Genomic DNA, 115343 nt, shown 5'->3' with positions numbered 1-115343 from the left:
GAATGCCGGTGCGCTCGCCAAATCGCGTATCGGCCTCCTGCAGCGCGATCACGTCGGCGCCGATTTCATGAATCACCCGGCTGGTGCGCTCCGGGTCGAAGCGGCGGTCGGTGCCGACGCATTTGTGCACATTGTAGGACGCGATCAGCGTTCCGGCAGTGCGCGGTCTTGCCTCCATATGCGCCGCGTCGAGCCGCTTTTTCCTGCTTCGGATCGAGGCGAGGATACTGGCGGGAAGACTGTCTTTCCTGGCGTGCATCGGGCGGCGCACTTGTTCCGTTGATCAAAGGGCTACTCATTCCGCAGTATAGTCGGCCGAGCCGAACTTGCCACGTCAGAACGGAAAAAATCCGTCAAAGATAGGGCGAACCGAGCCACAGCACCTTCTCGAGCAGCCGCACCGGAAAGGGCCGCGCGCGCAAGCCCTCCAGCGTCACCAGCGTCGCCGATTTCAGGGTTTCGTCGATATGCTCGTCGATCTCGGCGGCAAAGCCCTCGTTCAGCACTTCGAGATCAACTTCGAAATTCAGCCTGAGCGAGCGCGGATCGAGATTGGAAGAGCCGACATAGGCCCAGGTGCCGTCGACCGTCAGCAACTTCGAGTGGCTGAAGCTGCCGGTCGAGCGCCAGATTCGGCAGTAGTTCTTGAGGATCTGATCGAATTGCGCCGTCATCGCCCGGTCGACCAGCATGAGGTTGTTGACGTCAGGCACGATGATATCGACTTCAACGCCCCGGCGCGCCGCCGTCACCAGGGCGCTGATCAGTTCGCGATCCGGCAGGAAATAGGGTGACATGATGCGGATCGATTGCCGCGCCACGGAAAAAGCGCCCATCAGCATCTTGTGGTTGGTTTCGACGCTGCGATCCGGCCCGGAAGCGACGACGCGCATCAGGATGGGATCGCCGGGGTTGCGCTGCGGCGGCTCGATGCGCCAGGCTTCGCCGTTCAACAGCTCCTCGGTAGTGAAGCGCCAGTCTTCGGCGGCAAGGTCGAAGAGGTCGGCAACGACAGGGCCGGTGACGCTGAAATGCGTATCATGGGCGAAGCTTTCGCCCATTTCCTGCTCGCTGAAGCCCGCCCTGATATTCATCCCGCCGGTCAGCGCAATACGGCCGTCGACGATCAGGATCTTGCGGTGGGTGCGCAGATTGGCATAGGGCAGCCGCAGGCCCATGATGACATTGCCGTTGAAGACGGCGACGGTGACGCCTCCCTCCTTGAGGTAGCCGAGAATGCTCGGCACCGAATAACGGGCGCCGACCGCATCGATCAGCACCCGGACTGTCACGCCGCGCTTCACCGCCGCAATCAGCGCGTCGGCGATGCGCAGCCCGATCGCGTCGCGGTCGAAAATGTAGGTTTCGAGCAGGATGCTGCGGCTCGCCTCGTCGATGGCTGATTTCATCGCCGCATAGGCCTCGTCGCCGGTCTCCAGCATGTCGATCGCATTGCCCGAGGTCAGCGGGTTGCGGGTCACCCGGTCGCCCAGCGTCTGCAGCGCCGCAAAGCGGCGGCCGAACTGGCTGATCACCGTCTCGGCCTCGGCGTCGAACGTCTCCAGTTCGTTCATGCCGGGCGCAAGCAGCAGCGCGTCGCGGCGAATGCTCAGCGATTTGCGGCGGATGCGGTTGATGCCGGCAATCGCATACAGCAGCGCGCCGACAACAGGAGACAGGATGATGACGCCGACCCAGCCGATCGCGGCGCGCACCTCCTCCTTGGTCATGGCGGCATGTATCGCCGCCGCGGCCCCCATGGCGATCGAAACGACAAAGAGGATATGCGGCCAGTAGGTCGACAGGAGATAGAACATCGGTGGCCAATATAGCCGCGAAACGCCGGCGTTCAATTGTACCGCCCCTCCCCCAAGGCGCGAAATTTTCGCCGCGGCCCGGCTCCCATCGCCGGTTCGGTCGGGGGAACAATCCCGGTTGAGATCGATTCCTCAACAGGAGATGAGGATCGCGATGATGAACATCGCCGCAAACGTCGGTCCCGCCTTGGCGCTCGAAGTCGCGGATGCGGAAAGCATTGCCGAACTCCGGCATCAGGCCGAAGGTTGCACCCGCTGTGACCTCTATCGGAATGCGACGCAGATCGTCTTCGGCGAAGGGCCGGGGACAGCCGAGATCGTTCTTGTCGGTGAGCAGCCGGGTGACCGGGAAGATATCACAGGCAGGCCCTTTGTCGGCCCGGCCGGCCGTCTGCTCGACCACTGTCTCGAAGAAGCCGGTCTCGACCGTCAGCGCTGCTACGTCACCAACGCGGTCAAGCACTTCAAGTTCACACCGCGCGGCAAACGGCGCCTGCATGCCAAACCCAATGCCGGCGAGATCCGACGTTGCGCCTGGTGGCTCGGGGCGGAGCTCAACATCCTGCAGCCGAAACTCGTCGTAGCGCTTGGCGCAACCGCTCTTTATGCGCTGCTCGGGCCGAAGGTGAAATTGACGCCCGAGCGCGGTCATATCCTGCAACCGGCAAACCATCCGCCGGTTCTGGTGACCATCCACCCCTCCTATCTCCTGCGAATCCGCGATGAGGCCGAACAGGACCGGCAGCGCCGCGCGTTCGTGTCAGATCTGCACAGGGCGGCGGAATTTCAGCCTCGGTGAGTGTCGATTCTCAACCTTGATATGCTGCGATGCGAAATATTTGCGGTTGCAGCTCGATTTCACTTGAAACCGCGCCCCTCCTCTGGAACCATCCAAGCAGTATCGCGTTCGAACGACGGCATAATGTGACTGGAGATCAGCGATGGCAGAAACTCGGGAAGAGTGGATAAAGAAACGTGCATACGCCCTTTGGGAAGAAGAGGGCTATCCGACAGGGCGAGAATCCATCCATTGGGAACAGGCACGACACGAGCGCGAAGCGCTCGAGGGCTCTGCTTCCAACGGCAAACAAGCCAAACCCAAACCCAAGAGCGCCGTAACGGCCCCGAAGCGTGCGGCAGCCGCCGCCAAGACGAACGGCGTCGTCACACCGGCCCCCAAGCGGACTGCGACCCGCAAGACTGCGTCCTGAATATTGGAATTCCGATCGCATGGATGAGAAGGGCGTCGTAGCGACGCCCTTCATCCGTTCTTTGTCATATGTCTGAATTAGTTGTGTTTTATTGAAACCTGCAGGCGGGTTTTCCGAGCGGGGGTGACGAAGGCCAGGATGACGCTGCAAACTTTGGGGCTTCCCAAAAAATTGAACCTGCGCCCGCAAGCCGGGATTTGTGGCGAAACGAGGGAAGCAGCCATGAACCACCGTATCGACATGCTCTTCGTCACGTCTGTCGCAACCTGCAGCCGCGCTTCCAACGTGATCGTGTGAAGCATGGAAATACCGCTCCTGCTCATTGCCGCTCTGCTTTATCTCGGTCTGGCGCTGGGGTTCATCCTCCTCGTCGACAATCTCGTCGGACTGGTCTTCCGCGGCTCCCGCACGCCGCTGCAACTGCCCTCCTTCGACTTCGGCCGCGCCTTCCCAGCGTCGCAAAAATTCCGCCGAAAATAACGGTTCTCAGTCCGGCCCACGGCCAGAGCGTGGGAGACCGAGCGGTTGACGATATTTGGACAGAACCTTTCCATGGTCGTTTCCGGCTGGGGACGGAATGACACCCCAAGCATTGCCTCGGAGGGCCAGAGATATCGCCCGCCCAGCCTAGAGGCGAGATATCGGCTAGAAGTTCGGCCGGTGCATCCAGACCCTCGATCCCGGATTTCACCCTGCCTCCCAATGCGCAAGGCATTCTTGAGTGCCTGATGAGCCTCGGCCTTGTTGAGGCCGATCTGGGCGTGGCGCTGCATATCGGTGTCGAGGATCACTCATGATAAGAGAGCACGTTCCCGGATATGCTCAAGGTCGTCGTCAGCCAACTCCACGAGGGTTCAATGGGACAGCGCGCCGCCAACTACTGTCGAGTTTGGCGTGCGGACAGCAGACAGTGTCCGATTGGCCGCCCGGCGGATTCTGCTTTGCCGTTTTGCGCCAAAGGACGCCTCATTGCGCCAGCCGCGCGGAGGATCCGGCACCATAGCCCGGAAAGGTTCCATGGAAATATTGTCCGGGAGAGACACCGAAGGCCGTCCTGAACACCGCAATGAAGGCGCTGGGGCCTGAGTAGCCGAGCGAAAAGGCGATATCGCCGACGCTTCGGCCGGCGGCGAGCCACTCCACTGCTTTGAGGAGTTTCGCCTGCTGACGCCAGGCGCGGAAACTCATGCCTGTCTCAGATTGGAAATGGCGCTGAAAGCTGCGGGGGGACATGGCCGCATGTGACGCAAGTTCATCGAGTGGCCAATCGGCACCGGGTTCGTTCCGTATGTCCGAAGCGATGCTCCGGAGGCGTTCGGATGCCGGCGACGGAAGGGACAGCGGCGCGACCGGACTCGCCTCAAGCTGGTCGAGAATGACCGCTACAAGCCGCTCGGCACGGGCACTGCCGGCGTCCGCACGAGGTATCTCCAGGAACGCCAGGATAAGTTCGCGCAGGAGCGGCGTCGTACCGATCACGCAGACTTGGGAGGGCAGGTTCACGACCGCGTCGGGCCGGAAGAAGAGGTAGCTGCGCTCCGTCTCCTGCAGGTATGTCACTTCGTGGAGGACGCCGGACGGCACGAATACGGCACGTTCAGGCGGAACGATGAAGTAGCCCCGCTCGGTCTCCAGCCTTAGCGAACCCCGCACGATCTGGAAAAGCTGAGCGCGGTGGTGCGTGTGGAAACAATAGGTTCGCCCGGCGGGCTCTGCTCCACCCTGAGCGACAGCGGTGTGCGGGTAATCTCCAAATCCGTCTTCCGGCAGATGAACGTTGGTCAGGTTGTCGCGGGCAATCATGGCGTCTCACAGACATAATTTGTCAGACTGACGATAACACGTCGGATGGTATTTCACTAGATTGATATCACCGCAGCACAACTTGGATGTAAGCTATGACATTCGAACTCCGACAAACTGCAATTTCGGATCGCTTTACTCCCAGTTTTCTGACGAAGCTGGCAGTTTTGCGGTTTGGAGCGCCCGTCGTCCACTGGTGGCAACGGCGCGAAACGGAACATGCACTACAGTGGCTATCGGACCGCGAACTGATGGACATTGGCGTCGCGCGCCATGAGATTCGCGAGCTGGCGCGATCGCAAGCGCCAATTGATGCGATGTCTGCGAAGCGGCGGGCAACGTGATGGCACTACCGGTCCTCAAGCAACCGCCATTATCAGAGAGGTAAGCAAGATGCATGACGACGGGCTTTTTGACGAGATGGTCGCGGCAACCTACGATGACGATGATGGGATCTCGGCCCCGGAGGTAGTTGATCCGGCTGTCAATCTGCTGGCCGAGGTCGCAGGAGGCGGGCGCGTCCTGGAGTTCGCGATCGGTACCGGCCGCCTGGCGCTCCCTCTCGCGCGGAAAGGGGTACAGGTGGAAGGCATCGAGCTTTCGCGAGCGATGGTGTCTCGCCTTCGCGCCAAAGAGGGCGGCGCGGAAATTCCGGTGGTGATCGGCGACATGGCGACAACCCGTGTCGAGAGGCGATTTTCCCTCGTCTATCTGGCTTTCAACACGATCAACAACCTGACGTCGCAGGAAGCCCAGGTCGCTTGTTTCTTAAACGCGGCCGAGCATCTGGAACCTGGTGGGCACTTCCTTATCGAGGTTGGCGTGCCGCCGCTTCAGCGGCTTCCGTTCGGCGAGACGATCCTGGCGTTCGACCGCACCGAGACGCATTGGGGCGTCGACGAGTACGACGTGGTCAACCAGAACTTCTCGTCCCATCACATCTGGTTCCGGGACGGAAGCTATAGGCATTTCTCGGCCCCGTTTCGTTATGCATGGCCAGCGGAATTCGACCTTATGGCGCGGCTGGCCGGCTTAAAACTCAAAGACCGATGGGGCGGGTGGAAAAAGGAGCCGTTCACAAAGGTCAGCGATCGACATGTCTCCGTTTGGCAGAAGATCGCAGGTTACACCGATCGCTAGTCTCGATCGCACCGTCTTGCTCCTTTTGGAGGGGCGTGGCCCGAGTTCAGGCTGCGGTAGGCTTCGTCGCAGGCGGCCAGCTGTGCGTCTCGGTTTTGCGCCGCGAGGCCCAGGCATAGAGCGCGTCATAGATGACGAAGCCGTGCTTCAGCACTTCATGATCGTCAGGCGTAACGTCCCGAAGCCCCATCGAGATTGCCAGCAGCCCTGCCGATTGCGGCGTCAGGTCATGCCGGTCGGTGTCGGCGCCGCGGACGATGGCAGCGATGGTGACGATTGCCGGATCGCTGTCCAATCCGTGCTTGTCGACGAAGGTATCAAAACTGCAACCCTCGCCCACATGCGTATATTCGACGCCGGGCACATCGTAAGGCGTGGCTCCGGTCTCCTCTGCCACCTTGAGCACCTGGTCCGGCGGCACGAACAGGAATTCCGGTTCCTTGTCGATAAACCGCGCGATCAGCCAGGGGCAGGCGATACGGTCGATGACCGGACGTTCGCGGGTAACCCATTTCATCGCATTGACCTCCTTCAACGGTTTTCAACGTTTGCAAACGGGACGGTCGGGCCGCCGATCGCATGCCAGGCTGCAATTCCGCCGGCGAGCGCCCGTGCATCCAGGCCGCGGCCGCGGAGTTCGGCGACGGCATCGCCGCTGACCTGAAAGCCGTAGATGCAATAGACGACGATCGGCTTGTCCCGCGGCAGTTGGTCGGCCCAGCCGCCGATCGTCTCGGAAAGCCTTGCAATCGCGCCCGGCAGCATGTCGCTTCGCTTCGGCAGATCCTCGGCGAGGCAGACGTCGAGTACGACGAGATCCTCCTGCCGTTGAAGGCGAACGAGAAGATCCTCCGGCGCGACGTCGTCCCGTCCCTCGGTTTCAACCGCAGGAATGTCGGATAGCCGCTCGGTCAGCCTTCGGAAGCGACCGCCGACCCGCTCCCAATGGATGTTCTTCATGAAGGCATCGACATAGGCGCCTGCCTTGGCGCCGAAATCGATATGATAAGCATGCTCATACATGTCGAGCGCCAGGATCGGTACACTGCCGGCAAGACAGTTGGTGTGGTCAGCTCCCCAATGGATCATGAGGCGCTGATGACGCTCCGACCACGCAAGAAGCGTCCAGCCCGAACCGCCCGCCTGCGCTTTGGCACAGGCGGTGAAGCGGGCGCGCCAATTGGCAACACTGCCAAAGTCGCGTTCCAGCGCTTCGGCGAGATCACCCGCCGCATCCCCCGATCCACCGAGCCCGTCGAAATAGATCTCGTGAAGGATGGCGGAGTTTGCCGCAATCAGCTCCTCCCGCTTCAACCCATTGATGTCGAAGACTGGCGCCGCACTCCAGTCGAGCTCATCGAGCCGGCGCTCGATGGCATTCAGGCGTCGTACCGCGCCGCCGTAGTTGTTCTCGTAGTGGCTGGCCAGCAGCCGCTCGGAGAGCCCGTCGAGACGTGGCGGCTTGAAAGGTAGTGGCATGATCCGGTGCATGACGCGTCCTCGCTCGGGGAAACGCCACAACGCTACGCCCGAACCTCGAATGATACAAGTGTTGCTTTTTCGATTTTTGATGATACGGTATGAACATGATCGACCGCACCTCACCGGCTGAGCAACGCTGGCTGCTTCTGATTCACCAACTGCCGAGCAAGCCAGCCTACTTCCGGGTGAAGATCTGGCGCCGTCTGCAGCGCATAGGGGCGGTCGCCGTCAAAAGCACGGTCTATGCGCTGCCGGCAAATGCCGAGACGCAAGAGGATTTCGAATGGCTTTTGAAGGAAATCCTCGAAGGCGGTGGCGAAGCGATGGTGTGCGAGGCGCGCCTGATCGATGGCCTCTCGGACGCTCAGGCGCGCGCACTATTCGATGCTGCCCGCGACGAGGCCTACGAGGCGATCGCCAAGGAGGCAAGGACGCTGTCAGCGCGGTTGGAGGCGACTGGAACGGCAGAGGAAAAGGCCGAGCTACGCTCGCACCTCGGCCGCTTGCGCAAGCGGCTCACCGATGTCGCGGCGATCGATTTCTTCGGGGCGACCGGCCGTCTCTCGGCGGAAAGCTTGATCGCAGAACTTGAGAGCGGATTTGCAGAGGATATGGAGATGGTCAACGAGGTTCCGAAAACGACACGGCTGACCGCGGCCGATCTGAAGGGACACGTATGGATTACTCGCAAGGGCGTGCATGTCGATCGAATTGCCTGCAGCTGGCTGATCCGCCGTTTCATCGACCCAGATGCGGTCATTCGCTTCGTGCAGGGCAAGGGATACATCCCAAATGAAGGAGAAATTCGCTTCGACATGTTCGAGGGCGAGATCACCCATGAAGGTGATCGCTGCAGCTTCGAGGTCCTGCTCGCCAAGGCTGGCATCACGGATCCGGCACTCCAGGCCATCGCAGAGATCATTCATGACATCGATCTGAAGGACGCGAAGTTCGGACGCGAGGAGACGAGCGGCATTGCCAGCCTGATTGCCGGGATCTGCGCAGCCCAGCCGCAGGACGAGCAACGGATCGTCCAGGGCGGGCCGGTCTTCGACAACCTCTACCAATATTTCCGCGCAAAGCGTTGATGACGTACGGACACTCACCATGAACAAAATCGATCTCGACTCCACCCCGATCCAGAGCCCCGACGCGCCCTCCCACGGCATTTCCTTCGCCGAAGCGTTGCGCGTGTGGGCACGGGTGGCCGCCCTAAGCTTCGGCGGTCCCGCCGGACAGATTGCGATGATGCATCGCATTATCGTCGAGGAGAAGCGCTGGATCGGCGAGACGCGGTTCCTGCATGCGCTGAACTATTGCACGCTTTTGCCAGGCCCGGAGGCGCAACAGCTTGCGATCTATATCGGCTGGCTGCTGCACAAGACCAAAGGCGGACTGGTGGCGGGGACCTTGTTCGTGCTGCCAGGCGCCGTTGCCATTATGGCGCTGAGCTGGATCTACGCGATTTTGGGCAATGTCGGAGCCGTCCAGGCGCTGTTCTTCGGATTGAAGGCTGCGGTGCTGGCGATCGTGCTCGACGCCGTCCTGCGTATCGGCAGGCGGGCCCTCAGGAACAATGTGATGATTGGTCTTGCCGTCGCAGCGTTCCTTGCTCTCTTCCTGTTTCACGCCCCCTTCCCGCTCGTCGTCCTGGTTGCCGGCGTCGTGGGCTATGTCGGTGGCCGGGCCGGCTGGGCAGCGTTCCGGGCGGGCAATGGCCACGGCAAGGTCGGAAGCAAACAGGTCGCCGACGCCGATAGTCTTCTCGGCGAAGACGTCCCCGCCCACGCCCGCCCGCCGGCCAGTTGGTCCCTCAAGGTGGCTGCGGTCGGCTTGCTGCTCTGGGGAGGACCGGTTTTCGCCCTGCTGCTTTTACTCGGCCAGGGCAACATCTTCACCGATATCTCGATCTTCTTCTCGAAAATGGCGATGGTCACGTTCGGCGGCGCCTATGCCGTCCTGTCCTACGTCGCCCAACAGGCGGTGGAACAATACCACTGGCTGAAGCCCGGCGAGATGCTCGACGGCCTCGGCATGGCAGAGACCACGCCCGGCCCGCTGATCATGGTGACGCAGTTTGTCGGTTTCATGGGCGCCTATCGCGCGCCGGGTTTCCTCAATCCGTTGCTGGCGGGCACGCTCGGCGGCCTGTTGACCACCTGGGTGACCTTCGTCCCCTGCTTTCTCTGGATTTTCCTGGGCGCGCCGTTCATGGAGACGATGCGCAACAACAAGGCGCTCTCCGCAGCGCTGGCGGCAATTACCGCGGCCGTCGTCGGGGTCATTTTGAACCTTGCGGTGTGGTTCGCGCTGCATGTGCTGTTCGGCGAACTCCAGGAAGCGCGCGGCTTCGGGATGACCGTTGACCTGCCGATGCTGAGTTCCGTCAACCTCCCGTCGCTGATCCTGACCTTGGCGGCCGTCATTGCCGTGTTCCGCTTCAAGGTCGGCATGCTGACGGTGCTCGCCGCCTGCGCTATCCTCGGGCTTCTCTACGGTCTGCTCGTCGGCTGGGTGTAGAGCGCGAACTATAATTGAAGCAGGTAAGGAATGCGCAGCATTCAGCCGATCACATGGCTCTTCGCAGCCCGCTCTTTGCGCGACTTCGGCGACGGGTTCGTCGCCATCCTGTTGCCGGTCTATTTGCTGGCTCTCGGCCTGTCGCCCCTGCAGGTTGGTGTAATCGCCACGGTGTCGCTCTTTGGCTCTGCGCTCCTGACCATCGTCATCGGATTTCTTGGTGCGCGTCATGATCTCCGCCGCTTGCTTCTGGCGGCCGCTGCCCTGATGGTCGCAACCGGTATCGCCGTGCCCATGACCAACGATTATTGGTTGCTGCTGGTGGTCGCGTTTGCCGGCACCATCAATCCTTCGGCCGGCAGCGTGAGCATCTTCGTGCCCCTTGAGCATGCGGTGCTCGCCCGCGAGGCGGCCAGCGCGGATCGGACGAGGATGTTCGCCCGTTACAGCCTCGTCGGGGCGCTCGCAAGCGCCGGCGGCGCGCTCGCCGCGGCGCTGCCCGACGTGATGACTCGGCTGGGGATAGCGCAACTGACTTCGATCAAGCTTATGTTCATTGCCTATGCGCTCGTCGGCATTCTCGGTGGCGTTTTTTATGCTCGCATACCGCCTCGCCCGGTGAAACACGACGCCGGCAATCCGGCGTCACTCGGACCTTCACGCGCCATCGTCCTGAAGCTTGCAACCCTCTTCAGTCTTGATGCTTTCGCGGGAGGTTTCGTGGTGCAGTCCCTGCTCGCCCTGTGGCTGTTCGAACGATTCGATCTTTCGCTCTCCCAGGCCGGACTGTTTTTCTTTTGGACCGGAGTGCTGTCGGCGTTCTCGTTTCCTGTCGCCGCCTGGCTGTCGAAGCGGGTTGGACTGGTCAATACCATGGTGTTCACCCACATTCCGTCCAGCATTGCCCTTGGCCTCGCCGCATTCGCACCCACCTTGCCCCTCACCATCACATTGCTGCTCATTCGAGCGGCGCTCTCGCAGATGGATGTGCCGACCCGCTCTTCCTACGTGATGGCTGTTGTCACCGAGGCGGAGAGGGCCGCGGCCGCAAGCTTCACGTCGGTGCCCCGAAGTTTGGCAGCGGCGGCCAGCCCTGCACTCGCGGGCGCTCTCTTTGCTGCATCCTATCGGGCTTGGCCGCTCCTCATCTGCGCCTCAATGAAAATCACCTATGACCTGCTGCTGCTATGGCAGTTCCGGCACCTCAAACCGCCTGAGGAAGGTTAGCCGTCCAAGCTGCCGCGGAAGAAGCTGATGGCGGGCGTCGAGACTGACGGCCTTCTTTTCCGGATGGAGGAGCCGAAAGGCCGCCGTCACTGACTTGTCCCAGAGGTGGTCGTCGGCGTAGAGTCCGCCGTCTTCCCCTCGGAGGCACCGGACTAGCCTGATGCTCCAGCAGATCGTCGACATCCAGCGGGAAATCTATCTGACCTTTGCAGGTCATATAAAGGACCACGCCGCTGGCGGCGGCTGGGCGTCGTTCCTGGCATTCCTGCCGATGGGAATCGTCTTCGGAGCCGTTCATGCGATGACGCCCGGCCACAGCAAGTCGGTGCTTGCCACCTATCTCGCTGGATCGTCGACGCAGGCGCATAAGGCTCTTCTCGTGTCGCTCGCGCTTTCCTTCACCCATGTCACGATGGCGGTCGTGATCGCCCTGTTTGCCCTTCCCTTGGTGTCGCATTCCTTCGTCGAAGCTGGATCGTCTCCGACGCTCGAGGTCGTCAGCCGCGGACTGCTCGGCGTCATTGGCGTCTGGATGGTGCTGACCGCCGTCCTCAGGCACGGCCACACGCATGCTGAGGGCGAAGGCCTGCTGTTGGGATTTGCCGCCGGCCTGGTACCGTGCCCGCTCACCCTGTTCGTGATGACGTTCGCGATGATCCACCAGGTCGTCGTCACGGGCCTGCTGTTTGCCGCCACCATGATGATGGGCGTCGCTCTGACCTTGTCCGCGGTCGCTCTTCTCGCCGTGGTCTTCCGCGATTGCATCTCCTATCTGATGAGAAGGCATCCGCAATTGCTGGCCTTCGTCTCGCAGGCGACGGGCGGTCTGGCTGGCCTTGTGCTTGTCGCCATCGCGGTGGTCGAGATAGCGAACTGGGTGGCAGTGTAATGAGGATAAGAGGGATGCGAGGATTTCCCATTTTGCTTGGCTTCTCGGCGATCGTGTTCGTGCCTCTCGGCGGCGCCCTCGCGGACGACGGTCGGTCTCCGTTCGACCGCTTCGCCGCGCGCTCGGGGAGGAGATCGAAGTCGAGACCGTCGTCGACATCGTCGTCGTCGATGTCGGCCTGCCCGGCATGGGTTCGGCCTTTGCCGCCAGAGCGCGGGAAGTGCTTTCCCTCGGTCGGTCTGGTCTTTGCCACGGGCGACAACGATCTGCCCGACGCAAATCGTTTCTCCGGCTCGGTGCTGCTTACGAAACCTTTCGACAGCGCCGCGCTCGACCGGGCCGTCAAGACCGCCCTGCAGCAGCGGCTTTAGAGCCTTTCCTGGTTAGATTGAAGCATTCTGTTGGCTCAAACGGAGTCGGATGGTCGACCGGCCGGCGCGCGTCGTAGCCAAACTCTACGGCCAAGCCGGCCGGTCGATCAGCCGGCCCGTTTCAGCCAACCCGAAGGGCCGGGCATGTTTGCGCCAGGATCAGAGGCGATCGGCTCGGACATACCTTGGGGTATGCCCGTCGCCAATCGCCTCTGCCCTGACGAAAACCTGCTCCGGCAGAATGTTCCAATCTAACCAGGAAAGGCTCTAAAACCGTCGAACTCCGGATATTTGCCCATCAGATCAGCCTCGCTGGTGCAGCTGTCATCGCGCGCCGTCAGTTCGATCGAAATCGCTTCGGCGGGATCCAGGCGGCCACCGTCGCGATGACCGTCACCGTGATGGTCGGCACCATCGTGATGATTGGCACCATCGTGATAGACAGGAATATGCGCGCCGCTCTGGCTGACCAGCACGGCATCACGGTTGAAATCCCTCTGCAGCAGCCAGTCGCGCGGCGCCATCAGACGGATATCGACCTCAAAGGAATGGCCCATTCCCTCCTTGAAGCTGACGGTGTAGGTGACCGGCGATACCTGGCCGTTCACGTCGATCATGCCGGTTTGATCGGCTTTGACGAGGTGTTTTTCCATGTTTCTCGGCTCCTTGCTGTAGGCGGATTATGCAGGTTTTCCCCTCGAAAACCTGACAAAATCAACTTTTGTTCCGAAATCCGGGGCAATGGCCTTCGAGGGAACTTTTGCGCTCCGCACCGGTTGGATTCTCCTAAAAACGCATTCCATCGCTTTGCAAACAACAGGAGGCAAAGATGCCGCGAGGAGACAAATCCGACTATACCGACAAGCAGAAGCGCAAGGCCGAGCATATCGAGGAAAGCTACGAGGATCGCGGCGTTTCCGAGAAGGAAGCTGAACGGCGTGCCTGGGCGACGGTCAACAAGGAAAGCGGCGGCGGCAACAAATCCGGGTCCGGCCGCGGCAAGAAGGATACGCATGAATCCTCAGAAAAGGGCGGCCGCGCCGGCGGCGCTGCATCGGCGGCGCGATCGAAAGAGGAGCGGTCCGCCTCGGCCAAGAAGGCGGCAGCAACGCGCAAACGCAACGAGCACCACAGCCACCACTAACGATGGCGGAAACGGCGGCGGCCTGCCCGCCCGTATCCGCCAGAGGATTTCAACATGGCCAAATCGAAGAAGAAATGGTCGCAGGATGTCACCGAACACAGCGACGCAATGGACCTGAAGGAAGGCGTGTTCAAATCCGACGACCCTAAGAAGATTGCCCGCTCGGTCAAGCATTCGGCCGAGGAGAGCCATCGCCGCAAGTCGAGTCCGTTTCGCGCGGCCATGTCGATGCTGACCTTTTACATCAACCGCGCCGGCGACCAATTGACGAAAAAGCGGCGGGCCACCCTTGAAGAAGCCAAGGACGAACTGCGAAAAGACTTCGGTCGTAAACCGAAGGATTGAGCTGAGATGGCCTATGAGCTTTATTATTGGGACGGCATCCAGGGGCGCGGCGAGTTCGTCCGGCTGGCACTGGAAGAGGCTGGCGCCGATTATGTCGACATTACCCGTGACCCCGGCCGCGGCACCGGCGCCATGTTCGAGATCCTGGAAAGCGAAAGCGAACCGCATATTCCCTTCGCGCCACCCTTCCTGAAGGAAGGCGATCTCATTATCCCGCATGTCGCCAACATCCTGTTTTATCTCGGTCCGAGGCTGGGGCTTGCGCCTGGGGATGAGGGCCTTCGTCATGTCGCCAACGGCCTGCAGCTTACCGTCACCGATTTCGTCGCCGAAGTGCACGACACGCATCACCCGATCGACATGGGGCGATATTACGAAGAGCAGAAGCAGGAGGCGAAGGCCCGCTCGGCGGCCTTTATCAGCCAGCGCATTCCGAAATACCTTGGTTATTTCGAGCGTGTGCTGCGGCAGAACCCTCATGGTCCCGGCCACATGGTCGGCGACGCGCTGACCTATATCGACCTTTCGCTCTTCCAGGTGATCGAAGGCCTGACCTATGCCTTTCCGAAAGCCATGGCCAAAAGCAAGGCCGATTATCCTGCTCTGCTGACCCTGCATGCTGCAGTGGCAAAACGGCCGAACATCGCTCGCTATCTGGCCTCCCCTCGCCGCCTCACCTTCAACGAGGAAGGGATTTTCAGACATTATCCCGAGCTCGACAGCACGGAATGAGCGGGCCATTCATGGCAGCGGCACGGCTGCCTCGAAGAAATCACCCCAGGGATCGCGCGGCCTGGTCTCAAGCCGTTGCGGCACATTGGCGAGAGTGAAGGCGACCGGACCGCTGAGTTCCTTCAGGTCGGACCAATCGAGCGGCATCGACACCGGCGCGCCCGGTCGGGCCCGCGTCGAATAGGGCGCGACCGCCGTGCTGCCGCGGCCGTTGCGGAGATAATCGATATAGATATGCCCACCGCGTTTTGCCCTCGTCGCGGTTGCCAGATATTTCTCCGGCGCATCGGCCGACATGCTTTCGGCGAGCGTATGGGCGAAATCCTTCACCTCGGCCCAGCCGGCCTTCGGCGCAAGCGGCGTCACCACATGCAGCCCCTTGCCGCCTGAGGTCTTGACGAAGGCGGCAAGCCCGCGGGCTTCCAGCCGCGACTTTACGTCAAGCGCGGCCAATGTCACCGCGCTCCAAGCCACGTCCTCGCCGGGATCGAGATCCATGATGATCATATCGGGTCTTTCCCAATGATCGGTCGTCGTACCCCAGGGGTGAATTTCAAGCGCCGCCGATTGCACCAGCGCGACAAGCCCGTCGAAATTGGAAATGCGCAGCAGTCTCTCGCCGTCCGCGTCCTCAGGGTCGGCGATCTCCTCGATATGGGAATTCATGCCTTTCCAGCCGTGTTTCTGGAAAAACCGCTGGTGGCTTTTAATGCCGTCCGGCAGGCGCAACAGCGCCAACGGCCGGTTGACGAGATAAGGCGCCATGAAACGCCAGACAGCGGCGTAATAATCCGCCAGCTTCTGCTTGGTCACACCCTCGTCCGGCCAGTAAAGCCGGTCGGGATGGGTCAGGGATACGTCCGATGTCGGCGGGTTTGCAGGGCTCATTCCTCGATCTCGCGTGTCAGGAAATCAAGTAGCCTGTTTTCCTCCGCCCGCAAGCCCCGCAGCGGCTCGTTGCGACCCTCGATCACAGGATGGTCATTGCCGGCGAGCGCGATGATCGCCGGATGGATGTAGCTCGAGCGTGAAATTGCCGGTGTATTGTGCAGCGCCTCAGCCGCCGCCTCCGACATTTCCTTGACCGTCGGCCGGCGGCCGGCGGCAATTCTTTCGCGCGCCATGCCGAAGGCCGCCAGCGATCCGGCCCAGGTGCGAAACGTCTTGGCGGAGATCGGAATGCCCGATATCTCGGCCAGATAGGCATTCAGCCGGCCGGAATCGACCGGCTTCAGCGCCCCGCCTTCATCCTTCCAGACGAACAGCTGGCGGCCGGGCAGATCGGCAATCTCTTCCAGGATCTTCTGCAGCCTGGGATGCTTGAGGCTGCGCTGGACACGCTTGCCGCCCTTGGCGCGGAACTTCAGCTCGATCCGCCCGTCAACGATCTTCAGGTGCCGCTTCAACAGCGTCGTTGCGCCATAGGTGCCGTTCTCCCTGACATAGGCCTGGTTGCCGACCCGCAGATGCGCCTCGTCGAGCAGCGTCGTCAAAGCCGCAAGCACGCCCTTCACATCCTCCGCACCGGTGTCGAGATGGCGCAGCACGGTGCGGCGGATCTTCGGCAACACCCGGCCGAATTCGATCAGCTGATGGAATTTTCCGGCGCTGCGGAAGGATTGCCAGTCCTTGTGATAACGGTATTGCTTGCGCCCGCGCGCATCGATGCCGGTCGCCTGGAGATGACCGTTCTCATAGAGACAAATCCAGACATTCTCATAGGCCGGCGGCAGGCCGAGCGCGCCGATGCGCGCCCGCTGCAACTCATCGGAAAGCGTCGTGCCATCAGGCATCACATAGCTGAAGCCTTTGCCTTTCCTTCGTCTGCGGATGCCCGGTTCGGTATCGCTGACATAGATGAGGCCAAGATCGGTGATGGCTTCGGCATTCATGCTGTTGACGACCTGCTATTTGCCACGACGGCCAAACTGGAACCACCGGCGGCGCTGGGCCTTGGTTGCCCCCTCCGGCGGCTGGGTCTGTCCTTTCGGCGCAAACACGGCCAGGCTCTGGGTGTAGACCATGAAGGGATTGTTCTGATCGTGCACATCGAAGGCACCGGTCTCCGCCCCGGTATCGAGAACCCGGGACCACTTTTTCAGGCCGTTGACGACAGGCAGATGAACTTCGCAGTCACCGCCGGCGTTGAAGACCAGGAAGAGGTCGTCCATTGCCTCGGTATCCGGCGCATGCGCGCTTTTCGAGAGGTAGACGCCGAGCACTTGCAGTCCGTCGTCGTTCCAGGCCCCGTCATCCATGAAACTGCCGTCCGGCTTGTACCAGGCGATCTCGATGCGCCCGTCCTCGCTGGTCTCGCCGGTCAGGAACCGCTCCTGCCTGAGGACCGGATGGGCCCTGCGGAAGGCGACGGCCTGCCGGCAGAAATCGAGGAAGGGATCATCGAGGCCATCCCAACCGGTCCAGCCGATCTCGTTGTCCTGGCAATAGGCGTTGTTGTTGCCGCCCTGGCTGTTGCCGAGTTCGTCGCCGGCCAAGATCATCGGCACGCCCTGGGAAAGCATCAGCGTCGCCATCATATTGCGCCTCCGCCGCGCCCGCGCGGCGTTAATATCGGCATTATCGGTGGCGCCCTCAGCGCCCATATTGTCGGAATGATTGTCCGAATGGCCGTCCCGGTTGTCCTCGCCGTTCGCCTCGTTGTGCTTGCCGTCGAAGGAGACGGTGTCCATCAGGGTGAAGCCGTCATGGGCCGACAGGAGATTGATCGAGGAGGTCGCCCCCCGGTCCGAATGGTTGAACTGCAGCGCCGAGCCGGTGATCCGCGCCGCCAGTTCCGACACCATGCCGCCATCGCCCTTCCAGAAACGACGCACGTCGTCGCGGAACTTGTCGTTCCACTCGCGGAAAGGGTGCGGGAAACCGCCGACCTGATATCCGCCTTCGCCGATATCCCAGGGTTCGGCGATCAGCTTCACCCCTGCCAGGATCGGATCCTGTCTTATGGCGCCGAAAAACAGGCCCTGACGGTCGAACTCCAGATCCTGCCGGCCGAGCGTGCTGGCGAGATCGAAGCGGAAACCGTCGATATGCATGACCCCGACCCAATAGCGCAGGCTGTCGAGCACCATGCGCATCACCATCGGATTGGCGACGTTCAACGTATTGCCGGTGCCAGTGGTGTCGAAGGTGTGGCGGGGATCATCGGGGGAAAGGATATAATAGCTCGCATTGTCGAGGCCGCGGAAGGACAAGGTCGGCCCCTTCTCGCTGCCTTCGGCGGTGTGGTTGTAGACCACGTCCATGATCACCTCGATGCCGGCGGCATGGAACTTCTTCACCATGGTCTTGATTTCGGTGATCTTGTCGCCGGACATGTAGCGCGATTGCGGCGCGAAGAAGCCGAGCGTCTGGTAGCCCCAGTAGTTGCGAAGGTTCTTCTCAAGGAGATAACGATCGTCGAGGAAATACTGGATCGGCAGCAGCTCGATCGCCGAGATGCCGAGCTTGACGAGATGGTCGATGATCGGATCGCTGCACATGCCGAGAAAGGTGCCGCGCAGCCGCTCCGGCACCTTCGGATGCGTCATCGTCAGGCCGCGCACATGCGCCTCGTAGATGATGGTGTCGGGCCAGGGGCGGCGGATCGCCTCTTCACCGGCCCAGTCGAAATCCGGATCCTGCACCACGCTCTTGACCGTGAAGGGCGCACTGTCGCGGTCATCGAAGGAAAGATCGTCCTCGCCGATCCGGTAGCCGAACAGCGCGTCGTCCCATTTGAGGTCGCCCGTTACCTGCTTGGCGTAGGGATCGAGCAGCAGCTTGTTCGGATTGAAGCGATGACCGGCCTGCGGGTCATAGGGCCCATGGGCGCGATAGCCGTAGACCGTGCCGGGGCCGACGCCGGCGATATAGCCCGACCAGATGTCGCCCTCGCGTTTCGGCAGCGGCAGCCGCGCGATCTCTTGCTTTCCGTCGGGGGAGAAGAGACAAAGTTCGATCTGTTCCGCATGGGCCGAGAAGACAGCGAAGTGGGTGCCAGAACCAATATATTCCGCCCCGAGTTCCGGTTTGAGGAAGTCGAGTTCCGAAAATGAAAAGCTCATGGTGCCCCGCTTGAAAATATGGCCAAGCGGGAAACGTGACGGCGGTTCGAAAGTTCCCTTGCGAGGGAAAAGGAAGAGACAACCTCCGGGGAGAATGACTTATGGCATCAGCTGACCGCCATTGACCTCGATGATCTGCCCGGTGATATAGCCTGAAAGCGTCGGCGAGGCGAGAAACAGATAGGCGCCGACGCAGTCCTCCGAGGTGCCGACGAAACCCATCGGGATCGACTTGCGCTGCAGCTCCATCTGCTCGTCATCGGTGTAACGCTCGTGGAAAGGAGTGGCGATGACGCCCGGCGCCACGGCGTTGACGCGAATCCTGTCGGCGACGAATTCCTTGGCATGGCCACGCGTGATCGTCGAGACGAAGCCCTTGGACGCCGCATAGAGGATCGCGCCATTGCCGCCGCCGTTGCGGGCGGCGATCGAGGTGGTGTTGATGATGAAGCCGCCCTGCTTTTTCAGCCAGGGATGGGCCGCCCGCGTCGCCGCCAGCACCGAGCGGGCATTGAGATCCATCACCGCGGCATAATGCGCGTCGGTATATTCCGAAGTCGGTTTGCGCCCCAGCATGCCGCCGGCATTGTTGATCAGGCCGTCGAGATGACCGAAGGTCTTCGCCGTCTCTTCGACGACCCGCTCCGTCTCGCCTTCCCGCGACACGTCGCCCTGGATCAGATGCACGGTGCCGCCGGCCGCCCGGATCTCTTCCCCAAGCTTCTCCGCCGGCTCGCGGCTGGCATTGTAATGCACGCCGACCTTGGCGCTTTGCGCCGCAAAGGCGCGGGCGACTGCGGCGCCGATCCCGGTCGAGGCCCCGGTGATCAAAACCGCCTTGCCGGCGAGATCCGGCAGTCTGATGGATGCGAGCAATTGAGCAAGTTCTGCCATGGCCAAGAAGCCTCCCGAAAAACCAAGGACATAGGTGATGAAACAGATGGGGGGAGTCTATCAGGCGAAGTCTCAAAAGAGCAATGCACAAAGGCGAGAACTGCATGAGTGGGGGTGTCACGGCTTGCCGTCCCGCCATTCAAGACCCCTCCCCAACAAGGGGGAGGGGCTAACTTGGCGCACTGCATGGTGCCGAGCAGCACCTTTCTGCAGATGAAACGGTGAAAGGGAAGACGTTGGCGCGGCACGGTAGCCCCTCCCCCTTGTGGGGAGGGGTCTTTCTTTGTCACGAAGACACGCCCAAGATCGCCTCCTGCTCCCGGCGGACAAGCGGCGGAAATGCCAGCGCGATTGCCGCCGCCCCGAGACCCACCATCGCCGAGCCGATGAACAGCCAGGAATAATTGGCGAAGGTATCGAAGATCCAGCCGCCGATCAGGGGACCGAAGGCCATGCCGAGGCTGGAGAGCATCGTCGCCGCGCCCAAAACGGTGCCGATGATGCGCTGGCCGAAATATTCCCGCGCCAGCACCGCATAGAGCGGCATCACGCCGCCATAGGCGCTGCCGAAGACAATGGCGAGCGCATAGAACTGGGTCAACTCGCTGACCAAGAGGTAGGTCGCCAGCGCCGCGGCCTGTACCGCGAGGCCGGCGATCAGCACCGGCTTAACGCCGATCCGGTCGGCAAGGCTGCCATAGAGCAGCCGGCCGCCGAGACCGGCCAGGCCCTCGACGCTGTAGATGCTGACGGCAGCCATCGGGGCGACGCCGCAGATCGTCGCATAATTCACCATGTGGAAGATCGGCCCGGAATGGGCCGCACAACAGGCAAAGAAGGTCAGGCCGAGCACGATGAATTGCGGCGAGCGGAAGACCTTCGACAGCTGAGGCCGGGCACTCTCCGTGGCGAACTCGGTGCCGGCATCGGCGGTTTCAGCAGGCGGGCGCTGCCTGACCAGCAGGGCGGCCGGCACCAGCAGCACCCAGGTTGCAATGCCGATGATCAGCATCGCGGGCCGCCATTCATAGGCCGAAATCAGCCAGCGCGCGAAAGGCGAGATCGTCATCGGCGCCACGCCCATGCCGGCGGAGACGAGCGACACGGCCAGCCCGCGATTGACGTCGAACCAGGCGGTCGTCGCCGCGATCATAGGCGCGAAGAAGGCACTGGCGGCCAATCCGACCAGGAGTCCGTAGGTCAGCTGGAATTCTATGAGCGTCTCGGCGCGGCTCGCGAGCACCAGCGCCAGGCCGAACAGCGCGGATCCGATCATCACCACGATGCGCGGCCCGAAGCGGTCGCTGGCCGCGCCCCAGAGGAAACCGCCGAAGCCCATGACGATGAAATTCAGCGTCATCGCGCTGGCAATGCCGACATGCGACCAGCCGGTCGCGCTCGCGATAGGCTCCTGGAAAATCGCCAGCGAGAACATCGCGCCGATTGCCACGCAAGACATCAAAGCGCCGACGGCGACGATGACCCAACGATAGGGAACGCTCATGCTTCCAACCTCCATGCCGACAGTGATCGCGACGATGCGGCCGGCTTGCCGCATCTCGCCTACGATCAATGACGTTTGGAGCGCTGCGAATTCGACACCGCCCTCACATCTTTTTTCCGTACAATCCTACAGGGTGCGGAACATCACCAAGGCGTCGACATAACCGTCGGTGGGATGGAGGAAGACGCCGGGAAGCCGGCCGACGATCTCGAAACCGAGAGATTGCCACAGCTCGACGGCGCGGCGATTGCTGCTGACGACGAAATTGAACTGCATGGCCCGGAAGCCCCTTTCGCGGGCATGCTCCAGCGAATGCTCATGCATGCGGCGGGCGACGCCACGGCCGGCCGCCGCAGCGTCGGTCATATAGCCGCAATTGCAGACATGGCGACCGCCGCCCGCCTGATTGGCCTTGATATAATAGGTGCCGAGGATGGCGCCGCCCTCTTCGGCGACGAAGGTCTCCCGGTCCGGACCCATCCAGTAAGCGAGCGCATCGGCTTCCGAGAGATCGCGGTCGAGCGCATAGGTCTCGCCGGCGCGGATGGTCGGGCCGATGATCCGCCAGATGGCGCTTCGGTCGTCGTTTTCTGCGGGTCGGATCAGCATGCCCGGTTTCTACCGAAACCTGACATGACGCGCAACGGCTCGAGCGCTCTCAAACCTTTTCGAACGCGATCGCGACCCTCTGCGTGGCGACAATACATAGATCGACAGCGAATATCGCCGCCAGTCTCACTAGCTACAGCGCCGGTGGCCAGCGGCGCGGGCGGATATGCCGAGCGGCAGGCTGAGAAAGCAACTCCGCAACTAGGATCAAGCGACATATCGAATTCGATGGCAAACGCAGGAGAACAGTCAATGAACCGCAGGAGATTGTCATGAACGCCACGATCCCTTCCGCCATTTTGCGGGCACAGGCCGCTCAACGATACAGGCTCGAACATTATGCGAAGCAATCTCCCTTTAGCGCTCCCGGCCGCCATTCCGCGCGCTTCGATGTATTGCCGTCCGATCCGGCGGGGGTCGCCCGCACGGTGCAGACTTTGCTGATCTACGAGCACGCGGCAAAGCCATTCTACGGCTACAAGATTCCCGAGGCGCGCCGCGCCGAGAGCCATATCCGACCGATGGAGAATATCCTTGATGCGATGCTGGCGCTCGACGATCGTCCGCTCTCTATCGCCCGTTCGCCCGAGAAACGTCTGGTCGGCATCTGCCGCCACTTCATGTTGCTTTCCATCGCAATCCTTCGCCATCACGGCGTTCCCGCCCGAGGCCGAGGTGGCTTCGGCGGCTACTTCAATCCAGGTAAATTCGAAGATCATTGGGTCTGCGAGTACTGGAAAGCGGATGATGGGCGCTGGGCGCTGCTGGACAGTCAGTTGGACGAAGTCTTCATCCGCAATCTCGGAATCGGCTTCGACATCCATGACGTTCCGCACTACCAGTTCTTGACCGCCTCCGACGCCTGGCGCAGATGCCGCAGCGGAGAACTCGATCCGAACCTGTTCGGCATCGAGTTCGCGCAGCTTCGTGGTCTCTGGTTCATAGCCGGCAACTTGATCCGCGACCTCGCCACCCTCAACAGCCGCGAAGTCCTGCCATGGGACACATGGGGAGCACAACCCGCGCCGAATGCAATGCTTTCAGAGGAGGAACTCGATCTGTTTGACGAGATCGCATTGCTCACGGCCGATCCGGATGCAAATTTCGATGCGATAAACCGTCGTTTTGCTGAGGATGCGAAATTGCGCCTGCCCAAAAGTGTGTTCAACGCATTACGCCAGCGTCAAGAAAAAATGTTCGAGGGCTGAGGCGCTGCGATGCGTCCCTGTTCCTAAGAGGCTATCTTTATCGCTGCCTCTTTCGTCCTAGCACCTTTGGAAATTTGGCGCCCTCCGGGACCAACATTTGGTTTTGCTTCCATCAAACCCTCTGCAAAGCTACGGCGATCCCCTGCCCGACGCCGATGCACATTGTCGACAGCGAATATTTTCCGCCGGTTTCCAGAAGCTCCAACGCCGCCGTGCCGGTGATCCGGGCGCCTGACATGCCAAGCGGATGACCGAGCGCGATCGCGCCGCCATTGCGGTTCACCCGCGGATCGTCATCGGCAATGCCGAGCGCGCGCAGCACGGCCAGCCCCTGGCTGGCAAAGGCTTCGTTGAGTTCGATCACGTCGAACTGTTCCTGGGTCATGCCGAGCCGGGCCATCAGTTTGCGCGAGGCGGGGATCGGTCCGACGCCCATCACCCGCGGCGGGACGGCGGCGGAGGCGCCGCCGAGGATGCGGGCGATCGGCCTCAGGCCGTATTTCCGCGCCGCCGCTTCCGAAGCGACGATCAGCGCCGCCGCGCCGTCATTGACGCCGGAGGCATTGCCCGCCGTCACCGTGCCGCCCTCCTTCTTGAAAGGGGTCGCCAGTTTCGCCAAGGCCTCGATCGTCGTCGCACGCGGATGTTCGTCTCTGTCGACGATGACGGGATCGCCCTTGCGCTGCGGGATGGTCACTGGCGTAATCTCCTTCGCCAGTCGTCCGCTCGCCTGGGCGGCAGCGGCCTTTGCCTGGCTGCGCACCGCAAAGGCATCCTGGTCCTCGCGGCTGACATGATAATCCTCGGCGACATTCTCGCCGGTCTCCGGCATGGAATCGACGCCATATTGTTTCTTCATCACCGGGTTGACGAAGCGCCAGCCGATCGTCGTGTCGTGGATCTCGGCCGCCCGCGAAAAGGCCGCCTCGACCTTCGGCATGACGAAGGGCGCGCGTGACATGCTCTCGACGCCGCCTGCGATCATCAGCTCGGCCTCGCCGGCGCGGATGGCGCGTGCGGCCGTGATCACCGCATCCATGCCGGAACCGCACAGCCGGTTGATGGTCGTGCCGGGGACAGCAATCGGCAGGCCGGCGAGCAGCGCCGACATGCGCGCGACGTTGCGGTTGTCCTCGCCCGCCTGGTTGGCGCAGCCGAAGATCACGTCGTCGACGGCCTCCCAATCGACGCCGCCGTTGCGGTCCATCAGCGCCTTCAGCGGGACGGCGCCGAGATCGTCGGCGCGCACCCCTGAGAGCGAGCCGGCGAAGCGGCCGATCGGCGTCCTGATATAGTCGCAGATAAAGGCTTCGGTCATGGTCTTTCCTCAGAGTTCCGGAACGACGAGGTCGGCAACCGGCCCGTCGACATGCAGCCGCGCGCCTGTTATCGCCTGCAATTCCTCCTCAGACATCGCAGCCAGCTTTTCGCGCAGGACGAAGCGCCCGTCGACGATGTCGATGACGGCGTGGCTGGTATAGACGCGGGTGATGCAGGCGACGCCGGTCAGCGGGAAGGTGCATTTTTCCACCAGCTTCGGCTCGCCCGTCTTGGTGACGTGCTCGGTGATGACGCAGACCTGCTTGGCGCCGTGCACGAGATCCATGGCGCCGCCGACGGCCGGCACGCCCTTGCTGCCGACCCGCCAATTGGCGAGATCCCCATTCTGCGCAACTTGATAGGCGCCGAGGATCGCGACATCGAGATGGCCGCCGCGCACCATGGCGAAGCTGTCGGCATGGTGGAAGAAGGCCGCGCCCGGCTTCAGCGTCACCGCCTTCTTGCCGGCATTGATCAGGTCCCAGTCCTCCTCGCCCTCAGGCGGCGGCTCGCCGAAATTCAGGATGCCGTTTTCCGTGTGGAAGATCGCCTCGCGGCCGGGCGGCTGATAACGGGCGACCATCTCGGGAAAGCCGATGCCGAGATTCACATAGGCGCCGTCGGCGATATCCTGGGCGGCGCGCCAGGCGATCTGCGCATTGGAGAGCTTGATGTCTTCCCGGGTATTGATGGGACGGGTATCGACGGTCATACGTAGGCCACTCCGGCTCGGATGAGCTCTTCTTCCTGCTGCGGATGGGGAACGGCGACGACACGGTCGACGAAGATGCCGGGGGTCACCACATGTTCGGGATCGATGCCGCCGGCCGGCACGATCGATGAGACCTGGACGATGGTCTTTGCCGCCGCCATGCACATCAGCGGATTGAAGTTGCGGCCGGCCTTGTTGTAGGTGAGGTTGCCATGCGTGTCGCCGACGGCCGCCTTGACGATGGCGAAATCGGCCTTCAGCCAGCGCTCCTGCACATAATGGCGGCCGTCGAATTCGGCGATGGCCTTGCCCTCGGCGAGCTCGGTGCCGTAGGACGTCGGCGTGTAGAAGGCCGGGATGCCGGCGCCGCCGGCGCGGATGCGTTCGGCAAGCGTTCCCTGCGGCACCAGTTCCAGCTCGATCTCGCCGGCCAGATATTTTTCGGTGAAGGCGCGCGGATCCGACGAGCGCGGGAACGAGCAGATCATTTTCCGGACCAGGCCGGCGTCAATCATTGCAGCGATGCCGATCCGGCCGTTGCCGGCATTGTTGTTGATGACAGTCAAGTTTTTGGGAGCCTTGTCGATCAAGGCATGGATGAGTTCGATCGGCGCGCCGGAGCCGCCGAAACCACCGATCATGACGGTCGCACCGTCGCCGATCTCGGAGACGGCCTCTGCCGTGCTCGCGACTGTCTTGTCCATTGGGATCTCCTCAGCCCGTTCTGGCTATCAGGGATAAAACGTGGCCGCCGCCGGGGCAAGGATTTTGTGCGATATTTGACATTTGTTCGTATATCGCACACAATGAAGCAGACCGAGTGGAGACTCAACATGCGCGAAACCGATTTCGTCAGCGGCTTTGCCCGCGGCCTGAAAGTCATCGAGGCCTTCGGCGAGACGCGGCAGCGGCTGTCGATCGCCGAGGCCTCGAAGCTGACCGAGCTCGACCGCGCCACGGTTCGCCGTTCGCTGCTGACGCTCGCCGAGCTCGGTTATGCCGATTATGACGGCAAGTTCTTCACGCTGACCCCGAAGATCCTCAGGCTCGGCCATGCCTATCTCGCCGCCACCCCGCTGCCGGCGCTCTTGCAGCCGCATCTCGACCACCTCTCGGAAAGAGCCGGCCAGAGCGCCTCGGCCTCGGTGCTCGACGGCACCGACATCGTCTACGTCGCCCGGGCCTCGCAGCGACGGGTCATGTCGATCAATCTCACCCCGGGCAGCCGCCTGCCGGCCTACTGCGCCTCGATGGGCCGCGTGCTGCTCGCAGCCCTTCCCGAAAGCGAGGCCCGCGCCATCCTTGCCCGCAGCGAGCTGAGGCAAAACACTGCGAATACCAAGACCGATCCCGAGGAACTCATTGCCGAATTCCGGCGCGTGCGCGCCGACGGTTACGCCGTCATCGACCAGGAGCTGGAGATCGGCCTCTGCTCGATCGCCGTGCCTGTTGAAAACGACCGCGGCGTAACGGTCGCGGCGATCAATATCGGCGCGCCGGCCGCCCTCGTCCCGGCCGCCGAGATGAAGGCGCGCTATCTGCCGTTGCTGAAGGAAACGCAGGCCGCATTGCGGCCGCTCCTGCACCGTTGACGGCAGGCTTAAAGCGAGCGGCCCCGTTTTCCGGAGCGCTGACAGAGGCGAGTGGACATTGGCCCGGCCGGCGACTGCCCTCTCTGTGGGCCTGATAGGCTGAGCACGGAAACGCATCTGGTGACCGTTGCTTGAGAACATGCAATCAATGATTTATATGCTGTCATTGATGAATGGAGGCAATGATGGCCAGCATGACGATCCGCAATCTCGATGAGGGATTGAAGCAACGGCTGCGCCTCCGCGCCGCGACGCATGGCCGTTCAGTGGAAGACGAAGCACGCGATATTCTGCGTACGGCACTTGCGACCACCGAGCCGCTGGCGCGCAATCTCGCCGATACTATCCGCGCCCGCCTGCAATCGGTCGGCGGAATTGAGCTGGAAATTCCGCCCCGGCAGCCGATCCGGGACGCACCGGACTTTGACGCGTGATCATTCTCGATACCAACGTCATTTCGGAACTGCTCACACCCGCGCCGAATGCGGCTGTGAGCAAATGGCTGGGCGTACAACATGCATCATCGGTATTCACGACCGCGATTACCGAAGCGGAAATTCTATATGGCTTGCGCCTCCTTCCTCACGGTCGGCGCCGGAGTGATCTCGAAACGGCAATCCTTGCCAATATTCAACGAGGATATGAGCGGCCGCGTCCTGCCATTCGATCGTGACGCGGCAGACGTCTACGCCATCATTGCCACCGACTGCCGCAAGGCTGGCAGGCCGATCAGCCAGTTCGATGCACAGATCGCAGCCATCACCATCTCGCGCGGCGCTTCGCTCGCAACGCGCAACGTGTCCGATTTCGAGGGAATTGGCTTGCAAATCATCAATCCATGGGAAAACCGCTAACCTCCGTGCGTAGAATTCCAGACCTACACGGGTTATCACGATCGGCGCCGCCGTTCCCACTTGTTGTATCATGATTTATGATATACATCATTCCTCCAAGAGTTCTTGGGGGATTGATGGAACGTTCGTTTTTAACGATCGCCGCCGGCGAAAATAGCGAGGCGATACGGGCGCTTTCGGCGCCGGCGCGGATCGAGATTCTGAAGCTCCTCTGCGCCAAGGGACCGCTCAACATCAACGATATTGCGCAGGCGCTGTCCCTCCCCCAGTCCACCGTCGCGACCGGAATCCAGATCCTCGAGGATGCCGGGCTGGTCGATTCCCGGCTGGCGAAGGCGCGCAAGGGCAACCAGAAGATCTGCTCGGCCGTCTATAGCGAGATCCTGATCAGCTTCGAGGAAAGTGCGGCGCAGCGGGCGAACAATATCATCGAGGTCGAGATGCCGGTGGGGCTCTATACGAGCTGCGACGTGCATGCGCCCTGCGGCCTCTGCTCGAGCGAGAGCGTCATCGGGCCGCTTGATGTGCCGGATTATTTCCTCGATCCGCAGCGCATGCAGGCGGGGCTCGTCTGGTTCGGGCGGGGTTATGTCGAATATAAATTTCCCAACAATGCCAAGGTGTTGAACAAGGATATCCGGGCCATCGAATTTTCGCTGGAGCTGTCGTCGGAGGTGCCCGGCACCAATCCCGACTGGCCTTCCGACATCACGCTCTGGGTCAATGGCATGGCGATCGGTACCTGGACGTCGCCCGGTGATTACGGCGACAAACGCGGCGCCTTCACGCCGGCCTGGTGGAAGCTCGAGGGGTCACAATACGGGATGATGAAGACCTGGCGGATCTCGACGCGCGGCACCTTCATCGATGGTGTGGCGGCATCGAACGTGACGCTCAGCGATCTGGCACTTGGCCAGCATTCGTCAATCCGACTGCGCGTCGGCATCGCCGAGAACGCCGGCCATACCGGCGGCGTCAATATTTTCGGCCGCGGCTTCGGAAATCACGGCCGCGACATCATCATGCGGCTGCATGTGTGAATTTATTGTATCGGATATCCTGATTTAAAAATCGCATTTATTTCCAATTTCAGAAGCTGCTAAACTTAGTTAACACAATGAATTTCAATATATTTTTTGCGATCCTGTATAAGTATGATTAAATCTCTCTTTCGATTGACATCCCAACAATCCTGATATCAAGTTAGGGGCACGAAAACAAAATTCCTGATACATAAACGGGGAGGATCCGTTGAAGACGAATGTCGTTGCCCACCGCGATTTCCGCATCGCGACCATTGACGCCAGGCTCTACAGCTCGTTTCTCGAGCATCTCGGCAGAGCGATCTACGGCGGCATCTACGAGCCCGGACATCCGACAGCCGATGAAGACGGCTTCCGCCGCGACGTACTCGATCTAGTGCGCGAGCTCGACACGCCCTACTGCCGTTATCCCGGCGGCAATTTCGTCTCGGCCTATAATTGGGAAGACGGCGTCGGCCCGCGCTCAGAGCGCCCGGTGCGCCTCGACCTTGCCTGGCGCACCCGCGAGGCCAACCAGGTCGGCGTCAACGAATTCGTCGACTGGTGCAAGAAGGCCAATACCAAGCCGATGCTCGCGGTCAATCTCGGCTCGCGCGGCCTCGACGCCGCCCGCAATTTCCTCGAATATTGCAATCACCCCGGCGGCACCTACTGGTCGGACCTGCGCCGCAAGCACGGCTGGTCCAATCCGCATGACGTCAAACTCTGGTGCCTCGGCAACGAGATGGACGGCCCCTGGCAGGTCGGACACAAATCGGCCTATGAATATGGCCGGCTGGCGGACGAGACGGCGAAAGCGATGCGCGGCTTCGACAAGTCGCTCGAACTGGTCGTCTGCGGCTCCTCCAATTCCGACATGAAGACCTATCCCGATTGGGAAGCCCAAGTGCTCGAGCAATGCTATGACAGCGCCGACTACATCTCGCTGCATATGTATTTCGCCAATCGCGAGAAGAACACGCTGAATTATCTCGCCCGGGCGACGAAGCTCGACCGTTACATCACCACGATCGGCGGCGTGATCGACTACATCAAGGCGAAGAAGCGCTCGAAGAAGACGATCGGCATTTCCTTCGACGAATGGAACGTCTGGTATCATTCCAACCAGCAGGACAAGGAGATCCTGGCGCGCGACGAGTGGCCGGATGCGCCGCATCTACTCGAGGACGTCTATAATTTCGAGGACGTGCTGCAGGTCGGCGGCATCCTCAACACCTTCATCCGCCGCTCCGACCGGGTGCGCATCGCCTGCATCGCCCAGCTCGTCAACGTCATTGCCCCGATCATGACTGAGGACGGCGGGGCGGCCTGGCGCCAGACGATCTATTATCCCTTCTATTACGCCTCGCGCTATGGCCGCGGCGCGGCACTGCAGCTCGTCGTCGACGGCCCGAGCTATGACAGCGACGAGGAAAACGAGGTTCCCTATCTCGACGTCTCGGCCGTGCATTCCGAGGATGGCAGGACGCTGACCTTCTTTGCCGTCAACCGCCATCCGGACACGGCGCTCGATCTCGATGTGCGGCTGGAAGGTTTCGGCGGCACCCGGCTGATCGAACAGGTGGAGATGACCCATGGCGATCTCGAAGCCGTCAACACGGCGCGGCGGCCGGAGACGGTGGTGCCCGTGCAGGTCGAGAGCGCCAAGATCGAGGACGGACGGCTGCGGGCGGCGCTGAAGCCGCTCTCCTACAACGTCATCCGGCTGTCGGTGTGACAGCCGCCGCCGGGCGCTGATCGGCCCCGGCTAAGAAATCGGTCGCCTGCGAGGAGGCAGGCAGCCGGAGGATGGTTCGCCGAAGCTTGAGGGATCACAAGCCCGCTTCTGCGAACCGACAACCGCGACATGCCCATGCGTGCCTCAGCGGCCGCCGCATTGTCGCTTACAAGGGAGGAGTTCATGCAAAAGTGGAAGAGGTTTGCATTCGGCTTCGTGCTGGCCACAATCGGCCTGACCGCGGTGGCCGGAGCCCAAGACTACACCTCCTTGCCGCGCAAGGAGACGCTCATCGTTGAAAATCCGGAAGGGACGATCAAGAATCCCGGCTGGTTCAACATCTGGGTCAATGGCGGCGGCGGGGTCTCGACCGGCCTGCAGCAGCTGACCATGGATACGCTCTGGTATATCGACCCCGAACAGGGGCTTGGCGGCGCGGCCTGGGACAATTCGCTCGCCGCCGACAAGCCGCAATATAATGCCGACTTCACCGAAATGACCGTGAAACTGCGCAAGGGGCTCTACTGGAGCGACGGCGTGGAATTCACCGCCGACGACGTCGTCTATACCGTCAAGACGCAGATGGACCACCCCGGCATGGTCTGGAGTGCGGCCTTCACCGTACAGGTGGCAAGCGTCGAGGCGACCGATCCGCAGACTGTCGTCTTCAAGCTGAAGAAGCCGAATTCGCGTTTCCACGCGATCTTCACCGTGCGCTGGAACGGCGCCTGGATCATGCCGAAGCATGTGTTCGAGAAGGTGGAGGATCCGCTGCGTTATGATTTCGCCAATCCCGTCTCGCTCGGCGCCTACAAGCTGAAGGCCTACGACCCGCAGGGCAAATGGTATACCTGGGAGAAGCGCGACGACTGGCAGCGCACCTCGCTTGCCCGCTTCGGCGAGCCTGCCCCGAAATATGTGACCTATACCGATCCCGGCCCGCCGGATAAGCGGACGATCGCCCAGCTCGAGCACAATCTCGATATCATCCACGACAATACGCCGGAGGGCATGTTCACCCTCAAGGAGAAGTCGAAGACGATCGAGACCTGGTTCCCGGGCTTCCCCTTCGCCCACCCGGACCCAACACTGCCGGCTCTCATCTTCAACACCCAGGAGCCCCCCTTCGACAAGGCCGATGTGCGCTGGGCGCTGGCCCTCCTGATCGACATCAAGGCGGTCGACATGGCGAGCTACCGCGGTGCGGCGACGCTTTCGGCACTCGGCGTGCCGCCGACGGCGGCGACGATGAAGGACTATCAGGCGCCGATGCAGGACTGGCTGAAGAATTTCGAGATCGATACCGGCAAGAGCAAGATCAAGCCCTACGACCCGACAATCGGGCAACAGATCGCCGATATCCTGCGCAAGCAGCCGAAGTTCAAGGACCAGATCCCGACCGATCCGGAAGCGATCAGCGGTGCCTTCGGTTATGGCTGGTGGAAACCGGACCCGAAAGCCGCCGGCGAACTGCTTGAGAAGGCCGGCTTCAAGAAATCCGGCGGCAAATGGATGACCCCTGATGGTCAGCCCTTCAAGATCCGGATAACGGTGGAGGGCGACACGCGCTCGGTCTTCACCCGCGCCGGCACGCTGATCGCGCAGCAATGGGCCGCCTTCGGCATCGACGCCAAGGCCGTGCCCACCGAGAAGTTGTGGCAGGTGGCGCTGCAGCCCGGCGATTTCCAGGTGGCGATCGCCTGGAGCGTCGAAACCTGGGGCGGCGATCCCGACCTCTCCTTCTTCCTCGAAAGCTGGCACTCGCAGTTCGTGGCGAAGAAGGGTGAAAACCAGCCGCCGCGCAACTGGCAGCGCTGGTCCAATCCGGAGCTCGACAAGATCATCGAGAGCATCCGCGGCATCAGTGCCGACGATCCGAAGGGTGTCGAGCTCGGCAAGGATTATCTGAAGCTCGTCGCCCGCGAAATGCCGACGATCCCGCTGATGTCCTATAACGTCTTCACCTCGATGGATACGACCTATTGGACCGGTTATCCCACCATCAAGGACCCCTATACGGATCCGGTGCCGAACTGGGCGAACTCGAGGCTGATGATGGTCAAGCTGAAGCCGGCTCAATCGCAATAACCCTCCCAACGCCGGCGCGCGAGCCACCGCGCCGGCCCCCTCATCGACGGGCATGTGCCCCATGCTCGTCGATCCTTTCCAGAAAGGAACCAGAGAGGAACTTTCGCCTTATGACGCCCTATCTGCTCTTTGTACTGAAGCGGTTCGGTCAGTTTCTGCTCGTCGTCTTCCTCGGCGTGACGATCACCTTCTTCGTCACCCACCTGACCCCGATCGATCCGGTCGAAGAAAGCATAGGCGCAATCACCCAGATGGGTCAGTCCGATCCCAATGCGATCGAACTGATGCGACAGTCGCTGCGCGAGCTCTACGGCATGCAGGGCTCGATCTGGCAGCAATATCTGAACTTCTGGCTGCGGCTGGCGACCGGCGATCTCGGCCCCTCGCTCTCGGCCTTTCCGACCCCCGTTTCGACAATCATCCTGCGGTCGCTGCCCTGGACGATCGGGCTGATGACGGTCTCGACGCTGATCACCTTCGTGCTCGGCAATGCGCTCGGCGCGCTGGCCGGCTATTACCGCAAGGACATGCTGCTGAAGGCCGTCAGCCTCGTCTTCATCGCGCTGCTGCCCATTCCCTATTATATCCTCGCCTTCGTGCTGCTCATCGTGTTCGGCTATCTCTGGCCGGTGCTGCCGATCAACGGCGGCTATGAGATGAACGCCAATCTGGACCTCTCCTTTGCGCTCGTCCTCGATATCCTCAAACACTCGATCCTGCCCGCCCTGTCGCTGATCCTGGTCGGCGCCGGCAGCTGGCTGATCGGCATGCGGGCGCTGGTTTCCAACATCATCACCGACGACTATGTCGTCTTCGCCGAGCTCGGCGGCGTGCCGAAGGGAAAGATCCTGCGCTCCTACATCGCCCGCAACGCCATGGTGCCGCAATTCACCGGGCTTGCCATGTCGCTCGGCGCGATCTTCAACGGCACCGTCATCACCGAAATCGTCTTCGGCTATCCCGGCATCGGCAATCTGCTCATCGAAGCGGTGCATGCCGGCGACTACAGCCTGGTGCTCGGCCTCAGCGCGCTCTCGATCGTCGGCGTTGCCGCCGCCGTCTTCATCATCGACGTGCTGAGCCCGCTGATCGATCCGCGCATCAAGGTGGAATAGGCCATGTTTACCATCATCCGCGACCTTGCCCGCCAGAATATGGAATTTCTCTGCGGCCTGCTGCTCTTTGCCGTCATCGTCGGCTTCGTCATCCTGTCGTATTTCTCGCCCTATGGCGCGACCGACATCTATCTGCTGCCGCCCGATATGCCGCCCGACGGCGAATATTGGCTGGGCACGACCTCACGCGGCCAGGATGTGTTCTGGCAGCTGACGACGGCGCTGCGCAACACGCTGTTCTTCGGCATCGGCGTCGCCTTTCTCTCGCGCATCATCTCGCTGGTGGTCGGGCTGGTCGCCGGTTATGCCGGCGGCGCGGTCGACCGGGTGCTGATGGCAATCAACGACAGCGTCATGGTGATCCCGCAATTTCCGCTGCTGATCCTTTTCTATTTCGTGCTGAAGGACAACATGACCTGGGTCGTGCTGATCGTCATCATGGCCTCGCTCGGCTGGTCTTATGACGCGCGCCTCATCCGCTCGGTGGCGCTCGGCCTGAAGACCAGGCCCTTCACCACCCAGAGCGTTTATTCCGGCATGACGATGCGCAAGATCCTCGTCGAGGAGCACCTGCCCTATGTGCTGCCGATCGTCTTTGCCACGACGATGAACAACATGATCTGGTCGATCGGCATGGAGATCACGCTTTCGGTGCTCGGCTTCACCGATATCGAGACGCCGACCATGGGCATGATGATCTACTGGGCCAATGCGCATTCGGCGCTGATCTCGGGCATATGGTGGTGGGTGGCCGCCCCCGTCGCCGTCATCGTCATTCTCTTCCTGGCGCTGTTCCTGCTCTCCATGTCGATGAACGAATACAATGATCCGCGCAGCCGGCTCAACCGGATGGGAAGTTAGCATGGAGAATCTGGTCGAAATCGACAACTTGAAAGCCTATTACCGCGCCTTCCTCTATGGCGTCGATCGCGAGGTGCGCGCCGTCGACGACATCAGCCTGACGATCCGCCGCGGCGAGGTCTATGGCGTCGCCGGTGAATCGAGCAGCGGCAAGACGACGCTGATCAAGACTATTGCCGGCGCCATCCGGCCGCCGCTCCGGGTCGTTTCCGGCAGCGTCAAATTCCATTTCGGCGGCGGCACGCAGGATCTCTATGCGATGACGCCGGAGGAGCGCGTGGCGCTGCGCTGGAAGCATCTCTCCTACATCATGCAGGGCTCGATGAATGTGCTCAATCCGGTGCGCCGGATCCGCCACTCCTTCACCGATTTCGCCTTCCGCCACATGACGGTGAGCAAGAGCATCTTTTTCGAAAAGGTCGCCGCCCACCTGCAGAGGCTGAAGCTCGATCCGCAGCTGCTCGACGCCTATCCGCACGAACTCTCCGGCGGCATGCGCCAGCGCATGACCATTGCGCTCGCCACCATCCTGACGCCGGAATTCATCATCGCCGACGAGCCGACGACGGCGCTCGACGTCATCGTGCAGCGCGACGTGCTGTCGATGATCCGCGACATCCAGCGCGAGATGGGCTCGTCCTTCCTGTTCGTCACCCACGACATGGGCGTGCATGCGACGGTCTCCGACCGCATCGGCATCGTCTATGCCGGCCGGCTGGTCGAGGAGGCGCCGACCGCCAAGCTCTTCAGCGCGCCGCTCCATCCCTATACCCAGCACCTCGTCGGCAGCCTGCCGAAGATCGGCGACCCCACCACCCGGCCCTCGCTGGAGGGGCGGCCGCCGAACCTTGCCATGCCGCCGGAGGGCTGCCGCTTTCACCCGCGCTGCCCGAAGCGCATGGAGATCTGCTCACAGAAGGTTCCGCCCATGGTCACCGTCGCGCCGGAGCGGCGGGTGGCGTGTTTTGCGGTTACGGGGGATCAGGTTTGACTCTGCTTAGCCTCTCGCATGTGACGAAAATCTACCGCCAGGGCGGCATGCTCGGCCGGCGGCTGATCACCGCCGTCAAGGATGTCAGCTTCGAAATCGGCGACGAGCCGGAGATCCTCTCGATCGTCGGCGAATCCGGCTCGGGCAAATCGACGGTGGCGGCGATGATCCTCGGCCAGGCCGAGCCTACCGAAGGCGAGCTGCAATTTGCCGGCAAAACCGTCGCGATCCACAGCCGGGCCGAACGCAAGGCCTTCATGAAGGAGGTGCAGCCGGTGCTGCAGAACCCCTTCGAAGCCTTCAACCCGCTGAAGCGGGTGGACCGCTACCTCTTCGAGACCGCCCGCAACTTCTCCGCCTCCGGCAGGCGGCCGGACCGACGGGAGGTGGAGAAGATGGCCGATACCGCCCTCCACCACGTCGGCCTGACGCTGGAAGAGGTGAAGGGCCGCTTTCCCCACGAACTCTCCGGCGGCCAGCTGCAGCGCGTCGCCATCGCCCGCGCGCTGATCCCTGAGCCCCGCCTGCTGGTGGCCGACGAACCGGTCTCGATGGTCGACGCCTCGCTGCGCATGGCAATCGTCAACCTCTTCGGCCGGCTGAAAAACGAGCTGGGTCTCTCGATCATCTACATCACCCATGATCTGGCGACGGCTTATTATGTCAGCGACAATATCATCATCATGCGCAAGGGTGAGATCGTCGAGCGGGGGCGTGCGCGGGCGGTGTTGGATGATCCGCAGCATGAGTATTCAAGGGCACTGAAGGATGCGGTGCTGGCGGCGGATTTTGGGGCGGTGGGGTAGTTCGCCTGTCGCTGCCGGCTCGGATGCAATGTCTAATTTGAGGCAGATGGACCCCGCGCAAAGGAGTATTTGGCGTTCCTTGCTGACTATAGACCAGCGTTCACCGCTGGATAAGAGCGGGACCAGTGCCCGCACTTCAACTGACACACGACAAATGCGTTCGTGCTTGGCAAATTACAATGTAATATAGAGTGAATCGGCACCTGAACGCCAGTGGGGCACCCATGGATATAGTTACACGCGAACAACGCTCGCGGATGATGAGCGGAATTCGGGGGAAAAACACGGGCCCTGAACTGGCCGTGCGTAAGGCCGCCCACGCCCTTGGGTACCGCTTCCGTCTGCACCGTAAGGACCTTCCAGGCTCTCCCGATCTGGTGTTCCCAAGGAAAAATACTGTGGTTTTCGTCCACGGTTGCTACTGGCACCGCCACGAAGGCTGCCGATATTGCTATACCCCTAAATCAAACATTGAATTTTGGGCCACAAAGTTCAGGAACAATATCGCACGTGATGAACGCGTGCGGGAGGAACTTGAGCATCGTGGTTGGCGCGTCGTGACCCTTTGGGAGTGCGAGACCGCCGACGAAGACGATCTGCGCATAAGGCTCAAGGAAGTACTCAGGCCATGACGTCCAAAGAACGGCAGCTCACACGCCGAAATAAGGTAGCGAGGCTGCACTCCGGTGCCACACCGCGCGCGCTTGAAATCTGCTCAGGTTGCGGCGGTCTGTCCCTCGGCTTGAAGGCTGCCGGCTTCGAACTTACCGCCCACATCGAAATCGATCCCGAAGCTGCCGCAAGCTACGCCCTCAATTTCGGTGGCGATCACGGACCTGACAGTGAATGGGCGCGCCCACGCGACATGGAAAGCTGCTCCGCCTCTCAGCTTGTCGCAGACCTTGAACTCGGTACCGCTGCTTCAGACTCTTTCGATCTGCTGGCAGCAGGACTCCCATGCCAAGCCTTCGCACGCATCGGCCGCTCCAAGCTGCGTTCCGTTGCAGGTAAAGAAGACGCATTCCAGAAGGACCCTCGCGCTGCCCTCTATCGTCGCTTTATCCAGTACGTGGAAGACACGCAGCCACTCGTCATCCTCATCGAAAACGTCCCGGACATTCTGAATTACGGCGGTCACAACGTTCCTGAAGAAATCTGTGAAACACTCGGTCTTGCCGGGTACCGCACAGGATACACTATTCTTAATGCTGCCTACTTTGGTGTGCCGCAGATACGCGAGCGGCTGTTCATCGTGGCGATCGCCAATGAACTCGACGAAGAGCCCGCCTTCCCTGCGCCAATTCACTTCCTTGATCTCCCAAAGGGCTACGAGGGATCGCGTCGCGTGGCGCTAAAGCACGTGAAGGAAGACAGCCTTCACTTCCACCCGATCCCGGTGCCTCACAAAAAGCTCGAGGGTGCTGTCGGCGTCAAAGACGCTCTGGAGGACCTCCCACTGATCAAGGAGCACACAACCGACCCGTCTGTCATCCGCAAACGCAAGCTTCGCGACATGCTTCCCTATCGCAAGCTCGAAGGCAGCCTTTCGGCCTATGCCACTACCATGCGCACTTGGCCCGGCTTCGAGACCGAGGACGGCACAGACGGTCACCTTGTCCGCCTCACGCCCAGAGACTTCCCGATTTTCGCGGAGCTGAAGCACGGTGCCGACTATCCGCAGGCCCGCGCACTTGCCGAAAAGCTCTTCGAGGAGGAGCTGATAACGCGGCGCATGACGAAGATGCACAAGAACTCGAATGCATATCAGGAGCTCCGCGCCAGCATGGTGCCGCCCTACGATCCGGACAAGTTCCCGAACAAGTGGTGGAAGCTCGATCCGTCCAAGCCGTCGCGGACACTGACTGCTCACATGGGCAAGGATACGTATTCGCACATCCATTACGACAGCGCACAGAAGCGGACCGTCTCCGTACGTGAGGCCGCGCGCTTGCAGTCATTTCCGGATGGCTTCACCTTTGCCGGCGCGATGAACGCCGCCTTCCGCCAGATCGGGAATGCTGTCCCGCCACTCCTGGGCCTCGCAGTCGCCAAGGTGCTGAAGGGCCAGCTCGCCGGAACGTCCCGCGAAAAAGAGGCAGCTGATCGGCAGGTCGCCTGACATGGCCCCGGAACGCACTATCGACATCCCGCCGAAGGCATCCGCACTGATCAATTCACTCAGGGGACTGGGCTATTCCCCTGAAACCGCGATTGCCGATCTCATCGACAACAGCATTACCGCCGGTGCCACCACCGTCGAAATCGATCTCCAGTGGAATGACGGTGATCCATTCGCAGCCATCTTCGACAATGGCCGCGGTTTGGGTGAAAAGCGCCTCGCAGAAGCCATGCAGCTCGGCGGCGACGGCCCCGATGCCGATCGCAGCGAGAACGACCTAGGCCGCTTCGGCCTAGGTCTCAAGACGGCCTCCCTTTCCCAAAGCAGCCGCCTGACCGTCGTCTCCCGAATGGAAGATACGACTACCTCCATAATGATGGATGCCGCGGTCATCGCCGCTCGTGGCTGGATTGCCACTGTGCCCGATCCGTTACCCGACCATCCCTTCGTCGCGAAACTCCTCACCCTTTCCGCCGGGACCGTGGTCCTCTGGGAAAACATCGACGAGCTGAGCGGGCTTTCAGGCCTCGCAAAGGAAGCCTTCTATCTTCGCCTGGAAGAAATCCGCGCCCATCTCGGCATGGTTTTTCACCGCTTCATCAGCGGTGACGCCGATCGCCTAGCTATCGCTCTCAACGGTCGCGCTGTTAAAGCCTGGGACCCGTTCCAGTCACAGCATCCCGCGACCATTGCCATGCCGGTCGAGAGAATCCGGCATGCCGGCTCCTCTTTCAATGTGAAATCCTATGTCCTTCCGCACCGGGATCGTTTCGCCAACGATACGGAGCACGAGGCCGCAGGCGGCCCAGGTGGCTGGGGCGCGCGCCAAGGCTTCTACGTCTACCGCGGCAAGCGGCTGCTCGTTGCAGGGAGCTGGCTCGGATTAGGTGGCGCTCGAACGTGGACGCGCGACGAGGCCAGCCGGCTGGCACGTATACAGGTGGACCTGCCGACCGGCATGGACCGCGACTGGCGCATCGATGTGCGCAAATCACAGGCCCGCCCGCCTGGTACGCTCCGGACACGCCTTACTGCCATCGCCGGACACTGTAGACAGGAAGCCCGCGAGGTCTTCGCGTTTCGGGGACAAGGCCCTCGCATCCGCGGGGCGTCACGCGAAGCCCTTTCGGTCTGGCTGGCAAGCCCCGGCCCCAACGGCACGCAGTACCGCATCAACCGTGATCATCCGGTCATCGTCGCCTGTCGTGAGGCAGCCGGCGGACTTCGTCCGCTCAACGCAGTTCTCTCGATCATCGAGCGCAGCGTTCCTGTCGAGCGCATCTGGCTAGATGTTTCAGAATCCGAAGGCGCCGAAGTCCCCGTTCTGGATGACGATGAAACCGCGAAACTCGCAGATCAGCTCGAAGAACTGAGCCGCACACTGCCCGCATCGCTCCCCCTTCAGGAGCGCATCGACCTGCTTCTCGTCAACCTTCCAGGAGACCTGGCGAATCTCAAAACTGAACTGACACGACGACTTGTGGGGAAATGATGGCTGAAATAATGGAAGACCTCGCTTTCAGAGCGCGCAAGATTCTGAAACGGCAGAAAGAAGCTGGCGCCGTCATTGACCGCGAAGCGATCGCCAAGATCATAGAGCTCGATGCGCCCATCTTCAGCCTCACCACAGGCCAGACAATCACGCCAGAGCAGATTGAAGCAGCGACACGCCTGCTGCTGACCATCTTTGTCACCGAACAGGGGCCTGCCCTTGTTCTGCGCAACACCGAAGGTGCCCGTCCCGCACAATGGTACGTCGGCGACCGCCGTAAGCCTGGCCCCTTCATGCAGCGCTATCTGGAGAAGCTGCAGGAAGCTAGCTGGCCCCAGGAATCCATCGAGGAGCTTGAGGAAACCACGGCCAAAATCCTGGAATCGATGGAGAACCCGGAACGACCAGGCAGCTGGGACTGGCGCGGCCTTGTTGTTGGTGATGTTCAGTCAGGCAAGACGGCCAGCTATGCCGGCGTCGTCAACCGCGCGGCTGACGCTGGATATCGCATCATCATCATCCTCGCCGGCATGCATAATATCCTGCGTCTGCAGACGCAGAAGCGCTTCGACAGCGACTTCCTGGGCTACGATACAAATCCTAAGAACATCGTGCCCGGCCAGCCCATGCCCGTGATCGGTGTCGGCGAATTCAATACCATGCTTAGCGTCGACAGTGTCACCAATGCTTCGCTGAAGGGAGACTTCAGCCAAGTGATCGCCGAAAAGGCCAATTTCTCGCCCGTGAGTCAGCCTTGCGTCCTCGTCGTCAAGAAGAACGCCAAGGTCCTCGAAAATCTGAACAACTGGATCGCGCGCAGGTCAGCCGCGTCCCGTGCAGCTCCCGCCCTCATCATTGATGACGAAGCTGATCAGGCCTCGGTCGATACCAAGGATCAGCCGCTGCTCGAAGACGGCACTTTTGACGAGGACTACGAGCCCAAGCGTGTCAACGGAGAAATCCGCAAGCTGCTGATGAAGTTCGACCGTCGCGTCTATGTGGGCTACACCGCAACACCGTTTGCCAACATCTTCATCCACGATGATCGCCGTGCAGAAGGCTTCGGTGACGATCTGTTCCCGGCCGCGTTTATCGTACAGCTCACTCCTCCCGATGACTACTTCGGTCCAGCCGGTGTCTTTGGCACAAACGACGAAGCAGATAACCCCGGCATTCCCCTGGTTCGCCCGCTCGAACAGACTAAGGAAAACTGGATCTCGGAAAAGCACGACAAGACGTACCAGCCGCGTTTCAACGGGCGGGACATCATCCCGCCCAGCCTTGAAGAGGCAATAGACTCCTTCCTCATCAGCTGCGCCGCGCGCGCCGCGCGAGGTCAGGAGCGCGAACACAAATCCATGCTGGTCCACGTCTCACGCTTTGTAGACGTCCACAATGAGGTTCACCGGCAGGTAGAGAAGCATCTCCGGGAAACCCGCTCCATGATCTCCAATGGAGACCGTGAAACCCTGGAACGCCTCCAGAGCATGTGGGAGAGCGACTTCCTGCCCACAACCGAAGCAGTTCTCCCCACAGTCTTCGGCCGGAACATCACCCCGGTGACTTGGCAGCAGGTCCTGGAAAAACTGGCTGACTCCTCCGACAAGATCGAAGTGATGACCGCCAACGGAAAGGTCAAGAGCGACATCGACTACGACTCCTTCAAGGAGACAGGCCGCTCGCTCATCGCTATCGGTGGCGACAAACTCTCCCGAGGCCTCACGCTCGAAGGCCTCTCAGTGAGCTACTTCCTGCGTATTTCCCGTCAGTATGACAGCCTTCTGCAGATGGGACGCTGGTTCGGCTATCGCCGCGGTTTTGCCGATCTCTGCCGCCTTCACACGACTGATGACATGGAGGACTGGTTCCGTTACATGGCGACGGTGCAGAATGAACTGCGTGCTCAGTTCTATGAGATGTTTGTCACTAAGGCCACGCCCAAGCAGTTCGGCCTGAAAGTCCAGGTTCACGACGTCCTCGAAATTACGTCCAGAGATAAGCAACGTCACACTGCCCTCCGCCGCAGCAGCTACGCCGGTGAAGGCAAGGTCCAGACCGTCATGTTCCGCGACAAGACGACAATCGATCAGAACGCCAACGTCACGGACGACTTCATCTGCAGCCTCGGTCAGGGAACCGACAACCCGACACGACCCGGCCCGGACAGAACCAAGGCCATGGGCACTCTCTGGAGCGGCGTTCCTGGCCGCCAGGTCGCGGAGTACCTGCGCAACCTGACGTTCCCTCCTGAAAGCATCCAGGTGAATGGCGGAAAGCTCGCGACCTACATTACTGACCAGCTCGAACTGAACGAACTCACCGACTGGGGCGTCTTCCTCGCAACCGGCCGTGAAAAGCCTGTGACCATCGGTGACGTCAAGCGAAACTGCGTTCTCCGTACGCCAAGAACCGATGAGAATGGTGTCCTGGCGTCCACGGAACGCTTCATCATCGGCACCGCTCTAAGCCCTCTTGATCAGGCAATCGACCTCACAGATGCAGAATTCGCCGAGGCGTTGGCTCTCACAAATGCCGAGCGTGCAAGTCGCAAAAAACCGGCCACTGACGTCCCCTCAGGCGAGTTTATCCGCAAGGCACGTGGCGCCCGACCTCAGAACGGGCTCCTGATCATCTACCCGATAGACCCGGACAAGGCGCTGGTCGAGAAGACCGACAGGCCTGTAATCGGTGTCGTCGTCAGCTTCCCGAACAGCGATCTCGCTGATGATCGCATCTACCGCATCAATAGCGTCGCGCAGAAGGAGGAGCAATGACCAGTTGGGTCACTCTCCTCACCGAAGCATGGGACGAGCTAACGCAAACAGCCCCGATTTCGCGCGAGTATCGGAGCAAGGTTCTCGCCGGCAACCTGCCGCTTGAAATCTCTGCCGGCATGAGGGCTGCCGACAATGCGCCATGCCTCCTCCTGTCCACGCCCCTCGCTGCAGACGCTCTCTTCGAACTAGGGGGCGTGCGCCTCGTAACAGTTCCGGACGGCCTGGGCCCCCTCCTCGTCCTCTCCCTGGAAGATACCAAGCGCCGCGACCTCTTCGTCAAGTTGTGTGCCGATCTCGTCGAGGCCGCCGCATCAGATCGAGCCAGAGCACTCGACCGTTTCCTGGATCGCCTGGGTGCCTGGAGACGGTTTCTCCGCGACCGGCAGGACGGACTTTCCCGATCTGACATCATCGGCCTCATCGGAGAACTCCTGGTCCTCGAAAGGACCCTCGGTGCGGATCCCAATCTGGTGCCCAGCTGGGAAGCCCCTGAAGACGGCCTCCATGACTTCCATTCGCGAGGTCATGCCTTTGAAATAAAGACCGGCCTCGGGCCCTCACCCTCAATCACCATCTCGCGCCTGGATCAGCTCGACACCACCGGCCTGCGCCGACTTGACCTCATCCACGTCAAGCTCATCGAAGCACCAGATGGCCGAACACTTGGCGACATTCTTACCTCAATCCGGGGCATGATTCCGGGCGGCGTTCCTCAGTTCGACAATGCAGTTCTCCGCCGAGGCCTTCTACCCGACGATGACGCGGCTAGAAACGCGCCTCGCGTCCAGATGCGCAGCATGGACTGTTACTCCGTCGCAGACGGTTTCCCGCGCCTGCTCCGCGCCGCCCTTCCCGTAGCAATTACTGACGCCACCTATACGCTCGATGTCCGCGCCCTGTCCGCCTTCTCGACAGACACGGCGACTGCTCTTGAAGCGTTCATTCGAGGAGATCGTTCATGAGCGACGACGCACTTACAGAGTTTCATCAGGACCTTGTCGCTGAAGTGGAAGAAGGGCTTTCGACCGAGGAACCGTTTTCGGCCAATGTCTTCACCCGCCTGATGCTAGAACGCCTTGAAGAGGCAGGCCAGTTCGACGGCACCTTCCCAGTGTATCAGGAAGGCCCTATCCGCAATACGAGCTACCGTATCGACGGATTTACCTACGACGAAGCGCGCGCCCGCCTGGACCTCTTCACCACCATCTATTCCGGCGACCTTCCTGCCGGCAAACTGCCCGCCGCTGATGTCACTCGTGCACTCGAACGAGCCCTTCGCTTTGCCAGCGCCTGCGTCGACGGCCTGGCGTCGCTCCTGGAACCATCAAACACCGACGCGAGCGACCTTGCCCGTCTCATCGAGGACGAGGCAAAGAGCCTTTCGGCCATCCGCATCGTCCTGCTCACCGACGGTATCGTCGGCAACATCACGCCGCCGGCCGAATGGCGGAAAAAGCCGGTCGAGTTCGAGGCCTACGATGTCGTCCGCCTCTTCCGCGTCCTCGGCGAAGGCGAAACCCGCGCCGATATCTCCGTCGACCTCGTGGCTCTTGCCGGCAAGGCTCTGCCGTGCCTGCATGTACCCGCGCAGAATGACGAATACGACGCTTACTTGGCCGTCCTGCCCGGAGAAGTCCTCTCGCAGGTCTATGAACGCTACGGCGTCCGGCTCCTTGAGCTGAATGTCCGCGCATTCCTCGGCCTGCAGGGCCGTAAGAGCGTCAATGCCGAGCTTCGCCGGACGATCGCGGATAAGCCATCAATGTTCCTGGCATTCAACAACGGCATCGTCGCTACGGTCGATGATCTTGATGTCGTACACAACCCCGCAGGCGGCATTGAAATGCGCTCCTTAAAGGGCCTTCAGATCGTCAATGGCGGTCAGACCACTGCCTCGCTGCATCGCGCCCGTCGCAAGGATTCGCTCAGCCTCGAACATGTGGCCGTGCCCGTGAAGATCATCAAGGTTGGTGGCGCTGACCTGAGCGAAATGGTGTCCTCCATCTCTCGCGCTGCCAACCGTCAGAACACCGTCCAGCTTGCGGACTTCTCCGCTAATGATCCTTTCCATCAGCAAATCGAAACCCTCGCCAACACGACTTGGCTCGATGACGGCAAAGGCCGCTGGTTCTACGAACGTGCTCGCGGCTCCTACCTCGCAGCCGAACAGAAGGCCGCCTACAAGGTCTCGGATACCAAAGTCTTCCGTCAGCAGACTCCGAAACAGCGCCGCCTCAGCAAGCTCGATGTCGCGCGCTATATCAGCGCCTGGGAGAGCCTGCCTGACAAAGTCTGCCTCGGTGGACAGAAGAACTTTCAGATATTCATGCAGCGGCTCAAGGATGCGCCGATCCCCCCGCCGGACCAGAACTGGTTCAAGCGCCTGATCGCGATTGCGGTCCTCTATCGCGCCGCCGAGAAGAAGATCAAAAGCATGAAGTTCCCCGCGTACGGTTCTCAGATCACCGCCTATGTCATGGCGGGCATCTCACATAGCAGCGGCGGACGCGTCGACTTCGACCGCCTGTGGTCAAAGCAGGCGATCAGCCCCGAACTCGAGCAACTCATCGCTGACTGGGCACCGAAACTAGATGCCCTCCTGCGCGAGTCTGCCGGTCAGAAAAACCCCAGCGAATGGTACAAGAAGGCAGATTGTTGGAAGGACATTCAGGAAAAACTCCCCGAGCTGTCTGATCCGCTCCCTCCCGAACTGTCGTATTCGACCGCAGGCGGCTCGGCCGGCACCAGCGGACCGATGATCCCGAACGGCACTCACACAGTCGCAGACTACGATCGTATCGCCCGCTGCATGAAAATCCCTGCAGCGATCTGGCTGGAAGTCGCGGAGCGCGGACAGCAGACCAACACCATCCACTGGACTGTCGCTGGCATCTGTCGCACGATCGCAGGCTATGCTGCAGGCGGCTGGCAGCGCAAGCCGACTGCAAAGCAGGCAAAGCCTGCATTGGAAGCAGTCATTGCTGTTGAAAGATCCGGACTCGTCAAAGCCGGTCTGGTGGCAGTGGAGGCTGAGGCCGATCAGGCCTGAGCCTCCTCGTCGGCAGGGAACTCCTCATTCAGCCATGTCCGAACGGCTTCCATGCTGCCGCGTCCGTTGCGCCTGAGCAGCTCGACTATATCGCGCGCAGCAATCACCACGATGGGATGTTGATCTTCCTTGATCTCTTCATAGATCTGCGGCGTGACGTATGACGTTGTGACAATGACGCCGAACTGCCGGTGCCTCAGCCGCGAAATCAGGCGCGACATGTCCTTGGCCCCGACACCCGTCGTGATGGAATAGCACTTCGCCTCCAGAGCAAAGTCGACCAGAATCCCGCTTGGCCCCGACCCTACGCGCAACTGCCCGATACCATCGCGCCCTCCGTCCCGCGTGGGACGCGTCAGATCCAGCGCGGCAATCTGAGGGATCATCATTTGCGCCAGTGCAGCGGCACAACGCTCGAACGCATGCTCGCGACCGATGAAGTGGTGACGAATTGCTTCGACGATCGCCGAGCTCGGACTATCAGCCGGAAGTTGTTCGGCCGGGCTTCGATACTCCAGCGTTCTCGGTGCTACCAGCGCCTTGCGTTTCCCGGTCTTCCTCCAGAGTTGCCATGCCTCTGGCGCGAGAGAATGGTCCGGCTTCCCAGCGATGATGCTGTCGATCCATGCTCGCGACATTCGGGCAGCATCCAGGACGGTAAAGCGTGCTCTGTAGTTCTGAAAGCGCTGACCTTTGGTACTGCGCCAGATTGCGACGAGCTCCTCGGAAGCGTCGAGATCACTGGCGCCGGGCACTGCCAAACCCAAAAATCTCAGTGCGCGCGAAGTTCCCGCTCTGGCAAACAGGAAGATCGGGGGCACAAGCTGACGGCCGCCCTCTCCAGCGCGAGAGTCCTCGAAGATGGTGCGAAGAATAAGGTTGCCGAACTTTTTAGTGTCATGAAGGTCAACCCCAGGGTCCTTGTTGTCCCCGTAATACGTGAATATGCCCGTTTCCGGATCAAGTTCATCCGGCCAGTCCGAATCGTCCATGCTTGTCTTGAGAACAAGCAACTCCAACTTCTTCCGAGCCTCACCGCGATAGCGAAAACCGCCTTGATTGGCGACCTTCAATAGCGCATTGAGTGGATCGGCAGGAGCACCATCTGTGCGTGTTCCTACATATACTGCGTCGACCTGTAGATCGGCCACGCTCAACTCATCAAGAGCAACCTTCGCCGAAGTTAAGATCGAATGACTGTTTACCATATTTATCCCTTGTGTGAATTCGGATCGGCGTTGGACAAGGTCGATTGTTCGTCAGCGTTATAACATACCATTGGAGGTGCCCCTCACTTCGAGGAATTCCCAAATCTCGAGGCGAGGGCCTACGTGGTGACGACGGCATAAATTGCCGAAGCGACTTAACGAGTGAAATGGGGCGAAGCTGGCATATTGTAGTAGGTCAGCTTTTAGGGCATCGCAGCCAATAACGTTTGAAGTCCGCAGGCCCGCTGTCGTAGGAGGGAGTCTGGCTCCACGGGTACTTCGGAGTTTCGATAAGCGTGTCATCGTCGATCGGAACAAGCGTGACCGGCAATGCTAGGGATAATGTCGCTTGGCGATACCACGCGATGGCTGACTGCTGGCGGCGTTTGGCCCCCACGCCATCATTCTCGGCGGCTGGAACGCGGAAGCGTTCGGGATCTTGTTTCACGTCGGCCACCGGATCATGCAGGGCCACCCGCAACAGCTCACCGTCACCGGCGAGCCGCAACTCGAATTCATCGTGAGATGCCGGCGCTTGCCGATCCCCCTCAGAAGAGGTGTCAGCGACATGCGCGGTGAGGATCGGCAGCGGCTCATGGTCTGCCCGCATTTCGACGCGGCGGATATGGCATAGGTCGGCAACCGTTTTGTTTTGCACGCCGGATCGTGCGAGTTCGTCGACCAATGTCCAACTGCCCTGCATCTTGCTAACAAAGGGAACAGATCCATCCGCGCCATATGACAAAAATGCGGCCTTTTGCGCCATCGTCTTTGCAATCGTGTTTACAGTTCGGATATTTCGCTCGCTCCTGGCCGTGTCTTCAGGCTCACCCGGGCATCGCACAAGAAAAGTCGGCTTGGCGGGGCTGGCTGGATTGATGAAGGCGACCACATCATCATTTATCGGAACGGCCTCGCCCCGCTGAACGCTGTTTCGGATGACCAGACCGCGCCGAGTCTTGACTACATCTGTGGCTTCGGAGTTGTCATAGCCGAGAACATGCATCTCGTCCTGAACATTGGAGATCCAATACATGGCTGCCCCAACGGACAAACGCAATTCAAATCGCCTGGAGCTGCCCTCCCGGCCCATCCGACCGTCAAAGATCGGATAGCGTGAATCGGGCTGCTTGAGATTGATGCCGTTGAACGCGCACCACTTCTTTAGGCCGCTTGCAGACATAGCTTGAGAAGACTCCGGAGACAACGTCACCCAGTCACCCGGCAACGTCTTGATCAGAGTTTTTGGGCTTAGATCCGCGCCGAAATCGAACGTCTGCACCAGCGTCTCGGCGACGGCTTGCACGCGTTCGCCGACGGTTCCGGCACTTGTCTTGATCGGCGCAATGGCTGCATCCTGCGCCAGAGGCGCCGATGGTCCGACCGCGAAGATAACGAGTCCCGCCAACACGCCAAGGGTCATACGATCAAGCTTTGAGCCCGGAGATTTAAAATCGGTTTTTAGCGGCATGTCTCAATCCGTCATTGATAATGATGACGGTGTTAACAGCCGGGCATTAACAATTCGCCTGTGCGCCCGTTAAAGTTGCACATAGTCAGCGTCGGGCTCCAACGTCGCTGCATCCACCTCGACCGCAACCGATATCGCCCTGAGCAGCGGCTAAAACTTCTTTCTCGCCCCCTGCCTCCCTGCTATCTTGAAAGCGAGGAGACGGCGCCATGAGCGAGATCCGAAAGCTGGCTGCGATCCTGGCCGCCGATGTGGTCGGGTACAGCAGGCTTGCCGGTGCCGATGAGGAGCGCATCCTGGCGCGGTTGCGGGCACTGCGCAGTGATCTCATCGATCCGACGATCGCCGTGCATCATGGCCGGGTGGTGAAGCGAACCGGCGATGGGGCGCTGGTCGAGTTCCGCAGCGTGGTCGACGCCGTGCGCTGCGCCATCGAGGTGCAAAACGGCATGGTGGAGCGCAATGACGGCGTGCCGCAGGACCGTCGCATCGAGTTTCGGATCGGCATCCATCTGGGCGACGTCGTCGAGGAAAGCGACGGCGATCTGATGGGCGACGGTGTCAACATCGCCTCCCGCCTGGAAGGAGTCGCGGCGGCGGGCGCGATCTGCCTGTCCGAGGATGCCTATCGCCAGGTCAAGGCGAGGCTCGACCTCTCGGTCAGCGATCTCGGCGACACCCAACTCAAGAACATCGCCGAGCCGATCCGGGTCTATTCGCTGCAGGTCGGCAGCGCCCGCACCAAGGCAGCCGCGCCCCCGGACACCGCGACGGGCCAACCGGCGGCGGCGCCGCCGAAGCTGTCGATCGCCGTCCTGCCCTTCGTCAACATGAGCGGGGACGCCGAACAGGACTATTTCGCCGACGGCATCTCGGAAGACATCATCACGGCGCTATCGAAGCTGTCGCAGCTCTTCGTCATCGCACGCAATTCGTCGTTCACGTTCAAAGGCAAGAACGTCCATGTGCAGGAGGTGGGCACCAAGCTCGGCGTGCGGCATGTCCTTGAGGGCAGCGTGCGCAAATCGGGGAACAGGGTCCGCATCACCGCGCAGCTCATCGACGCGACCACCGGCGGTCATCTATGGGCGGAGCGGTTCGATCGCGACCTGACAGACATATTCGCGGTCCAGGACGATGTCACCCAGCAGATCGTCGAGGCACTGGCGGTCAACCTGACGGAGGGCGATCGCAAAAGGCTGGCGCCGGGGCAGACCGGGCATCCCGAGGCCTATGACTGCTTCCTGCGCGCCCGGGATCTGTGGCACCGGCTGACGAAGCAGACGAACAGCGACGCCCGCGAGCTCCTGCAACGGGCCATCGAACTGGACCCGAACTTCGCCTCGGCACACGCTTACCTCGCCCTGACCCACGGGCTCGACTACCTGAACCGGTGGAGCGCCTCGCCGCAGCGCTCGATCGAGCAGGCCGAAGAGACCGCAATGCTGGCGGTCGCGCGCGATGACAGCGATCCCGTGGCGCACTGGGCCCTGAGCGTGGTCAGGCTCTACTCACGACAGCACGATAAAGCGATCGGCGAGGCCGAGCGTGCGATCCTCCTCAACCCGAACTTCGCCGAAGGGCAGGTCAGCCTCGGCGAGGCACTGCTCTATTCGGGCCGGTCCGAGGAGGCACTCGCCTGCTTCGACCGGGCAAGGGTCCTGAACCCGTATTTTCCGGCTGTCGTTCTCCACTTCCAGGCCTGGGCCTGGTTCCAGCTGCGACGATACGAAGAGGCCGTCGACCTGTTGCTGCAGCGCGTGAGCCGCAATCCCGGCACCGATGTCTCGCGCGCGCTTCTGGCCGCCTGTTACGGACAGCTCGGCCGTTTCGAAGAGGCTCGGGCGACGTGGCAGGAGGTGCTGCGCGTCAATCCCGACTTCTCCCTGGAATACCGCCGCAAAGTCCTGCCCTTCAAGAACCCCGCCGATTTCGAGCTCGCCATCGAGGGGTTACGCAAGGCCGGCATCGCAGAATGACGGGTGATGAATGCCCGATCAGGAAGCGGCCACATGCCTTCTCACAGGATTGGAGGCCGTGATAAGACCGGCCCATGGGCATCAAGAACTATCTGATCGAAGGCGGCTCGGGCACGGGAAAGACGTCAGTCGCGACCGAACTGGAGCGGCGGGGCTACCATGTCGTCCATGGTGACCGCGTTCTGGCCTATGTCGGCGACCCCGAGACGGGCCAGGCGCTCGCAGGACCGCCCGAGGGCGCAGACCGCATTGCCTGGGGCTACGCCCACTGGATCTGGCCTGTCGACAAGGTCCGAGCGATCGCTGCCGACACCACCCATCCTGCCACGTTCTTTTGTGGCGGTTCGCGCAATTTCCACAAATTCCTCGAGCTGTTCGATCAGGTCTTCGTGCTCGACATCGACGTCGAGACGTTGAACCGACGACTGGATGGGCGGCCGAACGAGCCGGGCTTCGAGCCGGCCGAGCGGGCCCTGGTCCTCCGCCACCATCGTAGCCGGGAATATCTTCCCGCCGGCATTCATATCGACACGGCGAATAGCGTTCCAAATGTCGTCGACGATATCCTTGCTAAACTCACCTGACGCCCGGCAGGTTTGTGATCGGAGGGAAACAACTGTCATTGGGTGAAAGACGAGCTGCAATACCGCTCACTGGCGGCATTGTCGATTTCATCGCGGACGGTTGTTCCAACAATGGCAAACCGGCCTAACGGCCGTCTTGAGAGCGCGAGGCCGCTTTCCCGCGGCCGCGCTCAAAATTGTTCGCCGCATCGGGTATGCAGCCGAAAATTAGTTGACTGTGATTATCAAGGATTATACGCGCTTCGGCCAGTTTTCTGCCATTCGAAGCGTCAGCATGATCCCCGCCGGCCTGTTTTCTGAAATCGCTCGCGCCGATCAGCGCCCAGCCCTTATCTTCGCCGACGGTCGGACGCTCTCCTATGCCGAGCTCGACGCCCGGACGCTGCGCTTTGCCGCGCAGCTGGGACGGGGGCAAAAGCGGCTCGTCGCGATCTCGGCCGATATTTCGGAACATGTGATCGTCGCATATCTCGGCGCGCTGCGTGCCGGCCATGCCGTGGCCATGCTGCCGCCCTGCGACGACAGGCTGTGGCAAGAGTTTCTGTCAACCTTTCAGCCTGATTTCACCTACCGCCCGGCCGGCGACCGCTGGCGGCTTGTCGAGGAAACAAGGCCTGGGCAAGGCGGCGCGCCGCTGCACCCGGATCTCGCCCTGCTGCTGATGACATCAGGCAGTTCCGGGCGCGCGAAGGCCGTGCGCCTTTCCCACGCCAATCTTGATGCCAATGCGCGCTCGATTGCTGACTATCTCGAGCTCTCCCCTGCCGACAGAACGGCCCTCGTCCTGCCGCTTCACTATTCCTACGGCCTCTCCGTCCTCCATTCGCATCTCGTTGCCGGCGGCAGCATCTTCATTCCCGGCGTTTCCGTGGTGAGCGAGGAGTTTGCACGGCTGCTCGGCGAAAGCGGCTGCACCAATCTTTCCGGCGTGCCCTATTCCTACGAGCTGATGGAAAGGACGCGCTTCCGAGACCACGAGTTCAAGGCGCTGCGCTTCATGACGGTGGCCGGCGGGCGCCTGGCGCCCGAGCTCATCCGCCTCTACCGCGACCATATGCGCGCCAGGGGCGGCCGCTTCTTCGTCATGTACGGCCAGACCGAGGCAGCCGCCCGCATGGCCTTCGTGCCGCCGGAAAGCGTGGGCGACAATGAGGAGCGGATCGGCATTGCCATTCCCGGCGGCAGCCTCAGCCTCGTCGACGATGACGGGCATCCGCTCGACCGGCCTGACATTGCCGGCGAGCTCATCTATGCCGGTCCGAACGTGATGATGGGTTATGGCGCCGATCGCGCCGACCTGCAGCGGGGGGCCGAGGTCGAAGCTTTGCACACAGGCGACATCGCCATGCGCGACGCGGACGGTTACTTCCGGATCGTCGGCCGCAAGAGCCGCTTCGCCAAGGTTGCGGGGCTCCGGATCGGCTTCGACATCATGGAACAGGTTCTCGCCGAAAGGGGGATCGCGGCTGCCGTCGTCGGTGACGATTACGGTCTGCAGGCCTATGTCACCCAAGCGCCCGAGGCCGACCGGGCGCTTGATATACTCGTCGAGGCGAGCCATCTTCCGGCGAACCTGGTTTGCGTCCGGGCGCGGAGCGAGCTTCCGAGGTTTGCTTCCGGCAAGATCGATTATGCCGGCCTCAGCGAGGAAATGCTGGCGGCGCGCCAGACGAGCCGCGCGGCGGCGGTCAGCGTGCTCGATGCCTATGCGCGCGTCTTCTACCCCCATAGCGTCAGCCGCAACGACAGCTTCGTGTCGCTCGGCGGCGATTCGCTGCGTTTCCTGCAATTGACGATGGAGCTCGACAGGCTTGGCATCGAGCTGCCGGAAGGCTGGGAACGGACGGCGATCGCCGAGCTCGATATCGGCCGGCAGGTAGCACGAACCGATATCCCCCATGTAAGGGCGCTGCCGACCGACCTGGTCCTGAGGGCGATCGCCATCCTGCTCGTCGTCACCCATCACGAGATGCTGTGGCCCATTCCCGGCGGATCGGGCGTGATGCTTCTCCTCGTCGGCTTCAGCCTGGCGCGCTTCCAGTCCGGCCATTTCCTCGCCGGCAATTTCCGCCATGCGCTGCGGCCGGCGATCAATGTCCTCATTCCCTATTTTCTCATCGTCGCCGCCTATGGGCTCGCCTGGCGCACCATTCCCTGGGCCTCGGTGACGCTGACCGGCAATTTCGGCTATGCCGAGCCGGAGCGCCACGAGATGCTTCCCTATCTCTACTGGTTCATCGAAACCTATGCGCAGACGCTTCTCGTCTTCTCGCTGGTGTTTGCCGTGCCTGATGTGCGCCGATTGGCGCGGGCGCGGCCCTTTGCCTTCTCGCTGGCGCTGCTGGGGCTGGCGGTGACGGCGCGGTTTTCCCTGCCCTTCGTCTTCGATATCGGGGGGCGGCAGATTTTCACCCTCTACTGGGGCCTGCATCTCGGCCTGTTCGGCTGGTGCGCGGGCCTCGCCGGCAACAAGGCGCAGCGGATCATCCTGACGGCGATTGCCGCCGCCGTGCTCGGTTATCTCGCCTTCTGGGAAACGCTCTGGATCGGAACGACGGTCAAATATCTGACGATCTACGCCGCACTTCTTGCCCTGCTCTATCTGCCGCGCATTCACCTGCCGGTGCGGCTGGGGCGTCTGGTGACGCTGATCGCCGTCTCGGCCTTTCCCACCTACCTGCTGCACCGTTTCGTGCCGGAACTGCTGATGCCCGAGGCAGCCGGCCTGCTGCCGGCTCCGCTCTTTCATCTGCTGGCGATATCGGGCGGCCTGACGCTCGGCATCATCGCCAACAGGATCGCGGCGGATCTGCGCAACCTGCTTGGTGGCATAACAATCGCCCGCGGCACCGGCGAACGTACGGTGATGGCTGAAACTGTCTGAACCGCAAGCGAACAGTAGAATATATTAGCAGCACCGCACGAAAAGCTTGCACGCAGGCATTAAATCGGATGTCCTGAGCATGGCTTCAGTGGTGTTGGGCGCCCGCTATGAAAACCCTCGACGCACGAATTCGGTTTACAGGTGAGCGGCGACAAGTCACTGCCCTTTTCTATGACATTGTCGGCTCCACCGAGCTCTTGTTGCGCAGCGAGCCGGAGAAATTCTTCCGGTCGGTCTCGGCGTTACATCAGAGCGCCGAAGCGATCATCAGGAAACACGGGGGATTTCTTCATCAGCGGCTCGGCGATGGCGGTTGCTGCTTCTTCGGCTATCCCGAACAGTCCGAGGATGCCGCTGAAAGCGCGGTGCGCGCTTCTCTGGAACTGCTGCGCGTCGCGGCCGGCGCCGAGACCAAGACCCAGGCCAAGGCCAAGGCGCGCCGGCCGTTCCGGCTGCGGATCGGGGTTGCCACCGGGCTCGTCGTCTTCTCCACGCAAGGCGATGAGATCGTCGGCACGGCGCCGGTTCTGGCGGCCCGGCTGCAAGCCGAGGCCGACCCCAATTCCGTCCTTGTCGCCGATTCGACCGTCCAGCTCACCCGGCAGAAATTCGATTACAGCCTGGTGCGGGAGGCAAGGCTCAAAGGCTTCGAACATCCGGTTGCGCTCTGGCGCCCGCAGGAGCGCGATCAATCGACCGCCGAGCCATCGCCGTCCCAGGGCGCGGACAGGCCGATCCGCGGCCGGGAAAAGGAGCTTGCCGCCCTGTCCAGCGCCTGGAATTCGGCCCTCGGCGGCAAGGGAAGTCTGATCGCCGTCGTCGGCGAGGCCGGCATCGGCAAATCCAGGCTGGTCGGCGAATTCGCCGAAAGCCTGCGGCAGAGCGCGCATGAGACCGTGGTCTTCCAATGCGGCAGGCGCCTGGAGAGCCAGCCGCTGCATCCATTCGTTTCGTTTCTCGAGAGGCTGGTCGCCGAATCCTCGGTCCTGAAGGATGGCGACAACGACGCCTTCATGCGGGCTCTTCAAGCCTCCGGCCGAGAGCTCGATGCATCCGTCGCCGACACCATCCTCGCATTCACCGCCGAGCGTTCTCCGGCGACGTCGCGCAATATCCGCGTCTCCGATCTCTCCGGCCGCGCCTTCCGACGGAAGGTCATCGAGGCCGCCGCCGACATTCTGACCTGCAAGGCCGCCGGTCTGCCGACGCTCCTCATCTTCGAGGACGTGCACTGGGCCGACGACATGACGCTGGAGTTGATCGACAGGCTGGGATCGCTTGCGGCCGGGCTTCCGATCCTGGTCATTCAGACATCGAGAATCCGACGATCTCTCGCGGTTGCCAGCGAGATCGAATTGCCGGGGCTGACCGCGGCGGCGGTTCGCGATCTCGTCGCCTCGATCTGGCGGGAGCATCCCCCGCCCGGCCTGTCGGACTTCATTCTCGACCAATGCGACGGCATGCCGCTCTATGCGGAAGAACTGGCCAGCTTCTTCCGCAGGCAGCCCTTGGGCAAGTCACTCGCGGAATGGAAAGGACTGCTCAGGGAAGGCGGCGTCACCTCGCTCAACGATCTGCTGTCGGCCAGGCTCGCTGCGACCGGTTCGGCACGCCGGGCGGCGCAATTTGCCAGCGTCATCGGCCGCGAATTCAGCATCTCGCTGCTCACCTATCTCCTCGAAGGGGTCAGCCGCCGCAGCGTCGACGTCGATATCGAGCAGCTTCTGTCGCAAGGCATCATCGAGCGTTCGACCACCTCGCACGGCTCCTATCAGTTCCGGCACGTGCTGGCGCAGGAAGCGGCCTATAGCAGCCTTCTCAAGAGCGACCGGCGTCGCATCCACCGGCGGATCGCCGATCTCCTGATCGGCGAAGGAAAGCCCAGCCTGCCGGCGGCAATCGCAGCCTGGCAATGTGCCGAGGCAGGCCTGCATGACGCGGCCGCCCGATTTGCCCTGGCGGCGGCCGAAGCAAGCGTGCTTCGCTCGGCAATGCAGGAGGCAAACGTCTCGCTCGAACTCTGTGCCGAGGCGGTCGCCAGCCTTTCCCGGCGCCACCCCGACCGCCCCGAACTCGCGCTCAGCCTGTTCGAACTTCAAGGCGTCGTCGCAAGCGCGCTCGAAGGCGAGGGATCGGAGAGCGCGCGGCGGGTCTATGCCCGCGCCATGCAGCTTCTGCGCAAACAGCCCTCGGCCATGCGCGTCAAACATTTCCCGATCTATTGGGGATGGTGGTTCACCGCCCCCAACATTCTGACCCAGCAGTCACGCGCGCGCATTCTCATCAGCGACATGCAAGCCGTCGAGGATCGGGAGACGCGGCTTCAATCCTATCACTGCGGCTGGGCGACGAGCTTCCATGCCGGCGAGCACGGCTTTTGTCTCGACTGTGTCGCCAAGGGCCTCGCGCTCTACGATCCGGAAAGCGCGGTGCGCAATCGGGCCTTCTTCGGCGGCCATGACGCCAAGGTCTGCGGCCTCGGCGAGAGCGCCCTTTCCTACCTGTTGCTCGACGAAGCCGAGGCGAGCGAACATGCGATCGGACAATGCCTGGAATGGGCAAGCGCCACCGATCACGCCGGCAGCATGGTGCATGCGCTCTATTACGCCATGGTGCTTGCCCGCTGCCAGGGCCGCTATGACGACGTCCATGCGCTCGGCGAACGGATGCTCTCGCTCGCCGAGCGGCACGGGCTGGCGGCAAGCCAGGCGCGGGCCAACATGTATTGCGGCTGGGCGGAGCTGATGACCTCGTCCGCAGCCGGCGGCGAAGAGCGTTTTGCCGGCGGCCTGGCTCTCCAGCAGCAATTGGGGACCGACGACAATTTTTCCATGCACAGCGACATGCATGCGCAGGTGCTGCGGCAGCGCGGCCGGTCCGCCGAAGCCCTGGCGACCGTCCAGAATGCGATCAATGTCGGGCGCAGCAGCGGCCAATCGTTCTGGCTTGCCGAACTCTACCGCCTCAGCGCCCAACTGAGGGGCGATCTGAACGAGCCGCTTTCATCGATCAGACGAGACCTGACACGCGCCATCCAGATTGCCGAAGGACAAAAGGCCGCCTGGTTGGCGGAAAGAGCAAAGCAAAGCCTGGACGGACTGCCGCGGCCCTAGAACAGGATGATTTTAGGCCCGGTCGGCCTAAAATCTGAATCCTGTTCGAAATTAAAGAGTTAGAGCATGATGTCGTCCGAAAACCGCTCACACTTTTCGGCATCATGCTCTAGCAGAGATGGAAGGATGGGATGGACGAAGCGGCGCTCGATAACGTCCTTGATATCATCTTGAAGACCGAGCTCCCCTCGCCTCCCGATCCCCGGCAGACGGTGCAGCGCATCCTTGCGCGCAGGCAGGATTATGGCATCACCAGGCTCGGTTCGATCACCGGGCTCGACTGGATCGGCGTCCCGGTCGTCCAGGTCGTTCGGCCGCGCTCACGCTCCGTCGCCGTCAGCCAGGGCAAGGGACTGACCCTGCCGCTGGCGGCGATATCGGGCCTGATGGAATCGCTGGAAGGCTGGGCCTCGGAGCGGATTGATCAGGAGCGTATCTTCACGGCAAGCCTGCGCGACATGAACGCCCGGGGAGACTGGTCGCATCTCGGCATCGGCCGGGACGAGGAGATGCTCGCCTGGATTGAAGGGCTCGATCTGCTTTCGGGGCGGCAAATGGCCGTTCCGCTTGCCCTCGTCGATACGGCCTATATCGTCCCGTCGCCGCATCCCCATTGGATCGCCCGCGACACCACGGGCCTCGCCGCAGGCACGAGCCTGCAAGGCGCTGTCCTGCATGCCTGCTTGGAGATCCTCGAGCGGCAGGCCCGCTGCACGGCGATGAAGACCCCGCATTTCTTCGACCGCTTCCAGATCGACGCCCGGTCGGTGCAATCGGGAAACGCCGGCGACATCATGCGGCAGCTCTCCAAGGCCGGTTTTGTCGTCGGCATCTGGCAGATCCCGGCGCCGCACGCCCTGCCGATCTACTGGTGCCACGTCATGGAAGATGCCGGCAGAGCCCCCTTTGCGCCGCTGCCGGCCGAAGGTTTCGGCTGCGATATCAGCCATGATCGCGCGCTGACCAGCGCCTTGCTGGAAGCCTGCCAGTCCCGCCTTGGCGTCATTTCGGCGGCGCGCGACGATATCAGGACGGAGCTTTATAATTATGCCGACGCCCGGGAACTGGCCGCCTGGCGCCTGCAGCTCGCAAAAGCGGGCCGCTCCTTCCCCAGAGACTGTTCTGCAGCGGAAGAGCGATCCCTTGCGCCGGTCATCGAGGCATTGAGGTTCGCCGGCGCGCATGCGGCCGTGCTTGTGGTTCTCCATTCGGATGACCGCATCCCGCTGCACGTCGTCCGCGTCGTTGCGCCGCCGCTGGAAACCAATCCGGAGGCCGATCTTGCGCGATGATATCGTGGTTTTTCTCGGCCCCACCCTCTCTGAGCCGCAAGCCCGGACCTATCTGGATGCGATCTACTTTCCGCCCGTCGGCTGCGCGGACGTCGTGCGGGCCGTGGCCAAACATGCGCCGGCGGCGATCGTGCTGATCGACGGCGTCTTCGGAGAGCTGCCGGCGGTTCGCCACCAGGAAATCCTGTGGGCGATGGCCCGCGGCGTGCGCGTCTATGGCGCCGCCAGCATCGGCGCGCTCAGGGCCGCCGAACTCGCGCCGCAGGGCATGATCGGCCACGGGCTGATCTATCGATGGTACCGAAGGCACCCGCTCGCCGACGATGCCGACGTCACAGTGCCGATGGCGCCCGCAGCACTCGGATCACGCGCCCTCGGCGACGCCCTCATCGACATCAGGCTGATGCTCAGGAAAGCCGAACGCATCGGCATCATTCAAAGACGGCTGCGATGCGAGCTCGAATCCTTGGCGCGCGCGCTTCACTTCAGCGAACGATCCTTCCCGAAGCTTTTGGCGGCGGCCGAAAACAACCATCGCCCGGCCGGCGAGCTTCAAGCACTAAAGGCCTGGCTGAAAATTGGGGCCGCAAACCAGAAAAGGACCGATGCGGTAAATCTGCTCACATATCTGGCCAGGCAAAATATCAGCAGTCCGCATAAACCCATTCAGCTCGAGTTTGAACTTACGGAATCATTCGCCAACGACGTGGAATACTACAACATGCTCGGTACTGTCTTGTCGAAAGGCACGTAGTACTGGTATAGTCGACGATCGCTTGACGTTGGGCAACGAGCGGTGGGGGCAGCATTGGATGCCATCACGCATAACGAGGGCGCAGGACAAGGGGCAGCTCCGGAGCGGCCGCTCGGGACACGTTTCCTCGTCTTTCCCCAGCCATCCTTCATTCCCGGCTACGAAAAGCCCGAAGTGGTGTGGATCGGGCCTTCGGCAGGACCGATCCTGGCCGGGCCGTCCGACGCCCGCATCTATGTGGCAAATCCGCTCGAGGCGAAATCGCCCTATGCCGCGCCTTATATTCCGCCCTATCCCGGCCTGCTGCAGCCGCCGGCCGAACCCGGCCCCGACGGCCATTTCGATCACATCGGGCCGGGCTCACCGGCCTTCCTTGCGACCCACAGCTATGCCTGCACCCGCCGCGTTCTCGACATCTGCGAAAGCTATCTCGGCCGCTCGATCGTCTGGTTTTTCCAGCCGACGCTGGAACGGCTGGAAATCGTTCCCCGCATCCCGCATTGGCAAAACGCCCAATCCGGCTTCGGCTTTCTCGAGCTCGGCGAAAGCGAGGAGCACGGCCGGGCATCCTGTTTCGCGCTGAATTTCGATGCGGTCGCCCATGAAATGGGCCACCTCATTCTGCTCAGCGAACTCGGCATCCTTGAAAGCGACGGATCGGGCTGCGATTTCTTTGCCTATCATGAAGCGATCGCCGATTTCATCTCGCTGCTCGGACTGCTGCACTTCGACACGGCGCTCGACCGGCTGCTGCGCCGCACCGGCGGCAATCTGCTGCTGCACAACGAACTCGATAAATTCGCCGAGCTCAGCGACGAGAAGCAGGTCAGATCGCTCAACAACTCGCTTCGCATCGGCGATGTCAGCCGCGAAGTCCACGACCGGTCGAAACCCTTTGCAGCCGGCCTCTTCGACTGCCTTATCGAGGTCTACCAGTCGCTGCTTTACGAGCGTGGACTGTCGGACATCGATCCGAGGCGCTTCAGCGACCTGCGCCAGCAGATGGCGCCGGCGCTGATCGAAGAAGCATTGCACGGATCGCCAGCATCCTATGAGCTCATGCATTTCGCCGCGAAAGCCGCCCTGCAGGAGGCGCGCGACATCATCGGCGAAGCGCTCATTCGCTCCTGGAAATACCTCGACCCGGACAGCCTGACCTTCGAAACGGCGGCCCTGGCCTTCCTCGAGGCGGCCAGCCGCGGGCGCGGGGTCTCCTATCTCGACCAGCTTGACGATTGCATGAGGTGGCGCGGCATTCTCTAACCAACGACGGGAGGCATCGATGACAGACGACAGCGTTCCAGCACCCTCACTTTCTGGGCGCCGCTATAAAGCGGATGAGGTTATACTTTACGGCATAGATTTGAATGACGCCAACGGCATCGCCCATCTGGATGTCGGGCTTGTGAGTAAAGCAGAGCTGCAAATAAAGCTGCATGCCGGAAGAGTAACCGGCTACACAGTGCTTGCTTATGGCTACGCTTTCGAGGGCCATTGCTACAGGCTGGATTCAACCCGCATCTTTATTATCACCGGCCCAGAAGCCGAGGAGGCCAAGGGCTGCGGCTTTGACAAAGATCTGGGTTACAAAATGTGGCGGATCACCGCATCTGAACAAATCCTCGAAATCGCGACGGCCTTTGGTGACGCAAGGAGCCTCATTCTGGATTCGCAGTTACCAGGCAAGAGGTCGCCTAGTTCCTACGCCATCACCCTTAGAATGGCGCATCGCAATGGTCGCCTCAATAACGAGTAGGTCGAGTCTACAGCAACGGGAGGGCAATTATGCCATATAAAGTTGATGTTTACATTTCGAAAGCCTACGCATCGCTCACAGTGAAGGACTGGGTTAGCGATAGTCCCTGCGTAGACACTAAGACGGGTACGAAACTCGAGAACATTGCCGTAAATCACCCGACTACCTTCTATGTACTGATCGGGCATAGTAATGGCGTGGGCGGTGTCACCGTTTACGAGACGGTACCAAATGTCGATCCGGTGCCCTCCGATTACCAAATTCCGCTTGAACTCGATGAGGCTGGAAAAATCACGTTCCCCAAACCAATGCGCGCGTTGCAAAGCGATCTCGACAACCTTGACGCCACGGTGACGGCTTTAACGCAGCAAATCGCGGGCAATAAACGCGGGAAGTAGCGAGTCCCAACACGCTGAGACCCTACGCCGCACGCACCCTGTCGCGACCGCTCATCTTGGCGTCATAGAGCGCCTGGTCGGCGCGCCGGTAAAGCTCCGAGACGCTGTCGGTCGGCAGACTGGCGGCGATGCCGGCGGAGCAGGTGTAGCTGAAGTCGGGCGAATCAGCGAGCGGCCGGGAAAAGCGGATCACCGTCAGCATGCGCTCGACCATGGCCAAGGCGTCTTCCGGGCTCGTCGACGGCATGACAAGCAGGAATTCTTCGCCGCCGACCCGGCCGAAACAATCGTTGCGGCGGACATTCTGATGAATGCGATGGGCGAAATCGCGCAGCACGAGATCGCCGGCGTGGTGGCCGAGCCGATCGTTGATGCGCTTGAAATTGTCGATATCGAAGACCGCGAGGCAGCCGCTGCCGCCATTGCGGGCAGCGGCCAGCATGTCGTCGACGCGGGCCATGACGAAGCGGCGGTTGGCGACGCCGGTGAGTTCATCGGTGTAGGACGCCTTGATTGCCTGATCGCGATCCTGCCGGACCGTCCGGCCCTGCGCTCTCAACCGGGTGATGTCGCTGGCGATGCACAGCATCCAACCATCCTGCTGCACCGTCTCCGTCATCCACAGCCAGCGGCCGTCGGTGAGATCCGTCTCGAAGGCGCGATAGCCGATCTTGCCGCGGCGCGACTGGGTCGAGCGCAGCCACGCCTCGAAATCATCGGTCCGCAGGACCGTGCCCCGGTTCAGCTCGAAATTGCGCCGCATGAGATCCGGCCAGAGCGGCGTCTCATCCGGCTCGATGAAATAGGCCGAACGGAAGGCGCTGTTGGCATATTGCAGCCGGTCATCCCCGTCATAGACCGCAATCAGCGTTTCGGTCTGTGCGGAAAGGTTGAGAAGCTGTTCGACGCGCGCGTCCATACCCTACCCTGTCTGGTTGTCCTGGCATGACATGGCGCAGAAATCTTACGAGGAAAGGGCCGGTTGCGGCAAGCAAAGGCGCCACCGGTGATTACGGAAACGTCAATACGGCCGCCGCGCCCGATCGTGCTCGGGCATCGGCGGCGCCCTGAACCGCAGGGGTAGCGGGAGCAGCCCCCTAATTTCCCTTGGTCTTTCCCGTTTGTGTCGTCGCGGCCTTGACGCCGCCCTGCTGCAAATCCGCCTCGTCGCCAACAATGGCGGCTGCCTCGTCGAGCAGGACGTCCTTGGCCTTCTTGCGGGCATTTTCCATGGCGATATCGGCGCTCAGGCTGCGCTCATCCGACTGCAGGCCGTCATCGCCGGTCGGATCCTCGCCGTCGCTCGCCTCGGCCCGGTCCTTGAACCGCTTCTCGCGGGCGGCCGCCTCCTTGCGGCGTTCGGCTTCGTTCAGCGACACGACGCCTTTTTCGCGCTGCGCCTTCAGCTCGGCAATGTCCTCGATCAGCCGCTGGAAACCCGGATCGCTCTTGACCCGCGCATCATGGCGGCTTTGCAGGGCCGGCACCAACGCCGCGACATCGCCTTCCGGCGTATATTTTGCCGGCTTGATCTCTGCCCAAGGCAGCGCATTGTCATAACTCGTCTCGCCGAAGCTCGCCGGATCGGAGAGGCCGGGCAGGCTGATATCGGGGGTGACGCCGCGCAGCTGCGTCGTGCCGCCATTGACCCGGAAGAACTGCGAAATCGTCACCTTCAGCTCGCCGAGCTCCGGCTTGCTGTTGTGAACCACCTCATCGAGATCGACGACCGTCTGCACCGTGCCCTTGCCGAAGCTCGGTTCGCCGATGATGACGCCGCGCCCGTAATCCTGGATGGCCGCGGCAAAGATTTCCGACGCCGAGGCCGAACCGCGATTGATCAGCACGCCCATCGGGCCTGTCCAGGCGGGGGCTGAAAAATCCGCGCTTTTCACCACGATCTTGCCGTTGCCGGCACGCTGCTGAACAACCGGGCCCTTGCCGATGAAGAGGCCGGTGAGATCGATCGCCTCGTCCAGCGAACCGCCGCCATTGTTGCGCAGATCGATGAGAACGCCGTCGACATTCTCCTGGCTCAGTTCCTCGAGCAGCTTGGCGACGTCGCGGCTGGCGCTCTTATAATCCTTGTCGCCTTTGTTCTTGGCATCGAAATCCTCATAGAAGACCGGCAGGGTGATGATGCCGATCTTGCGCGTGGCATCGCCCGCCTTGACCGACAGCACCGTCTTCTTGGCGGCCTGCTTGTCGAGGCTGATCTTGTCGCGCACCAGGCTGACGACGCGATGCGTGGCATCGGCGCCGGCATCGGCCGGCAGAATGTCAAGGCGCACGACGGTGCCCTTCTTGCCGCGGATCATCTGCACGACCTCGTCCAGGCGCGTGCCCACCACTTCCTTGATCGGCCCGTCCTTGCCCTGCCCGACGCCGGTGATGCGGTCGCCGACGGCGAGCTTGCCGGAGAGCTGCGCCGGCCCGCCGGGCACGAGCTCACGGATCGTCGTATAGTCGTCACGTTCCTGCAGCACCGCGCCGATGCCGAACAGCGACAGCTTCATCGAGACATTGAAATCGGCCGAGGCAGCCGCGCCGAAATAATCCGTATGCGGATCGATCGCGTTGGAATAGGCATCCATGAACGACTGGAAAACATCGTCGCTCTTGAACTTGTAGACGCGCTCGAGCGTGTTTTCATAGCGCTTGTCGAGCGTTTCGCGAATGGCGGCATCCGCCTTGCCGCCGAGCTTCAGCCGCAGCCAGTCGCTCTTGACGCGCTTGCGCCAAAGCTCGTTGCTCTCGGCTTCCGACTGCGGCCAGGGCGCCTTCTCGCGCAGCACCGCATAATCCTCTTTCACGCTGAAATCGAACCCCTGCTTCAGCAGGCTGCGCGCATAAGTCATGCGATCGGCAACGCGCTGCTCATAGGCATTGAAGATCGCAAACGGGATCTTCAGATCCTTCCGCTCGATCGCATCGTCGATCTTGCTGCGGTCCGCCATGAACTTGTCGATATCGGCCTGCAGGAAAAGCATGCGGTCGGGATCCAGCGACTTGATGAACCCATCCATTACCCGCGCCGACAAGGCGTCATCGAGCGCCACCGGCTTGTAGCTGTAGCGCGACAGAAACTGCGCGCTCAACAAAGCCGCATCCGCCTGCCGCTCCAGCGGCTTCAGAACAGGCGGCGGTGCAACTTCAGCATATGCGGACGGCGCAATTGCAAGAAATGCACCAAGAAAAACGTAGGCGATGCGCATTCAGCGTGGATCCAATTCTTAGGCCGAGGGTGGATGTGTGATTTAAGTGAGGCAATTGTGGTTTTTTGGCAAGCGGGTGGCAAACGGAATGGTTTGAGGAGCCGCGATAACCGTTCGGAATGATGGCCGGGAGGCAACGAAGCGTATTGAGGCGGCCCAGTACGCCATCCCGGCAAGCAAGCCCGCAACCGCGGGCCCGTGCTACTACAACTGCAACCATTTCAGGCACGTAAGGGCGGGCATGAGTCCCGAGCATGAAGTGGCGCGAACGTTTCAGTGTGCGGTGCCTGATTTCTCCTTTGCCCTCACAATGGCGTCCGCCTCCTTGCCGTAGAGTTCCTCGAAGTGATCGAAGGTCTTGGAAAAATAACCGATGCCCTGCGTCGCCGAGCGCAGCGACCGCGCCAGATCTTCAAGTGCGCCGCCCGGCACGAGCGCCCGGAAGATGTCCCATCCCTTGGCGGCTTCATCACGGTCGAAGCCGAGAACCTGACCGTTGAGAGCGGCGACGATCTGGACAAGGCTGCCTGAATAGACCGACGGGATGTGGAACTCGGTGCGGAATATCGGCTGCATCAAGACGGTCGATCCTTCGGTAAGCGCCTGTCTCACCCCCATTTTCGACGCGGTCCGGAAGGCGTGTTCCGAACTGTCGACGGTATGGTGCTGACCATCCAACAGCGTCACGCCAACATCGATGACTTCGAAGCCGAGCGGTCCTTTCTCCATCGCTTCGCGCGCCCCCGCTTCGACGGCGGGGAAGTAATTGCGCGGAACGGCGCCGCCCTTGACGGTTTCGCCAAAGGTGAAGCCCTGGCCGCGCGCGTTGGGGTGAATGCTCAACTTCACATCCGCGAATTGCCCGGCACCGCCGGTCTGTTTGCGATGGCGATAATGAACCTCCGACGGCTTGGCGATCGTTTCGCGGTAGGTTGGGCTGGGCGTTCGGTCGGTCACGGAGATGTGAAAGACTTCCGCCAGCGTTCGGCAGAGATCACGCAGATGCACCGGCCCTTGAGCGCGGACGAGTTGAGCGCCCGTGCCTTCCTCCTGCAAGACTTTCAGGCCGCGATCCGTCTCGGAAAGCTTCGCCAGCGTTTCGGAAAGTTTGTTTTCATCGCGCTCGCTGCCCGGTACCAGGATCCTTTCCAGCATCGGCGTCGGTGGTTCCGTCCACTCGGGCGAGGCGACCACCGCGCCGGCGGTCAACAGCGAAGGGACAGGCAGGTGGTCGGACTTGACGGTCGCGAAGACATCCCCGGGTGCCGGCAGAACGGCCGAATTGGACCGCCCGTTTGCGAGACTTTGGACGGCGCCGAGGCCGGAGCCGCCCAGTGACGCGCCTTGCCGCAGTCCCTCGCCAAGGGCGCGCACGAGCACCGTCTTGCCGACATTCTGGCGATGATAGGCATGGAAGCTCACGGCCGCCAGCTTGCCTTCATCGACAGTTGCCGTATGCGCGAGACGCTGCCGAAGAACCCCTAGCGGCGGCGCCTCGTGGCGCAGCGCCTTCATCAGCCTCATCATGCCGTTGCCGTGACTTGCAGCACCGATCAGCACCGGGATAATCCTGTTTTCCCTGAGAACCCGTGATGAAATGGCATAGAGCGCGTCGCTGGATGGCTCGCGATCCTCGATCAGTTCCTCAAGAAGCCAGTCGTCAAATTCGGACAGGTGTTCGAGGAGCTCGGTGCGCGCTTCGTGCTCGCGTTCGGCGGTGCTTTCGGGGATCGCGATCAGCGCCGAAGGCTGGCCCTCCCGGTAGCGCCACGCCCGTTCCGAAATCAGATCGCAACTGCCAATGATCCTGTCGCCCTCGCGGATCGGGATCTGGCGAAGCAACAGGGTGTGGCTGGCGTAGTCTTGAAGCGCGGCGATGACGTCCCTCAACCGCCCTCTCGGTTCGTCCATCCGGTTGACGAAGAGAATGCAAGGCGTCCCCGAGGCTTCGATGATCCTGAGATAGGGCGCGGCGAGCACAGCCTCCTCGGGTGCCGATGAAACGCACAATATGCAGGCGTCGCTGGCAAGAAGCGCGTGCTGCGCATGCGCCAACGCTTCGTTGGGTCCTGGCGCATCCAGGGCACACCACGCCTCGTTTCCGAAGGTGAACTCTGTGAGGTTCAATCCATAAGGGGAGCTGGATTTTCTCGGCGTCCCCTCCAGCGAGCCGAGCTTTTCCACGACTGTCGATTTTCCGGTCTGCGAAGGTCCAAGCACGGTAAAGCAGCGCATCGGCATTCCTCCAACTGCCAAACACAATCTTCAACCGTCATAGGATGCCCTGAACCGCCGCAAGGCGCCAGAGGTGTTCAGTTTTTCACGCTTTGACCTGATTGGCGGGCAACACCTTCCGATAAGTAATGCTCATCGAAACTCAATGATACTTGATTTGGATTACCCCGCATCGTCGTAACCAGCACAAAGGATAGGATTTGCTCAATATGCAGGCCGGCACGACGATAGACGGTTTGTTTTTGCTATAGCCATTCGGCGCCCCCATACGTCGTGAGCGGGCACATACTGGCCGATAAGCCTTAGTTCCGCGAGACTTTGGCTCCCATAAAGTTTGGGTTGACCACTTCCGACGACAAGGCAACACTCGCACCAGCAGCAAGCAGGGAGGAAAATCGATGGATGACCTAGATCGCTGGCGCCAGATGGCAAGCGCACCCAAGGACGGCAGCCGGATCCTGGTAACGATCCGGGCGTCCGAGCAGGGGCCGGCGGAGGTTGATCTCGCCTATTGGTCGCATGGCGATCAATTCGCTGGGGAAGGCTGGCGCGCGTCGGATTCCTCGCCGGGGCATATCATCGAATATGCCGAGCCGGAGTTGAAGTGTTGGATGCCGATGCCGTCCGCCAATCGCACCTCGATGCCTTCGCCCTGGGAGGGCGATGACGACGAGCAGCTCGATGGGTCGGGGATTTAGAGTTTTCGGCAAATGCATGCCGACAGGAATCCCCAAACAAAAGCCCCGCGGTTGTTGCCACCGCGGGGCTCCTTGATGCCCGACCAGGGAGAGGCGGTCAGGCGGCCTGGACTTTTTTCGTTGTGCGGGCCCATTCCGGCAGCCAGGCGCCGTGGGTGGCGAGCAGGTCGTCGACCAGCGACCAGATCTGGTCGAGGTCGAGTTCGGCGGCCGTGTGCGGGTCCATCATCGCGGCGTGGTAGATGTGCTCGCGATTTTCCGTCATCAGCGCCTGCACCGTCAGCTCCTGCACGTTGATATTGGTGCGGATCAGCGCGGTCAGCTGCGGCGGCAGGTCGCCGATGAAGGTCGGCTGGATGCCTGAGGCGTCGACCAGGCAGGGCACTTCGGCGGCGCAATTTTCCGGCAGCGAGGTGATGCAGCCATTGTTGCGGACATTGCCGTAGATGACGGAGGGTTCGCCGGTCCAGACCGAGTTGATGATCGAGGAGGCATATTCCTTCGACGGCGTCACCTCGATCTTGTCGGCGCTACGGTAGGCCTCCGCCTGGCCCTTCCAGCGCTCAATCTGCTCGATGCAGCGCTTCGGATATTCATCGAGCGGAATGCCGAATTTCTCGATCAGGTCGTCGCGGCCCTCCTTGATGAAATAAGGCGTGTATTCGGCGAAATGCTCCGAGCTTTCGGTGACGAAATAGCCGAGCCGCGTCAGCATCTCGTAGCGGACCTTGTTGGGGCAGCGAGGGTTCCAGCCGGGTTTCGGCGCCCTGCCCTCGCGATAGGCGCGCAAGAGATCGGGATAGAGGTTGCGGTAGGAGCCGTCGGCCTGGCGATGCTCGAATTTGAGATAGAAGGCCATGTGGTTGATGCCGGCGGCGCGGTAGCGGATTTCCTCATAGGGAATGTCGAGATCGTGGGCGAGCTCCATCGCCGTGCCCTGCACCGAATGGCAGAGGCCGACCTGGCGAATGCTCGGATATTTCTCGGCGATCGCCCAGGTGTTGATCGCCATCGGATTGACGTATTGCAGCATGATCGCTTGCGGGCAGACGGCGAGCATGTCCTCGCAGACCTTCCAGAGATGCGGCACGGTGCGCAAGCCGCGCATGATGCCGCCGACGCCGAGTGTGTCGGCGATCGTCTGGCGCAGGCCGTATTTCTTCGGCACTTCGAAATCGGTGACGGTGCAGGGCTCATAGCCGCCGATCTGGAAGGCGACGACGACGAAATCGGCGCCGGCGAGCGCCTTGCGCTGGTCGGAATAGGTCTCGGCCCTGGCCTTGACGCCGAGCGTCGAGATCAGCTTGTTGACGACGATGGCGCTTTCTTCCAGCCGCTGCGGGTTGAGGTCCATCAGGGCGATCGTGGCGCCGGAAAGCGCCGGACGCTGCAGAACGTCGCCGATGATGTTCTTCATGAAGACGGTGGAGCCTGCTCCGATGAACGTGATTTTGGGATTTGCAGCCATTATAACCTCCGGCATGCGGGTCAATCATGCTACCTCGAAAGCGGCCTTGACGAGCCGTTCGGTGTAGGCGGTCTTGGGATGGGATAAAACTTCGTTGACGGGACCTTCCTCGACAATCTTGCCATGCTGCATGACGATGACGCGGTGGCAGAGCGCCCTGACGACCTTGAGGTCGTGGGAGATGAAGAGGTAGCTCAAGCCCCGCTCATCCTGCAGCTTGCGCAGGAGTTCGATGATCTGGGCCTGGACCGAGAGGTCGAGGGCGGATGTCGGCTCGTCGAGCAGGATGAATTCCGGCTCCAGCGCGATGGCGCGGGCAATGGCGATGCGCTGGCGCTGGCCGCCGGAAAATTCATGCGGGAAACGCGAGAGGATATTGCCGGGCATGCCGGCTGATATCAGCGCCTCGCGCACGCGGTCCTGCCGCTCGGCCTTGGTGGCGCCCAGCCGGTTGACGACGAGGCCTTCCTCGATGATCTGGCCGATCGTCATGCGCGGGTTGAGCGATGAGAACGGATCCTGGAACACCACCTGCATGCGGGCGCGCAGCGGCCGCATCTCGGCGCGCGACAGCCCGTGGATCGGCTGGCGGTCGAAATGGATCTCGCCGGCCTGCGGCGTGTTCAGCCGCAGGATCGCCTGGCCGAAGGTGGTCTTGCCGGAGCCGGATTCGCCGACGAGGCCGAGCGTCTCGTGACGGCGCAACGTGAGGCTCAGGCTGTCGACGGCGACGAGCTCACGCATCTCCGGTTTCAGGAAAGTGCCGTGGCGCATCATGAAGCCGACGCGGACACCCTTGGCGTCGAGGATGATATCCGAACCCTCGGGCAGCGGATTGGCCTGGCCGCGCGGCTCGGAGGCGAGCAGGTGTTTGGTATAGGCGTGCTGCGGATTGGAAAACAGCGCTTCGGTGACATTGTGCTCGCGCACTTCGCCATGCTGCATCACATAGACGTAGTCGGAAAACTGGCGCACGACCGTCAGGTCGTGGGTGATGAGGATGACCGCCATTCCCAGTTCCTTCTGCAGGTTGCGGATCAGATTGAGGATCTGCGCCTGCACGGTGACGTCGAGCGCCGTCGTCGGCTCGTCAGCGATCAGCACGTCGGGATCGTTGGCGAGCGCCATGGCGATCATCACGCGCTGGCGCTGGCCGCCGGAAAGCTGATGCGGATATTGCTTCAGCCGCGCGGCCGGATCGGGGATCTGCACATGTTCGAGCAGTTCCAGCGCCCGCTTTTCCGCTTGCCCGCGGCTCATGCGCCGATGCACGCGGATCGCCTCGACGATCTGGCTGCCGATCGTATAGATCGGGTTCAGCGAGCTCATCGGCTCCTGGAAGATCATCGAGATGCGGTCGCCGCGCAGTTTGCGCCGCGCCCGCTCGGAGAATTTCAGGATATTGCTGCCGTCATAGGAGACCGTCGATTTGTCTGAAACGACGGCGCGCTTCGACAGCAGCCCCATCACCGTTCTTGCGGTCACCGATTTGCCGGAGCCGGATTCGCCGACGATGGCGATCGTCTCGCCGCGATAGAGCTGGAAGGAGACGTCCTTGACGGCTTCGACCATGCCGTCCTCGACCTTGAAATTCACCGCGACGTTGCGGGCGTCGATGATCGGCGTCTCCGAGCGGCCGTCATGATCGTGGCGGACGGGCGGGGCGAAGGAATTGATCAGGGAAAGAGCCATATCAATCTCCTCAGTAGGGGTCGACTGCGTCGCGCAGTCCATCGCCGAGCGCATTGAAGGCGAAGACGGTGACGAGCACGAAGCCGACGGGAGCGAGAATCCAGGGATAGGAGCCGATGACCGAATAGGTCGCCGTATCCTGCAGCATCAGCCCCCAGGAGATCAGCGGCGGCTTGACGGCAAAACCGAGGAAACCGAGGAAGGATTCCAAGAGCACGACGCTCGGTATGTGCAGCGTCACCGCAACGATGACGTGGCTCATCACGTTGGGGAAGATATGCTGGATGATGATGCGCCGGTCGGTGGCGCCGACGGCCATCGCCGCCCTGACATAGTCGATGCGGGCGAGCGCCAGGGTCTTGCCGCGCACCTCGCGTGACATCTGCGCCCAGCCGAGCGCCGACATGACGAAGATGACGAAGGCGAGGAAGACGTTGGTCGGCGCCGTCACCGGAATCAGCGAGGTCAAGGCGAGATAGAGCGGCAATTGCGGGAAGGCGAGCACCAGCTCGACGAAGCGCTGCAGCCAGACATCGAAGGTGCCGCCGAAATAGCCGGAGACCATGCCGACCGTCGTGCCGATCAGGGTGACGATGAAGACGACGGTCAGCGCGATCATCAGCGAGATGCGCGAGCCGATGATGGCGCGCGACAGCACGTCGCGGCCGAACTTGTCGGTGCCGAGGAAGTGCACCGGCTGGCCGTCGGTCGAGCCGAAGAAGTGGCGGTCGGCCGGGATCAGGCCGAACAGCTTGTATTCGGCGCCCTTGACGAAGAAGCCGAGCAGCCTGGGATTGTCGTAATCCATGCCGACGATCGGCTGGAAGGTGACCGGGTCGAGCTCCTCGCTATCCGACAGCGCATAGACGCGCGGCTGGAAGACGAAATTGCCGTCCTTGTCGTGGAAGCTCATCACCTGCGGCGGCGCGAAGCCGACATGGGTCGCCTTCGGATCCATCGGCGCGAAGAAATCGGCAAAGACCGCCATGAGGAGCAGCAGCCCGACCAGGATGAGCCCGGCCATGCCGGTCCAGGAGCGCCTGAGCCGGCGCCAGACAAGCGCCAGATAGCTCTCGCTGCCATGTGACGGCTTCTTCACCGCAAGTTCGGTGGTAGGCGGCGTTGCGGACGAGTCGAAAGCAAGCATCTCAGGCTCCTCCGTATTGACGGACGCGCGGATCGAGCAGAGCGAGCAGCATGTCGGCGATGATATTGCCGACGATCAGCGTTGCCGACAGCACCATCATGAAGGTGGCGGTGACATAGACGTCGCCGATCGCCATCGAGCCGACGATCGCCGGGCCGACGGTCGGCAGCGCGAAGATGATCGCCGTTTCGATCTCGCCGGTCAGCATGTAGGGCAGCACGACGCCCTGATACATGACGAGCGGATGCAGCGCGTTCGGCACCGCATGTCGCATCACCACGGCGCCGCCGGAAAGCCCCTTGGCCTTGGCCGTCTCGACATATTGGGCGTTCAGCGTGTCGAGCAGGTTGCCGCGCATGACGCGCATATTGTAGGCGAGCCCGCCGAAGGTGGCGATCGCCACGACCGGCCAGACATGGCTGAGGAGATCGACGAATTTCGCCCAGGACCAGGGCGCCCCGCCATATTGCGGTGAGAAGAAGCTGCCGATCTCCGTCACGTCGAACTGGAAGACCAGGAGATAGACGATGATCAGCGCCATCAGGAAGCGCGGCACCGTCATGCCGAGGAAGGAAATTCCCGAAAGCAGGCTGTCGATCCAGCTGTACTGGCGCGTCGCCGCCCAGATGCCGAAACCGATGCCGAGCACCGAGGCGAAGATGTGGCAGACGAGCGCCAGAAGCAGGGTCCGCGGCAGGCGTTCGCCGACGACGTCTGCGACCGGCTTGTTGTAGAACATGCTGTAGCCGAAATCGCCGCGGGTGACGATGCCGCCGATCCAGTTGACGTATTGCACGACCATCGGCTTGTCGAGGCCGTGCTCGACCCGGTAGGCCTGCGCCTGCGCCTCGGCCTGGGCATAGGAGGCGCCGCCCTGGTTGATCAGCTGGGAGCGGATGTAATCGGCGTAATCGCCGGGCGGAGCCTGGATGATCGCGAAAGTCACCACGCTCAGGATGAAGAGAACGGGGATCGCGGAGGCTATGCGCACGAGCAGGAATCGTAACATCAGACGGTTCGCTTCTCCTTGCCGCCAGTCGCTCCTCGTCAGCGCGGCCGGCTTGTTGGTCATATCAGGCCGCGCGCGGCACGCGCGGCCCGAATTTCACTTCAGCTGGGAGGGAGCTTTTCCCGCGCGTCGCCCACTCGGCGACGCGCTTTAGCTTCGTTACCAGGCGACCTCAATCAATTGATCGGGCCCTTGTCGCCGGGCTTGCCGGGCAGCTGCTCGGGGAACAGCTCGTATTTGCCCTGCTTGTCGGCGGCGACCCACAGGCGTTCGCGGATGACCGAGTCTTCGGCCCAGTTGAACATCATGATCGGCGTTCCCTGCGGCACATTCGAGAAGCGCTTGTTGACGATCAGCGCGCCCGGGTATTCCGTCAGACCGACCGTGTTGACGTGCTCGGTCGAGATCTTCTGATACTGCTTCATCAGATCGACACGCTCGTCATTGTTCTGGCTCGTCCTGAACTTGTTGACGACGTCAATGAGCTCCTTCTCGAACGGCATCAGATCGAGCTGGTCATCCTTGCCGGCGCGGTGATGCCAGCTGGTGCGCGGGCCGACCGGGGCAAGCTGCTCGGTATTCTGCACCACCGAAGACAGTTCCGTGGTGTTGCGCTGGATCAGCCAGTCGAAGCGGCCGGCATAATGCGCATCGTCACGCTTGGCGCCGTCGAGCGCATTGATGACGATCTTCAGCCCGAGCTTTTCCATCTGGCCGACGACACCTTCGGCGAGGCTCTTATCGGTCGTGTACTGATTGTTGATCAGCATGACGATTTCGACATCCTTGCCGCCGGCCGTGCCGACCGGGAAGTTGACGATGCCGTTGCCGTCCGTATCCTTGAGGCCAGCCTTGGCGAGTTCGGCCTTGGCGCCGTTGAGATCGAAGGGATAGTAGACGGTGGAGTTGCGGTCGTAGAAGCTGGTGCCGGAGGAAAGCCCGCCCGGATAGATCGCCGTGAACGGCCCCTTGACCAGCGAATCGCCGATCGCCTTGCGGTCGAGCGCCATGGTGACGGCCTTGCGGAAGTCCTCGTTGCGGTTCAGCTCGCGGATCGCCTGGCCGCGCTCATCCGGGTTGCCCCAGCCATTGGCGGAGAAGTTCATGCGCAGGTTATAGCCGATCAGGCGCGGCCCGAAGGCCAGGCGGGCCGGCGCGGTCTTTTCGGCGGCCCGCTTCAGCGAGGCGACGAAGTTTTCCGGCTGCTCCAGGTTCGAGAAGTCGGCGGAGCCCGCCACCGCCTGCACGTCGCGGTCGGCCCAGGTCGAGAGCTTGTAGTGCAGCTCGTTGAGATAAGGCAGCTGGTTGCCCTTCTCGTCGACCTTCCAGTAATAGGGGTTGCGGCGGAGCACGATGATATCGTCGGAGCGATATTCCACCGGCACCCAGCCGCCCATCACAGGCATGTTCATATATTCCGGCGGGAAGGCGTTCTTGAACTGGTCGTAGGTGTTCTTCGAGTATTTCGGATGCTGCGGCTTCAGGATATGCGACGGACCCGGGCAGAAGTTCGGGTAGGCCATCGTATAGAGATATTGTTTCGGGAAGGCCTCCTTGAAGGTCCATTCGACGGTGTGGTCGTCGATCTTCTTCAGCGTCGTGCCGACACCGAAGGCCTCCGGCGAAGCGCCGCCGCCGAGCGGCGAGACGTTCGGGTCGATGACCTCGTCCTCCCAGTAGAACATGATGTCATCGGCGGTGAACGGCGCGCCGTCCGACCACTTGGCGCCTTCGACCAGGTGCATGGTCAGCTTATGGCCGTCTTCGGACCAGTCCCAGCTCTTGGCCAGGTTCGGCAGCGGCTCGGTGTCCTGGGCCTTCACCTGGAACAGCGGCGCAGTGCGCGTCAGGCATTCGGACAGGCCGATATCGATGCCGCCCCAGCCCTGCGTCTGGCCGGCGCCGTAGTTCCAGCCTTCCGGCCGACCACCGATGACATGGCGCATCGTATCGCCGTAGACGCCGGTGCCGTCGGGCATGTTGCCCGTCTTGAAGACCAGCGGCTCCTTCGGCAGCCGGTCCTTGACCGGCGGCAGCTTGCCGGCGGAAACGAAATTCTTCGTGACCCAGTCGGGCTCGTGATAATCGGGCAGCGCCTTGAACTCCAGAATGGAGTCGCGCGCGACATAGTTGATCTTGCCTTCGGCCGGAAATTCCGGCGGCACTGGCGGCACGGTCGGTTCGGAAGCATGGGCATGCAGCGCCAAGACCGAAACGCCGAGCGCCAGTCCGGCCAGAATGCCTGCTTTGCGGAAATTCATCATCGTTTCTCCCTCTTGTTCCGGAGCGCGGGCGTCACCGGGCTCCTTTCTCCTCGAACGGCGTGAAAGCGGGTTGATGTCATGGATTTCCCTCCCGGAAACCCATGACGACCCATCCTTCACGAAAATCAGACGGCGTGTTTCAGCGCCGCCTTTTCCGCGCGCAGCTCTTCGATCGAGCGGACGTTGCGGCGTGCGGCCCCCGCCCAGTCGCGGGTCTGCACCTTCGATTTCGACAGCCGCTCCTTGGCGGCCGGCACGGCATCGGCATATTGCGGCAGCCAGCGCGCCTGGGCAACGACCATCTCGTCGACCATCTGCCAGACCTCCTCGGGCGTCGAGACGGCGCCGACCAGCGGATCGTGCAGCACGGCAAGCTTCAACAGATCGATGTCGCCGGAGATGGCCGCATGCACCGACATGCGCTGGACGTTGATCGAGGCGATGCAGGTCGCCGCGCAGGCTTCCGGCAGGGTGACGCCGGAGACCATATTGATACCGAAGCGGTCGACGAAGCCGGGCGATTCGATGATCGCATCGGCCGGCAGGTTGGTGATGACGCCGTTGTTCTTGACGTTGAAATGGCCGCGATAGACCCGGTTCGTCTCCAGCCCTTCCAGGATATGGCTCGCATGTTCGTTCGAGCGCTTGGCCGGATCGATCGGCTTGGAGGCGGATTCCAGGAATTGCGGGAATTCGGTCTCAAACCAGTTGCGCGTCTCGGTCGAGTGGCGGAGATAACCGCCGGTCTCGCCGTGGATCCAGTCGGACATGTCGATCCAGCGGGTGATCTCTTCCGGCCGCTTGCGGTACCAGGGCAGGTATTCCGAGAGGTGGCCGTTGCTCTCGGTGGAATAGACGCCGAAGCGCTTCAGCACGTCGATGCGCAGCTTCTCCTGCTGCGAATAAACGGGATGCGCCTCGAAAGCGGCGATGAGCTCGTCCTTGCCGATCTTGCGGCCGTTGAGGCGCAGGTCGATGAACCAGGTCTGGTGGTTGATGCCGGAGCAGACATAATCGAGTTCGCTGAGCGATTTCGCGCCGAGCACCTCGGCGATCTGTTCGGCGCCGTGCTGGACGCCGTGGCAGAGGCCGACCGTATCGACCTTGCCATATTCGATCGCCGCCCAGGTATTCATCGCCATCGGATTGGCATAGTTCAGGAATTTCGCGCCCGGCTCGGCAACCTCTCTTATATCCTTGCAGAAATCGAGAATGACAGGGATGTTGCGCTGGCCGTAGAGAATGCCGCCGGCGCAGATCGTATCGCCGACGCACTGGTCGATGCCGTATTTCAGCGGAATTCGGATGTCGTCGGCATAGGCCTCGAGCCCGCCGACACGCACGCAGCTGATGATGTAGCGGGCGCCTTCCAGCGCCTGGCGCCGGTCGGTCGTCGCCGTCACCTTGGTCGGCAGCCCGTTCGACTCGACGATGCGGTCGAGGATCGCCTTGATCATTTGGAGATTGTGTTCGCTGAGATCGGTCAGCGCGAATTCGACGTCGCGGAACTCCGGCACGCACAATATGTCGGTGAACAGCTTCTTGGTGAAACCGACGCTGCCTGCACCGATGATAGCGATTTTGAAACTCATGATCTTCACCTCGACCCAATGGAATGCTAGAGAAAAGACCGGTTATGGAGGATCAGGCCGCATGCGGCGCAAGCGGTTGAAAAAGCCGTAAAACCTGCCTGTTTTCCTCCCGGCCGCTTTTATCGGCCGTCGTCTCCTCTTTTCGTTGAGCGGGATTATGCCCGAATCCGGCAGGCCGACCAGAGAAGGATTATGCTTTCAGGGGTAATTTTGTGCTGCAGGATTTGATCGCCAACGGACAGTCGATGAGGACGGTTTCGCTGCCCCGCGGCCGCCAGCGTCTGCACGCCATGCCGACCAGCGCCGGCTATGAAGTGCGGGAGAACGAGACCTATGATTGGGACGGCCGAAAACGCGGGCAAACGCCGTTCACCGTGCTGCAGCACACGATCAGCGGCACCGGCCGGCTGCGCTACCAGAACCGCAACTATCGCCTCCACGGCGGCGATACTCTCTTGGTTCTCGTGCCGCACAATCACCGCTACTGGCTGGAGAAGGGCGAGCGCTGGGAATATTTCTGGATCTCGATGAATGGCGAGGAGACGCTGCGCATCCATCAGCTGGTGCTCTCCACCGCCGGCCCGGTGCTGAAGCTGCAGCCGGCCACCATCGATCATCTCGCCGATTGCAGCCTGCGTCTGGTCAAGGGCGCGACCTCGCCGGGGGCGGCCTCGGCTGTCGCCTATGAAGCGGCGATGGCGCTTTATGACGACGTCTTCGGCTCATCGGCCTTTGCCGCCGAACTCAGCCTGATGCAGCCGGTGATCGACCATATCAACGCCAATCTCGACAAGCCGCTGCCGGTCAATGAACTCGCCGCCATCGTCGGCCTCAGCCGCGCCCATTTCTCGCGCAGCTTCGCCGAAAGCGAAGGCGTGCCGCCGGCCGAATTCGTGCTGCAGCAGCGGCTGCAGCGCGCCGTCAAGCTGCTGACCAAGGCGGACTTCCTGCCGGTCAAGGAAGTCGCCATCATGTGCGGCTTTGAGGACGCCAATTATTTCTCGAAGGTCTTCCGCCGCGTCTACGGCACCAATCCCACCGAATTCCGCACGACCGGCATGTATGCCAGCATCGGCCGGCCGAAATAGCGCCGGCCGCCGCGCAGCCGGCCCTCAGGCGCGGACTTCGAACACCATGTTGAACGGTGTTTCGGTCGCCCGGCGGAAATGCTTGAAGCCGGCGTCGAGCGCGACCTTCCGCAACCTCATTTCCCCCGCCTGGGCGCCAAGCCCCAACCCCACCTCCTGGGAGAGCGATGCCGGCGTGCAGATCATCGTCGAGGCGCCGTAATAGACGCGCCCGACCGGATTGAGATTGTCCTTGAGATGATCATGGGCAAAGGGCTCGACGATGAGCCAGGTGCCGTTCGGCGCCAGCGTCTCCTTGACGTGCCGGCCGGCGCCGACCGGATCGCCCATGTCGTGCAGGCAATCGAACATGGCGACCATATCATAGTCGCGCCCCGGAAATTCGGCCGCCTTGCCCTGCTCGAAGGTGACGCGGTCGGCGACGCCAGCCTCTTTGGCGGCGGCCCTGGCTCTTTCGATCGACGGGCCGTGATAGTCGAAGCCGGTAAAATGCGAGGCGGGATAGGCCTGCGCCATCAGAATGGTCGAGGCGCCGTGACCACAGCCGACATCGGCGACATTGGCGCCTGCCTTCAGTTTCTCCTCCATGCCGGCGAGAGCAGGAATCCATTCGTTGACGAGATGGCTGTTGTAGCCCGGCCGGAAAAACCGCTCGGTGCCACGGAACAGGCAGGTGCTGTGTTCATGCCAGCCGAGACCCTTTCCGGTGCGGAAGGCTTCGGTGACCTTCGGCTCGTCCATCCACATGGATTGCACCACCTCGAAGGCGCCGACGAAGAAGGCCGGGCTGTTTTCCTCGGCAAAGACCATCGCCTGCTCCGCCGTTAGGCTGAAACGATCGGTCTTTTCATCGTAAACGATATAATCCGCAGCCGCCTGGGCGCTCAGCCATTCCCTGACATAGCGCTCCTTGATCCCGATCTTGGCGGCAAGCTGCTCAACGCTCACCGGCTTCCCATCCGCCATCGCCTTGAACAGCCCCACCTTGTCGCCAAGCACGACCAAGGCCCCTGACATGGCAGCGCCGACATCACCGACGAGGCGAGCGACAAGCGCATCGAGTTTCTGCATATCTGGCTCACGCATCGTTACCTCCCGGGCGCGATAAGGTAGCCCTAAATTAGACTTTAATGATATGCGGTCAATCGACCCTCGCTATCGCCCAATGAGGCTAGATATCAACGGCCGCAGCAATTTTATCGGCTTGCTTTCTTCGGGCGCGCTCACATCTTCATTGTGCTGTCCCAGGGCCAGATCAGAGTTCTCAATGCCAGGTGGATATTCATGCTGTCTCCAGCCCAGTGCCGTGCCGCGCGTGCTCTTATCGCCTGGTCCAAGCAGGATCTGTCCGCAGCCTCTGAGGTAGCCAAGGCGACGATAGCCGGTTTCGAGGCCGGAACGCTTTCCCCCGACGTGCGAACCCTGCGGCATATCAAGCGCGTCCTGGAAGACGCCGGCGTACTTTTCATCCCGGAGAATGGCGGCGGCGCCGGCGTTCGCTTGGCAAAACCGGCATCGGCTTCTATAGACACGAACGAGACCGAGACGGTTCAATATGAAGAATATCTCAAAAACGACGCCCCTCCCGGCGCTGGCGGCTGAATGACGAAGAAGCAGAAGTTTGAGCACTCCGAACTGGCCGGAGAATTCACCGACGACGGCATCACCGTGCTCGTCGATATCTTTCGAACCGCCGGCAGCAACGAGGACTGGACGATGGAAGTCGTCACCCAGTCGGAGGACCTGATCCGCTGGGACGAGCCCTTTGCGACCGACCGGGAGGCTTTCGACGAATTCCTGGCGGTGGTGGCGCGCGACGGCATCCGGTCCCTGCTCGAAGACGAAGAGCCTTCCGTGCATTGAGGGATAGCCCCGTGAAAAGCATCAATGATCTCGTCGCCTCAGCGAAAACCGTCTGCGACCGATACCGCGCCGGGCGGATGGAGCGCGAAACCGTGCGCGAATGGGTGCTCGGACTGGGCGCCTATCCATCGCCGCATGGCGACCGGGTGCGCGAAGCGGTCGAATGGTTCCGCCTGCATAACCGCGAGCCTGTGTCGGAAGACATCGTGCTCGCGGATATCGACCGGCTCAAGGCGATTTCAGCGCCGTGACGAGGAAGCGTTTTGCGATCCGGACTAGCGCAATTGCGCCGTTACTCGGCGGCGTAGGACCAATGACGATCATGAGCCTTAGGCATAATGCCCTTATCTCAGCTTCCATGCGAAGAGGCTTGGGGGTTTTGCAGCTTCGGTAAACGTGACACGCTTACCAGGCTGAGATGGCTCCCGGATCTCATGCGTGAAGCGCAACCAAGCGCGGCTAGGTTATTTTTGATTCGTGCCATAAGTAGAAGGAACAGCACGTGGCAGCATTTCCGGAAAAGGCAAAGGTCGTCATCATCGGGCTCGGCGGCATCGTCGGCGCCTCCATCGCGCATCATCTCGTCGAGCGCGGATGGGACGATATCGTCGGCATCGACAAGTCGGGCATACCGACCGATATCGGCTCGACGGCCCATGCCTCGGACTTCTGTTACACCACCAGCCACGACTATCTCTCGGTCTGGACCACGCAGTATTCGATCGATTTCTACGAGAAGATGGGCCACTACGCCCGCATCGGCGGCCTCGAAGTGGCCCGCACCGGCGACGATGCCTGGATGGAGGAAATCAAGCGCAAGCTGTCCTCGGCCCGCGCTTTCGGCACGCGCGCCCATTATGTCAGCCCTTCCGAGATCAAGGAGAAGTTCCCGCTGATCGAGGAAGATCAGGTAATGGGCGGCCTGTTCGATCCGGACGCCGGCCTCGTCATCCCGCGCTCGCAGACCGTCGCCGGCAAGCTGGTCGATGCCGCCGAAAAGGCCGGCAAGCTCAAGGTGTTCGGCAACACGCCGGCGAAATCGCTGATCGTCGAAGGCGGCCGCATCAAGGGTGTCGTCACCCATCGCGGCACGATCATGGCCGACCACGTCATCGTCTGCGCCGGCCTCTGGGGGCGCCTGATCGCGGAAATGGTCGGCGAAGACCTGCCGGTCATGCCGGTCGATCACCCGCTCACCTTCTTCGGCCCCTATAACGAGTTTGAAGGCACCGGCAAGGAAATCGGCTTCCCGCTGCTGCGCGACCAGGGCAACTCCGCCTATATGCGCGATACCGGCGACCCGGCGACGACCGAAGGCGGTCAGATCGAGTGGGGCTATTACGAAGCCACCAATCCGCGCATGTGCCATCCGCGCGAGCTTCTCGAAAAACACGAAGCGCGGCTTTCGCCCTCGCAGCGCGACCTCGAGATGGAGCAGATCATCGAGCCGCTCGAGCGCGCCATGGAACTGACGCCGATCCTCGGCGAACTCGGTTATAACGAAGGTCACTCCTTCAACGGCCTGCTGCAGGTTTCGGCCGCCGGCGGTCCATCCTGCGGTGAGAGCCAGAAGGTGCGCGGTCTCTGGTACTGCGTTGCCATCTGGGTCAAGGACGGCCCGGGCTACGGCAAGCTGATCGCCGACTGGATGACCGATGGCCGCACGGAAATCGATCACAACAGCATCGACTACGCCCGCTTCTATCCGCATCAGCTGACCGAAGAGTTCATCGAGGGCCGCTGCTACGAAGCCGCCCAGAAGATCTATTTCCCGGCCGTCCACACCCGCGAACCCTATCTATCCGGCCGCAACGCCAAGCGCTCGCCCTTCTACGAGCGCGAAAAGGAGCTGGGCGGCTACTTCATGGAACTCGGCGGCTGGGAGCGTGCACACGGCTACGCCGCCAACGAGCACCTGCTGGAGAAATACGGCGACCGCGTTCCCCTTCGCGAGAACGAATGGGACAGCCGGCATTTCTGGCGCGTCTCGAATGCCGAGCATCTGGCGATGAGCGAGGATTGCGGCATCGTCAATCTCAGCCACTTCCACATGGTCGATATCGAGGGACCTGACCATGTCGAGCTGATGGAATGGCTGTGCGCCGCCAAGATCGGCGGCGATGCCAATATCGGCAAGGGCGTTTACACCCACTTCCTCGACGACGAAGGCATGGTGCGCGCCGACTTCACCGTCTTCCGCATGGCCGACCGCTGCCGTCTCGTCAACGGCGCCGATGCCGGCCCGCGCGACCTGCACTATATGAGGCGCGTCGCCCAGGATCGCGGCCTTGATGTGACGATCACCGACGTCTCGGAGAAATACATCACCATCGGCATCTGGGGACCGAATGCCCGCGAGACGCTGAAGAAGGTCGTGGCCGATCCGGCCGGGCTCGATCAGGAAAACTTCGCCTTCGCGGCGATCAAGCCGATCGAAATCGCCGGCAAGACAGTCACCGCCTTCCGCATCTCCTATGTCGGCGAGCAGGGCTGGGAACTGCACATGAAGTACGAAGACGGCCTCGCCGTCTGGGATGCGCTGCGCTCGACCGGCGTGATGGCCTTCGGCGTCGAGACTTATGCAAACTCACGCCGCATGGAAAAGAGCCTGCGCCTGCAGAACGCCGACCTGCTGACCCAGTACAACCTGATCGAAGCCGATCTCGCCCGCCCGAAGGTCAAGGAAGCCGATTTCCGCGGCAAGGCAAAACATCTGGAATACAAGGCGCGCGAACACCAGCCGGCCATGCTCTGCACGCTTGTGATGACCGAGAATACCGACAAATCGGGCGTCAAGCGTTATCCCGTCGGCAACCTGCCGGTCGTCGATCCGGCCACCGGCGAGGTCCTGGTCGACGAGCTCGGCCGCCGCTCCTACACCACCTCGATCGCCTACGGCCCGACGGTCGGCAAGAACATTGCGCTCGCCTACCTGCCCTGGTCCTATTGCCAGGTCGGACGCAAGCTAAATGTCGAATACTTTGCCGAGACCTATCCGGTGGAAGTCGTCGGCGTCGGCTACAAGCCGATCTACGACCCGGAAAACCTGAAGCCGCGCACCTAAGCGCTGAAATCCTTGTGGCGCCCCATGCGGGCGCCACAGTCGTTCTACGCCTATGCTCTAAAGCGCGTCGCTTCCAATCTGATACATGCGACGTGCTTTCAGCCTTTTGTTGTTATGCATGTCGTTGTCCCGGAACCGGGCGACATGCATTAGTCACCATCGCCATTGTCGTTTTCGACGCCATCGTCAGATGCTCTGCTTGGAACGAAGCGTTTCGAGATCAGCCAGCAGCCGAGCGCCCAGAGCGCGCCCGCACACCATCCGGCGAAGACGTCGGTGGGATAGTGGACGCCGAGATAGATCCGGCTCAGACCGATGGTGACGGCGAGGAAAACGCCTGCCGCCATCACGAAAATCCGCGTCGAGCGGTAACGTTGCGTGCGTGCGACCAGCGCGCCGAGCGTCAGATAGGTCACCGCCGAGACCATCGCGTGGCCGGAGGGAAAGCTGAGGTCGCTGACTTCGACGAGATGCGGCACGATATCGGGCCGCGGCCGCGCAATGAGGAACTTCAGCGTCGTGCTCGCCAGCCATCCTGTCAGCACCGAGGAAAAGATGAAGAGCGCGATCGGCCAGCGCCGATCGAGCAGGAGATAGACGGTGATGAGAACCGTCAGCAGCGAGAGAACGGTGACACCGCCGAGACTGGTGATATCGTCGAAGGCATGCGTCAGCCAGCCAGGGCCGACCGGCACGGCAAGATCGTCCGCCCGGCGCAGCGCCAGCAGGATGGCCTCATCGAAGCGGAATGTCTCGCCGTCGAGAACCTCGCTCGTCAGCCGCTGCAGCAGGAACAGCCCGCCGGCGATGGATGCCATGGTGATCAAGGTCAGCGGCTCATATGCGCTGAGTCTCGCCAAAAATCCGCGTCGTTGAACCTCACTCATACCTGCCGTCGAACTCCCTTCTGATACGCCGATACCCGCCAGATCGGCAAGGCGAGCCGCAAATTCAAGACCTTGCAGCATTTGCAGGCATCCCGGTAGCAAAAGCTCAACCTTCTTTTGCTATGGCTGGAGCCGGTTGTCCTGGAGAGGTTTCGGCGATGAAAATTCTGACCGCGATGGTTCTGATGGCAGCCGTCCTGCCGCCGGTCGCCGCCTTCGCAGAGACCGAATGGATGGGCGGCGCGAGACAATGGTCGGTCGGCTTTGCCAATGAAAGCCCGCATCCTTATTGCCGGCTGCTGTGGAACAGCGAGATCGGCAAAACCATGGAATTCCGCCAGAGCGCCACCGAAACCTTCTGGCTGGTGACGAAAAACACTTGGGACATTCCGGCCGGCACCAAGACCGAGGTGACGCTGACCGATCGCGACGTGACGAAAGTGGTCGCCGCCGAATTCTTCGACAAGACCACGCTTCGCCTCTGGCCGATGGGCAGCAAGGGAAGCGCCGGCCTGAAAAAGATCATCAAGAATTCCTTTGCCGGAACGCCTGACGTACAGCTGACCTTTGCCGGCGACGAAGGCGACTGGACGCTGCCGCTCTCGCGGGTGGATCAGCTCTATCCCAACTTCGCTCAATGCCTCAAGCGCCTCGAGGCCGGCGAGCCGGCCAAGCAGGATTCGGCAACGAGTAAACCTTTCTGACGGCTCGCCTAGACAGCCGGCGGCGCTGTCTCGCGGATCAGGCTGCGCACCGCCTCGATATCGCCGTTCAGCGGCCGCTCGTCGCCATAATGCGAGATACGCTGCCGCACGATCTGATAGACGAGATCCGTGCCTGCCGCCCGCGGGGCGGTCGCCGCCAGGAAATCATGCGCCTGGGCAGCCGCCATCAGCTCGATCGCCAGGATATACTCGGCATTGTCGATGACGGCGTGCAGCTTGCCGGCGGCGGCTGTCGGATGGGCGAGGAAATCCTCCTGCAGGCCGGAGGTCAGGCCGCCGTCCAGGGCCGCGGGCGCGGCAAGCCGGCGGTTGTCATTGCTGAGCGCAGCGGCGGTATATTGAGCGATCATGAAGCCGGAATGGCTGCCTGCATCGCTCGCCAGAAACGGCGGCAGGCCGCTGACCAGCGGATTGACCAGCCGGTCCATGCGCCTTTCGCTGATCGCGCCGATCTGCGCCAGCGCGATGGCGAGGCTGTCGCCCGCCTGGCCGAGCGCCGGCGCCACGGCATGCGCCTCTGAGGAGACGATCGGATTTTCGGGCGTACCCGTGACGGCGGGATTGTCCGTCACCGAGGCAAGTTCCTGATCGGCGATGCGGGCGGAATTATCGAAGACATCGCGGGCGGCGCCATGAGCATGCGGCACCGAGCGCAGGCTCAGCGCATCCTGCGTGCGCCGGCCGAAGGCGGCAGCGACAAGGCCGCTGCCCTGGAGGCGGGCGCGCAGTGTGGCGCCGACTTTCTCGATGCCGGCAGACGGGCGCAGTGCCAGCACCGCCGCGTCGAAGGCGGCGATCTGGCAGCCTGCCGCCTCAAGCGTCAGCGCCGCGATGGCATCGGCCCAGTCGAGCAGCCGTTCGGAGCGCAAAAGCGCCGTGGCGGTAAGCCCCGTTGCACAGGCCGTGCCGTTGACGAGGCTCAAGCCCTCCTTGGCGCCGAGCACCAGCGGCTGCAGGCCGATCGCCGCCAGCGCCTCACGGCCGTTCACGCGCCGACCGGTGAGCGTGGCGCTGCCTTCGCCGATCAGCACCAGGGCCGTATGGGCATTGTGGGTGAGATAACCGGCCGAGCCTTTCGACGGCACATCGGGAATGCAATCTTGCTCCAGCAAAGCTGTGAGATGCTCGACGATCTCGCGCCGCACGCCGGAATGGCCATGGGCGAAATTGACGATCTGGGCGGCGATGATGGCGCGGACTTCGCGAGCGGCCAGCAGCGGCCCGACGCCGCAGGCGTGGCTGAGCACGATGCTGCGCGACAACTGACTCTGCGAGGCGCGGTCGACGACGGTATCGGCGAGCGCCCCGACGCCAGTGTTGACGCCATAGGCGCGCACGCCGGTCTCGACGATACGCTCGACAATGCGGCTTGCCTGCTCGACTCGCGCCCACGCGGCCGGCGACAGCGCGAGCGCCTCCCCTGCCCCGACGCGCGCGACGTCGCGCCAGGTCAGCACTTGATCGATGGTGATCGTCATTGGCCTGTTCCGAAATGGCCGATGAATTGGCGGAAGGCGGGTGTGGCGCCTGTTGTGAACATCTCGTCCGGCTTGCCGCTGCTTTCGATCAGCCCCTCGCGCATGAAGACGACGCGGTTCGAGACGTTGCGGGCAAAGCTCATCTCATGGGTGACGACGAGCATGGTCATGCCCTCCTCGGCAAGCGCCCGCATGACGCGCAGCACCTCGCCGACAAGCTCCGGATCGAGCGCCGAGGTCGGCTCGTCGAAAAGCATCACCTTCGGTCTCATCGCCAAAGCGCGGGCGATCGCGGCGCGCTGCTGCTGGCCGCCGGAGAGATGGGCGGGATAGGCGTGACGTTTGTCAGCGATGCCGACCTTTTCGAGCAGTGCTTCGGCCTCGGCGATGCAGTCTGCGCGCGGCCGCTTCAACACATGGATCGGCCCTTCGATGACGTTCTGCAGGATGGTCATGTGGGACCAGAGATTGAAGGACTGGAACACCATGCCGAGTTCGGAGCGGATATGATCGACCTGCTTCTGGCTCGCCGGCCTTGTCTTGCCGTTCTTGTGAACCATCTCGATGTGCTCGCCATCGACCCAGATCTCGCCGTCGCTCGCGGTTTCGAGCAGGTTGATGCAGCGCAGAAAGGTCGATTTGCCGGAGCCGGAGGCGCCGAGCAGCGAAATCACGTCGCCATCCTCAGCATCAAGGGAAATACCGCGCAGCACTTCGTGCGTGCCGAAGCTCTTGCGGATATTGCGGACTGAAAGTCGGGTTACGCCTGGCATGGTAGCTCCAATCAGGTCAAATCACCTACGCCTTCAACGGCTGCGGGGCCGCGCGGCGGTGTCGGGACAGCGAATATTCCAGCAGGGCCATGCCCTGCAGAATGATGAAGTTCAAAACGAGATAGATGATCGCGGCGCAGAGGAAGACTTCCATCGTGCGGTAGGTCTGCGAGATCAGCCGCTGGGCGACGCCGGTGACCTCCCAGACGGTGACGAGGCTGGCGAGCGCCGTCGACTTCATCATCAGCACGATCTCGGTGGAATAGGCCGGCAGTGCGTGGCGAAAGGCGATCGGCGCCAGGATGCGCCGCACCATCAGGAAGCCGGACATGCCGATCGAGCGCGCCGCCTCGATCTCCTTCGGCGAAACGGCGCGAATGCCGCCGCGGAAGATCTCCGCCGTGTAGCCGGCGGTGCAGAGCGCCAGCGACAGCACGGCGCAGACCATCGGCTCGCGCAGGAACGGCCAGAGGAAGGAATAGCGAATAACGCCGAACTGGCCGAGGCCGTAGAACACCAGGAACATCTGGATCAAGAGCGGCGAGCCGCGAAAGACGAAGATATAGCCCTTGGCGAAACCCGACAGATAGCGGTTGCCGCTGACCCGCATCGTGACGATGACGAGCGCCAGCAGGCCGCCGAAGAAGATCGACAGCGAAAACAGGATCAGCGTCGTCGGCACGGCTTTCAGCAGCGTGACCATGGTCGAGGCGAGAAAGGTGAAATCCATCATCGCCTCCTATGCCTGGCCCATGGCGGAGGCCGGCATGCTGCGATTGGCGCGGCGCTCCGCGCCGTTGAAGATGCGGTCGGAAAGGCTGGTCAGGATCAGGTAGAGGCAGCCACCGGCGATGAAGAACAGGAAATATTGCCGGGTCGAACCCGCCGCCACCTGGCTGGTGCGCATCAGCTCGGCAAGACCGGTGACCGAGATCAGCGCGGAATCCTTGAGGCTGAGCTGCCAGACATTGCCGAGGCCGGGAATGGCGAAGCGAAGCACCTGCGGGATGATGATGCGACGGAAGCGCATGCCGCGATGCATGCCGATCGCCGAAGCGGCTTCGAGCTCACCCTTGGAAATGGCGAGGAAAGCGCCGCGGAACACCTCCGCCTGATAGGCGCCGGAGATGATGCCGACGGCAAGCGCGCCGGCGGCAAAGGAAGGCAGGCCGAGAAAACCTTCGTAACCCATCGCCTTGCCGATCGAGGTGACGGCCGAGGAGCCGCCGAAATAGATGAGATAGATGATCAGCAGTTCCGGCACGCCGCGAAACACGGTCGTATAGACATTGCCGAGCGCAACGAAGAGGGGATTGCCGGAGAGCTTCGCACCCGCGACGATCGCGCCCAGCACCGCGCCGATCGCCAGCGCCGTCGCGGTAACGGCGAGCGTCATCAAGGCGGCGAAAATAAGCAACGCGCCCCATCCCGTCGAGCCGAAGCCAAGCAGTTCCAAACTCGCCATATCGTCCGTTCCCCGTCCGCGGCAGTGTTTTGTGGATTGACAATAACACGCAGTCCCCGGCGATAAAGCCGGAGACCGGTGTCTGCGGCCGAAGGGCCGAAACGCTTACTGCTGGGGGCTGACGTCCATCTTGAACCACTTCATCGAGAGGTTCTTGACCGTGCCGTCGGCAAGCGCCGACTTGATCGCCACGTTGAACTTGTCACGCAGCTCCGTATCGGCCTTGCGCAGTCCGAGACCTTCACCCTCGCCCCAGATCGGACCGGCGATCTCCGGACCGGTGAAGGCAAGCGCGCCGTTGGCGGCCTTGAAGGCATTGGCGAAATAGACGGCGTCATCGAAGCCGAGGTCGATGCGGCCGTTCTGCAGGTCGAGGTCACGGTCGGCGCCGGTCTTGTATTCGCGGATCTCGGCAATATCGCCGAAGTTGTCATAGACGAACTTGGCATAGACGGTCGCCGCCTGGATGCCGATCGACTTGCCCTTGAAGAGTTCCTTCAGCGCGTCGATCTCCTTCACGCCGGTCTGGCCGGGCGTCATCTTGATCGTGGCGCCGGTGCCGGCGGCATTGGCCAGCGGGCTGTCCTTGGCCGCGGCGAAGGCAGCGGGCGTGGCGGCATAGGGGATGGTGAAGTCGATGATCTGCTTGCGCTCTTCAGTGATCGACAGCGCATCCATGATGACGTCGAACTTGCCGGCATTGAGCGCCGGGATCATGCCGTCCCAGTCGGAGGCGACCAGCGTGCATTCGATCTTGGCGCGCTCGCACAGCACCTTGGCAAGCTCCGGCTCGAAGCCGCCGAGCGTGCCGTCGGCATTGGTGAGATTCCACGGCGCATAAGCGCCTTCGAGCGTGATGGTTGCCTTCGTCCAGTCCTTGGCAAAGGCGGGGGCGGCAACGGCGGAAAGAGCGGCAACGCCGCAAAACAGGATGGCGCTAAATTTCATTGATGAATTCTCCTCTGGAGTTGAAACAGACCTTGCGCACCGCCGATCTCCGCCGGCTTGCCCTTTCCGTCCTATTTTCGTTTCAAGGACCGATTGGGAGGTTGTATATGGTACCATATGAGAAAATTTGTGATATGCAAGAGGAAAGTCGATTATGTGGCAAATTGAATCCGTGCATAAGGAATAGGCAATGAAGCGGTCCGGCGAGATGAAGCGCGACCTGGCGGGAAATGACAGCACGCCGCTCTATGCCGGCGTCAAGCAGGTGATCCTCGATCGCATCCACAGCGGCGAATGGCCGCCGAAATACCGCGTGCCGTCGGAAAACGAGCTCGTCGTCGAGCTCGGCGTCAGCAAGATGACCGCCAACCGGGCGCTGCGCGAACTCGCCAATGAGGGCGAGCTCGTGCGCATCCAGGGCGTCGGCTCCTTCGTCGCCGAGCGCAAGGGCTATTCGGCGCTGTTCGAGGTGCGCAACATCGCCGAGGAAATCGCCGAACGCGGCCATATCCACGAGGCTGCCGTCGTCATTCTCGCCCGGGAACCCGCCTCTCCCGAGATTGCAGACGCCTTGGAGCTGGCAATCGGCGCCGCCGTTTTCCACTCGCTGATCGTGCACAGCGAAAACGGCGTTCCGGTGCAGATCGAGGACCGGTTCGTCCATCCGGAAGCCGCGCCCGAATATCTCGAGCAGGATTTCACGACGCTGACGCCGAACGCCTATCTGACGGCCGCCGCCCCGCTGAGCGGCTCCGAGCACGTCGTCGAGGCGGCGATGCCGCAGGCCTGGGAATGCAAGCTCCTGACCATTCTGAAGAGCGAACCCTGCCTGACGATCCGCCGGCGCACATGGTCGGCAAAACAGGTGGTTTCGACCGCTCGCCTCGTCTATCCCGGCTATCGCTACCGGCTCGAAGCGCGCAGCGGCAAGATGTTCGAAGACTAAAACACCCGATATCTTGTATATGGAACCTCGCCTATTGTGACGCCGGCGTGAACCGCGCCACCAGCGCATGACGATCGCCGGGATAGGTGAAGCGCACATGGGTCACCGGGCCGGCGCCGCTCCACGTGCGGCGCTCCACCACCAGGCAGGCGGCGTTGCGGGCGATGTCGAGGGCGGCGGCCACCTCGGCATTGGCGGAGACGGCGTGGATCCTGTGTTCGGCGGCGGTCCACGGCACTTGATTGAGCAGCCACGGCCCCGGCGCCACCGTCAGGAAATCGGCGTCGGCGGCCTCCGGCACGGTCGCAAGACTGATCAGCCGCTCCTCCAGGCAGAAGGGCCGTGCGCCGGCATTGTGGATGCAGACGATCTCGACGACCGAGGAAGCGACCGGCAGTTCCAGCCGGCGGCTATCTTCCGCCTTGGCCTTGCGGCTCGCCTTCTTCGCAACCGCATAGGAATAGGGCAGGTTCAGCGACTGCACCTCGGCCTTGATGTCGTGGATTTCGAGAACCGCCGATTGCGCCTGCGGCTGGGTGACGAAGCTGCCGGATTTCTTGCGGCGCTCGATCAGGCCGGCCTTGGCGAGCTGGGTCAGCACCTTGTTCACCGTCATCCGCGAGACGTCATACTGGGTGGCGAGATCGACCTCGAAGGGAATGCGGTGGCCCGGCGGCCATTCGCCCGAGACGATACGGCCCTCGATCTCGCCCAGGATGCGTTGGTGCAAGGTGGGATCCCTGCCTTGGTTCATCGCCACGTTCCGATTGGTCTCCCGATCTAGATCGAATGCTCCGTCGTGAAAAGCGCTTTTTCAGCCGGCCAGCAATTCGCCCATTGCCGCGAGGAACCGCCGGTCGATGGCCTCGCGCTTGAGATGACGGCCGCCTTCCACCTGCTTGCGGCCACGCGCCCAGACGCAATCGACGGAAACCCCGCCGGCAAACAGCCAGTGATCGAGAACCTGGTCGGCGGAGAGATAAGGAACGGCCGACGTATCAAGCGAAACGAGATCGGCGTGATGGCCGTCGGCGAGACCGGCCGGCGCCTTCAGTGCCGCGCCGCCGCCGGCAAGCGCCTGGTTGAACAGGCAAAGCGCCGTCGAACCGCCGGGTGCGGCAATGACGTTGCGGGCGCGCAGCGCCAGACGCTGCGAATATTCGAGCTGGCGTAGCTCCTCCGGCAGGGAGATCCGCACGTTGGAATCCGAACCGATGCCGTACCGCCCGCCTTCTTCGAGGAAAAGCGGCGCGGCAAAAGCCCCATCGCCGAGATTGGCTTCGGTGATCGGGCAGAGGCCGGCGATCGCGCCGCTTTTCGCCATCCGCCGCGTCTCGTCCTCGGTCATATGCGTCGCATGGATCAGGCACCAGCGCTCGTCCACAGGCATATGATCCAGCAGCCATTGCACGGGCCGCGCTCCCGACCAGGCGATGCAGTCCTCGACCTCCTTCACCTGCTCGGCGACATGGATATGGATCGGACCATCGCCCGCCATCGGCACGAGTGTCGCCAATTCCTCGGGCGTTGCGGCGCGCAGGCTGTGCGGCGCAAGGCCGAGCTCGGCGCCGTCGAGCCGGCCGGTCACGCCACGGCACCCCTCCATCAGCCTTTCGAAGCTCTCGAGCGAATTGATGAAGCGCCGCTGGCCGTCGAGCGGCTGAGCGCCGCCGAAACCGGAATGGGCATAGAAGACCGGCAGCAAGGTCAGGCCGATGCCGGTCTCCTGGCTCGCCGCACCGACACGTTCGGCAAGCTCGGCGATATTGGCATAGGCCGCGCCATCTCTGTCGTGATGGAGATAGTGGAATTCGCCGACGCGGGAAAAGCCTGCCTCCAGCATCTCCGCATAAAGCTTGGCCGCAACCGCCTCGACATGCTCCGGCGTCATCGCCAAAGCGAATTTGTACATGACGGTGCGCCAACTCCAGAAGCTGTCGTTGGCCGGACCGCGCACTTCGGCAAGCCCGGCCATCGCCCTTTGGAAGGCATGGCTGTGCAGATTGCCCATGGCCGGGACGATCATGGCATGGCGCTCATCGCCGGGTGCGGCGGCAACGCCGTGCTCGACCCGCGCGAGGCGCCCGGCTTCGAGCGTCAGCCGCACGTCCTTCCGCCAGCCTTGCGGCGTCAGCGCCGTGCCTGCGTGAAGTATGGTCATGGCCTTTTCTCCCCTTCTGCCGCGCCGCCGATCTTTCTTTTCCAGAAAAGCGCGCAAAATTTCTCTTGTCACCTGCCTATTATGTATATACATGTTTCGGCATAAGGAAAGGCGCAAAGCTGATGACCGGGAACAATTTTTCTGAAGGAACCCCATCCGCCGACGTCAGGCCGGTGCTTTGGCGCAACGCGCGGCTGGCGACGCTCGCGCCTGAGAGTCCGGGGCTTGGCATCGTCGAAAAGGGTGCCGTGCTCACCGAAAATGGCCGCATCGCCTTTGCCGGCGCCGAAAGTGAACTGCCGGCATCAGCCATCGAACGCTCCGAAATCGTCGATCTCGAAGGCCGCTGGATGACACCCGGCCTCGTCGACTGCCACACCCATATCGTCCACGGCGGCAATCGCGCCCGCGAGTTCGAGATGCGCCTTGAAGGCGCGACCTACGAGGAGATTGCGCGGGCCGGCGGCGGCATCGTCTCCTCCGTTCAGGCGACCAACGCGCTGTCGATCGAAGAACTTGTCGCCGAAGCACTGCCGCGGCTCGATACGCTGCTTGCCGAAGGCGTGACCACGGTCGAGATCAAATCCGGCTATGGCCTCAACCGGAGCGGCGAAGTGAAGATGCTGCAGAGCGCCCGCCTGCTCGGCCATATCAGGCCGGCTCGTGTCGCCACCAGCTATCTCGGCGCCCATGCGACGCCAGTGGAATATAAGGGCCGCAACGGCGACTATCTCGACGATGTCGTGCTGCCCGGTCTCGACGACATGTACAATCTCGGCCTTGCCGATGCCGTCGACGGCTTCTGCGAAGGCATCGCCTTTTCGACAGCCGAGATCGCCCGCGTCTTCGACAAGGCGAAAGCGCTCGGCCTGCCCGTCAAGCTGCATGCCGAACAGCTCTCCAATCTCGGCGGCGCCAAACTGGCGACCAGCTATGGCGCGCTTTCCTGCGATCATCTGGAATATCTCGACGATGACGGCGTTGCCGCGATGGCCGCTGCCGGCACCGTCGCCGTGCTGCTGCCCGGTGCCTTCTACGCCATTCACGAAAAGCAGAAGCCGCCGGTGGAGGCGCTGCGCCGGGCGGGCGTGCCGATCGCGATCGCCACCGATTGCAATCCCGGCACTTCGCCGCTCACCTCGATGCTGCTGACGATGAACATGTCGGCGACGCTGTTCGGCCTCACCGTCGAGGAATGCATCGCCGGCGCCACCCGCGAAGGCGCCCGCGCGCTTGGGCTGCTCAGGGAGACCGGAACGCTCGAAGCCGGCAAATCCGCCGATTTCGCCGTCTGGAATATCGAGAGCCTTGCCGAGCTCGTCTACCGCATCGGCTTCAACCCGCTTCATACACGTGTCTTCAAGGGCGAAAGGAACGGTCGATGACCATCACGCTCCACCCGGGCTCCGTCTCGCTCAGCGATCTAGAGACCATCTATTGGACCGGCGAGCCGGCAAGGCTCGATCCCGCCTTCGATGCCGGCATCGCCAAGGCCGCCGGCCGCATCGCCGAGATCGCCGCCGGCAATGCGCCGGTTTACGGCATCAATACCGGCTTCGGCAAACTCGCATCGATCAAGATCGACAGCGCCGATGTCGCTACGCTACAGCGCAATCTCATCCTGTCGCATTGCTGCGGCGTCGGTACGCCGCTGCCTGAAAATATCGTCCGGCTGATCATGGCGCTGAAGCTGGTTTCGCTCGGGCGCGGCGCCTCCGGCGTGCGGCTGGAACTGGTGCGGCTGATCGAAGCCATGCTGGATAAGGGCGTCATCCCGCTGATCCCGGAAAAGGGCTCGGTCGGTGCCTCCGGCGATCTCGCGCCGCTCGCCCATCTGGCGGCGGTGATGATGGGCGAGGCGGAAGCCTTCTTCGCCGGGGAACGCCTCCCGGGTGCGCGGGCCTTGGAAAAGGCCGGGCTCAAACCGGTCGTGCTCGCCGCCAAGGAGGGCCTGGCGCTGATCAACGGCACGCAGGCCTCGACGGCGCTGGCGCTCGCCGGCCTCTTCCGGGCCCACCGTGCTGCGCAATCCGCTTTGATTACCGGCGCCATGTCGACCGACGCGGCCATGGGGTCCTCCGCGCCGTTCCATGCCGACATTCACAGCTTGCGCGGCCATAAGGGCCAGATCGACACGGCATCAGCCCTGCGCGCCTTGCTCGAAAACTCCGTCATTCGCCAGAGCCATATCGAGGGCGACGAGCGCGTCCAGGATCCCTATTGCATCCGCTGCCAGCCGCAAGTCGACGGCGCCTGCCTCGACCTCCTGCGTTCCGTCGCCCGCACCCTCGAAATCGAGGCCAATGCCGTCACCGACAATCCGCTGGTGCTATCGGACAATTCCGTTGTGTCAGGCGGCAATTTCCACGCCGAACCCGTCGCATTCGCCGCCGACCAGATCGCGCTTGCCGTCTGCGAGATCGGCGCGATTTCGCAGCGCCGCATCGCGCTGCTGGTCGATCCCACGCTTTCTTACGGCCTTCCCGCCTTCCTCGCCAAGAAGCCGGGCCTGAATTCCGGCCTGATGATCGCGGAGGTGACTTCGGCGGCACTTATGTCGGAAAACAAGCAGATGTCGCACCCGGCCTCGGTCGATTCGACGCCGACCTCGGCCAACCAGGAAGACCATGTCTCGATGGCCTGCCACGGCGCCCGCCGCCTTCTGCAGATGACGGAAAACCTGTTTTCCATCATTGGCATCGAGGCGCTGACTGCCGCCCAAGGTGTCGAACTGCGCGCGCCGCTGTCGACCAGCCCTGAACTTTTGAAGGCAATCGCCGCGATCCGCGCCAAGGTGCCGAGCCTCGACGTCGATCGTTACATGGCAAACGACCTCGCCGCCGCCACCGAACTGGTGGCGACGGGGGCGCTGAATGCCTCGGTTTCGAGTGGCGTTCTGCCGGTTTTGGAGGGCTGAGATGATAGTGAACGAAAAAAACCCCTCCCCAACCCCTCCCCACAAGGGGGAGGGGCTTAACCTGCGGCCCTCGCAGCGGTCGTTCTTGAACACGGAGCGTAAGGCTGGCCTTAGCCCCTCCCCCTTGCGGGGAGGGGTTGGGGAGGGGTTATTGCCATGAGCACCCCTGTCTTCGAAATCCACCAGGGCACCTCGCCCGTCATCCTCGCTTTCCCCCATACCGGCACTGACGTCCCGCCCGAGATCTATGCCCGCCTCAACGATAACGGCCGGATCCTCGCCGATACCGACTGGCACATCCACCGGCTCTATGACGGGCTGCTCGATGACGCCACGACCGTGCGCGCCACCTTCCACCGCTACGTGATCGACGCCAACCGCGATCCGGCCGGCGTCAGCCTCTATCCCGGCCAGAACACCACCGGCCTCGTCCCCCAAACGGACTTCGACGGCCAGGCGATCTGGAAGGATGGGCAGGCGCCCGATGCTGCCGATATCGCCGCGCGGCTGCGGGACTTTCACGCGCCCTATCATGCGGCCCTTGCCGCCGAGATCGAGCGCGTCAGAGCAGTTCACGGCGTTGCCATCCTCTACGACTGCCACTCGATCCGCTCTCACATTCCCTTTCTCTTCGACGGCAAGCTGCCGGATTTCAACATCGGCACGGATATGGGCAAGACCTGCGACGGCGCCATCGAGCAGGCGACGCTGACCGTCACGCAAGCCGCGGAAGGTTATGACAGCGTGCTCAACGGTCGCTTCAAGGGCGGCTGGACGACCCGCCACTACGGCAAGCCGGAGACCGGCGTGCACGCGATCCAGATGGAGCTCGCGCAATCGACCCATCTCCAGACCGAAACACCACCCTTTGCCTATGACGCCGCCAAGGCGGACAGGCTTCGCGTCCATCTCAAAGACATTCTGGTGCGCATCGAGCAGATCGCACCCGGCCTGAAACGATAAGCTCACTCGACAGAGGAACCGTCATGAACAATCCACGCCACAACATCCGCGAAATCCGCGCGCCGCGCGGCAACGATCTCAATGCCAAGAGCTGGATGACCGAAGCGCCGCTGCGCATGCTGATGAACAATCTCGATCCCGATGTCGCGGAAAATCCGAACGAGCTCGTCGTCTATGGCGGCATCGGCCGCGCCGCCCGCACCTGGGATGATTTCGACCGGATCGTCGCGACGCTGAAGACGCTGACGGAAGAGGAAACGCTGCTGGTGCAATCCGGCAAGCCGGTCGGCGTCTTCCGCACCCACAAGGATGCGCCGCGGGTGCTGATCGCCAATTCAAATCTCGTGCCGCATTGGGCGACCTGGGATCATTTCAACGAGCTCGACAAGAAGGGCCTTGCCATGTACGGCCAGATGACGGCCGGCTCGTGGATCTATATCGGCACGCAGGGCATCGTCCAGGGTACTTACGAGACCTTCGTCGAGGCCGGCCGCCAGCACTACGGCGGCAATCTCAAGGGCAAATGGATCCTGACCGGCGGCCTCGGCGGCATGGGCGGCGCCCAGCCGCTCGCCGCCGTCATGGCCGGCGCCTGCTGCCTCGCCGTCGAGTGCAATCCCGATTCGATCGATTTCCGCCTGCGCACCCGCTATCTCGACGCCAGGGCCGAGACGCTCGACGAAGCGCTCGAGATGATCGACCGCTGGACCAAATCAGGTGAAGCCAAATCCGTCGGCCTGCTCGGCAATGCCGCCGAAATCCTGCCGGAAATGGTCCGCCGCGGCATCCGCCCCGATATCGTCACCGACCAGACCTCGGCGCACGACCCGATCAACGGCTACCTGCCGAATGGCTGGACGATGGCCGAGTGGAAGGCCAAGCGCGAGAGCGATCCGAAGGCGGTGGAAAAGGCGGCGCGCGCCTCGATGCGCGAACATGTCGAAGCGATGATCGCCTTCTGGAATGCCGGCATTCCGACCCTCGACTACGGCAACAACATCCGTCAGGTCGCCAAGGACGAAGGCCTTGAAAACGCCTTCGCCTTCCCGGGCTTTGTTCCGGCCTATATCCGCCCGCTGTTCTGCCGCGGCATTGGCCCGTTCCGCTGGGCGGCCCTATCGGGCAACCCGGAGGATATCTACAAGACCGACGCCAAGGTGAAGGAGCTGCTGCCCGACAACAAGCATCTGCACAACTGGCTCGATATGGCCAGGGAACGCATCGCCTTCCAGGGCCTGCCGGCGCGCATCTGCTGGGTTGGCCTCGGCGACCGCCACCGCCTGGCTCTGGCCTTCAATGAAATGGTCAAAAACGGCGAGCTTTCCGCCCCGATCGTCATCGGCCGCGATCACCTCGACTCCGGCTCCGTCGCTTCGCCGAACCGCGAGACCGAAGCGATGAAGGACGGCTCCGACGCCGTCTCCGACTGGCCGCTGTTGAACGCTTTGCTCAACACCGCCTCGGGCGCAACCTGGGTGTCGCTGCATCATGGCGGCGGCGTCGGCATGGGCTTCTCCCAGCATTCGGGCGTCGTCATCTGCGCCGATGGCACGGATGATGCGGCCAAGCGCCTCGAGCGGGTGCTCTGGAACGACCCGGCGACCGGCGTCATGCGCCACGCCGATGCCGGCTACGACATCGCGCTCGACTGCGCGAGGGACAAGGGCCTGCGCCTGCCCGGCATTCTCGGGAACTGAGCCTCGTGAGGATCCTGCTCGCTGCCGATCACAAGCGCATGCCGTGGAAAAACGGCGGCGGCGAAACGGTGGAGATTGCCGTTTCGCCGGAAGATGCCGGCCTTGCCGGCTTCGACTGGCGCGTCAGCATGGCGACTGTTGCAGCCGACGGGCCGTTCTCGATCTTTCCCGGCATCGACCGCACACTGGCGATCCTCGCCGGCAACGGCATGGAGCTCGACATCGAAGGCGGCGCGCCGGTGCTGCTGACGGTGGCGAGCGAACCGCTGGCCTTCCCGGCCGATATCCCGGTCACCGCCAAACTCCAGGATGGCGCGATCACCGATCTCAACGTCATGACCCGCCGCGACGGGCTCACGCACAGGCTGAGCCGAATCGACATCGACGGCGCCAAGCGCGTGCCGCTGCCGTCGCCGACGTGCCTATTGCTCTGCCATCGCGGCCGGCTGTCATTCCGGCGCGATGGAGAGGCCGGCGCGCTTGCGCCCGGTGATGCGCTGCTGATCGACGACGCGGCCGCAGCCACGCTGGAAACCGACGGCGAAGCGAGATGTTATCTCGTCGAGATTACCGCGAGCCGAGCTAGAACAGGATGATTTTAGGCCCGGTCGGCCTAAAATCTGAATCCTGTTCTACATTAAAGAGTTAGAGCATGATGTCGTCCGAAAACCGCTCACACTTTTCGGCATCATGCTCTAGACTAGCGCAAATAATTGAAAATGCGTGCCAATCGCGCAAGCATGCCGGCCTCGGCACCGAGCAATGCAATTTCGGGCCGTAGACGTCATTCCTGCTTTCGGTCTAAACTTTGCCCTTCTGATGCAGAAGAAGACCTAGACTGCCCGTGAGATCGAGGGCGGCAAGGGAGCAGGTGTGACGGATCCATACGATATTCTCGGCGTTGAACGCGATGCGGACGAGGCGCAGCTGAAGACTGCCTATCGGCGTCTTGCCAAAGTCGCCCATCCCGATTCGGGCGGCGATACCGATGCTTTCGACATTCTGCAGAAGGCCTATGCGCTGCTTCTCGATCCGGTCCGGCGCAAGGTCTATGACGATACCGGCTATGACGTCGAGTTCGCCGATGCGGCCGAGCTGCAGGCGCTTGTGATGATCGAGAAGCTGGTGACCGACGCCGTACTCGACGAGCGGGCACCGGGGAGTTTCGATCCGGTGGCGGTCATGCAGGAAAGCATCTCCGAGGAACTGCGCAAGGCGCGCTTCAGCAAGAGCGAGCTTGAGCGCCACGCGGCGCGCGTCGGCCTGCACCTGGAGCGGCTCGAAAAGCAGTCCGGCCGCGATGTGCTCGCCCATATGTTCCGCGCCCGCATAGAAGCGATTTCGAAGGCGGTCGCCGAAACCGAGGCGAAGATCAAGGCGGCCGAACGCGCCGCCGACATGCTGAGCGGCTATGTCTACGATCTCGATCCATCGCTGCTGCCGGAGGCTTCGGTCACCAATCTCGAATGGATCGAAACCTCCAGAAACCGCTCCACCGGCTGAGGCAGGACGTGCCTGACCTCAATAGGACAGCTTCGGATACCAGTCGGGTGCCCGGCCTTCGGGCGTACAATCGAGCACGGTCCAGAGTGGCATCAGATCGGGCGCGCCACGCGGATCCTCGCCGGGATCGGCCGTCACGCCGCCCATTTCCTGGCTCCAGAAGTGACGTATGGTCCCATCGCGTCGCGTGAACACGTTGAAGGCAGCATCATCGCCGCCGCCTCTGCCGATAGCGTGATAATCGCGGCTGTAATCGCCCGACGGATCGGAATAGAGCGGCAGGTGGTGCCAGCCGCGCTCCCTCTTGAAGGCAAGCAGCCTGCCGATCGGCGAAAGCGCGACGATTGCAAGGGCGGCGCGCTGCTGAATGTCGGGGACCTCGCCGTCCCAGGCCGACAGCAGCGAGGTGCACATCGGGCATGGACGCTCGCGCTCCGGCCCGAACATGTAGCTGTAGATGATCAGCGTGTCCTTGTCGGCGAAGAGCTCGGCGAAGGAGATCGGCCCGTCTGGGCCTTCGAAGCCGTAGTTCCTCTTTATCTCACCGCCCGGCGGCAGTGCCCGGCGCTGTCTCGCCACGCGCTCGATATGCCGGCGCAATTCGATCTCTTCGGCCAGCAGCGCGTCGCGGGCGATACGATATTCCTCGCTCTCGTTCGGGAAACGAACGCCATTCTTGGCCGCGAGTACGGCGGCGGGTACCAGCTGACTGCTATCCATGACAATCCTCCTGTCGTTGCCTGATGATGTGCCGACCGCAGGGGAATTGCAGCACATCGTTAGAATGACGATCGACTGACGCGAAAATCGACAGCGCGGCAAAAAATATCCCACTTCGGAATCCCGAAATTCCGCCGCTTCGGGATTCCGAAATTCGAGCGCGTTTGCTCGGTGTCGTCGCTCAGAAAAGTCCAACGATCTCAACGCCACAACCAATTTCGGGATTCCGAAGTGCTATATAGATTTTGGTGGGAGATCCTCAAGCTCGTCGCCGCCGATACCGGGGCCTCGAGATAGCCTCATCAGAAAGCAAAAAGGGCGCTCGACCCTTGCGGGGAGCGCCCTTATCCTGTCGGACGGCGAACGGCTCGACGACGTCGATACCGCACGCATCCGTTTTTCAGGCAGAGCCGCTATATGGACCCACTCTTTCGCCGTTTCAAGGGCTGTTTTGCATTTTAAAGGGCGACGCCGGTCACGGGATTGACCACCGGTCGTTGGCTTTTATCCCCTTCCCCAGGCGGCTGCACGGCAGGCGGCGCCATCGATTCAGCGTCAGCGGGTTCCGGCTTCTCAGGAACGACCTTGACATCCTTGGGACGGCGCTGCTCGGGCTTTACGTTTTCATCATTCGTCGACATTGTCTTCTCCTTTCCAGGGAAGAAGTCAGGGCCGTCGACATGGTTCCGGCGGGGGATGGAGGATTGCCGATGGCCGACGGGTTTCTGCTGCAGGGGCCGCAGGATGCGCACTATACGATTCTGCTTGCCCATGGCGCCGGCGCGCCGATGGATTCGACGTCGATGACAGCAGCAGCGGCGGCGCTTGCCGGCGTCGGCTTCCGCGTTGCCCGCTTCGAATTCGCCTATATGGCCGCCCGCCGTACGGGAATTCGCAAGCCGCCACGCGCCGAAACGCTCAATCCCGAATATGAGGCGGCGATTGCCGCGCTTAATGCCGAGGGGCCTCTGATCATCGGCGGAAAATCGATGGGCGGTCGAGTTGCCAGCATGGTCGCCGACGATCTCCATGACAGGGGAAAGATCGTCGGCCTCATCTGCCTCGGCTATCCCTTCCATCCGCCCGGGCAGCCGGAGAAGTTGCGCACCAGCCACCTCAAAAGGCTAGCGACACCGACGCTGATCTGCCAGGGAACGCGCGACGAATTCGGCACGCGCGACGAAGTGCCGGGATACGATCTCTCCAACCGGATCGAGATCCTCTGGCTCGAGGACGGCGATCACGATCTCAAGCCGCGCAAGAAGATCTCCGGCTTCTCCGCCGCCGATCACCTTGCCACGATGGCCAAGGCGGCGAAGGCATGGGCCGAACGGCTGCCGGTTTAGAGCAATCCAGCAAAAGTGCGTCGCGGTTTTGCGTCCGGAATTGCGTGGAAACAAAGAAATAGAGCATTTTCGTGATTCGGAGAAAAACGGAAATGCTCTAGACTCCGGTTTTCGGCCGTCGCCGTCGCGTTGAAAGCTTCCGGACATCGATGCGCCGGTCGGCGGCGAAAACGGTGATTTCGAAATGATCGGCCTGCACCACCTCGCGGATGTTCTTCGGCCGATGCGCCGCGACGTTCACCCCGCCCCTCAGCCGCACGCTGTCATAAACTATGCCGGCGCCGCCGCTCGCGCGCACCTGTTCGCCCAGGATCTGCGACGCTGAATAGCTGGCACCATCATAGACATCCGGCCGCCGCGCCTGTTCGCCGCGAATGTCGAGATAGTCGCCGATCAGGTTGGCGGCATAGCATCGGTAAGTGCGCGCCATCGTCGCCACCCCACGCGCCACGGCCTCGCGCCGGAGATGATGGCCGACCTCGGCGGCGGCTGTCTTCAAGTTGTCGGCGGCATACCAGGCGCCGAGATCGGGGCCGTTGAAACGCATTCCGCCGGGTGCGACATGCAGGAATGCCGCCATCACGATGCTGGCATTGGGTGTGCCGTAGACCCACTCGCTTTCGGGAAGCCGCCGGATGCGGTCGGCGACCAGCCGGTCATTGGTCCAGCCGACGAGGTCCATCACGGCTTCGAGATCGGCCGCCCTCGCCACCGTGTCGAAGAGACCGATCGGTGGAAATTGCGACGGGATCAGCCGGTAGGACGGATGCGGCGCCTCGGCAAAACGGTCGCTCACCGGAAGACGATGTCCGTGTCTTCGTAAGGCGTGAAGGCCTCGTCGAGCCTGTTCGGCGGCATGTAGAGGCCGCCGCGGGCGCCATCGAGGAACCGGCGCACGGTCATCAACCCGTCCTGGGTTCCGTTGGTGACGATGTCGAGCGGCGGATGGCCGCCGAAAACCGGGGCGTGATGTGGCATGCGCAGCCAGGCGACGCCGGCGCGCTCATCGGAAAACAGCACGCCGAGCGCCTGATGGATGCCGAACACGGCGGAGATCCGGGTCAGCGTATCGACATCGAGCGTGAAGGCCCCGTGCTCGCGCGCCTGCTTGGCCCAGCTGTGATAGGTCGAGCGGGAGGGGTAGCCGAGCACGAGCAGCCGCTGTTCTTCGTTCAAGCCCCAGAGATCGGCGATCGCCAGAAAGGTCCGCAAAGCCGGCGGGCTCAGCCGCCGTCGGTTTGCCGGCGCAAACCGCTCCGTTTCCAGCCGTTCCGCCTCCTGCTCCCTGCGTCGTGCCTGCTGCATCATGCTCTCCTGTCCTGAACTAGATTTAGTCCAAATCTGGGCGTCCGGCAAGCAAATTTGAAGAGGGAAAGTTCAGGAAAGCTCCCGCGCCGCCTCGCGGATCGTCTGCATCAGGATCGATTGCAGTGCCGACGGCACGGCATCGGCGCGCATCGTCAGCCCGACCGGTCCCTTGGTCTCGCCGGTATCGACCGGCAGAAGCGCCAGCCGCCCGTCGGCGACATCGCCGGCCACCACGCCGTTGGAAATGATCCAGATCGCGTCGCTTGACCTGAGGAAAGCGCGACCGAAGGCATCCGACACCGTCTCGATCTGGTTCGGCAGGCTGGAAACGCCGTTGGCGATGAGGAAATTTTCGACAACTGGCCGGATGATCGAACCGCGCGTCGGCATCAGCACCGTATAATCCGCGAAGGCTGAGAACAGCGACTGCCGGCCGTCAAGCAGCGGATGGCCGGCGCGCACGGCAAACACCACCTGTTCTGAATAAAGATGCTCGAAGGAAAAGCCGGCCATCTTTTCGGCGCCGGCCAGGCGCCCGACGACCAGATCGAGGTCACCGACGCGAAGCTCTTCCAACAGCACCGCGTTCTCCCCGGTGACGATCTTCACCCGGCTCCACGTCTTCTCCTGAAGAAAGAGCTCCATCGCCCGCGGCATGATGCGCGACGAGACCGTCGGTAGGGCGCCGATGCGGATCGGCGGCGCGTCGGCGAACTGTTCCTGCGAGACCGAATCGAGACCCTGGCGCAGCGCTGTCAGCGCCGCCCCGGCATGGCGCAGGAAAACCTCGCCGTAGCGGGTGATCTTGATGCCGCGGCCGTCGCGCTCGAAGACATCGACACCCAGCACCTGCTCCAGTTCACGGATCGTCTTCGTCACCGCCGGCTGGCTCACATGCAGTAATTCGGCCGCCTTCATCACGCTCTTCTGCCGCGCCACCTCGACAAAAGTCTGCAAATGGCGAAACTTGATGCGGCTGTCGATCATTGCTCGCATAACTCCATGGTTATCGAAAAGCCAGAAAATATCATTTTACTTAACCGGATCAACCCGTCAGTTTTATCAATAGGAGTATGTACTGTTGGATGGGCGCCATGCGGCGGGCGAGCTTGGCGAAAAGCCAAACCCCAGCCGAGGATCCATGCCGTGGCTGCTGCCGCGTGGATGCTCGGGTCAAGCCCGAGCATGACGGAGGATGGGTAGGCGCACGGAGCCATTCGCGGCGCCGAGATTGAGGGAGACAGTGCGGCATATGCCCTCGCGCCCCGACTGCGGGGGCGGAGGGACGGGTCGAGACGCGTGGCTCGATCCGGCAAGCTAGGATTAGGGGCGGCCAATCCCACTCTCCGTCATCCTCGGGCTTGACCCGAGGATCCATGCCGCGGCTGTTGGTGGGTGCGTGGTGGATGCTCGGCTCAAGGCCGAGCATGACGGCGAGTGGAGAGACGGGCGCGGCCATTCGCAGCGTGGGGTGTCAGTGTCGAAAACGCCCTTCGCCGGCGAAACCAAACAATGCCGCCCCGGCTGATTTGAGGAGAGTGACGTGCAATTCGCCCGCATAAACGACGTGACGATGCATTATCAGGTCATCGGCGCGCCTGCCGACCGGCCGGTGATCGTCTTCATCAATTCGCTCGGAACTGATTTCCGCATCTGGCGCGACGTCGTGGTGCGGCTTGCCGGGGACTTCGCCATCATTCTTTACGACAAGCGCGGCCACGGCCTGTCCGATGTTGGCCAGCTCCCCGCGTCGATCGAGGACCATGCGACCGATCTCGCCGGCCTGCTCGATCTGCTCTCGGTGAAGGACGCCGTCATTTGCGGCCTCTCCGTCGGCGGCCTCATTGCCCAGTCGCTCTATCAGCGCCGGCCGGATCTCGTGCGCGCCCTCATCCTCAGCGACACCGCCCCTAAGATCGGTACAGCGGAAAGCTGGAATGCCCGCATCGCCGCGGTTGAGAAAGACGGCATCGGCAGCATCGTCGACACCATCATGGAGCGCTGGTTCACGCCCGCCTTCCGCCGGCCGGAAAACACCGCTTATGCAGGCTATTGCAACATGCTGACGCGCCAGCCGGTCGAAGGTTATATCGCCGCCTGCGAAGCGATCCGCGATGCCGATTTCACCGAGGCGGCCAAGAGGATCGCGGTCCCGACCATCTGCGTCGTCGGCGACCAGGACGGCTCGACGCCGCCCGATCTCGTGTTTGCGACCGCCAAGCTGATCCCGGGCGCCCGTTACGAGGTCATCCCGGACTGCGCCCATATCCCCTGCGTCGAGCAGCCGGAAGCGCTGACGGCGATCATCCGCGCCTTCCTCACATCGATTTCGCCTGGAGAAAGCAGCCCATGAACGAGACCCCCTCCGATCGCTACCGGCAGGGCATGGCGACCCGCCGTGCCGTGCTCGGCGATGCCCATGTCGACCGTGCCGCCGCGACCGCCACGGAGTTCGACCGCCCCTTTCAGGAGCTGATCACCGAAGCGGCCTGGGGTCATGTCTGGTCACGGCCTGTCCTGAGCAAGCGCGAGCGCTCGATCGTCACCATCGCGCTGCTGGCGGCGCTCGGCCAGGATGACGAGGTCGCCATGCATGTGCGCGCCACCGCCAATACCGGGGCGACCCGCGAGGATATCTGCGAGGCGCTCCTGCATGTGGCGATCTATGCCGGCGTTCCCGCCGCCAACCATGCGATCAAGATCGCCAAGCAGACCTTTGCACACATGGACGCCGAAAAGGCGGCCTGAGGGGGAACCATGTCCGAATTGGTCAATCGCAAGCCGGAGACCGGCGCCTTCTTCGCCCGCGACCGCGCCTGGCATGCGCCGGCGCTGACGCCCGGCTACAAGACGTCGGTGCTGCGCGCGCCGCAGCGCGCCCTGCTGTCGCTCGACGGCACGATCTCCGAAACCACCGGTCCGGTCTTCGGCCATTCGATGATCGGCGAGCTCGACAACGACCTGATCCTGAATTATGCGCGGCCCGGCGAAAGCGCCATCGGCGAACGCATCATCGTCCACGGCCGCGTGCTCGACGAGCGGGCAAAGCCGGTTGCCGGCGCCCTGGTCGAGTTTTGGCAGGCCAATGCCGGCGGGCGCTATCGCCACAAGAAGGAAAGCTATCTGGCGGCGATCGACCCAAATTTCGGCGGCTGCGGCCGCGCCATCACCGATGAGGAAGGCCGCTACCACTTCCGCACAGTGCGGCCCGGCGCCTATCCCTGGCCGAACGGCGTCAACGACTGGCGCCCCGCCCATATCCATTTCTCGATCTTCGGCCACGGCTTTGCCCAGCGGCTGATCACCCAGATGTATTTCGAGGGTGATCCGATGATCTGGAAATGTCCGATCGTCGGCACCATCCCGGACAAGGCGGCGATCGAGCAGCTGATCGCACCGCTCGACTGGGGCAATACCATTCCAATGGATTCACGCGCCTATAAATTCGATATCGTGCTGCGCGGCCGCCGCTCGACGATGTTCGAAAACAGGCTGGAGGGCAATTGATGCAGCAGCTCGGCTATCTCAAGGAAACCCCGTCGCAAACGGCGGGTCCCTACGTCCATATCGGCCTGACGCCGAATTTCTGCGACATAACGGGCGTTTACGACAGCGATCTCGGCGTGGCGATGGTCAACGAGGAGACGCTCGGCGAACGCATCACCGTCACCGGCCGCATCTTCGACGGCGCCGGCGCTCTGGTGCGCGACGCCGTCGTCGAGATCTGGCAGGCCGACAGCGCCGGCCTCTACAACAGCCCCTCGGAAATGCGCGGCGCCGCCGATCCGAATTTCACTGGCTGGGGCCGCTGCCCGACCCGCGCCGAGGACGGCGTCTACAGCTTCGAGACCATCAAGCCCGGCCGCGTCCCCTTCAAGGACGGCCGCAGACAAGCCCCGCACATCACCGTCTGGATCGTCGCCCGCGGCATCAATATCGGCCTGCAGACGCGCATGTATTTCCCGGAGGAGACAGAGGCCAATGCCGCCGATCCGCTGCTGTCGCGCATCGAACATCGCGAACGCGTCGCAACCATGATCGCCACCCGCGACGGAGCGACGTGTCATTTTGACATCCGTTTGCAGGGTCCTGATGAAACGGTGTTTTTGGATATTTGAAAGGCTCGCGAATTGCTTATCCATGAGGTTCAGTGCAGGTAGCCCCCGCATCCTATCCTCTCCTCGTGGGAGAGGGGAACAGTGCCCCAAATCCCTTCTCCCCTCGGGGGTCCGAAGGACGGCAGCCGGATGAGGGGGCCACAGCCACAAAGAGCAGACCATGACCGCATCGCCCTTCGACCATCCCTTCCTCTCCGGCCTCGTCGGCGACGATGAAATCGCGCCTTACTTCTCCGCCGAGGCCGATATTCGCGCCATGCTTTCCTTCGAGGCCGCGCTCGCCAAAGCCGAAGCCGCACACGGCGTCCTGCCCGGCGAAGCGGCAAGAAGGATCGCCGAAGCCTGCGCCGGCTTTTCTCCTGATCTCGCCAGTCTTCGCGCGGCAACGGCGCGCGATGGCGTCGTCGTCCCCGACCTCGTCAAGCAACTGCGCGCCGCTGTCGGCGAGGAAGCGGGCAAGAGCCTGCATCTCGGCGCCACCAGCCAGGATGTGATCGACACTAGTCTGATGATCCGGCTAAAGGCGGTGGTTTTCCTGTTTGCCGGCCGGCTTTCCGCTATCGTCTCCGGCCTCGATGCACTGGAGCACCGGTTCGGCGGCAATAGGCTGATGGGGCACACCCGCATGCAGGCGGCGATCCCGATCACCGTCGCCGACCGTCTTGCTGCCTGGCGCGCGCCGCTGACGACCTATCGCGACCGCCTGACCGAGCACGGTTTTCCCATTCAGTTCGGCGGCGCGGCCGGCACACTCGACAAGCTCGGACCGCAGGCCGCAGCCGTGCGCGCCTCGCTCGCCCAGGAGCTCGGCCTCACCGACGTCGCGCAATGGCAGAGTGCCCGCCTTGTGATCGCCGATATATCCGGCCTGTTTGCCTCGATCTCGGGCAGCCTCGGCAAGATCGGCCAGGATATCGCCCTGCTCGCCCAAGCAGGTGATGAGATCGAAATGGCAAGCGGCGGCACCTCCTCGGCCATGGCGCACAAACAGAACCCAGTCGCCGCCGAAGTCCTGGTCTCACTTGCCCGCTTCAACGCCACAGCGCTGTCCGGCATCCACCAGTCCCTTGTCCACGAACAGGACCGCTCTGGTGCGGCCTGGACGCTTGAATGGCTGCTGCTGCCGCAAATGGCCATGGCAACGGCTGCCAGCCTGAGGCTGGCAGGAGAATTGGCCGGCAATATCAAGCGTCTGGGAAGCGCCTGAGCCTGTTGCAACGTCAGAGACAACGGCGCGGGAGCGCGGCAATTGTTTTTTCGATCGCGCGCAACCATCTAATAGGCATGACTTGCGGAAAACGCCCGCCTCGAGCAGCCCATTTACCGAAAACCAACCATACTGGGTTGCTTTCCGACGCGAAAGCCGATTGCTTAGGAAAATCTACTCCTTCTTCCGCTAGCGGTTAGGAGAATGAAAGGGGGCGCAGGCAACCCGTGGAATTCTGCTGCTTCGCATCGGGATAAACTATGAGTACGATGGCGAAGCGGGAAGGCCGGTTTGAAAAACGATGACGACAGAACAGTTTCAGATAAAATTTTGGGGCGTCCGCGGCAGCATTCCCGTATCGGGCCCCGAATTCGACCGCTACGGCGGCAACACATCCTGCATCGAAATTCGCTGCGGAAACCATCGGATGCTTTTTGACGCAGGCTCCGGCCTACGCGAGGCCGGGCTGTCGTTGCTCGCCGACGGCGTCAGCGACGTCGATCTCTTCTTCAGCCACTGCCATTACGACCACATCATCGGCCTGCCCTTCTTCAAGGCGATCTACTATCCCTCGATCAACGTCAACATCTGGTCGGGCCATCTCGACGGCAAGATGAGCACTCGGGAAATGGTCGAGCAGTTCATCAGCCCGCCTTGGTTCCCCGTCAAGACCGACATCTGCCAGGCGACGATGAATTTCCGCGATTTCCATGCCGGTCAGGTTCTGACCCCGCGTGAGGGCATCGAAATCAGGACCTTCACGCTGAACCATCCGGGCGGCGCCATCGGTTACCGCATCGAATGGCAGGGCCGTTCGATCGCTCTGATCTACGACATCGAGCACAATCCCGGCAGCTATGATCCCGTCTCGCTGGAAATGATGCAGGGCGCCGATCTGGTCGTCTACGACTGCACCTACAATGAAGACGAGATGCAGCGTTTCAAGGGCTTCGGTCATTCGACCTGGCAACACGGCACCGAGCTTGCGAAAATGGCCGGCGCCAAGCGCTTCGCGCTGTTTCATCACGCCCCCTCCCGCACGGACGAGCAGCTGGCGCAGATGGAAGCGCAGGCCGAGGCCGCCTTCCCCGGTGCCTTTGCCGCGCGCGACAATCAGACCGTGGTGATCTGACCCGCTCCGTTCTCGGCGCCACCTCGGCCTGTCGCAGCCCGTACGTCTGCGCTTTCCCGACGGAACAGTAGCCGGGCCCGACCGTTTCCCCGGCAGCGCAAGATCGATGAAGCGGGGATCAGCCATGACTGTGTTGTCAGGACAATGCCTTTGCGGGCAGGTGCAGCTTTCTGTTCGCGGCGAACCCTTGCGCGTCGGCATTTGCCATTGCACCGATTGCAGGAAGGAGAGCGGCTCGGCCTTCACCTTCTATGGAATCTGGCCGGCCGGCCAGTTCGAATATTCCGGAGAAACCGGCGAGTTCCACGGCCGGCGTTTTTGCACCGGCTGCGGCTCGCGGCTGTTTTCCGCCGATGTGGAAGAGGCGGAAATCAAACTCGGCATCCTGTCCGAAGCCCCGACACCGCTTGTGCCGCGTTATGAACTCTGGATCAAGCGCCGCGAACCATGGCTGCGGCCGGTCGAGGGCGCAGAGCAGCACGAGGAAGATCGCTGGTGAACGGCCCCATCGAAAACCCTCCCGTCGCCGCGCTCGTCCGGCATCGCCGCATCACCGTTGCCGGCATCGAGACTTTCTATCGCGAGGCCGGTCCGCCGGACGCGCCTGTCCTGCTGCTGCCGCACGGCTATCCCTGCTCGTCCTATGAATTTCGCAATCTGATGCCGCGCCTTGCCGATCGCTGGCGTCTGATCGCTCCGGATTTCCCGGGCGCAGGCTACAGCGGCACCCCTGATGATTTCGACTACAGTTTCGATGGTTACGCCGCTTGGCTGGAGTCCTTCGTCGGTGCGGTCGATGTCGGCCGCTTCGCCCTCTACGTCCATGATTTCGGCTCGCCGATCGGTGCGCGGCTGGCGATCAGAGCGCCGCGGCGCGTCGTAGCGCTCATCATTCAGAACGGCGACATTCCCTACGAGGATGCGCTCGGGCCGAAATATGCCGATATCGAGGCGACGTGGAGCCTACCGCCCGCAGAGATGAGGAAGGTGCTGGCGGAAGCGATCAGCGAGAAGACATTCAAGGAGGAATTCCTCAACGACCTGCCACCGCCTCTTGCCGATGCCATCCCGCCGGACCTCTGGACGCTGCACTGGTCATTGATGACGCCGCAGCGCAAGCAAATCGCCATCGATCTGATCGCCGGCCTCAGGGAAAACCGCGCCTGGTTTCCCGAGCACCGCAAATATCTCAGGGACTTCCAGCCGCCGACCCTGATCGTCTGGGGGCCGAACGACCATTACATGCCGGAAAAGTCGGCACGCGCCTATCTCCGCGATCTGCCGGACGCCGAACTGCATCTGCTCGGCGGCGGCCACTGGCTGCTCGAGACCCACCTCGACGAGGTCGCCGCCCTCATGCGGGACTTTCTCGGACGGGTTCACGCCGCCTGATTACACTTCTAGAAGTGCATGCGCCGGCGACCAGCGGACGGCGGGGTGTCGGCCTGTCTGCTCGAATAGCGCCGACAGGAAATCCCAGGCGGCGGCGTCATGCACGAGATGATGGGTGAGAATACCGATAGGCTCGTCGCTGCCGGCAAACCGGTCGCCAAGCTCGGCCACCAGTTCGGCAACCAGTTCCTCTTCGCTGCGGCCACCGCGTGTGCCATGCCAGTCGATAATGTCGACATGGGTGTTGAGAAGCGGCATCGGCCCGTCCCGCTTTGCCCGCCCGTAGACCGAAAGCGCTACAAAGCCGACATCAGGCAGAGCAGGGATGAGGGCGGCGTGGATCCGGTTCCACGGCGGCACCAGGATCGGCACAAAGCGGGCGGGATGCAGCCGCTGCAGCAGCCGAAACCCGTCGCGCAATTCAGCGAGAACGATGTCCGCCGGCCGCTCGCTGCCGAGTTCCTGCTTCTTGCGCTCACGCCCGGCATGATTGGTGTGAGACCAGCCATGCACCGCGACGGCGACGGACGCTTCCTCCGCCAGCCGCGCGGCCAATGCTTCGCCGGTCAGACCGGGAATGACGGCGAGCGTCAACGGAATGTCGTGCCGACCGGTCAGCGCCAGCAAGGTCTCCAGATCAGGCGTCGGCTCGACGGCATCGTCATCGCGCAGCCAGAACCGCGCCACGCGGCCGGCGGCCTGCCAGCGGTCAAGCTCGCGGCGCAGCGGCTCCCAGCTCTTGCCTTCGCTCATTCTCCGGCTCCTGTTCCGACGCTTTCGCGCAAAATCCCGTCCAAGGCGCGCGTAGCCGTCTCAAGCGAACGCTGCTCGAGCACGAAGCGTCGTGCCGCCTGCCCCATCACCTCACGCTTCTTTCCGTCGTCGAGCAGGGCGGCCACCGCCGCGGCATAAGCGGCAACCTCTCCATCCGGCGTCAAAAGACCCGTGACGCCAGCCTCGACGACGGCCGGCACGCCCGCCGTTGCCTGCGCGACCACAGGCAGGCCGGCCGCCTGCGCCTCCAGATAGGCAAGCCCGTAAGCCTCGCCGCAACCCGGCCAGACATAGAGGCCGCCGCGCCCCAGCAATCCGGCAATCTCGGCGGCGCCCAAGGCGCCCAACCATTCGACGCGAAGGGAAAAGTCGGCAAACAGCGCCTGCACTTCATGCCGCATCGGCCCGTCGCCGATGATGGAAAGGCTCCACGGCCTGTCTTCGATCAGCCGCAATGCTTTTGCAAGCATCGCGTAACTCTCCATCTTGTCCCCTGCCCGCATCATCGCCACCGTCACCAGCCGGCGCGGATCCGGCCTGGGTGGCAGCACTTCGAAGAGCGCCGGATCGATGAAGGGTTTCAGGCTGGCAAGCCGCGCCGTCGGAAAGGCGGCCGAAAGCCCGACCCGGTCGCGCTCGGTGAAGCAAATATTGACCGCCGCCTGCAGGACCGCCTCGCCCACACGCTTCTGCTGTGCCGCCCACCCGGTCCCGTCGCGCTTTGCTGCATAGGAGGCCTCGGCAGTGACATAGGGAATGGCGAATTCGGCCGATATCGCAGGCCCGAAGGGGTCGGGCGACTTGTAATAGGGGTGGTAGCAGAACCAGAGCTCGGGGCGCGGCGCCGATTGCCATTTCAGCCTGAGCCGCTCATCTTCGGCGCGGATGGCGGGCTCGAGCGCGGCTGCCGCCTCCGGCGCTGCGGCATAGCTGCGGAATTCGGAGACGACCTCAACCGCGTGCCCGGCAAGCTCCAGCGCCCGGATCAGCAGCCGCGCCATCAGCCGATCGCCCGACGGCACCGGATGGTTCGGCGATTTCATCGGCGCGTAGAAAGCCACCCGCATGCGGCATCCCTCATAAGACAGACTGTTTCCAAATCGGCGCTCGCGGCCGGGCGAAATATTCCGCTATTGTCCCTTTCCCTAAAACTTGCGCATAAGCATATGGAATGTGATCGCGCTCGAAGCAATTCCGCCTTTTTCGCAATCTCTATGGGCCTGCGGTTCCATCGACAAGAACGGGAATGAATGACGACGGCCTCAGCCACAGGGATTTTTTCGGAGCGCGCGATCAGACGGGCGAGGCTTGGGTCGGGCCTCGTCATTTTCGTTTTCGTCCTGCTGCATTTGTCGAACCATGCGCTCGGGCTGATTTCGCTCGCCGCCGCCGACAAGGCTCGCCACCTTTTCCTCACCATCTGGCGCAATCCCGCTGGCACCGCAGTGTTTTACGCCTCGGTGCTGATCCATATGGGGCTGGTGCTGCGCGCCATCTACATGCGCCGCAGCCTAGTCATGCCGAAGGGGGAAACGGCGCAGATCGTGCTCGGCCTGCTGATCCCGCTGCTTCTGATCGATCATGTCATCGGCACGCGCATCGCCCATGAACTCTATGGCTATATCGACGATTACCAGACGGTCGTCGAGCAGCTCTGGATCAAGAACCCGGCGAATGGCGCCCGCCAGGTGCTGGGCGTCATCGCCGTCTGGTTCCATGGCTGCATCGGCCTCCATTTCTGGCTGCGCTACCGACCGTGGTATGCGGGCGCCGCGCCGCTGCTGCTGGCGCTGGCGATCCTCGTGCCGGTGCTCTCGATCCTCGGTTTCGTTGAGATGGGCCGCACCCTTGCCGATCCCTCCTATCAGCTGACGACCAATCCCTACGAGGTCAACCTCAACGCCCACTTTCTCCACGACCCTGAGATTCGCGCCCGGATCGCCACGGTCCGCGCCGGGCTCTACGGCGCTTTCTCGGCCTCGCTGCTCATCGTTGTCGTCGCCCGCGCCCGGCGCCGGCTGAAGGAGCGCCTCGACCAGGTGGCGGTGCATTATCCGGGCGGCGAGGTGATCCGCGTGCCGCGCGGCTTCACGGTGCTGGAAGCAAGCCGACTCGGCGGCCTGCCGCATTACTCCGTCTGCGGCGGCAAGGGCCAATGCTCCACCTGCCGCGTGCAGATCCTCGGCGACTATGAAGGCCTGCCCGCACCCGACAAGATGGAACAGACGACGCTGAGGCGCATCAATGCCGGCCCTGACGTTCGGCTCGCCTGCCAGTTGCGCCCTGACCGCGACGTGGCGGTCGCGCCGCTGCTGGTGCCGGCGATCGAAACCACCCTTCCCGCCAACAGCCAGGAGACCAGCCCCGGGCGCGAACGCGAGATCGCCGTGCTCTTCGTCGATATCCGCCATTTCACCACGCTGACGGAAACGCGCCTACCCTTCGACGTCGTCTTCCTGCTGAACCGCTATTTCGCCATCATCGGCAAGGCGGTGGAGCAGGCGGGCGGGCGGCTCGACAAGTTCATCGGCGACGGCGCCATGGCGCTCTTCGGCCTCGGCACCGCGCCGGAGGAAGCCTGCCGTCAGGCGCTCAAGGCGGCAGCGACGATCGTCGGCGAGATCGAGAAACTCGCCGCCGAACTGGCCGAGGAGCTGGCGCTGCCGCTGCGCATCGCGATCGGCATCCACACCGGCCCGGCCGTCGTCGGCACGATGGGCTACGGCCGAGTGCGCAGCATGACGGCGATCGGCGATACCGTGAACGTCGCAAGCCGGCTGGAGAGCGCCGCCAAGGAGTTCGAAGCGGCAATCGTCATCTCCGAGCCGGTGGCGAAGCTCGCCGGCGCCGACCTTTCCGGCATCGAAAGCCGTGAAATCAGCGTGCGCGGCCGGGCGCTACCCTTGAAAGTCTATGTCATTCCGAGAGAGAAAGCCGCAGAACCGCTCGAAGGAAAAGACTGATGCCCGGCAAGCCTTGGCTCACCGCCAAATATTGGAGCCGCCGCCTGCGGAAGGCGCGCAATGCCGCCGCCTCGCGCTTTTTCGACACCCGCTTCGGCCGCCGCCTGCTGGTCGAAAATATCGGCCCGCGCGTCGTCTCGATGACCGTCGATGCCGGCGACCATATGATGACCTTCTCGCCCGCCGACTACATCGGCCGCAAGGTCTTCCGGAAGGGCCATTTCGAGCGCGACGCGGTCGACCGGCTGATTGTCATCCTGCGCGAGCGCGGCCTGCTCAGGAAGGATGCGACACTGCTCGAGATCGGCGGCAATATCGGCACCCAGACCGTCTATTTCGCCCTGAGCGACACTTACGCCCAGATCGTCAGCGTCGAGCCCGACCCGCGCAATTTCCCGCTGCTTGAACTCAACATCCGCCAGAACCGGCTGGGAGAAAAGGTCCGCCTCGTCAATTGCGCCGCCGGCGAGAGCGAAGGCGAAATCGACTTTTTCCTGAACCTCAACAATCACGGCAAGAGCAGCGCCATCCGCCAAGGTGCGACCGACACGAAGATCAGCGTGCCGGTGAAACCGGTATCCGAAATCCTTGCCGACCTGGCGATCGACCCGGCCGCCATCGGCCTCGTCTGGATGGATATCGAGGGTTACGAGCCGGTCGCCTGCCGCTCGATGCAGCCGCTGCTTGCCCGCCGCGTGCCGCTCCACATGGAGTTCACGCCGCTCTTCTACGGGCGCGAGGGCACGAGAGCCTTCATCTCCACGCTGTCAGGCTATTATGAGGATTGCCTCGTCCTGTTCGAGGACCGCGAGGAGGAAATGAAAGTGCGGGATCTGCCGGGGGAATTCGATCAGTATAACGTGCTGTTTTTGCCGTAAAGGCAGCCTTGTGCGGGCACGCCTTCCATTGCACGAGAGCGGAGTCTGGCGTCAGCCGGCGTTCTCAACCTGATGCCAGCTGCAAGAATGAGGCGCCGGCCACCTTCTTCTCCGCCGGCTTCGATCCGGATGTGAATTCCGCATCATGCTTGCCACCACTCGGCTTTTTCCAAAATGACCTTCCGCATCACTTTGTGTTTGTCGGGAGCCCGGATCTCAATAGTTTTGCCTTTCTTGCCCTTTTTTACCGCTTCACAAACTGCAAACACCGCCGAAAGCACTGGCTCGTGGATAGGATCCGACATTCCAAGGATGGTTGCAGCTTTGATTGCCGATTCTGGCGTCATCTTGAAACCGCATGAAGATTTCGACACCTCACGAAAGAACATGGCTGCGGCCATGCGATCTCCGGCCTGAGCATGACCTGTAGCAGAAAGAATAAGCGCAAATGCGCCTAAAATCCGTAATTTCATTGCAATATCCCTAATTTGGAATCTGCGGTGCAATACAAACCTGCGAGTTCTGAAGTCAGTTTTGGCTGCCCTCAAAACCACAACTCTTCAGAATTCGACCAATAGGCGGGAATCTACCATCCCATCACTTCGAGCGACAAACCGGCGGCAGGCCCGCGTGGATGGGCACGCTCTAGGCTGTGGTGACAAATTAACGAATTGGGATTCCGTTTGAGGAGCAAATCAGATTCAACGCTGACTTTTGGAGGTCAGCGATGGAAGGTGAAGTTCTCCGGGACGATCAGTGGGATCTGTTGAAG

General features: G+C 62.2%; 106 protein-coding genes and 3 pseudogenes (1 of these 109 running past the window's edge). 65 read left to right on the top strand and 44 right to left on the bottom strand.

The window, feature by feature from the left end; all coding sequences use genetic code 11:
- On the bottom strand, positions 1-259 hold the start of the coding sequence (locus A7X77_RS26120) for an endonuclease/exonuclease/phosphatase family protein (protein WP_064685740.1). 557 nt of this gene lie to the left of the window's left edge; 259 of the gene's 816 nt are visible here — the first part of the coding sequence; it begins with the start codon at positions 257-259; its stop codon lies off the left edge, out of view.
- Positions 260-353: 94 nt separating this feature from the next.
- Positions 354-1817, bottom strand: a complete 1464-nt coding sequence (locus A7X77_RS26115) for a phospholipase D-like domain-containing protein (protein WP_064685791.1) — start codon at positions 1815-1817, stop codon at positions 354-356.
- Between the two features lie 157 nt (positions 1818-1974).
- Between A7X77_RS26115 and A7X77_RS26110 the strand changes: the two genes are divergently transcribed.
- The 4 genes from A7X77_RS26110 to A7X77_RS26095 all read left to right on the top strand — a co-directional run bounded on the left by A7X77_RS26110 (position 1975) and on the right by A7X77_RS26095 (position 3508).
- On the top strand, positions 1975-2616 hold the full coding sequence (locus A7X77_RS26110) for a UdgX family uracil-DNA binding protein (protein WP_064685792.1): 642 nt from the start codon (positions 1975-1977) through the stop codon (positions 2614-2616).
- A 142-nt stretch (positions 2617-2758) separates the two neighbouring features.
- On the top strand, positions 2759-3028 hold the full coding sequence (locus A7X77_RS26105; protein WP_064685739.1) for a DUF2934 domain-containing protein: 270 nt from the start codon (positions 2759-2761) through the stop codon (positions 3026-3028).
- 138 nt (positions 3029-3166) lie between these two features.
- On the top strand, positions 3167-3325 hold the full coding sequence (locus tag A7X77_RS33210; RefSeq protein WP_156668159.1) for a hypothetical protein: 159 nt from the start codon (positions 3167-3169) through the stop codon (positions 3323-3325).
- 3 nt (positions 3326-3328) lie between these two features.
- Entirely contained in the window at positions 3329-3508 is a 180-nt protein-coding gene (locus tag A7X77_RS26095) for a hypothetical protein (RefSeq protein ID WP_064685737.1), read from the top strand.
- A gap of 188 nt (positions 3509-3696) precedes the next feature.
- Here A7X77_RS26095 and A7X77_RS34450 read toward each other — a convergent pair.
- Together A7X77_RS34450 and A7X77_RS26090 are read right to left on the bottom strand one after the other, a co-directional pair.
- A pseudogene (locus A7X77_RS34450) lies at positions 3697-3816 on the bottom strand (Tn3 family transposase); the annotation flags it as partial.
- Positions 3817-3994: 178 nt separating this feature from the next.
- On the bottom strand, positions 3995-4831 hold the full coding sequence (locus tag A7X77_RS26090) for an AraC family transcriptional regulator (RefSeq protein WP_064685736.1): 837 nt from the start codon (positions 4829-4831) through the stop codon (positions 3995-3997).
- Between the two features lie 95 nt (positions 4832-4926).
- Between A7X77_RS26090 and A7X77_RS26085 the strand changes: the two genes are divergently transcribed.
- On the top strand, positions 4927-5175 hold the full coding sequence (locus A7X77_RS26085) for a DUF1127 domain-containing protein (protein WP_064685735.1): 249 nt from the start codon (positions 4927-4929) through the stop codon (positions 5173-5175).
- Between the two features lie 49 nt (positions 5176-5224).
- A complete protein-coding gene (locus tag A7X77_RS26080; RefSeq protein ID WP_064685734.1) occupies positions 5225-5971 on the top strand; it encodes a class I SAM-dependent DNA methyltransferase in 747 nt (248 codons plus the stop codon).
- Between the two features lie 46 nt (positions 5972-6017).
- On the opposite strand, the gene A7X77_RS26075 is transcribed toward A7X77_RS26080, so the two are convergent.
- Together A7X77_RS26075 and A7X77_RS34315 are read right to left on the bottom strand one after the other, a co-directional pair.
- Positions 6018-6488 carry a chromate resistance protein ChrB domain-containing protein gene (locus A7X77_RS26075; protein ID WP_064685790.1) on the bottom strand — a complete coding sequence of 157 codons (471 nt, stop codon included), beginning with the start codon at positions 6486-6488 and terminating at the stop codon, positions 6018-6020.
- Positions 6489-6502: 14 nt separating this feature from the next.
- Entirely contained in the window at positions 6503-7462 is a 960-nt protein-coding gene (locus A7X77_RS34315) for a Fe-Mn family superoxide dismutase (protein WP_064685733.1), read from the bottom strand.
- An 89-nt stretch (positions 7463-7551) separates the two neighbouring features.
- On the opposite strand from A7X77_RS34315, the gene A7X77_RS26065 reads away from it, so the two are divergent.
- From A7X77_RS26065 to A7X77_RS26045, 5 genes and pseudogenes are all read left to right on the top strand, one after another.
- A complete protein-coding gene (locus A7X77_RS26065) occupies positions 7552-8541 on the top strand; it encodes a chromate resistance protein ChrB domain-containing protein (protein WP_245293794.1) in 990 nt (329 codons plus the stop codon).
- A 19-nt stretch (positions 8542-8560) separates the two neighbouring features.
- Positions 8561-9973 carry a chromate efflux transporter gene (gene chrA, locus A7X77_RS26060; protein ID WP_064685732.1) on the top strand — a complete coding sequence of 471 codons (1413 nt, stop codon included), beginning with the start codon at positions 8561-8563 and terminating at the stop codon, positions 9971-9973.
- 30 nt (positions 9974-10003) lie between these two features.
- Positions 10004-11200 (top strand): MFS transporter, encoded by a 1197-nt coding sequence (locus A7X77_RS26055; protein ID WP_064685731.1) that lies wholly within the window; start codon positions 10004-10006, stop codon positions 11198-11200.
- Positions 11201-11360: 160 nt separating this feature from the next.
- On the top strand, positions 11361-12089 hold the full coding sequence (locus tag A7X77_RS26050) for an ABC transporter permease (protein ID WP_064685730.1): 729 nt from the start codon (positions 11361-11363) through the stop codon (positions 12087-12089).
- A 124-nt stretch (positions 12090-12213) separates the two neighbouring features.
- Positions 12214-12460 (top strand): annotated as a pseudogene (locus tag A7X77_RS26045) (hypothetical protein); the annotation flags it as partial.
- Between the two features lie 251 nt (positions 12461-12711).
- On the opposite strand, the gene A7X77_RS26040 reads toward A7X77_RS26045, so the two are convergent.
- Positions 12712-13113 (bottom strand): hypothetical protein, encoded by a 402-nt coding sequence (locus tag A7X77_RS26040; RefSeq protein ID WP_064685728.1) that lies wholly within the window; start codon positions 13111-13113, stop codon positions 12712-12714.
- 176 nt (positions 13114-13289) lie between these two features.
- Between A7X77_RS26040 and A7X77_RS26035 the strand changes: the two genes are divergently transcribed.
- Genes A7X77_RS26035 through A7X77_RS26025 form a run of 3 tightly spaced genes read left to right on the top strand, consistent with a single transcriptional unit; the run spans position 13290 to position 14681 of the window.
- Positions 13290-13604 carry a hypothetical protein gene (locus tag A7X77_RS26035; protein ID WP_040111419.1) on the top strand — a complete coding sequence of 105 codons (315 nt, stop codon included), beginning with the start codon at positions 13290-13292 and terminating at the stop codon, positions 13602-13604.
- A 54-nt stretch (positions 13605-13658) separates the two neighbouring features.
- Positions 13659-13949: a DUF3175 domain-containing protein gene (locus A7X77_RS26030; RefSeq protein ID WP_064685727.1), complete on the top strand. Its 291-nt coding sequence runs from the start codon at positions 13659-13661 to the stop codon at positions 13947-13949.
- A gap of 6 nt (positions 13950-13955) precedes the next feature.
- Positions 13956-14681, top strand: coding sequence for a glutathione S-transferase (locus tag A7X77_RS26025; RefSeq protein WP_064685726.1), 726 nt, complete (start codon positions 13956-13958; stop codon positions 14679-14681).
- A gap of 9 nt (positions 14682-14690) precedes the next feature.
- On the opposite strand, the gene ligD is transcribed toward A7X77_RS26025, so the two are convergent.
- From ligD to A7X77_RS25995, 6 genes are all read right to left on the bottom strand, one after another.
- On the bottom strand, positions 14691-15569 hold the full coding sequence (ligD, locus tag A7X77_RS26020) for a non-homologous end-joining DNA ligase (RefSeq protein ID WP_064685725.1): 879 nt from the start codon (positions 15567-15569) through the stop codon (positions 14691-14693).
- On the bottom strand, positions 15566-16573 hold the full coding sequence (locus A7X77_RS26015; protein WP_064685724.1) for a DNA topoisomerase IB: 1008 nt from the start codon (positions 16571-16573) through the stop codon (positions 15566-15568). Before A7X77_RS26015 ends, ligD begins: the two co-directional genes overlap by 4 nt.
- A 15-nt stretch (positions 16574-16588) precedes the next feature.
- Entirely contained in the window at positions 16589-18745 is a 2157-nt protein-coding gene (gene glgX, locus A7X77_RS26010) for a glycogen debranching protein GlgX (RefSeq protein ID WP_064685723.1), read from the bottom strand.
- Between the two features lie 99 nt (positions 18746-18844).
- Complete coding sequence (locus A7X77_RS26005) at positions 18845-19639, bottom strand: SDR family NAD(P)-dependent oxidoreductase (RefSeq protein ID WP_064685722.1); 795 nt, start codon at positions 19637-19639, stop codon at positions 18845-18847.
- 286 nt (positions 19640-19925) lie between these two features.
- Positions 19926-21143, bottom strand: a complete 1218-nt coding sequence (locus A7X77_RS26000) for an MFS transporter (RefSeq protein ID WP_064685788.1) — start codon at positions 21141-21143, stop codon at positions 19926-19928.
- 126 nt (positions 21144-21269) lie between these two features.
- Positions 21270-21752: a GNAT family N-acetyltransferase gene (locus A7X77_RS25995; RefSeq protein ID WP_064685721.1), complete on the bottom strand. Its 483-nt coding sequence runs from the start codon at positions 21750-21752 to the stop codon at positions 21270-21272.
- Between the two features lie 272 nt (positions 21753-22024).
- Between A7X77_RS25995 and A7X77_RS25990 the strand changes: the two genes are divergently transcribed.
- A complete protein-coding gene (locus A7X77_RS25990) occupies positions 22025-22960 on the top strand; it encodes a transglutaminase domain-containing protein (protein WP_064685720.1) in 936 nt (311 codons plus the stop codon).
- Positions 22961-23072: 112 nt separating this feature from the next.
- Here A7X77_RS25990 and pcaF read toward each other — a convergent pair whose 3' ends face one another.
- The 3 genes from pcaF to A7X77_RS25975 are packed head-to-tail and all read right to left on the bottom strand — an operon-like array spanning position 23073 to position 25696.
- Positions 23073-24278, bottom strand: a complete 1206-nt coding sequence (gene pcaF / locus A7X77_RS25985; protein WP_064685719.1) for a 3-oxoadipyl-CoA thiolase — start codon at positions 24276-24278, stop codon at positions 23073-23075.
- 9 nt (positions 24279-24287) lie between these two features.
- Complete coding sequence (locus A7X77_RS25980) at positions 24288-24992, bottom strand: CoA transferase subunit B (RefSeq protein ID WP_064685718.1); 705 nt, start codon at positions 24990-24992, stop codon at positions 24288-24290.
- A complete protein-coding gene (locus A7X77_RS25975; protein WP_064685717.1) occupies positions 24989-25696 on the bottom strand; it encodes a 3-oxoacid CoA-transferase subunit A in 708 nt (235 codons plus the stop codon). Before A7X77_RS25975 ends, A7X77_RS25980 begins: the two co-directional genes overlap by 4 nt.
- A gap of 129 nt (positions 25697-25825) precedes the next feature.
- Here A7X77_RS25975 and A7X77_RS25970 point away from each other — a divergent pair, with 129 nt between their 5' ends.
- The 16 genes and pseudogenes from A7X77_RS25970 (at position 25826) to A7X77_RS25895 (ending at position 45496) form a co-directional block, all read left to right on the top strand.
- A complete protein-coding gene (locus A7X77_RS25970; protein WP_064685716.1) occupies positions 25826-26584 on the top strand; it encodes an IclR family transcriptional regulator domain-containing protein in 759 nt (252 codons plus the stop codon).
- 185 nt (positions 26585-26769) lie between these two features.
- Complete coding sequence (locus A7X77_RS25965; protein ID WP_064685715.1) at positions 26770-27018, top strand: FitA-like ribbon-helix-helix domain-containing protein; 249 nt, start codon at positions 26770-26772, stop codon at positions 27016-27018.
- Positions 27015-27438 (top strand): annotated as a pseudogene (locus A7X77_RS25960) (type II toxin-antitoxin system VapC family toxin). Before A7X77_RS25965 ends, A7X77_RS25960 begins: the two are co-directional and overlap by 4 nt.
- Before the next feature lie 116 nt (positions 27439-27554).
- Positions 27555-28478 carry an ArsR/SmtB family transcription factor gene (locus tag A7X77_RS25955; protein WP_064685714.1) on the top strand — a complete coding sequence of 308 codons (924 nt, stop codon included), beginning with the start codon at positions 27555-27557 and terminating at the stop codon, positions 28476-28478.
- A 211-nt stretch (positions 28479-28689) separates the two neighbouring features.
- Positions 28690-30198, top strand: a complete 1509-nt coding sequence (locus A7X77_RS25950; RefSeq protein ID WP_064685713.1) for an alpha-N-arabinofuranosidase — start codon at positions 28690-28692, stop codon at positions 30196-30198.
- 183 nt (positions 30199-30381) lie between these two features.
- Positions 30382-32286, top strand: a complete 1905-nt coding sequence (locus tag A7X77_RS25945) for an ABC transporter substrate-binding protein (RefSeq protein ID WP_064685712.1) — start codon at positions 30382-30384, stop codon at positions 32284-32286.
- Positions 32287-32396: 110 nt separating this feature from the next.
- Complete coding sequence (locus A7X77_RS25940) at positions 32397-33401, top strand: ABC transporter permease (RefSeq protein WP_064685711.1); 1005 nt, start codon at positions 32397-32399, stop codon at positions 33399-33401.
- Positions 33402-33404: 3 nt separating this feature from the next.
- The gene (locus A7X77_RS25935) at positions 33405-34262 is read left to right on the top strand and encodes an ABC transporter permease (protein ID WP_064685710.1); all 858 of its coding nucleotides are present in this window, start codon (positions 33405-33407) and stop codon (positions 34260-34262) included.
- Between the two features lies 1 nt (position 34263).
- Positions 34264-35253: an ABC transporter ATP-binding protein gene (locus A7X77_RS25930; RefSeq protein WP_064685709.1), complete on the top strand. Its 990-nt coding sequence runs from the start codon at positions 34264-34266 to the stop codon at positions 35251-35253.
- 47 nt (positions 35254-35300) lie between these two features.
- The gene (locus tag A7X77_RS25925) at positions 35301-36059 is read left to right on the top strand and encodes an ABC transporter ATP-binding protein (protein ID WP_064685787.1); all 759 of its coding nucleotides are present in this window, start codon (positions 35301-35303) and stop codon (positions 36057-36059) included.
- Between the two features lie 224 nt (positions 36060-36283).
- Positions 36284-36691, top strand: coding sequence for a very short patch repair endonuclease (locus A7X77_RS25920; RefSeq protein WP_064685708.1), 408 nt, complete (start codon positions 36284-36286; stop codon positions 36689-36691).
- Complete coding sequence (locus A7X77_RS25915) at positions 36688-38178, top strand: DNA cytosine methyltransferase (RefSeq protein ID WP_064685707.1); 1491 nt, start codon at positions 36688-36690, stop codon at positions 38176-38178. Before A7X77_RS25920 ends, A7X77_RS25915 begins: the two co-directional genes overlap by 4 nt.
- Position 38179: 1 nt before the next feature.
- Complete coding sequence (locus tag A7X77_RS25910; protein ID WP_064685706.1) at positions 38180-39670, top strand: ATP-binding protein; 1491 nt, start codon at positions 38180-38182, stop codon at positions 39668-39670.
- The gene (locus A7X77_RS25905) at positions 39670-42444 is read left to right on the top strand and encodes a Z1 domain-containing protein (protein ID WP_197486895.1); all 2775 of its coding nucleotides are present in this window, start codon (positions 39670-39672) and stop codon (positions 42442-42444) included. Before A7X77_RS25910 ends, A7X77_RS25905 begins: the two co-directional genes overlap by 1 nt.
- Complete coding sequence (locus A7X77_RS25900) at positions 42441-43409, top strand: PD-(D/E)XK motif protein (protein WP_064685704.1); 969 nt, start codon at positions 42441-42443, stop codon at positions 43407-43409. Before A7X77_RS25905 ends, A7X77_RS25900 begins: the two co-directional genes overlap by 4 nt.
- The gene (locus A7X77_RS25895; protein ID WP_064685703.1) at positions 43406-45496 is read left to right on the top strand and encodes an AIPR family protein; all 2091 of its coding nucleotides are present in this window, start codon (positions 43406-43408) and stop codon (positions 45494-45496) included. Before A7X77_RS25900 ends, A7X77_RS25895 begins: the two co-directional genes overlap by 4 nt.
- Here A7X77_RS25895 and A7X77_RS25890 read toward each other — a convergent pair.
- Both A7X77_RS25890 and A7X77_RS25885 read right to left on the bottom strand, forming a co-directional pair.
- A complete protein-coding gene (locus A7X77_RS25890; RefSeq protein ID WP_064685702.1) occupies positions 45487-46704 on the bottom strand; it encodes a restriction endonuclease in 1218 nt (405 codons plus the stop codon). The genes A7X77_RS25895 and A7X77_RS25890 overlap by 10 nt on opposite strands.
- Before the next feature lie 196 nt (positions 46705-46900).
- The gene (locus A7X77_RS25885; RefSeq protein ID WP_156668158.1) at positions 46901-48175 is read right to left on the bottom strand and encodes a hypothetical protein; all 1275 of its coding nucleotides are present in this window, start codon (positions 48173-48175) and stop codon (positions 46901-46903) included.
- Between the two features lie 209 nt (positions 48176-48384).
- Between A7X77_RS25885 and A7X77_RS25880 the strand changes: the two genes are divergently transcribed.
- The 9 genes from A7X77_RS25880 to A7X77_RS25840 all read left to right on the top strand — a co-directional run bounded on the left by A7X77_RS25880 (position 48385) and on the right by A7X77_RS25840 (position 60935).
- On the top strand, positions 48385-50154 hold the full coding sequence (locus tag A7X77_RS25880) for an adenylate/guanylate cyclase domain-containing protein (protein ID WP_064685700.1): 1770 nt from the start codon (positions 48385-48387) through the stop codon (positions 50152-50154).
- A gap of 74 nt (positions 50155-50228) precedes the next feature.
- A complete protein-coding gene (locus A7X77_RS25875) occupies positions 50229-50738 on the top strand; it encodes a hypothetical protein (RefSeq protein WP_064685699.1) in 510 nt (169 codons plus the stop codon).
- A gap of 217 nt (positions 50739-50955) precedes the next feature.
- Complete coding sequence (locus A7X77_RS25870) at positions 50956-53622, top strand: AMP-binding protein (protein ID WP_245293796.1); 2667 nt, start codon at positions 50956-50958, stop codon at positions 53620-53622.
- 107 nt (positions 53623-53729) lie between these two features.
- The gene (locus A7X77_RS25865) at positions 53730-56735 is read left to right on the top strand and encodes an ATP-binding protein (protein WP_064685698.1); all 3006 of its coding nucleotides are present in this window, start codon (positions 53730-53732) and stop codon (positions 56733-56735) included.
- A gap of 131 nt (positions 56736-56866) precedes the next feature.
- A complete protein-coding gene (locus tag A7X77_RS25860; protein ID WP_064685697.1) occupies positions 56867-58027 on the top strand; it encodes a YcaO-like family protein in 1161 nt (386 codons plus the stop codon).
- The gene (locus tag A7X77_RS25855; protein WP_064685696.1) at positions 58017-58781 is read left to right on the top strand and encodes a TfuA-like protein; all 765 of its coding nucleotides are present in this window, start codon (positions 58017-58019) and stop codon (positions 58779-58781) included. The genes A7X77_RS25860 and A7X77_RS25855 overlap by 11 nt, the downstream gene beginning before the upstream one ends.
- A gap of 42 nt (positions 58782-58823) precedes the next feature.
- Positions 58824-60044, top strand: a complete 1221-nt coding sequence (locus A7X77_RS25850) for a hypothetical protein (protein ID WP_064685695.1) — start codon at positions 58824-58826, stop codon at positions 60042-60044.
- Between the two features lie 19 nt (positions 60045-60063).
- Positions 60064-60537: a hypothetical protein gene (locus A7X77_RS25845; RefSeq protein ID WP_064685694.1), complete on the top strand. Its 474-nt coding sequence runs from the start codon at positions 60064-60066 to the stop codon at positions 60535-60537.
- A 29-nt stretch (positions 60538-60566) separates the two neighbouring features.
- Entirely contained in the window at positions 60567-60935 is a 369-nt protein-coding gene (locus A7X77_RS25840; RefSeq protein ID WP_064685693.1) for a hypothetical protein, read from the top strand.
- 22 nt (positions 60936-60957) lie between these two features.
- On the opposite strand, the gene A7X77_RS25835 is transcribed toward A7X77_RS25840, so the two are convergent.
- The 3 genes from A7X77_RS25835 to A7X77_RS25825 all read right to left on the bottom strand — a co-directional run bounded on the left by A7X77_RS25835 (position 60958) and on the right by A7X77_RS25825 (position 66385).
- Positions 60958-61854, bottom strand: a complete 897-nt coding sequence (locus tag A7X77_RS25835; RefSeq protein ID WP_064685692.1) for a sensor domain-containing diguanylate cyclase — start codon at positions 61852-61854, stop codon at positions 60958-60960.
- 178 nt (positions 61855-62032) lie between these two features.
- Complete coding sequence (locus tag A7X77_RS25830) at positions 62033-64150, bottom strand: carboxy terminal-processing peptidase (RefSeq protein WP_064685691.1); 2118 nt, start codon at positions 64148-64150, stop codon at positions 62033-62035.
- Between the two features lie 273 nt (positions 64151-64423).
- The gene (locus A7X77_RS25825) at positions 64424-66385 is read right to left on the bottom strand and encodes an elongation factor G (RefSeq protein WP_064685690.1); all 1962 of its coding nucleotides are present in this window, start codon (positions 66383-66385) and stop codon (positions 64424-64426) included.
- 398 nt (positions 66386-66783) lie between these two features.
- Here A7X77_RS25825 and A7X77_RS25820 point away from each other — a divergent pair, with 398 nt between their 5' ends.
- The gene (locus tag A7X77_RS25820) at positions 66784-67083 is read left to right on the top strand and encodes a hypothetical protein (RefSeq protein WP_064685689.1); all 300 of its coding nucleotides are present in this window, start codon (positions 66784-66786) and stop codon (positions 67081-67083) included.
- A 97-nt stretch (positions 67084-67180) separates the two neighbouring features.
- On the opposite strand, the gene A7X77_RS25815 is transcribed toward A7X77_RS25820, so the two are convergent.
- The 6 genes from A7X77_RS25815 to A7X77_RS25790 form a co-directional block, all read right to left on the bottom strand.
- Complete coding sequence (locus tag A7X77_RS25815; RefSeq protein ID WP_064685688.1) at positions 67181-68551, bottom strand: alpha-glucosidase/alpha-galactosidase; 1371 nt, start codon at positions 68549-68551, stop codon at positions 67181-67183.
- Between the two features lie 24 nt (positions 68552-68575).
- Positions 68576-70243 carry an ABC transporter ATP-binding protein gene (locus A7X77_RS25810; protein ID WP_064685687.1) on the bottom strand — a complete coding sequence of 556 codons (1668 nt, stop codon included), beginning with the start codon at positions 70241-70243 and terminating at the stop codon, positions 68576-68578.
- A 10-nt stretch (positions 70244-70253) separates the two neighbouring features.
- Positions 70254-71390, bottom strand: a complete 1137-nt coding sequence (locus A7X77_RS25805) for an ABC transporter permease (RefSeq protein WP_064685686.1) — start codon at positions 71388-71390, stop codon at positions 70254-70256.
- A gap of 1 nt (position 71391) precedes the next feature.
- Positions 71392-72399 (bottom strand): ABC transporter permease, encoded by a 1008-nt coding sequence (locus tag A7X77_RS25800; protein ID WP_040111638.1) that lies wholly within the window; start codon positions 72397-72399, stop codon positions 71392-71394.
- A gap of 176 nt (positions 72400-72575) precedes the next feature.
- Entirely contained in the window at positions 72576-74663 is a 2088-nt protein-coding gene (locus A7X77_RS25795; protein WP_064685685.1) for an ABC transporter substrate-binding protein, read from the bottom strand.
- Between the two features lie 125 nt (positions 74664-74788).
- Positions 74789-76255 carry an alpha-glucosidase/alpha-galactosidase gene (locus tag A7X77_RS25790; RefSeq protein ID WP_064685684.1) on the bottom strand — a complete coding sequence of 489 codons (1467 nt, stop codon included), beginning with the start codon at positions 76253-76255 and terminating at the stop codon, positions 74789-74791.
- Between the two features lie 245 nt (positions 76256-76500).
- Between A7X77_RS25790 and A7X77_RS25785 the strand changes: the two genes are divergently transcribed.
- Positions 76501-77343, top strand: coding sequence for an AraC family transcriptional regulator (locus A7X77_RS25785; protein ID WP_064685785.1), 843 nt, complete (start codon positions 76501-76503; stop codon positions 77341-77343).
- A 24-nt stretch (positions 77344-77367) separates the two neighbouring features.
- Here A7X77_RS25785 and A7X77_RS25780 read toward each other — a convergent pair whose 3' ends face one another.
- The gene (locus A7X77_RS25780; protein ID WP_064685683.1) at positions 77368-78429 is read right to left on the bottom strand and encodes a class I SAM-dependent methyltransferase; all 1062 of its coding nucleotides are present in this window, start codon (positions 78427-78429) and stop codon (positions 77368-77370) included.
- A gap of 198 nt (positions 78430-78627) precedes the next feature.
- Here A7X77_RS25780 and A7X77_RS25775 point away from each other — a divergent pair, with 198 nt between their 5' ends.
- From A7X77_RS25775 to A7X77_RS25760, 4 genes are all read left to right on the top strand, one after another.
- On the top strand, positions 78628-78945 hold the full coding sequence (locus tag A7X77_RS25775) for a transcriptional regulator (RefSeq protein WP_064685682.1): 318 nt from the start codon (positions 78628-78630) through the stop codon (positions 78943-78945).
- Positions 78946-79206, top strand: coding sequence for a hypothetical protein (locus tag A7X77_RS25770; RefSeq protein ID WP_010032482.1), 261 nt, complete (start codon positions 78946-78948; stop codon positions 79204-79206).
- An 11-nt stretch (positions 79207-79217) separates the two neighbouring features.
- A complete protein-coding gene (locus A7X77_RS25765; RefSeq protein ID WP_064685681.1) occupies positions 79218-79457 on the top strand; it encodes a hypothetical protein in 240 nt (79 codons plus the stop codon).
- A gap of 251 nt (positions 79458-79708) precedes the next feature.
- Positions 79709-82270 carry a GcvT family protein gene (locus tag A7X77_RS25760; protein WP_064685680.1) on the top strand — a complete coding sequence of 854 codons (2562 nt, stop codon included), beginning with the start codon at positions 79709-79711 and terminating at the stop codon, positions 82268-82270.
- Positions 82271-82419: 149 nt separating this feature from the next.
- On the opposite strand, the gene A7X77_RS25755 is transcribed toward A7X77_RS25760, so the two are convergent.
- Complete coding sequence (locus tag A7X77_RS25755) at positions 82420-83157, bottom strand: phosphatase PAP2 family protein (RefSeq protein ID WP_064685784.1); 738 nt, start codon at positions 83155-83157, stop codon at positions 82420-82422.
- Positions 83158-83315: 158 nt separating this feature from the next.
- On the opposite strand from A7X77_RS25755, the gene A7X77_RS25750 reads away from it, so the two are divergent.
- The gene (locus tag A7X77_RS25750; RefSeq protein WP_064685679.1) at positions 83316-83861 is read left to right on the top strand and encodes a hypothetical protein; all 546 of its coding nucleotides are present in this window, start codon (positions 83316-83318) and stop codon (positions 83859-83861) included.
- 8 nt (positions 83862-83869) lie between these two features.
- Here the strand turns inward: A7X77_RS25750 and A7X77_RS25745 are convergent, their stop codons facing one another.
- The 5 genes from A7X77_RS25745 to A7X77_RS25725 form a co-directional block, all read right to left on the bottom strand.
- Positions 83870-85360 (bottom strand): HAL/PAL/TAL family ammonia-lyase, encoded by a 1491-nt coding sequence (locus tag A7X77_RS25745; protein ID WP_064685678.1) that lies wholly within the window; start codon positions 85358-85360, stop codon positions 83870-83872.
- A complete protein-coding gene (locus A7X77_RS25740; protein WP_064685677.1) occupies positions 85357-86133 on the bottom strand; it encodes an ABC transporter ATP-binding protein in 777 nt (258 codons plus the stop codon). Before A7X77_RS25740 ends, A7X77_RS25745 begins: the two co-directional genes overlap by 4 nt.
- Positions 86134-86158: 25 nt before the next feature.
- Entirely contained in the window at positions 86159-86863 is a 705-nt protein-coding gene (locus tag A7X77_RS25735) for an ABC transporter permease (protein ID WP_040111352.1), read from the bottom strand.
- A gap of 9 nt (positions 86864-86872) precedes the next feature.
- Positions 86873-87598, bottom strand: a complete 726-nt coding sequence (locus tag A7X77_RS25730) for an ABC transporter permease (RefSeq protein ID WP_040140925.1) — start codon at positions 87596-87598, stop codon at positions 86873-86875.
- A 105-nt stretch (positions 87599-87703) separates the two neighbouring features.
- Positions 87704-88546 carry a transporter substrate-binding domain-containing protein gene (locus A7X77_RS25725; RefSeq protein WP_064685676.1) on the bottom strand — a complete coding sequence of 281 codons (843 nt, stop codon included), beginning with the start codon at positions 88544-88546 and terminating at the stop codon, positions 87704-87706.
- Between the two features lie 190 nt (positions 88547-88736).
- Between A7X77_RS25725 and hutC (A7X77_RS25720) the strand changes: the two genes are divergently transcribed.
- Positions 88737-89492, top strand: coding sequence for a histidine utilization repressor (hutC, locus tag A7X77_RS25720; protein WP_064685675.1), 756 nt, complete (start codon positions 88737-88739; stop codon positions 89490-89492).
- Between the two features lie 31 nt (positions 89493-89523).
- Here the strand turns inward: hutC (A7X77_RS25720) and hutC (A7X77_RS25715) are convergent, their stop codons facing one another.
- Positions 89524-90246, bottom strand: a complete 723-nt coding sequence (gene hutC, locus A7X77_RS25715) for a histidine utilization repressor (RefSeq protein ID WP_064685674.1) — start codon at positions 90244-90246, stop codon at positions 89524-89526.
- 60 nt (positions 90247-90306) lie between these two features.
- On the bottom strand, positions 90307-91653 hold the full coding sequence (locus A7X77_RS25710) for a formimidoylglutamate deiminase (RefSeq protein ID WP_064685673.1): 1347 nt from the start codon (positions 91651-91653) through the stop codon (positions 90307-90309).
- A 122-nt stretch (positions 91654-91775) separates the two neighbouring features.
- On the opposite strand from A7X77_RS25710, the gene hutI reads away from it, so the two are divergent.
- From hutI to A7X77_RS25680, 6 genes are all read left to right on the top strand, one after another.
- Positions 91776-93038, top strand: a complete 1263-nt coding sequence (hutI, locus tag A7X77_RS25705; protein ID WP_064685672.1) for an imidazolonepropionase — start codon at positions 91776-91778, stop codon at positions 93036-93038.
- Complete coding sequence (gene hutH, locus A7X77_RS25700) at positions 93035-94570, top strand: histidine ammonia-lyase (protein ID WP_064685671.1); 1536 nt, start codon at positions 93035-93037, stop codon at positions 94568-94570. Before hutI ends, hutH begins: the two co-directional genes overlap by 4 nt.
- A gap of 156 nt (positions 94571-94726) precedes the next feature.
- Positions 94727-95533 carry an N-formylglutamate deformylase gene (gene hutG, locus A7X77_RS25695; RefSeq protein ID WP_064685670.1) on the top strand — a complete coding sequence of 269 codons (807 nt, stop codon included), beginning with the start codon at positions 94727-94729 and terminating at the stop codon, positions 95531-95533.
- A 23-nt stretch (positions 95534-95556) separates the two neighbouring features.
- Entirely contained in the window at positions 95557-97230 is a 1674-nt protein-coding gene (gene hutU, locus A7X77_RS25690) for a urocanate hydratase (RefSeq protein ID WP_064685669.1), read from the top strand.
- Positions 97231-97235: 5 nt separating this feature from the next.
- Positions 97236-97826: a HutD/Ves family protein gene (locus A7X77_RS25685; RefSeq protein WP_064685668.1), complete on the top strand. Its 591-nt coding sequence runs from the start codon at positions 97236-97238 to the stop codon at positions 97824-97826.
- A gap of 277 nt (positions 97827-98103) precedes the next feature.
- The gene (locus A7X77_RS25680) at positions 98104-98733 is read left to right on the top strand and encodes a J domain-containing protein (protein WP_064685667.1); all 630 of its coding nucleotides are present in this window, start codon (positions 98104-98106) and stop codon (positions 98731-98733) included.
- 18 nt (positions 98734-98751) lie between these two features.
- On the opposite strand, the gene A7X77_RS25675 is transcribed toward A7X77_RS25680, so the two are convergent.
- Positions 98752-99453, bottom strand: a complete 702-nt coding sequence (locus A7X77_RS25675; protein ID WP_064685666.1) for a DUF899 family protein — start codon at positions 99451-99453, stop codon at positions 98752-98754.
- Between the two features lie 458 nt (positions 99454-99911).
- Positions 99912-100094: a hypothetical protein gene (locus A7X77_RS25670; protein ID WP_064685665.1), complete on the bottom strand. Its 183-nt coding sequence runs from the start codon at positions 100092-100094 to the stop codon at positions 99912-99914.
- A 69-nt stretch (positions 100095-100163) separates the two neighbouring features.
- Here A7X77_RS25670 and A7X77_RS25665 point away from each other — a divergent pair, with 69 nt between their 5' ends.
- Positions 100164-100799: an alpha/beta hydrolase family protein gene (locus A7X77_RS25665; protein WP_064685664.1), complete on the top strand. Its 636-nt coding sequence runs from the start codon at positions 100164-100166 to the stop codon at positions 100797-100799.
- A gap of 97 nt (positions 100800-100896) precedes the next feature.
- Here the strand turns inward: A7X77_RS25665 and A7X77_RS25660 are convergent, their stop codons facing one another.
- The 3 genes from A7X77_RS25660 to pcaQ all read right to left on the bottom strand — a co-directional run bounded on the left by A7X77_RS25660 (position 100897) and on the right by pcaQ (position 103094).
- A complete protein-coding gene (locus A7X77_RS25660; protein ID WP_064685663.1) occupies positions 100897-101595 on the bottom strand; it encodes an RES family NAD+ phosphorylase in 699 nt (232 codons plus the stop codon).
- Positions 101592-102104 (bottom strand): MbcA/ParS/Xre antitoxin family protein, encoded by a 513-nt coding sequence (locus tag A7X77_RS25655; RefSeq protein WP_064685662.1) that lies wholly within the window; start codon positions 102102-102104, stop codon positions 101592-101594. Before A7X77_RS25655 ends, A7X77_RS25660 begins: the two co-directional genes overlap by 4 nt.
- A gap of 72 nt (positions 102105-102176) precedes the next feature.
- Positions 102177-103094, bottom strand: coding sequence for a pca operon transcription factor PcaQ (gene pcaQ / locus A7X77_RS25650; RefSeq protein WP_064685661.1), 918 nt, complete (start codon positions 103092-103094; stop codon positions 102177-102179).
- Positions 103095-103650: 556 nt separating this feature from the next.
- On the opposite strand from pcaQ, the gene pcaD reads away from it, so the two are divergent.
- The 8 genes from pcaD (at position 103651) to A7X77_RS25610 (ending at position 109956) form a co-directional block, all read left to right on the top strand.
- Positions 103651-104460: a 3-oxoadipate enol-lactonase gene (gene pcaD, locus A7X77_RS25645; RefSeq protein WP_064685660.1), complete on the top strand. Its 810-nt coding sequence runs from the start codon at positions 103651-103653 to the stop codon at positions 104458-104460.
- Positions 104457-104855: a 4-carboxymuconolactone decarboxylase gene (gene pcaC / locus A7X77_RS25640; protein WP_064685659.1), complete on the top strand. Its 399-nt coding sequence runs from the start codon at positions 104457-104459 to the stop codon at positions 104853-104855. The genes pcaD and pcaC overlap by 4 nt, the downstream gene beginning before the upstream one ends.
- Before the next feature lie 9 nt (positions 104856-104864).
- Positions 104865-105614 carry a protocatechuate 3,4-dioxygenase subunit beta gene (gene pcaH, locus A7X77_RS25635; protein WP_016736534.1) on the top strand — a complete coding sequence of 250 codons (750 nt, stop codon included), beginning with the start codon at positions 104865-104867 and terminating at the stop codon, positions 105612-105614.
- Positions 105614-106225: a protocatechuate 3,4-dioxygenase subunit alpha gene (gene pcaG / locus A7X77_RS25630; RefSeq protein WP_064685658.1), complete on the top strand. Its 612-nt coding sequence runs from the start codon at positions 105614-105616 to the stop codon at positions 106223-106225. The genes pcaH and pcaG overlap by 1 nt, the downstream gene beginning before the upstream one ends.
- A 160-nt stretch (positions 106226-106385) precedes the next feature.
- A complete protein-coding gene (locus A7X77_RS25625; RefSeq protein ID WP_064685657.1) occupies positions 106386-107432 on the top strand; it encodes a 3-carboxy-cis,cis-muconate cycloisomerase in 1047 nt (348 codons plus the stop codon).
- A gap of 301 nt (positions 107433-107733) precedes the next feature.
- Positions 107734-108564 carry an MBL fold metallo-hydrolase gene (locus A7X77_RS25620; protein WP_064685656.1) on the top strand — a complete coding sequence of 277 codons (831 nt, stop codon included), beginning with the start codon at positions 107734-107736 and terminating at the stop codon, positions 108562-108564.
- Between the two features lie 124 nt (positions 108565-108688).
- Complete coding sequence (locus A7X77_RS25615; protein WP_064685655.1) at positions 108689-109063, top strand: GFA family protein; 375 nt, start codon at positions 108689-108691, stop codon at positions 109061-109063.
- Complete coding sequence (locus A7X77_RS25610; protein WP_432431352.1) at positions 109057-109956, top strand: alpha/beta fold hydrolase; 900 nt, start codon at positions 109057-109059, stop codon at positions 109954-109956. The genes A7X77_RS25615 and A7X77_RS25610 overlap by 7 nt, the downstream gene beginning before the upstream one ends.
- On the opposite strand, the gene A7X77_RS25605 is transcribed toward A7X77_RS25610, so the two are convergent.
- Both A7X77_RS25605 and A7X77_RS25600 read right to left on the bottom strand, forming a co-directional pair.
- Positions 109957-110709 (bottom strand): polysaccharide deacetylase family protein, encoded by a 753-nt coding sequence (locus A7X77_RS25605; protein ID WP_064685653.1) that lies wholly within the window; start codon positions 110707-110709, stop codon positions 109957-109959.
- Positions 110706-111797 carry a glycosyltransferase family 4 protein gene (locus A7X77_RS25600; protein WP_064685652.1) on the bottom strand — a complete coding sequence of 364 codons (1092 nt, stop codon included), beginning with the start codon at positions 111795-111797 and terminating at the stop codon, positions 110706-110708. The genes A7X77_RS25605 and A7X77_RS25600 overlap by 4 nt, the downstream gene beginning before the upstream one ends.
- A gap of 183 nt (positions 111798-111980) precedes the next feature.
- Between A7X77_RS25600 and A7X77_RS25595 the strand changes: the two genes are divergently transcribed.
- Both A7X77_RS25595 and A7X77_RS25590 read left to right on the top strand, forming a co-directional pair.
- Positions 111981-113693 (top strand): adenylate/guanylate cyclase domain-containing protein, encoded by a 1713-nt coding sequence (locus A7X77_RS25595; RefSeq protein WP_064685651.1) that lies wholly within the window; start codon positions 111981-111983, stop codon positions 113691-113693.
- On the top strand, positions 113693-114571 hold the full coding sequence (locus A7X77_RS25590) for an FkbM family methyltransferase (RefSeq protein WP_064685650.1): 879 nt from the start codon (positions 113693-113695) through the stop codon (positions 114569-114571). The genes A7X77_RS25595 and A7X77_RS25590 overlap by 1 nt, the downstream gene beginning before the upstream one ends.
- A 143-nt stretch (positions 114572-114714) precedes the next feature.
- Here the strand turns inward: A7X77_RS25590 and A7X77_RS25585 are convergent, their stop codons facing one another.
- Positions 114715-115044, bottom strand: coding sequence for a hypothetical protein (locus A7X77_RS25585; protein ID WP_064685649.1), 330 nt, complete (start codon positions 115042-115044; stop codon positions 114715-114717).
- Between the last annotated feature and the right edge of the window lie 299 nt (positions 115045-115343).

The sequence above is a fragment of the Rhizobium bangladeshense genome (genome assembly GCF_001662075.1).
In the GTDB taxonomy this organism is placed as follows: Bacteria; Pseudomonadota; Alphaproteobacteria; order Rhizobiales; family Rhizobiaceae; genus Rhizobium; species Rhizobium bangladeshense_B.
The sequence above is the reverse complement of the archived record's forward strand: the minus strand, read 5'-3'. Positions and strand labels throughout refer to the sequence as shown.

Bases quoted from the DNA above. Each gene is read 5' to 3' on its own strand.
- A7X77_RS25770 (WP_010032482.1), top strand. From the start codon at position 78,946: ATGACGAAGAAGCAGAAGTTTGAGCACTCCGAACTGGCCGGAGAATTC.
- hutU (WP_064685669.1), top strand. From the start codon at position 95,557: ATGAACAATCCACGCCACAACATCCGCGAAATCCGCGCGCCGCGCGGC.
- A7X77_RS25620 (WP_064685656.1), top strand. From the start codon at position 107,734: ATGACGACAGAACAGTTTCAGATAAAATTTTGGGGCGTCCGCGGCAGC.
- A7X77_RS25750 (WP_064685679.1), top strand. From the start codon at position 83,316: ATGAAAATTCTGACCGCGATGGTTCTGATGGCAGCCGTCCTGCCGCCG.
- A7X77_RS25595 (WP_064685651.1), top strand. From the start codon at position 111,981: ATGACGACGGCCTCAGCCACAGGGATTTTTTCGGAGCGCGCGATCAGA.
- A7X77_RS25890 (WP_064685702.1), bottom strand. From the start codon at position 46,704: ATGGTAAACAGTCATTCGATCTTAACTTCGGCGAAGGTTGCTCTTGAT.
- A7X77_RS26025 (WP_064685726.1), top strand. From the start codon at position 13,956: ATGGCCTATGAGCTTTATTATTGGGACGGCATCCAGGGGCGCGGCGAG.
- A7X77_RS26050 (WP_064685730.1), top strand. From the start codon at position 11,361: ATGCTCCAGCAGATCGTCGACATCCAGCGGGAAATCTATCTGACCTTT.
- A7X77_RS26110 (WP_064685792.1), top strand. From the start codon at position 1,975: ATGAACATCGCCGCAAACGTCGGTCCCGCCTTGGCGCTCGAAGTCGCG.
- A7X77_RS25980 (WP_064685718.1), bottom strand. From the start codon at position 24,992: ATGACCGTCGATACCCGTCCCATCAATACCCGGGAAGACATCAAGCTC.
- A7X77_RS25585 (WP_064685649.1), bottom strand. From the start codon at position 115,044: ATGAAATTACGGATTTTAGGCGCATTTGCGCTTATTCTTTCTGCTACA.
- A7X77_RS25895 (WP_064685703.1), top strand. From the start codon at position 43,406: ATGAGCGACGACGCACTTACAGAGTTTCATCAGGACCTTGTCGCTGAA.
- A7X77_RS34315 (WP_064685733.1), bottom strand. From the start codon at position 7,462: ATGCACCGGATCATGCCACTACCTTTCAAGCCGCCACGTCTCGACGGG.
- A7X77_RS25900 (WP_064685704.1), top strand. From the start codon at position 42,441: ATGACCAGTTGGGTCACTCTCCTCACCGAAGCATGGGACGAGCTAACG.
- hutC (WP_064685675.1), top strand. From the start codon at position 88,737: ATGAAGCGGTCCGGCGAGATGAAGCGCGACCTGGCGGGAAATGACAGC.
- A7X77_RS25605 (WP_064685653.1), bottom strand. From the start codon at position 110,709: ATGAGCGAAGGCAAGAGCTGGGAGCCGCTGCGCCGCGAGCTTGACCGC.
- A7X77_RS26095 (WP_064685737.1), top strand. From the start codon at position 3,329: ATGGAAATACCGCTCCTGCTCATTGCCGCTCTGCTTTATCTCGGTCTG.
- A7X77_RS25790 (WP_064685684.1), bottom strand. From the start codon at position 76,255: ATGAGTTTCAAAATCGCTATCATCGGTGCAGGCAGCGTCGGTTTCACC.
- A7X77_RS25865 (WP_064685698.1), top strand. From the start codon at position 53,730: ATGAAAACCCTCGACGCACGAATTCGGTTTACAGGTGAGCGGCGACAA.
- hutC (WP_064685674.1), bottom strand. From the start codon at position 90,246: ATGAACCAAGGCAGGGATCCCACCTTGCACCAACGCATCCTGGGCGAG.
- pcaF (WP_064685719.1), bottom strand. From the start codon at position 24,278: ATGACCGAAGCCTTTATCTGCGACTATATCAGGACGCCGATCGGCCGC.
- A7X77_RS25830 (WP_064685691.1), bottom strand. From the start codon at position 64,150: ATGCGCATCGCCTACGTTTTTCTTGGTGCATTTCTTGCAATTGCGCCG.
- A7X77_RS25990 (WP_064685720.1), top strand. From the start codon at position 22,025: ATGAACGCCACGATCCCTTCCGCCATTTTGCGGGCACAGGCCGCTCAA.
- A7X77_RS26055 (WP_064685731.1), top strand. From the start codon at position 10,004: ATGCGCAGCATTCAGCCGATCACATGGCTCTTCGCAGCCCGCTCTTTG.
- A7X77_RS25775 (WP_064685682.1), top strand. From the start codon at position 78,628: ATGCTGTCTCCAGCCCAGTGCCGTGCCGCGCGTGCTCTTATCGCCTGG.
- A7X77_RS25995 (WP_064685721.1), bottom strand. From the start codon at position 21,752: ATGCTGATCCGACCCGCAGAAAACGACGACCGAAGCGCCATCTGGCGG.
- A7X77_RS25940 (WP_064685711.1), top strand. From the start codon at position 32,397: ATGACGCCCTATCTGCTCTTTGTACTGAAGCGGTTCGGTCAGTTTCTG.
- A7X77_RS25845 (WP_064685694.1), top strand. From the start codon at position 60,064: ATGACAGACGACAGCGTTCCAGCACCCTCACTTTCTGGGCGCCGCTAT.
- A7X77_RS25880 (WP_064685700.1), top strand. From the start codon at position 48,385: ATGAGCGAGATCCGAAAGCTGGCTGCGATCCTGGCCGCCGATGTGGTC.
- A7X77_RS26035 (WP_040111419.1), top strand. From the start codon at position 13,290: ATGCCGCGAGGAGACAAATCCGACTATACCGACAAGCAGAAGCGCAAG.
- A7X77_RS25820 (WP_064685689.1), top strand. From the start codon at position 66,784: ATGGATGACCTAGATCGCTGGCGCCAGATGGCAAGCGCACCCAAGGAC.
- A7X77_RS25930 (WP_064685709.1), top strand. From the start codon at position 34,264: ATGGAGAATCTGGTCGAAATCGACAACTTGAAAGCCTATTACCGCGCC.
- A7X77_RS25920 (WP_064685708.1), top strand. From the start codon at position 36,284: ATGGATATAGTTACACGCGAACAACGCTCGCGGATGATGAGCGGAATT.
- pcaC (WP_064685659.1), top strand. From the start codon at position 104,457: ATGAACGAGACCCCCTCCGATCGCTACCGGCAGGGCATGGCGACCCGC.
- A7X77_RS25975 (WP_064685717.1), bottom strand. From the start codon at position 25,696: ATGGACAAGACAGTCGCGAGCACGGCAGAGGCCGTCTCCGAGATCGGC.
- A7X77_RS25825 (WP_064685690.1), bottom strand. From the start codon at position 66,385: ATGCGCTGCTTTACCGTGCTTGGACCTTCGCAGACCGGAAAATCGACA.
- A7X77_RS26105 (WP_064685739.1), top strand. From the start codon at position 2,759: ATGGCAGAAACTCGGGAAGAGTGGATAAAGAAACGTGCATACGCCCTT.
- A7X77_RS26075 (WP_064685790.1), bottom strand. From the start codon at position 6,488: ATGAAATGGGTTACCCGCGAACGTCCGGTCATCGACCGTATCGCCTGC.
- pcaQ (WP_064685661.1), bottom strand. From the start codon at position 103,094: ATGATCGACAGCCGCATCAAGTTTCGCCATTTGCAGACTTTTGTCGAG.
- A7X77_RS26080 (WP_064685734.1), top strand. From the start codon at position 5,225: ATGCATGACGACGGGCTTTTTGACGAGATGGTCGCGGCAACCTACGAT.
- A7X77_RS25840 (WP_064685693.1), top strand. From the start codon at position 60,567: ATGCCATATAAAGTTGATGTTTACATTTCGAAAGCCTACGCATCGCTC.
- A7X77_RS26030 (WP_064685727.1), top strand. From the start codon at position 13,659: ATGGCCAAATCGAAGAAGAAATGGTCGCAGGATGTCACCGAACACAGC.
- A7X77_RS25785 (WP_064685785.1), top strand. From the start codon at position 76,501: ATGAGGACGGTTTCGCTGCCCCGCGGCCGCCAGCGTCTGCACGCCATG.
- A7X77_RS25780 (WP_064685683.1), bottom strand. From the start codon at position 78,429: ATGCGTGAGCCAGATATGCAGAAACTCGATGCGCTTGTCGCTCGCCTC.
- A7X77_RS25885 (WP_156668158.1), bottom strand. From the start codon at position 48,175: ATGCCGCTAAAAACCGATTTTAAATCTCCGGGCTCAAAGCTTGATCGT.
- A7X77_RS25655 (WP_064685662.1), bottom strand. From the start codon at position 102,104: ATGCAGCAGGCACGACGCAGGGAGCAGGAGGCGGAACGGCTGGAAACG.
- A7X77_RS26015 (WP_064685724.1), bottom strand. From the start codon at position 16,573: ATGAATGCCGAAGCCATCACCGATCTTGGCCTCATCTATGTCAGCGAT.
- A7X77_RS25745 (WP_064685678.1), bottom strand. From the start codon at position 85,360: ATGACGATCACCATCGATCAAGTGCTGACCTGGCGCGACGTCGCGCGC.
- A7X77_RS25915 (WP_064685707.1), top strand. From the start codon at position 36,688: ATGACGTCCAAAGAACGGCAGCTCACACGCCGAAATAAGGTAGCGAGG.
- A7X77_RS25625 (WP_064685657.1), top strand. From the start codon at position 106,386: ATGACCGCATCGCCCTTCGACCATCCCTTCCTCTCCGGCCTCGTCGGC.
- A7X77_RS26085 (WP_064685735.1), top strand. From the start codon at position 4,927: ATGACATTCGAACTCCGACAAACTGCAATTTCGGATCGCTTTACTCCC.
- A7X77_RS25755 (WP_064685784.1), bottom strand. From the start codon at position 83,157: ATGAGTGAGGTTCAACGACGCGGATTTTTGGCGAGACTCAGCGCATAT.
- A7X77_RS26005 (WP_064685722.1), bottom strand. From the start codon at position 19,639: ATGGCAGAACTTGCTCAATTGCTCGCATCCATCAGACTGCCGGATCTC.
- A7X77_RS25615 (WP_064685655.1), top strand. From the start codon at position 108,689: ATGACTGTGTTGTCAGGACAATGCCTTTGCGGGCAGGTGCAGCTTTCT.
- A7X77_RS25590 (WP_064685650.1), top strand. From the start codon at position 113,693: ATGCCCGGCAAGCCTTGGCTCACCGCCAAATATTGGAGCCGCCGCCTG.
- A7X77_RS25805 (WP_064685686.1), bottom strand. From the start codon at position 71,390: ATGCTTGCTTTCGACTCGTCCGCAACGCCGCCTACCACCGAACTTGCG.
- A7X77_RS25795 (WP_064685685.1), bottom strand. From the start codon at position 74,663: ATGATGAATTTCCGCAAAGCAGGCATTCTGGCCGGACTGGCGCTCGGC.
- ligD (WP_064685725.1), bottom strand. From the start codon at position 15,569: ATGAGCCCTGCAAACCCGCCGACATCGGACGTATCCCTGACCCATCCC.
- A7X77_RS26065 (WP_245293794.1), top strand. From the start codon at position 7,552: ATGAACATGATCGACCGCACCTCACCGGCTGAGCAACGCTGGCTGCTT.
- A7X77_RS25860 (WP_064685697.1), top strand. From the start codon at position 56,867: ATGGACGAAGCGGCGCTCGATAACGTCCTTGATATCATCTTGAAGACC.
- A7X77_RS25905 (WP_197486895.1), top strand. From the start codon at position 39,670: ATGGCTGAAATAATGGAAGACCTCGCTTTCAGAGCGCGCAAGATTCTG.
- hutH (WP_064685671.1), top strand. From the start codon at position 93,035: ATGACCATCACGCTCCACCCGGGCTCCGTCTCGCTCAGCGATCTAGAG.
- A7X77_RS25730 (WP_040140925.1), bottom strand. From the start codon at position 87,598: ATGGCGAGTTTGGAACTGCTTGGCTTCGGCTCGACGGGATGGGGCGCG.
- A7X77_RS26000 (WP_064685788.1), bottom strand. From the start codon at position 21,143: ATGAGCGTTCCCTATCGTTGGGTCATCGTCGCCGTCGGCGCTTTGATG.
- A7X77_RS25945 (WP_064685712.1), top strand. From the start codon at position 30,382: ATGCAAAAGTGGAAGAGGTTTGCATTCGGCTTCGTGCTGGCCACAATC.
- A7X77_RS25970 (WP_064685716.1), top strand. From the start codon at position 25,826: ATGCGCGAAACCGATTTCGTCAGCGGCTTTGCCCGCGGCCTGAAAGTC.
- A7X77_RS25740 (WP_064685677.1), bottom strand. From the start codon at position 86,133: ATGCCAGGCGTAACCCGACTTTCAGTCCGCAATATCCGCAAGAGCTTC.
- A7X77_RS25835 (WP_064685692.1), bottom strand. From the start codon at position 61,854: ATGGACGCGCGCGTCGAACAGCTTCTCAACCTTTCCGCACAGACCGAA.
- hutG (WP_064685670.1), top strand. From the start codon at position 94,727: ATGAGCACCCCTGTCTTCGAAATCCACCAGGGCACCTCGCCCGTCATC.
- A7X77_RS25735 (WP_040111352.1), bottom strand. From the start codon at position 86,863: ATGGATTTCACCTTTCTCGCCTCGACCATGGTCACGCTGCTGAAAGCC.
- A7X77_RS25935 (WP_064685710.1), top strand. From the start codon at position 33,405: ATGTTTACCATCATCCGCGACCTTGCCCGCCAGAATATGGAATTTCTC.
- A7X77_RS25815 (WP_064685688.1), bottom strand. From the start codon at position 68,551: ATGGCTGCAAATCCCAAAATCACGTTCATCGGAGCAGGCTCCACCGTC.
- A7X77_RS25665 (WP_064685664.1), top strand. From the start codon at position 100,164: ATGGCCGACGGGTTTCTGCTGCAGGGGCCGCAGGATGCGCACTATACG.
- A7X77_RS25810 (WP_064685687.1), bottom strand. From the start codon at position 70,243: ATGGCTCTTTCCCTGATCAATTCCTTCGCCCCGCCCGTCCGCCACGAT.
- A7X77_RS25670 (WP_064685665.1), bottom strand. From the start codon at position 100,094: ATGTCGACGAATGATGAAAACGTAAAGCCCGAGCAGCGCCGTCCCAAG.
- A7X77_RS25725 (WP_064685676.1), bottom strand. From the start codon at position 88,546: ATGAAATTTAGCGCCATCCTGTTTTGCGGCGTTGCCGCTCTTTCCGCC.
- A7X77_RS26115 (WP_064685791.1), bottom strand. From the start codon at position 1,817: ATGTTCTATCTCCTGTCGACCTACTGGCCGCATATCCTCTTTGTCGTT.
- A7X77_RS33210 (WP_156668159.1), top strand. From the start codon at position 3,167: ATGACGCTGCAAACTTTGGGGCTTCCCAAAAAATTGAACCTGCGCCCG.
- A7X77_RS25875 (WP_064685699.1), top strand. From the start codon at position 50,229: ATGGGCATCAAGAACTATCTGATCGAAGGCGGCTCGGGCACGGGAAAG.
- A7X77_RS26090 (WP_064685736.1), bottom strand. From the start codon at position 4,831: ATGATTGCCCGCGACAACCTGACCAACGTTCATCTGCCGGAAGACGGA.
- A7X77_RS25675 (WP_064685666.1), bottom strand. From the start codon at position 99,453: ATGGATAGCAGTCAGCTGGTACCCGCCGCCGTACTCGCGGCCAAGAAT.
- A7X77_RS25965 (WP_064685715.1), top strand. From the start codon at position 26,770: ATGGCCAGCATGACGATCCGCAATCTCGATGAGGGATTGAAGCAACGG.
- pcaG (WP_064685658.1), top strand. From the start codon at position 105,614: ATGCAGCAGCTCGGCTATCTCAAGGAAACCCCGTCGCAAACGGCGGGT.
- A7X77_RS25955 (WP_064685714.1), top strand. From the start codon at position 27,555: ATGGAACGTTCGTTTTTAACGATCGCCGCCGGCGAAAATAGCGAGGCG.
- A7X77_RS26040 (WP_064685728.1), bottom strand. From the start codon at position 13,113: ATGGAAAAACACCTCGTCAAAGCCGATCAAACCGGCATGATCGACGTG.
- chrA (WP_064685732.1), top strand. From the start codon at position 8,561: ATGAACAAAATCGATCTCGACTCCACCCCGATCCAGAGCCCCGACGCG.
- pcaH (WP_016736534.1), top strand. From the start codon at position 104,865: ATGTCCGAATTGGTCAATCGCAAGCCGGAGACCGGCGCCTTCTTCGCC.
- glgX (WP_064685723.1), bottom strand. From the start codon at position 18,745: ATGAGCTTTTCATTTTCGGAACTCGACTTCCTCAAACCGGAACTCGGG.
- hutI (WP_064685672.1), top strand. From the start codon at position 91,776: ATGACCGGGAACAATTTTTCTGAAGGAACCCCATCCGCCGACGTCAGG.
- A7X77_RS25925 (WP_064685787.1), top strand. From the start codon at position 35,301: ATGCTCGGCCGGCGGCTGATCACCGCCGTCAAGGATGTCAGCTTCGAA.
- A7X77_RS25600 (WP_064685652.1), bottom strand. From the start codon at position 111,797: ATGCGGGTGGCTTTCTACGCGCCGATGAAATCGCCGAACCATCCGGTG.
- A7X77_RS25800 (WP_040111638.1), bottom strand. From the start codon at position 72,399: ATGTTACGATTCCTGCTCGTGCGCATAGCCTCCGCGATCCCCGTTCTC.
- A7X77_RS25710 (WP_064685673.1), bottom strand. From the start codon at position 91,653: ATGACCATACTTCACGCAGGCACGGCGCTGACGCCGCAAGGCTGGCGG.
- A7X77_RS25910 (WP_064685706.1), top strand. From the start codon at position 38,180: ATGGCCCCGGAACGCACTATCGACATCCCGCCGAAGGCATCCGCACTG.